The sequence below is a fragment of the Erwinia piriflorinigrans CFBP 5888 genome (genome assembly GCF_001050515.1).
In the GTDB taxonomy this organism is placed as follows: Bacteria; Pseudomonadota; Gammaproteobacteria; order Enterobacterales; family Enterobacteriaceae; genus Erwinia; species Erwinia piriflorinigrans.
In genome coordinates this window covers 57,672-173,014 of the sequence record NZ_CAHS01000016.1, presented here as the reverse complement: position 1 = coordinate 173,014, position 115,343 = coordinate 57,672, and the positions used below count along the sequence as shown (strand labels likewise).

At 51.2% G+C, this 115,343-nt stretch carries 101 protein-coding genes, 1 other RNA gene and 3 pseudogenes (1 of these 105 only partly in view); 50 read left to right on the top strand and 55 right to left on the bottom strand.

Going from position 1 to position 115,343, the window contains the following annotated elements; translation table 11 throughout:
• The first annotated feature begins 21 nt into the window (after window positions 1-21).
• Window positions 22-1,323 carry an MFS transporter gene (locus tag EPIR_RS13085; RefSeq protein ID WP_023655916.1) on the top strand — a complete coding sequence of 434 codons (1,302 nt, stop codon included), beginning with the start codon at window positions 22-24 and terminating at the stop codon, window positions 1,321-1,323.
• On the opposite strand, the gene EPIR_RS13080 is transcribed toward EPIR_RS13085, so the two are convergent.
• The 5 genes from EPIR_RS13080 to trxC form a co-directional block, all read right to left on the bottom strand.
• On the bottom strand, window positions 1,324-1,644 hold the full coding sequence (locus EPIR_RS13080) for a YfiM family lipoprotein (protein WP_023655915.1): 321 nt from the start codon (window positions 1,642-1,644) through the stop codon (window positions 1,324-1,326).
• Between the two features lie 19 nt (window positions 1,645-1,663).
• Window positions 1,664-3,022, bottom strand: a complete 1,359-nt coding sequence (pssA, locus tag EPIR_RS13075; protein WP_023655914.1) for a CDP-diacylglycerol--serine O-phosphatidyltransferase — start codon at window positions 3,020-3,022, stop codon at window positions 1,664-1,666.
• 72 nt (window positions 3,023-3,094) lie between these two features.
• Window positions 3,095-5,788 carry a bifunctional acetate--CoA ligase family protein/GNAT family N-acetyltransferase gene (locus EPIR_RS13070; RefSeq protein ID WP_023655913.1) on the bottom strand — a complete coding sequence of 898 codons (2,694 nt, stop codon included), beginning with the start codon at window positions 5,786-5,788 and terminating at the stop codon, window positions 3,095-3,097.
• Window positions 5,789-5,879: 91 nt separating this feature from the next.
• Complete coding sequence (locus EPIR_RS13065) at window positions 5,880-6,569, bottom strand: tRNA-uridine aminocarboxypropyltransferase (RefSeq protein ID WP_048697601.1); 690 nt, start codon at window positions 6,567-6,569, stop codon at window positions 5,880-5,882.
• A 63-nt stretch (window positions 6,570-6,632) separates the two neighbouring features.
• Window positions 6,633-7,052 carry a thioredoxin TrxC gene (trxC, locus tag EPIR_RS13060; RefSeq protein ID WP_023655911.1) on the bottom strand — a complete coding sequence of 140 codons (420 nt, stop codon included), beginning with the start codon at window positions 7,050-7,052 and terminating at the stop codon, window positions 6,633-6,635.
• A gap of 236 nt (window positions 7,053-7,288) precedes the next feature.
• Between trxC and EPIR_RS13055 the strand changes: the two genes are divergently transcribed.
• Window positions 7,289-8,323: a tRNA/rRNA methyltransferase gene (locus EPIR_RS13055; RefSeq protein ID WP_023655910.1), complete on the top strand. Its 1,035-nt coding sequence runs from the start codon at window positions 7,289-7,291 to the stop codon at window positions 8,321-8,323.
• A 63-nt stretch (window positions 8,324-8,386) separates the two neighbouring features.
• Here EPIR_RS13055 and emrB read toward each other — a convergent pair whose 3' ends face one another.
• From emrB to nrdH, 11 genes are all read right to left on the bottom strand, one after another.
• Window positions 8,387-9,922, bottom strand: coding sequence for a multidrug efflux MFS transporter permease subunit EmrB (emrB, locus tag EPIR_RS13050; protein WP_023655909.1), 1,536 nt, complete (start codon window positions 9,920-9,922; stop codon window positions 8,387-8,389).
• Window positions 9,923-9,937: 15 nt separating this feature from the next.
• Window positions 9,938-11,107 carry a multidrug efflux MFS transporter periplasmic adaptor subunit EmrA gene (gene emrA / locus EPIR_RS13045; RefSeq protein WP_023655908.1) on the bottom strand — a complete coding sequence of 390 codons (1,170 nt, stop codon included), beginning with the start codon at window positions 11,105-11,107 and terminating at the stop codon, window positions 9,938-9,940.
• Window positions 11,108-11,274: 167 nt separating this feature from the next.
• Window positions 11,275-11,805 carry a transcriptional repressor MprA gene (gene mprA / locus EPIR_RS13040; protein ID WP_023655907.1) on the bottom strand — a complete coding sequence of 177 codons (531 nt, stop codon included), beginning with the start codon at window positions 11,803-11,805 and terminating at the stop codon, window positions 11,275-11,277.
• Window positions 11,806-12,268: 463 nt separating this feature from the next.
• Window positions 12,269-13,453 (bottom strand): MFS transporter, encoded by a 1,185-nt coding sequence (locus tag EPIR_RS13035; RefSeq protein WP_023655906.1) that lies wholly within the window; start codon window positions 13,451-13,453, stop codon window positions 12,269-12,271.
• A gap of 195 nt (window positions 13,454-13,648) precedes the next feature.
• Window positions 13,649-14,644 carry a glycine betaine/L-proline ABC transporter substrate-binding protein ProX gene (gene proX, locus EPIR_RS13030; RefSeq protein WP_023655905.1) on the bottom strand — a complete coding sequence of 332 codons (996 nt, stop codon included), beginning with the start codon at window positions 14,642-14,644 and terminating at the stop codon, window positions 13,649-13,651.
• A gap of 64 nt (window positions 14,645-14,708) precedes the next feature.
• Entirely contained in the window at window positions 14,709-15,872 is a 1,164-nt protein-coding gene (proW, locus tag EPIR_RS13025) for a glycine betaine/L-proline ABC transporter permease ProW (protein ID WP_023655904.1), read from the bottom strand.
• Entirely contained in the window at window positions 15,869-17,065 is a 1,197-nt protein-coding gene (gene proV, locus EPIR_RS13020) for a glycine betaine/L-proline ABC transporter ATP-binding protein ProV (RefSeq protein WP_023655903.1), read from the bottom strand. The genes proW and proV overlap by 4 nt, the downstream gene beginning before the upstream one ends.
• A gap of 390 nt (window positions 17,066-17,455) precedes the next feature.
• On the bottom strand, window positions 17,456-18,415 hold the full coding sequence (nrdF, locus tag EPIR_RS13015) for a class 1b ribonucleoside-diphosphate reductase subunit beta (RefSeq protein ID WP_023655902.1): 960 nt from the start codon (window positions 18,413-18,415) through the stop codon (window positions 17,456-17,458).
• A gap of 51 nt (window positions 18,416-18,466) precedes the next feature.
• Complete coding sequence (nrdE, locus tag EPIR_RS13010; RefSeq protein ID WP_420834763.1) at window positions 18,467-20,611, bottom strand: class 1b ribonucleoside-diphosphate reductase subunit alpha; 2,145 nt, start codon at window positions 20,609-20,611, stop codon at window positions 18,467-18,469.
• Window positions 20,581-20,991 (bottom strand): class Ib ribonucleoside-diphosphate reductase assembly flavoprotein NrdI, encoded by a 411-nt coding sequence (nrdI, locus tag EPIR_RS13005; RefSeq protein WP_023655900.1) that lies wholly within the window; start codon window positions 20,989-20,991, stop codon window positions 20,581-20,583. Before nrdI ends, nrdE begins: the two co-directional genes overlap by 31 nt.
• 4 nt (window positions 20,992-20,995) lie before the next feature.
• On the bottom strand, window positions 20,996-21,238 hold the full coding sequence (nrdH, locus tag EPIR_RS13000) for a glutaredoxin-like protein NrdH (RefSeq protein WP_023655899.1): 243 nt from the start codon (window positions 21,236-21,238) through the stop codon (window positions 20,996-20,998).
• Between the two features lie 437 nt (window positions 21,239-21,675).
• On the opposite strand from nrdH, the gene EPIR_RS12995 reads away from it, so the two are divergent.
• Window positions 21,676-22,011: a DUF2002 family protein gene (locus EPIR_RS12995; RefSeq protein ID WP_048697572.1), complete on the top strand. Its 336-nt coding sequence runs from the start codon at window positions 21,676-21,678 to the stop codon at window positions 22,009-22,011.
• A 203-nt stretch (window positions 22,012-22,214) separates the two neighbouring features.
• Complete coding sequence (locus EPIR_RS12990) at window positions 22,215-22,637, top strand: hypothetical protein (protein ID WP_023655897.1); 423 nt, start codon at window positions 22,215-22,217, stop codon at window positions 22,635-22,637.
• A gap of 32 nt (window positions 22,638-22,669) precedes the next feature.
• Here EPIR_RS12990 and speG read toward each other — a convergent pair whose 3' ends face one another.
• The 4 genes from speG to EPIR_RS12970 all read right to left on the bottom strand — a co-directional run bounded on the left by speG (window position 22,670) and on the right by EPIR_RS12970 (window position 26,359).
• Window positions 22,670-23,236, bottom strand: coding sequence for a spermidine N1-acetyltransferase (speG, locus tag EPIR_RS12985; RefSeq protein ID WP_023655896.1), 567 nt, complete (start codon window positions 23,234-23,236; stop codon window positions 22,670-22,672).
• A gap of 130 nt (window positions 23,237-23,366) precedes the next feature.
• On the bottom strand, window positions 23,367-24,233 hold the full coding sequence (locus EPIR_RS12980) for a nucleoside-specific channel-forming protein Tsx (protein WP_023655895.1): 867 nt from the start codon (window positions 24,231-24,233) through the stop codon (window positions 23,367-23,369).
• 835 nt (window positions 24,234-25,068) lie between these two features.
• A complete protein-coding gene (locus tag EPIR_RS12975) occupies window positions 25,069-25,587 on the bottom strand; it encodes a hypothetical protein (RefSeq protein WP_023655891.1) in 519 nt (172 codons plus the stop codon).
• Window positions 25,559-26,359, bottom strand: coding sequence for a winged helix-turn-helix domain-containing protein (locus tag EPIR_RS12970; RefSeq protein ID WP_023655890.1), 801 nt, complete (start codon window positions 26,357-26,359; stop codon window positions 25,559-25,561). The genes EPIR_RS12975 and EPIR_RS12970 overlap by 29 nt, the downstream gene beginning before the upstream one ends.
• 1,720 nt (window positions 26,360-28,079) lie before the next feature.
• Between EPIR_RS12970 and flhD the strand changes: the two genes are divergently transcribed.
• From flhD to EPIR_RS12955, 3 genes are all read left to right on the top strand, one after another.
• Window positions 28,080-28,430 carry a flagellar transcriptional regulator FlhD gene (flhD, locus tag EPIR_RS12965; protein WP_023655888.1) on the top strand — a complete coding sequence of 117 codons (351 nt, stop codon included), beginning with the start codon at window positions 28,080-28,082 and terminating at the stop codon, window positions 28,428-28,430.
• Window positions 28,427-28,963 (top strand): flagellar transcriptional regulator FlhC, encoded by a 537-nt coding sequence (gene flhC / locus EPIR_RS12960; protein WP_023655887.1) that lies wholly within the window; start codon window positions 28,427-28,429, stop codon window positions 28,961-28,963. Before flhD ends, flhC begins: the two co-directional genes overlap by 4 nt.
• A gap of 346 nt (window positions 28,964-29,309) precedes the next feature.
• On the top strand, window positions 29,310-30,026 hold the full coding sequence (locus tag EPIR_RS12955) for a LuxR family transcriptional regulator (RefSeq protein WP_023655886.1): 717 nt from the start codon (window positions 29,310-29,312) through the stop codon (window positions 30,024-30,026).
• Here the strand turns inward: EPIR_RS12955 and EPIR_RS12950 are convergent, their stop codons facing one another.
• The gene (locus tag EPIR_RS12950) at window positions 30,027-30,671 is read right to left on the bottom strand and encodes an acyl-homoserine-lactone synthase (protein WP_023655885.1); all 645 of its coding nucleotides are present in this window, start codon (window positions 30,669-30,671) and stop codon (window positions 30,027-30,029) included.
• A 1,424-nt stretch (window positions 30,672-32,095) separates the two neighbouring features.
• Between EPIR_RS12950 and EPIR_RS12945 the strand changes: the two genes are divergently transcribed.
• Both EPIR_RS12945 and EPIR_RS12940 read left to right on the top strand, forming a co-directional pair.
• Window positions 32,096-33,472: a PTS transporter subunit EIIC gene (locus EPIR_RS12945; RefSeq protein ID WP_023655884.1), complete on the top strand. Its 1,377-nt coding sequence runs from the start codon at window positions 32,096-32,098 to the stop codon at window positions 33,470-33,472.
• On the top strand, window positions 33,469-34,911 hold the full coding sequence (locus EPIR_RS12940) for a sucrose-6-phosphate hydrolase (RefSeq protein ID WP_023655883.1): 1,443 nt from the start codon (window positions 33,469-33,471) through the stop codon (window positions 34,909-34,911). The genes EPIR_RS12945 and EPIR_RS12940 overlap by 4 nt, the downstream gene beginning before the upstream one ends.
• A 210-nt stretch (window positions 34,912-35,121) precedes the next feature.
• On the opposite strand, the gene EPIR_RS18755 is transcribed toward EPIR_RS12940, so the two are convergent.
• From EPIR_RS18755 to EPIR_RS12930, 4 genes and pseudogenes are all read right to left on the bottom strand, one after another.
• The gene (locus EPIR_RS18755) at window positions 35,122-35,487 is read right to left on the bottom strand and encodes a hypothetical protein (protein WP_157037531.1); all 366 of its coding nucleotides are present in this window, start codon (window positions 35,485-35,487) and stop codon (window positions 35,122-35,124) included.
• A 72-nt stretch (window positions 35,488-35,559) separates the two neighbouring features.
• The gene (locus EPIR_RS12935; protein ID WP_023655880.1) at window positions 35,560-36,477 is read right to left on the bottom strand and encodes a GNAT family protein; all 918 of its coding nucleotides are present in this window, start codon (window positions 36,475-36,477) and stop codon (window positions 35,560-35,562) included.
• A 205-nt stretch (window positions 36,478-36,682) separates the two neighbouring features.
• A pseudogene (locus tag EPIR_RS19110) lies at window positions 36,683-36,826 on the bottom strand (transposase); the annotation flags it as partial.
• Between the two features lie 662 nt (window positions 36,827-37,488).
• On the bottom strand, window positions 37,489-38,238 hold the full coding sequence (locus EPIR_RS12930; RefSeq protein ID WP_023655879.1) for an ETEC_3214 domain-containing protein: 750 nt from the start codon (window positions 38,236-38,238) through the stop codon (window positions 37,489-37,491).
• 704 nt (window positions 38,239-38,942) lie between these two features.
• On the opposite strand from EPIR_RS12930, the gene EPIR_RS12925 reads away from it, so the two are divergent.
• Entirely contained in the window at window positions 38,943-40,352 is a 1,410-nt protein-coding gene (locus EPIR_RS12925) for a hypothetical protein (protein WP_023655878.1), read from the top strand.
• Between the two features lie 17 nt (window positions 40,353-40,369).
• Here the strand turns inward: EPIR_RS12925 and EPIR_RS19100 are convergent.
• The 4 genes and pseudogenes from EPIR_RS19100 to smpB form a co-directional block, all read right to left on the bottom strand.
• A pseudogene (locus EPIR_RS19100) lies at window positions 40,370-40,507 on the bottom strand (integrase); the annotation flags it as partial.
• A gap of 28 nt (window positions 40,508-40,535) precedes the next feature.
• A pseudogene (locus EPIR_RS12920) lies at window positions 40,536-41,081 on the bottom strand (integrase core domain-containing protein); the annotation flags it as partial.
• 143 nt (window positions 41,082-41,224) lie between these two features.
• Window positions 41,225-41,605, bottom strand: a transfer-messenger RNA (tmRNA) gene (ssrA, locus tag EPIR_RS18340).
• A gap of 49 nt (window positions 41,606-41,654) precedes the next feature.
• Window positions 41,655-42,137, bottom strand: a complete 483-nt coding sequence (smpB, locus tag EPIR_RS12915; RefSeq protein WP_013036172.1) for an SsrA-binding protein SmpB — start codon at window positions 42,135-42,137, stop codon at window positions 41,655-41,657.
• A 160-nt stretch (window positions 42,138-42,297) separates the two neighbouring features.
• Between smpB and EPIR_RS12910 the strand changes: the two genes are divergently transcribed.
• Together EPIR_RS12910 and EPIR_RS12905 are read left to right on the top strand one after the other, a co-directional pair.
• Window positions 42,298-42,732, top strand: a complete 435-nt coding sequence (locus EPIR_RS12910; RefSeq protein WP_023655874.1) for a type II toxin-antitoxin system RatA family toxin — start codon at window positions 42,298-42,300, stop codon at window positions 42,730-42,732.
• On the top strand, window positions 42,725-43,012 hold the full coding sequence (locus tag EPIR_RS12905) for an RnfH family protein (RefSeq protein WP_023655873.1): 288 nt from the start codon (window positions 42,725-42,727) through the stop codon (window positions 43,010-43,012). Before EPIR_RS12910 ends, EPIR_RS12905 begins: the two co-directional genes overlap by 8 nt.
• Window positions 43,013-43,160: 148 nt before the next feature.
• Here the strand turns inward: EPIR_RS12905 and bamE are convergent, their stop codons facing one another.
• The 3 genes from bamE to nadK all read right to left on the bottom strand — a co-directional run bounded on the left by bamE (window position 43,161) and on the right by nadK (window position 46,327).
• Window positions 43,161-43,508, bottom strand: coding sequence for an outer membrane protein assembly factor BamE (gene bamE / locus EPIR_RS12900; RefSeq protein ID WP_023655872.1), 348 nt, complete (start codon window positions 43,506-43,508; stop codon window positions 43,161-43,163).
• A gap of 192 nt (window positions 43,509-43,700) precedes the next feature.
• A complete protein-coding gene (recN, locus tag EPIR_RS12895; protein ID WP_023655871.1) occupies window positions 43,701-45,362 on the bottom strand; it encodes a DNA repair protein RecN in 1,662 nt (553 codons plus the stop codon).
• Between the two features lie 86 nt (window positions 45,363-45,448).
• Entirely contained in the window at window positions 45,449-46,327 is an 879-nt protein-coding gene (gene nadK, locus EPIR_RS12890) for an NAD(+) kinase (RefSeq protein ID WP_023655870.1), read from the bottom strand.
• A gap of 123 nt (window positions 46,328-46,450) precedes the next feature.
• On the opposite strand from nadK, the gene grpE reads away from it, so the two are divergent.
• Window positions 46,451-47,035 (top strand): nucleotide exchange factor GrpE, encoded by a 585-nt coding sequence (gene grpE, locus EPIR_RS12885; protein ID WP_023655869.1) that lies wholly within the window; start codon window positions 46,451-46,453, stop codon window positions 47,033-47,035.
• A 162-nt stretch (window positions 47,036-47,197) separates the two neighbouring features.
• Here the strand turns inward: grpE and ung are convergent, their stop codons facing one another.
• Window positions 47,198-47,881 carry a uracil-DNA glycosylase gene (ung, locus tag EPIR_RS12880; RefSeq protein WP_023655868.1) on the bottom strand — a complete coding sequence of 228 codons (684 nt, stop codon included), beginning with the start codon at window positions 47,879-47,881 and terminating at the stop codon, window positions 47,198-47,200.
• Window positions 47,882-48,156: 275 nt separating this feature from the next.
• On the opposite strand from ung, the gene grcA reads away from it, so the two are divergent.
• Window positions 48,157-48,540 (top strand): autonomous glycyl radical cofactor GrcA, encoded by a 384-nt coding sequence (gene grcA, locus EPIR_RS12875; protein WP_023655867.1) that lies wholly within the window; start codon window positions 48,157-48,159, stop codon window positions 48,538-48,540.
• Window positions 48,541-48,789: 249 nt separating this feature from the next.
• Here the strand turns inward: grcA and srmB are convergent, their stop codons facing one another.
• Entirely contained in the window at window positions 48,790-50,118 is a 1,329-nt protein-coding gene (gene srmB / locus EPIR_RS12870; RefSeq protein WP_023655866.1) for an ATP-dependent RNA helicase SrmB, read from the bottom strand.
• Window positions 50,119-50,250: 132 nt separating this feature from the next.
• Here srmB and trmN point away from each other — a divergent pair, with 132 nt between their 5' ends.
• Window positions 50,251-50,988: a tRNA(1)(Val) (adenine(37)-N(6))-methyltransferase TrmN gene (gene trmN, locus EPIR_RS12865; protein ID WP_023655865.1), complete on the top strand. Its 738-nt coding sequence runs from the start codon at window positions 50,251-50,253 to the stop codon at window positions 50,986-50,988.
• Here the strand turns inward: trmN and nadB are convergent.
• Entirely contained in the window at window positions 50,941-52,590 is a 1,650-nt protein-coding gene (gene nadB, locus EPIR_RS12860; protein WP_048697595.1) for an L-aspartate oxidase, read from the bottom strand. The genes trmN and nadB overlap by 48 nt on opposite strands.
• Before the next feature lie 461 nt (window positions 52,591-53,051).
• Here nadB and rpoE point away from each other — a divergent pair, with 461 nt between their 5' ends.
• The 13 genes from rpoE (at window position 53,052) to acpS (ending at window position 64,602) form a co-directional block, all read left to right on the top strand.
• A complete protein-coding gene (gene rpoE / locus EPIR_RS12855) occupies window positions 53,052-53,627 on the top strand; it encodes an RNA polymerase sigma factor RpoE (protein ID WP_023655861.1) in 576 nt (191 codons plus the stop codon).
• A 30-nt stretch (window positions 53,628-53,657) separates the two neighbouring features.
• Window positions 53,658-54,311: an anti-sigma-E factor RseA gene (gene rseA / locus EPIR_RS12850; protein WP_023655860.1), complete on the top strand. Its 654-nt coding sequence runs from the start codon at window positions 53,658-53,660 to the stop codon at window positions 54,309-54,311.
• 2 nt (window positions 54,312-54,313) lie between these two features.
• On the top strand, window positions 54,314-55,270 hold the full coding sequence (gene rseB, locus EPIR_RS12845) for a sigma-E factor regulatory protein RseB (RefSeq protein WP_023655859.1): 957 nt from the start codon (window positions 54,314-54,316) through the stop codon (window positions 55,268-55,270).
• Window positions 55,267-55,731, top strand: a complete 465-nt coding sequence (gene rseC, locus EPIR_RS12840) for a SoxR-reducing system protein RseC (RefSeq protein ID WP_023655858.1) — start codon at window positions 55,267-55,269, stop codon at window positions 55,729-55,731. The genes rseB and rseC overlap by 4 nt, the downstream gene beginning before the upstream one ends.
• Before the next feature lie 246 nt (window positions 55,732-55,977).
• On the top strand, window positions 55,978-56,742 hold the full coding sequence (locus EPIR_RS12835; RefSeq protein ID WP_023655857.1) for an antitermination protein Q: 765 nt from the start codon (window positions 55,978-55,980) through the stop codon (window positions 56,740-56,742).
• A gap of 283 nt (window positions 56,743-57,025) precedes the next feature.
• Window positions 57,026-57,886: a hypothetical protein gene (locus EPIR_RS12830; protein ID WP_023655855.1), complete on the top strand. Its 861-nt coding sequence runs from the start codon at window positions 57,026-57,028 to the stop codon at window positions 57,884-57,886.
• 280 nt (window positions 57,887-58,166) lie between these two features.
• Window positions 58,167-59,966: a translation elongation factor 4 gene (lepA, locus tag EPIR_RS12825; protein WP_023655854.1), complete on the top strand. Its 1,800-nt coding sequence runs from the start codon at window positions 58,167-58,169 to the stop codon at window positions 59,964-59,966.
• A 29-nt stretch (window positions 59,967-59,995) separates the two neighbouring features.
• Window positions 59,996-60,952 (top strand): signal peptidase I, encoded by a 957-nt coding sequence (gene lepB, locus EPIR_RS12820; RefSeq protein WP_023655853.1) that lies wholly within the window; start codon window positions 59,996-59,998, stop codon window positions 60,950-60,952.
• Between the two features lie 138 nt (window positions 60,953-61,090).
• On the top strand, window positions 61,091-61,771 hold the full coding sequence (gene rnc / locus EPIR_RS12815) for a ribonuclease III (protein WP_023655852.1): 681 nt from the start codon (window positions 61,091-61,093) through the stop codon (window positions 61,769-61,771).
• A complete protein-coding gene (gene era, locus EPIR_RS12810; protein WP_023655851.1) occupies window positions 61,768-62,673 on the top strand; it encodes a GTPase Era in 906 nt (301 codons plus the stop codon). Before rnc ends, era begins: the two co-directional genes overlap by 4 nt.
• A gap of 5 nt (window positions 62,674-62,678) precedes the next feature.
• Window positions 62,679-63,416, top strand: coding sequence for a DNA repair protein RecO (gene recO / locus EPIR_RS12805; protein WP_023655850.1), 738 nt, complete (start codon window positions 62,679-62,681; stop codon window positions 63,414-63,416).
• A 74-nt stretch (window positions 63,417-63,490) separates the two neighbouring features.
• Window positions 63,491-64,219, top strand: coding sequence for a pyridoxine 5'-phosphate synthase (gene pdxJ, locus EPIR_RS12800; protein ID WP_023655849.1), 729 nt, complete (start codon window positions 63,491-63,493; stop codon window positions 64,217-64,219).
• Window positions 64,220-64,221: 2 nt separating this feature from the next.
• Window positions 64,222-64,602, top strand: a complete 381-nt coding sequence (gene acpS / locus EPIR_RS12795) for a holo-ACP synthase (RefSeq protein ID WP_023655848.1) — start codon at window positions 64,222-64,224, stop codon at window positions 64,600-64,602.
• On the opposite strand, the gene EPIR_RS12790 is transcribed toward acpS, so the two are convergent.
• Entirely contained in the window at window positions 64,599-64,853 is a 255-nt protein-coding gene (locus EPIR_RS12790) for a YfhL family 4Fe-4S dicluster ferredoxin (RefSeq protein ID WP_048697564.1), read from the bottom strand. The genes acpS and EPIR_RS12790 overlap by 4 nt on opposite strands.
• Window positions 64,854-64,908: 55 nt before the next feature.
• The gene (locus tag EPIR_RS12785) at window positions 64,909-65,748 is read right to left on the bottom strand and encodes a MurR/RpiR family transcriptional regulator (RefSeq protein WP_048697561.1); all 840 of its coding nucleotides are present in this window, start codon (window positions 65,746-65,748) and stop codon (window positions 64,909-64,911) included.
• Between the two features lie 193 nt (window positions 65,749-65,941).
• Between EPIR_RS12785 and murQ the strand changes: the two genes are divergently transcribed.
• From murQ to tadA, 3 genes are all read left to right on the top strand, one after another.
• Complete coding sequence (gene murQ, locus EPIR_RS12780; RefSeq protein ID WP_048697592.1) at window positions 65,942-66,859, top strand: N-acetylmuramic acid 6-phosphate etherase; 918 nt, start codon at window positions 65,942-65,944, stop codon at window positions 66,857-66,859.
• Window positions 66,860-67,102: 243 nt separating this feature from the next.
• Window positions 67,103-67,675, top strand: a complete 573-nt coding sequence (yfhb, locus tag EPIR_RS12775; RefSeq protein ID WP_420834762.1) for a phosphatidylglycerophosphatase C — start codon at window positions 67,103-67,105, stop codon at window positions 67,673-67,675.
• A gap of 138 nt (window positions 67,676-67,813) precedes the next feature.
• Window positions 67,814-68,314: a tRNA adenosine(34) deaminase TadA gene (gene tadA, locus EPIR_RS12770; RefSeq protein ID WP_023655843.1), complete on the top strand. Its 501-nt coding sequence runs from the start codon at window positions 67,814-67,816 to the stop codon at window positions 68,312-68,314.
• Here the strand turns inward: tadA and mltF are convergent.
• Window positions 68,282-69,763, bottom strand: a complete 1,482-nt coding sequence (mltF, locus tag EPIR_RS12765; protein WP_023655842.1) for a membrane-bound lytic murein transglycosylase MltF — start codon at window positions 69,761-69,763, stop codon at window positions 68,282-68,284. The two genes, tadA and mltF, sit on opposite strands and share 33 nt — an antisense overlap.
• 269 nt (window positions 69,764-70,032) lie before the next feature.
• Between mltF and purL the strand changes: the two genes are divergently transcribed.
• From purL to glnB, 5 genes are all read left to right on the top strand, one after another.
• A complete protein-coding gene (purL, locus tag EPIR_RS12760) occupies window positions 70,033-73,917 on the top strand; it encodes a phosphoribosylformylglycinamidine synthase (RefSeq protein ID WP_048697559.1) in 3,885 nt (1,294 codons plus the stop codon).
• Between the two features lie 591 nt (window positions 73,918-74,508).
• Window positions 74,509-75,948, top strand: coding sequence for a sensor histidine kinase (locus tag EPIR_RS12755; RefSeq protein ID WP_023655838.1), 1,440 nt, complete (start codon window positions 74,509-74,511; stop codon window positions 75,946-75,948).
• Window positions 75,939-76,661: a two-component system QseEF-associated lipoprotein QseG gene (gene qseG / locus EPIR_RS12750; RefSeq protein ID WP_023655837.1), complete on the top strand. Its 723-nt coding sequence runs from the start codon at window positions 75,939-75,941 to the stop codon at window positions 76,659-76,661. Before EPIR_RS12755 ends, qseG begins: the two co-directional genes overlap by 10 nt.
• Window positions 76,658-77,992 carry a two-component system response regulator GlrR gene (glrR, locus tag EPIR_RS12745; protein ID WP_023655836.1) on the top strand — a complete coding sequence of 445 codons (1,335 nt, stop codon included), beginning with the start codon at window positions 76,658-76,660 and terminating at the stop codon, window positions 77,990-77,992. The genes qseG and glrR overlap by 4 nt, the downstream gene beginning before the upstream one ends.
• Before the next feature lie 135 nt (window positions 77,993-78,127).
• Window positions 78,128-78,466, top strand: coding sequence for a nitrogen regulatory protein P-II (glnB, locus tag EPIR_RS12740; RefSeq protein ID WP_004159160.1), 339 nt, complete (start codon window positions 78,128-78,130; stop codon window positions 78,464-78,466).
• Between the two features lie 115 nt (window positions 78,467-78,581).
• On the opposite strand, the gene pdxH is transcribed toward glnB, so the two are convergent.
• From pdxH to hmpA, 12 genes are all read right to left on the bottom strand, one after another.
• Entirely contained in the window at window positions 78,582-79,163 is a 582-nt protein-coding gene (pdxH, locus tag EPIR_RS12735; RefSeq protein ID WP_023655834.1) for a pyridoxamine 5'-phosphate oxidase, read from the bottom strand.
• Window positions 79,164-79,202: 39 nt separating this feature from the next.
• The gene (locus EPIR_RS12730; RefSeq protein ID WP_023655833.1) at window positions 79,203-82,118 is read right to left on the bottom strand and encodes an AMP-binding protein; all 2,916 of its coding nucleotides are present in this window, start codon (window positions 82,116-82,118) and stop codon (window positions 79,203-79,205) included.
• A 4-nt stretch (window positions 82,119-82,122) separates the two neighbouring features.
• Complete coding sequence (locus EPIR_RS12725) at window positions 82,123-83,340, bottom strand: MFS transporter (protein WP_023655832.1); 1,218 nt, start codon at window positions 83,338-83,340, stop codon at window positions 82,123-82,125.
• A 22-nt stretch (window positions 83,341-83,362) separates the two neighbouring features.
• On the bottom strand, window positions 83,363-84,415 hold the full coding sequence (gene pgk, locus EPIR_RS12720) for a phosphoglycerate kinase (RefSeq protein WP_023655831.1): 1,053 nt from the start codon (window positions 84,413-84,415) through the stop codon (window positions 83,363-83,365).
• The gene (locus EPIR_RS12715) at window positions 84,412-85,710 is read right to left on the bottom strand and encodes an aminotransferase family protein (RefSeq protein ID WP_023655830.1); all 1,299 of its coding nucleotides are present in this window, start codon (window positions 85,708-85,710) and stop codon (window positions 84,412-84,414) included. Before EPIR_RS12715 ends, pgk begins: the two co-directional genes overlap by 4 nt.
• Before the next feature lie 64 nt (window positions 85,711-85,774).
• Window positions 85,775-87,934: an FAD/NAD(P)-binding protein gene (locus tag EPIR_RS12710; RefSeq protein WP_023655829.1), complete on the bottom strand. Its 2,160-nt coding sequence runs from the start codon at window positions 87,932-87,934 to the stop codon at window positions 85,775-85,777.
• Window positions 87,935-88,049: 115 nt separating this feature from the next.
• Window positions 88,050-88,901 (bottom strand): phosphoenolpyruvate mutase, encoded by an 852-nt coding sequence (gene aepX, locus EPIR_RS12705; RefSeq protein ID WP_023655828.1) that lies wholly within the window; start codon window positions 88,899-88,901, stop codon window positions 88,050-88,052.
• Between the two features lie 18 nt (window positions 88,902-88,919).
• Window positions 88,920-89,897, bottom strand: a complete 978-nt coding sequence (locus tag EPIR_RS12700) for an NAD(P)-dependent oxidoreductase (protein ID WP_023655827.1) — start codon at window positions 89,895-89,897, stop codon at window positions 88,920-88,922.
• Window positions 89,887-90,954 (bottom strand): N-acetyl-gamma-glutamyl-phosphate reductase, encoded by a 1,068-nt coding sequence (argC, locus tag EPIR_RS12695; RefSeq protein ID WP_023655826.1) that lies wholly within the window; start codon window positions 90,952-90,954, stop codon window positions 89,887-89,889. The genes EPIR_RS12700 and argC overlap by 11 nt, the downstream gene beginning before the upstream one ends.
• Window positions 90,951-91,961: a zinc-dependent alcohol dehydrogenase gene (locus EPIR_RS12690; RefSeq protein ID WP_023655825.1), complete on the bottom strand. Its 1,011-nt coding sequence runs from the start codon at window positions 91,959-91,961 to the stop codon at window positions 90,951-90,953. Before EPIR_RS12690 ends, argC begins: the two co-directional genes overlap by 4 nt.
• Window positions 91,961-93,118: an iron-containing alcohol dehydrogenase gene (locus tag EPIR_RS12685; protein WP_023655824.1), complete on the bottom strand. Its 1,158-nt coding sequence runs from the start codon at window positions 93,116-93,118 to the stop codon at window positions 91,961-91,963. Before EPIR_RS12685 ends, EPIR_RS12690 begins: the two co-directional genes overlap by 1 nt.
• A gap of 1,162 nt (window positions 93,119-94,280) precedes the next feature.
• Window positions 94,281-95,462 (bottom strand): NO-inducible flavohemoprotein, encoded by a 1,182-nt coding sequence (gene hmpA, locus EPIR_RS12680; RefSeq protein WP_023655821.1) that lies wholly within the window; start codon window positions 95,460-95,462, stop codon window positions 94,281-94,283.
• 335 nt (window positions 95,463-95,797) lie between these two features.
• Here hmpA and glyA point away from each other — a divergent pair, with 335 nt between their 5' ends.
• Window positions 95,798-97,051: a serine hydroxymethyltransferase gene (gene glyA, locus EPIR_RS12675; RefSeq protein WP_048697556.1), complete on the top strand. Its 1,254-nt coding sequence runs from the start codon at window positions 95,798-95,800 to the stop codon at window positions 97,049-97,051.
• A gap of 549 nt (window positions 97,052-97,600) precedes the next feature.
• Here the strand turns inward: glyA and EPIR_RS12670 are convergent.
• Together EPIR_RS12670 and csiE are read right to left on the bottom strand one after the other, a co-directional pair.
• Window positions 97,601-99,265 carry a GmrSD restriction endonuclease domain-containing protein gene (locus EPIR_RS12670; RefSeq protein WP_023655819.1) on the bottom strand — a complete coding sequence of 555 codons (1,665 nt, stop codon included), beginning with the start codon at window positions 99,263-99,265 and terminating at the stop codon, window positions 97,601-97,603.
• A 380-nt stretch (window positions 99,266-99,645) separates the two neighbouring features.
• Window positions 99,646-100,914, bottom strand: a complete 1,269-nt coding sequence (csiE, locus tag EPIR_RS12665; RefSeq protein WP_023655818.1) for a stationary phase inducible protein CsiE — start codon at window positions 100,912-100,914, stop codon at window positions 99,646-99,648.
• Between the two features lie 137 nt (window positions 100,915-101,051).
• Between csiE and EPIR_RS12660 the strand changes: the two genes are divergently transcribed.
• Window positions 101,052-101,696 carry a DUF1007 family protein gene (locus EPIR_RS12660; RefSeq protein WP_048697554.1) on the top strand — a complete coding sequence of 215 codons (645 nt, stop codon included), beginning with the start codon at window positions 101,052-101,054 and terminating at the stop codon, window positions 101,694-101,696.
• Entirely contained in the window at window positions 101,687-102,676 is a 990-nt protein-coding gene (locus tag EPIR_RS12655) for a nickel/cobalt transporter (RefSeq protein WP_023655816.1), read from the top strand. The genes EPIR_RS12660 and EPIR_RS12655 overlap by 10 nt, the downstream gene beginning before the upstream one ends.
• Before the next feature lie 53 nt (window positions 102,677-102,729).
• Here the strand turns inward: EPIR_RS12655 and suhB are convergent, their stop codons facing one another.
• Complete coding sequence (gene suhB, locus EPIR_RS12650; RefSeq protein ID WP_023655815.1) at window positions 102,730-103,533, bottom strand: inositol-1-monophosphatase; 804 nt, start codon at window positions 103,531-103,533, stop codon at window positions 102,730-102,732.
• 263 nt (window positions 103,534-103,796) lie between these two features.
• On the opposite strand from suhB, the gene trmJ reads away from it, so the two are divergent.
• The 5 genes from trmJ to sseB all read left to right on the top strand — a co-directional run bounded on the left by trmJ (window position 103,797) and on the right by sseB (window position 108,891).
• Window positions 103,797-104,522 (top strand): tRNA (cytosine(32)/uridine(32)-2'-O)-methyltransferase TrmJ, encoded by a 726-nt coding sequence (gene trmJ, locus EPIR_RS12640; RefSeq protein WP_048697551.1) that lies wholly within the window; start codon window positions 103,797-103,799, stop codon window positions 104,520-104,522.
• 158 nt (window positions 104,523-104,680) lie between these two features.
• Entirely contained in the window at window positions 104,681-105,178 is a 498-nt protein-coding gene (iscR, locus tag EPIR_RS12635; protein WP_023655813.1) for a Fe-S cluster assembly transcriptional regulator IscR, read from the top strand.
• A 138-nt stretch (window positions 105,179-105,316) separates the two neighbouring features.
• Window positions 105,317-106,516, top strand: coding sequence for an IscS subfamily cysteine desulfurase (locus EPIR_RS12630; RefSeq protein WP_023655812.1), 1,200 nt, complete (start codon window positions 105,317-105,319; stop codon window positions 106,514-106,516).
• A gap of 202 nt (window positions 106,517-106,718) precedes the next feature.
• Window positions 106,719-108,011, top strand: a complete 1,293-nt coding sequence (gene pepB, locus EPIR_RS12625; protein ID WP_023655811.1) for an aminopeptidase PepB — start codon at window positions 106,719-106,721, stop codon at window positions 108,009-108,011.
• A gap of 100 nt (window positions 108,012-108,111) precedes the next feature.
• A complete protein-coding gene (sseB, locus tag EPIR_RS12620) occupies window positions 108,112-108,891 on the top strand; it encodes an enhanced serine sensitivity protein SseB (protein WP_048697547.1) in 780 nt (259 codons plus the stop codon).
• Between the two features lie 47 nt (window positions 108,892-108,938).
• On the opposite strand, the gene sseA is transcribed toward sseB, so the two are convergent.
• Both sseA and EPIR_RS19200 read right to left on the bottom strand, forming a co-directional pair.
• On the bottom strand, window positions 108,939-109,799 hold the full coding sequence (gene sseA / locus EPIR_RS12615) for a 3-mercaptopyruvate sulfurtransferase (RefSeq protein ID WP_023655809.1): 861 nt from the start codon (window positions 109,797-109,799) through the stop codon (window positions 108,939-108,941).
• A gap of 207 nt (window positions 109,800-110,006) precedes the next feature.
• Window positions 110,007-110,135, bottom strand: coding sequence for a hypothetical protein (locus EPIR_RS19200; RefSeq protein WP_277302533.1), 129 nt, complete (start codon window positions 110,133-110,135; stop codon window positions 110,007-110,009).
• Window positions 110,136-110,223: 88 nt separating this feature from the next.
• Here EPIR_RS19200 and ndk point away from each other — a divergent pair, with 88 nt between their 5' ends.
• The 6 genes from ndk to hisS all read left to right on the top strand — a co-directional run.
• The gene (gene ndk / locus EPIR_RS12610) at window positions 110,224-110,655 is read left to right on the top strand and encodes a nucleoside-diphosphate kinase (protein WP_004159115.1); all 432 of its coding nucleotides are present in this window, start codon (window positions 110,224-110,226) and stop codon (window positions 110,653-110,655) included.
• Between the two features lie 169 nt (window positions 110,656-110,824).
• Window positions 110,825-111,994 (top strand): dual-specificity RNA methyltransferase RlmN, encoded by a 1,170-nt coding sequence (gene rlmN, locus EPIR_RS12605; protein WP_023655808.1) that lies wholly within the window; start codon window positions 110,825-110,827, stop codon window positions 111,992-111,994.
• A gap of 85 nt (window positions 111,995-112,079) precedes the next feature.
• Complete coding sequence (gene pilW / locus EPIR_RS12600; protein ID WP_023655807.1) at window positions 112,080-112,811, top strand: type IV pilus biogenesis/stability protein PilW; 732 nt, start codon at window positions 112,080-112,082, stop codon at window positions 112,809-112,811.
• Window positions 112,801-113,832 (top strand): cytoskeleton protein RodZ, encoded by a 1,032-nt coding sequence (gene rodZ, locus EPIR_RS12595; RefSeq protein ID WP_023655806.1) that lies wholly within the window; start codon window positions 112,801-112,803, stop codon window positions 113,830-113,832. The genes pilW and rodZ overlap by 11 nt, the downstream gene beginning before the upstream one ends.
• 39 nt (window positions 113,833-113,871) lie before the next feature.
• Window positions 113,872-114,993, top strand: coding sequence for a flavodoxin-dependent (E)-4-hydroxy-3-methylbut-2-enyl-diphosphate synthase (gene ispG / locus EPIR_RS12590; RefSeq protein WP_023655805.1), 1,122 nt, complete (start codon window positions 113,872-113,874; stop codon window positions 114,991-114,993).
• Window positions 114,994-115,224: 231 nt separating this feature from the next.
• Window positions 115,225-115,343 carry the 5' portion of a histidine--tRNA ligase gene (gene hisS / locus EPIR_RS12585; protein ID WP_023655804.1) on the top strand. 1,159 nt of this gene lie beyond the right edge of the window, so only the first 119 of its 1,278 coding nucleotides appear in the window; its start codon is at window positions 115,225-115,227; the stop codon falls past the right edge of the window.

Genomic DNA, 115,343 nt, shown 5'->3' with positions numbered 1-115,343 from the left:
CTCATTCACGAGGTGTATTTAATGACAGACTCCATCACCACCCATAATACGCAGGGAAAAGACTCGGTTACCACCCATCAGCGCATCTGGGCCATTGTAGGTGCCTCTTCAGGTAACCTTGTAGAGTGGTTCGATTTCTATGTCTATTCATTCTGCTCACTTTATTTCGCTCATATATTCTTTCCAAGCGGTAATCCAACGACCCAACTCTTACAGACGGCGGGGGTATTTGCCGCAGGTTTCCTAATGAGGCCGATAGGTGGCTGGATTTTTGGTTATATTGGCGATAAACATGGACGCAAAACCTCCATGTTGATCTCGGTATGCATGATGTGTTTTGGTTCACTGGTCATTGCCTGTCTTCCCGGTTACAACACGATTGGCGTTTGGGCACCCGCGTTGCTGCTGCTGGCCCGTCTGTTTCAGGGATTGTCCGTTGGTGGGGAATATGGCACCAGCGCGACCTATATGAGTGAAGTCGCTATAGAGGGACGAAAAGGGTTTTATGCCTCTTTTCAGTATGTCACCCTAATTGGAGGACAGTTGCTGGCGCTGTTAACCGTAGTGGTACTGCAACAAGTGTTGTCAGATACAGAGCTACGTGACTGGGGATGGCGGATTCCGTTCGCGTTGGGAGCTTTGCTGGCCGTGGTGGCGCTCTATCTGCGACGCTCATTAAATGAAACCTCAGATAATAAAACTCGTGCGCATAAAGATGCCGGGTCGCTGAAAGGACTGTGGAAACATCGCCGTGCTTTTCTTATGGTTCTCGGCTTCACCGCCGGAGGCTCCCTTAGTTTCTATACCTTTACCACTTATATGCAGAAGTATCTGGTCAATACCGCAGCGATGGATCATAAAACGGCCAGTATGCTGATGACTGGGGCGCTATTTATTTTTATGTTGCTTCAGCCATTGATCGGCGCCCTGTCGGATAAAATTGGTCGACGCTATTCGATGTTAATCTTTGGTGCTTTGGCTGCGATTTGTACCGTGCCAATTCTGACCATTCTACAAAGCGTGACTAGTCCTGTAATGGCATTTGTGCTGGTGATGCTGGCATTGGTGATCACCAGTTTCTACACCTCGATCAGTGGGATCCTGAAAGCAGAGATGTTTCCACCGGAAGTCAGGGCGTTGGGGGTCGGATTATCCTATGCGGTTGCTAATGCGCTGTTTGGTGGGTCAGCGGAGTATGTTGCTCTGTCTCTGAAAGCTGCGGGCAGTGAAACCAGTTTCTTCTGGTACGTATCGGGAATGGGGGCGGTGGCGTTCTTTGTCTCGCTGATGTTGCATCGGCGTGGACAGGGCCTGAAGCTGTAATTACCGGCCAATATTCCATAAGACATAGCCGGTGGCTGCGCCGGCTATATCCCAGCTAAAATCCTTCCAGCTCCAGCCTGTCCCGTCCGCGCGGCTGTCGTACAGCTCCTTTGCGGCCCCCAGACTTAGGGAAAATAAAATCCCGAAGCCTGCACTGTGGCCCTGGCCCCAGTTCTGACGGTCGCCGTACGCATTCCCCGCTGCGGCAAAAAAAGCGGAAGAGAGGAAATGCTGAGCTTTATCACGCCCGGTCCACTCATCTTTCGCCATATGAGCGCAGCCGCTACAAAACAGCAGGCAGATAAGCAGGAGAATACGCATACAGGCAGCGATAACCTTATCAGAGAATACGGCTGATAAGCCGATCTATACGAATACGTCGCAGCCGACGAATCAGCTTGCGCACCTTAACCGGATAATCGGCGATGCTTTCCAAATCGTGGAAATGCTGCACGCGGGTAGTGTGTTCGCGGATAAGGTTAAGTTCCCGATCGCGTTGTTCGGCCAGCTGTTGCAGAGGATCGTGGATCAGCACCGCATTTTCCAGATCCAAACGCCATGCGCGCGGATTCAGGTTATTTCCGGTCACCATCATCCATTCGTCATCCACCCATAACCCTTTCAGGTGATAGCTATTCTCGCCATCCTTCCACAGACGTACGGTTAACTGCTCACTGTCGACGTAATATTGCAGCCGACTGAGAAAACGCCGCAGGTTAATTTCATACAGATAGGGCAATGCGCTGATGATCTTAAATGGCTGATCTTGAGGAATATAGAAATCGTTGGCGGTTTTATCTCCGACGATGATCTCCACCTCTTTGCCTCGCCGCAGCAGCCAGATAATGTTGCGTACCAGAATGGCCGGCAGGTTGAAATAAGGGGTACAGATCGTCAGCTTGTGCTCGGCACAGGGCATCAGATGGAAAATGGTCTTATTGAGCAGGCTGCGTTTTCCCAGACCGACCAGCGGAGTCACGGACAGCTCCTCGTTGCTGGCAACACCTTCGAATTCATAATCAAAGCCGCGCAACTCTTGGCGGAACTGGCGGGTTTCATTTTTGATTTCCGGGCTGGTTGGACGCTCCAGACGATTAAGGCGGTGCACGGCTTCAGCCTGAATCAAATTTGTTTCGACCCAGTCGAACAGGGTGTCGGCAAGTACCTGATTGCCAATCAGCTGATAGCGGTCATAGCGGTATTTGTCTTTCTGATGCAGATAAACATCATTGAAGCTGGCACCGGTATACAGCACGGTATCATCAATAACTGAGCCTTTTAAATGCAGTACACCGAGCGCTTCACGCGTATTAACGGGAACACCATAAACGGGAATGTTCGCATCGGGATGCTGACTGGCCATTTCACAATACCAGTCGGCGTTAGTGACCCCAGCAGCAGCCCCGATACGGCCTCGTTGAGCACGGTGCCAGTCGACCAGCACGCGAATATCCAGCTCCGGGCGACGTTGTTTTGCGGCATAAAGCGCAGCGAGGATGGCGCGACCACCCTCATCGTTTTCCAGGTAGAGCGCGACAATGCAGATACGACGGGTGGCAGAGGCAATCTTTTCCAGTAGCGTCTGACGAAAATCTGACGGTGAGAAAAGCGTACTGAAATCAGCTGCTGACTGCGGAATTTTTGGCAGCTGAGCAAGGTGCTGTTGGTGTTTATTGCGTTTAAATTTGGTCAACATCACAGTGCGTTGCTTCCCCGTTTATGGAATGGCCTTTGACCACAGAATAAAAGACTCTAACCGCACATAATACCACTAGATTTTCCCGATGGTAGTAGATTTACTTTTCCGTACCTCATCCTGTTTCTGCAATGGCAGCATAAGGCTGACGATACCATCCTCCAGCTGGATATTAATCTCAAATCCTAACTTGCGTGCCAGTGACATCATGCCCTGATTGCCCGGCATGGTAATGCCATTCAGCTGCTGTAAACCATGCTGACGCGTATAGATAATCATTTTTTCCAACAGACGACGACCGAGGCCTAAACCTTTTAAGTCGGATCGCACCAGCACAGAAAATTCTGCATCAACATTATCGGCATCGGAGATGGCGCGAGTCACCCCAATGATCTCACTCAAATCGTCACACTGTCGCACCGCAACGATGGCCATTTCTCGGTCGTAGTCGATTTGCGTCATGTTCGCCAAATCTTCATGGGTGAATTCATTGATCTCACTAAAGTACCGATAATAAAGATCTTCTTTGGTTACCCGGGAGATAAACTGCTGAAGCAGCGGCTCGTCTTCCGGCAGGATTGGGCGAAAAAGAGTGCGCTGGCCATTTTTAAGCTGAACGGTTTCTTCCAGCTCGTGTGGATAAGGGCGTATTGCCAGCCGGGCCTGTGCATCGCCGTGGAAATGCGCCAGCTGGAGCGTGACGTCCAGCAGTGTAAACCCGGTATCACTGGCCAACAGCGGATGGATCTCTAAACGAACAATTTCCGGGCAGTCCACAATCAGATTTGATACCTGAACCAGCACCTGGGTCAGCCCGTCAAGATTCAGCGCATGCAGTGCGCTGCGCCCGCCTATTTTACCCTTGACGATGGCCTGTTTTACCAGATAGCGCGCCAGCGTCATATTAAGCGGCGGCAGGGCGGTTGCGGCCTGACGATCGTCCGACCAGGGGGAACCTCCCTCACCGAGCATAATGACTGGGCCAAACAACGGATCCTGTTCCACCACCACCCGCAGCTCATGGCCTCCGGCCCGGTTTGCCATGCTCTGTACCAAGAGTCCCTGTATGCGTGCCTGTGGCCACGCAGCACTGGCACGATCGACAATTGCATTGGCTGCCTGCTGCACTTCATCGGCCGTGCGCAGGAACAGCATCACCCCCTGAACTTCCGATTTATGTGGGATATCCGGCGAGCGCAGTTTCAACGCCACCGGATAGCCGATTTGCCCGGCAATTTGCATGGCCTGCGAGCTGTCGCTAGCAATCCAGGTGGGAGGCGTGTTCAACCCATATGCCTGCAAAATCGGCTGCACCTGGTGAGTATCCAATGACGTCATGCCGTCCGCCAGGGCGCGCTGGATTATCCGGTGGGCATCGCTGGTGTTGGCGGTGAGATTAGGTGGCAGTGCCGGTGTTTCGCGCAGCTGCTTCTGATTGCGGCGATACTCCACCATATGCATAAAAGCACTGACCGTTCCTTCTGGAGTACGGTAAGTGGGAATTCCTGCTTTATTAAACAACAGACGGGCCTGCTGTGAGGAGAATTCGCCGCACCAGTTAGTCAGCAAGGTGATCTGCCGCGCGCGCGGATGCTGTTTTACCCGCTCAATGATTTTTTGCGCGGTGAGTGAGGCGGGCGCTACCGCACTGGGAGCATGTATGATCAACAGCGCATCAAGATCGTGGCTGTCGAATAGCATTGACAGCACCTGCAAATAACGCTCTGGCGTTGCATCATCTTTGAGGTCGAGTGGATTACCCGCAACGTCTCCAGCGGGCAGCACTGACGTTAATGAGGTGAGTAAAGGCTCATTCAGGGTGGCGAGCTTGCCGTTACGGGCATACAGCGCATCAAGGGCCAATGCTGCTGGCGCAGCGCCGTTACTGACGATCATCAGCCGCTCACCGCGCAGTGGGCGCATATAACTGAGCGTTTCAACCGCCGAGAACAATTCGTGGGTATCCTGTACGCGCAGCAACCCCGCGCGTTGTATGGCTGCATCCCAGGCGGCATCCATTCCACCCTGAGTATTGAGCAGGCGCTGGGCCTGCGGACTTCTTCCGCTTTTAATCACCACAATCGGCTTATTACGTGAGGCGCTACGTGCGGCAGAAACAAAACGCCGCGCATCGCTAAGGTGTTCCAGATAAAGCAAGATCGCGCTAGTTTTCCCATCACGGGCGAGAAAGTCCAGCAGATCATCGGCATCAATATCCAGACTGTCACCCAGCGCGATAAACCATGAGAATCCCAGCTGGCGCTGCTGCGCCCAGTCAAGAATGGTGTTAGAAACCGCAGACGATTGTGAGATAAAGGCCAGCTTTCCTGGCCTGATGGGAACCGGTGAGAAACTGGCATTCAGCCCTTGCCAGGGGGCCAGCAGGCCAAGACTGTTAGGGCCAAGCAGACGGATCTGCCAGCGGCTGGCACAGGCTTTCAGCTCGGGTAGCTGGTCGCGCGGAGCAGAGAGGACGATACAGGCTTTGCAACCGCGCTTGCCCAGCGCACATAATAATTCCAGGTTACGCCGCCCGTGAGTGCAGATAATCGCCAGGTCCGGGGAAAGGGGCAGGCTGGCGATATCAGGCCAGGTCAGCACGCCACATACCGCCTGATATTTGCGCGTGACCGGTAGCACCGGGCCGCTGAAGCCACCGGCCAGCAGATTACGCATCATCAAATAGCCGGCACGCTCTGGCCGGGTGGAGGCACCAATAACCGCAATGGATTTCGGTCTTAACAGAGCTTCTAGTCCGCGCTGGCTCATCACCGCTCCTTCAGTTAATCATGTTTAGATTTTACTCTGGAACGGGCGAAAATGCTGTGCTGTGTATCAGCTAATTGGCAGCGGAAGACGGCTAATTATCTGTAGACTGATGGAGTGGGTGATGCGGTTTGCCAGCCAGATAGCGCTGGCGAAACAGATCAAAGTGTCTGAACAGCCCTTCTCCCGCCGCGCTATCGCCCGCCTGCAATAGCAGTTCTGCCGCCACTTCCGCCGTGCAGTGCTGGCCAGCGCCATGAGCCATGCGCAGTTGATAATTCGACGGCCGTGTCAGCTTGAGCGACATCACCGGCAGCGAGTCCAGCCACGGGCTTTTGCGGAACATTTTTCGCGCTTCAGTCCAGGTGCCGTCCAGCATAATAAACAGCGGCGGCTTGCCGCTAAGCGGTGGGGCGTTGAGCACCGGGCGTGCGGGATCGGCATAGGATTCAGGAAAAACCACCATCGGTTGATAATCAGCGTTTTGTACAGCCTGTAGCAGTTCTGCATCCGGTTCGGTACGTGACCAGCCAAACGCCAGCGTTTCCGGCAGAATATCGGCAATCAGCCGCCCGGTATTGCTCGGCTTCATCGGCTCGCTGTCAAACATCACCAGGCAAAAACGGCTGCGCGCCTGTTGGGGAACGATGGTCGCGCACAGGCAGTTTTTTTGCGGCAGCAGGCAGCCCTGGCAGCGGCTAATGCGATTGCCCCGGGCAAGGAAGGGGCGCGTTGCACGGGCGAGTCGCCAGGCGCGCAGGCGCAGAACAGCGTTATCGGTCATCATCAGTCATCAGCGAAAAACGCCATTCTAACCAATTCTGATCCACGCTGCCCGCTCAGAAACTTAGATATTTTCGTCCAGCCAGGCTTCGAAGGGCGCTTTTGGCATTGCTCCGCTCAGCACATCGACCACTTCGCCCTGTTTAAACAGCATAATGGTCGGAATACTGCGAATGCGGAAGCGGGCGCTCAGCGAAGGTTCCGCCTCGGTATTCACCTTTAAAAAGCGTATTTGACCGCCGCGCTCACGGGCAACCGTCTCATAGATCGGGGCAAAATTGACGCAAGGGCCGCACCAGGGCGCCCAGAAATCGATCACCACCGGCAGGTCATCCTGCAAATATTTATCCAGCGTATCGCCTGTGGCATTCGTTACCCGCTCGTCAAACAGATTATCACCGCAGCGGCCGCATTTAGCACCGTGCGTAACGCGTTCGACCGGCACCCGGTTGGTTGCCTGACAGGATGAGCAAACCGTATTCATTATTCACCTCATTGCAGGAGTAAGTGATTGCTTACTGCGTTTTCCGTCGATAGCGAATAGTATGCGCAGGGGGGATAAGCGGCTCAACGTGGTTCGTCCAATATGTTTAATAGGTAAACTCTCACAGATGTTGCCGCTGGCGGGCAGCATATGGGCGCATTTATCGTAAGTTAATAGCTAAGCGCTGCGACATCAGGTAATCTGCGCGCTTCGCGCTCAGCCCAGGTGGAGGAAAAATGAACGACGAATTGAAAGGTAAGAGCAGTAAGGTCAAAGTGATGTATGTTCGCGGCGATGACGAAAACAGCACAAGCGGAAAAAATCCGCGCACCGGTAAAGGTGGTTATCGTCCGGACGGCGAACGCCGCCCCGCGCGCAATGCAGACAGCAAGCCACGTGGCGGGCGCGATCGCGACGAAGGGCGTTCTGACTCTCCGTGGCGTACCGTATCCCGTGCGCCCAATGCCGCTGCGGCGGATGACAAACCCGATCACGGTGGTATCAGCGGGAAAAGTTTTATCAATCCTGAACAGCTGCGCCGCCAGCGTATGGAAGAGACGCGCGTTTACGGTGAGCATGCCTGCCAGGCATTGTTCCAGAGTCGCCCGGAATCTATCGTGCGCGCCTGGTTCGTGCAAAGCGTCACGCCACGCTTCCGTGAAGCGTTAAAGTGGATGGCGGCCAATCGTAAGGCTTATCACACCGTTGATGACGCCGAGCTACAGAAGGCATCCGGCACTGAACACCACGGCGGCGTCTGTTTCCTGATTAAAAAGCGCGTCGGCATGCCGGTGAGCGAGTGGCTGGCGCAGTCCGGTCAAAAAGACTGTGTGCTGGCGCTGGAAGATATCGGCAACCCGCACAACCTGGGTGGCATTATGCGTAGCTGTGCGCACTTTGGCGCTAAAGGTTTGCTGGTGGATGATGCTTCTCTGCTGGAGTCAGGGGCTGCGGTGCGCACTGCGGAAGGTGGCGCAGAACATGTGCAGGCCATTAGCGGTGAGAGTTTTGCTGCTGGACTGGATGCGTTCCGTAAAGCGGGCTATACCATTGTCACCACCTCCAGCCATCAGGGCGTACCGCTTTCAAAGGCGGAGCTGCCGGCCAAAATGGTACTGGTGCTGGGGCAGGAACGCGATGGTCTGTCGGACAGCACTTTACAGCAGGGCGATCTCAGCGTCTCTATCAGCGGCACTGGCAACGTAGAAAGCCTTAACGTTTCGGTAGCAACCGGCGTGCTGCTGGCAGAATGGTGGCGTCAGAACGCGTAATGCGACGACAATAAAGGGAGCCATCGCTCCCTGTAGAAGGGCGGATCGGCGATCCGCCCTTTTTTAATGCGCGCCGCCGCCGCCGCCACCCGCCGAAAACGGTGGCCGGGCAAACCAGATCAGTACCAGCAGGATAAGAAATACCCCGGCAGACGCCCAGAAAATTTCATTGGCTGAAATGATCAACCCCTGACGGGTGATTTGCTGTGCAATCCAGGCCGATGCCTGCTCGTGAGTCAACCCCGCCTGTTCCAGCTTCGCGTATATCTCCTGACTATTGACGTTGTAAGGCGTCACCGACTCTGCCAGCTGGCTATGGTGGACCGATTCACGATTGCTCCACATGGTGGTGGTAATCGAAGTACCAATCGAACCCGCCAGCGTGCGGGTAAAGTTAGACAGACTTGACGCTGCGGCCAGCCGCTCTGGCGGTAATCCTGAAAGGGTAATGGTGGTCAGTGGCATAAAGAAGCACGCCACGGCAAACCCCTGGATAAATTGCGGCCACGCCGAAGCCCCAAAATCCATACCGGGTTCAAAGGTATAAGCACGCCAGTAGAAGCATACCGCATACATAATGAAGCTAAAGGTGACCAGCCGCCTCATATCCAGCTTATGGGAAAAACGGCCAATAATCGGCGACAGGATCACCGGGATAATGCCTACCGGGGCCGAAGCCAGACCTGCCCAGGTTGCGGTATAGCCGTACACTTCTTGCAGCAGCTGCGGTAACAGTACGATGGAGCCAAAATACAGCATGTAAGCAAGGCTGATCGATAGGCAGCCAATAGTGAAGTTGCGTGATTTGAACAGCGACAAATCCACGATTGGATGGTCATCCGTCAGCTCCCACACGAGCAGCACCGCCAAGGCGACTACCGCGATAGCGGTTAGCGTAATAATCTCCGTAGAGCTAAACCAGTCCAGCTCTTTACCGCGATCGAGCATCACCTGCAAACAGCCGATACCAACCACCAGCAGCACCAGGCCCACGGTATCGATAGGGCGGATCACCGTGGCCGTTTCGCGATTGCGCAGCGTCTGTAAAGCCAGGATCACCACCGCTACCCCGATAGGCACGTTGATAAAGAAGATCCAGCCCCAGTGGTAGTTATCACTGATCCAGCCGCCGAGGATCGGGCCACAAATGGGGGCAACAATCACCGTCATCGCCCATAGCGACAGCGCAACGCTGCGTTTCGCCGGGGGATAATTATTTAATAGCAGACTTTGCGACAGTGGGATCAGTGGCCCGGCAACGATCCCCTGGATGACACGAAAGAAGATCAGCATGGAAAGATTTTCAGACATGCCGCACAACCATGACGCCACGACAAACGCGATGGTAGACCACATAAACAGCTTCACTTCGCCGATCCGCTTGGCCAGCCAGCCGGTGATCGGAATGGAAATGGCATTCGCCACGCCAAACGAGGTGATAACCCAGGTGCCCTGCGAGTTTGACGCACCGAGGTTACCGGCAATGGTTGGGATGGCCACGTTAGCAATGGTAGAGTCCAGTACCTGCATAAACGTGGCCAGTGACAGCGCAATAGTCATTAAGACCAGCGGTGTGCCTGAAAGAGGCTGACGCGCCATATACCCCCCGTTGATTTAGCTGGCGTTAGCGCGAATAATATCGCCGATAAGCTGATTGACAGGCGTCAGATCCAGCGCCAGCGCATCACTGGTGTAAGCCGGTTCACTGCGCACGCTGGTGGCAAGAACGGCACCTTCACTGCTGCGGGTATCTACTTTCACCAGCGTCGACAGACCAATGCGCAGCGGATGTTTCGCCACTTCCTGCGCATCAAGCGCGATGCGTACCGGCAGGCGCTGTACCACTTTGATCCAGTTGCCGGTGGCATTCTGGGCGGGCAGCAGTGAGAATGCGCTCCCGGTACCCATATCCAGCCCGACAACTTTGCCGTGATAGACCACGTCATCACCGTAAATATCGCTAACCACGGTTGCGGCCTGACCGATACGTACGCCAGCCAGTTGGGTTTCCTTAAAGTTAGCGTTTACCCACAGATTATTCGCCGGAACGATAGCCAGCAGGGGGGTGGTGGTGCCAATCTGCGAACCTACCTGCACGCTGCGACGTGACACGTAGCCATCAATCGGGCTAACCACATTGGTACGTTGCAGGGCAAGCCAGGCATCGCGCAGCTCGGCGGCGCTCTTTTTCACCGCAGGCTGATTTTCCAGCGTGGTATCGAGGATCATCGCCTGATTGGCGTTATACTGCTGCACCGCCACATCCAGCTGCGCTTTGGCAGTGGTCACCGCATCACGCGCGTGCTGCAGGTCTTCTTTACCGATCAGATTGGACGCGCCCAACGGCTCGCGGCGATGTAAATCCGCTTGCGCCTGCTGCAACGTCGTTTTTCGCTGTTCAATCGTTGCCTGATACTGTTTGCCGTTGATAATCAGCTGATGGGTTTGCCGCACGCTGGTGGCTAACGCCGTTTGCGCTTTCTCAAATGCCTGCCCGGCATCGGTACGATCCAGGGTGACCAGCACATCTCCTTTTTTGACGTAGTCCGTATCATCAAACCACACTTTATTGACGCTACCCGCTACCTGAGCCATCACCTGCGCCTGATTTCCTGCCACATAGGCATCATCCGTCTCCTGATAGTGACGTAATACCAGTAGCCAGTAAGTCAGATAAGCCACGCCAATAATCACGAACAGGACTGCCAGAAAAATCAGCGCGCTTTTGCGTTTCTTCTTCTTTTTAGGTTGCTGCGGCTCCTGCGCCACCGCGCTTGCATTCATGGTGTTCTCCTGAATTTTTTTGCTAACCGTAGCCGCTATCATTAGGGTAGCGATCTTTTGGGTCAAAAATGCCAGCGGCTTGGCGCTGGCGAAAGGGAATGTATCGGGAAACAAGGTAGCGATTCCCGACTTATGTTGTGTCACACAATATGCTATTGATCAGGTCATTAGCGTGAGAGGGAGGCAACAACCTCCTCTTCATCCATTTGGTCCATACGATTCAGTAACTTACGCGTAATCGCTTCCAGTTGGGTTTTTTCGGAAGCACTCAACGCTGACCATAAAAGTTTCAGGCACTGATGCTGGGGTGGCAGTAGCTGGCGTAGGAACTCGTCGCCTTTTGGCGTCAGGTGCAGATGCAGGCAGCGGCGATCGTTATCGCTTTCGCGACGTTCTATCCAGCCGCGCTTCTCCAGTTCATCGGCGATGCGCGTGGCGTTAGTGCGTGAAGAGCCGAGGGCAGCGCTCAGCTCTGACGGCTGAATGCTGTGATCTTCCTGCGCATCCAGCGTAATCAATGCCATAAACAGCGTCTCATTAATTCCCTGTGCCTTCAGCATCTTATTGCGGTTTTCCAGCAATTTACTCTGCATGTGCATACACAGGCGCGTTAGCATAATTTCCTGTAATGGGAAATCTTTCTGGCGGTTCGCACGAAAATTCAACATCTGTTCAATGGGAGTAAATGAACTTTCCATTATAAATGAACCTCACTAGTTGCAACGGGTGTAATAACGATGGTGATTAATGGGTAAGGCGACTTTACCGTCGGTGAGATTTTCACATTGGCGTAGTCGTCATCCTTAGTTTCACGGTCATTCCCTAACCCAGGCTACTTGATAGCCGTGATAAACAATACTGTGTGTAAAACGTAAAAAAACCTGACAGGGCAGCGGAACCCGAAGAGGTCGGCATCATCCGGTAAGGAAAATTTGGCTGATATGACGTTTTCAGTTAGACGTAGATGAAGGCGCAATCATTACCATTCGCTTTGGAACCCTCTAAGGGGAAATCAGTGCGAAGAGACAAGGTTAACCGGCAACCACTAAATCGTTTCAGTTGAAAAAGTAACCATGCTTAATAAATTTATCTTAACCATAGCAGAGTCGGAAATGTCTTAATAGTCGAAAAGTTCCCAAAAAACTTCTTCAATTGAGAAAATTATTCGGTTTTGGCCTCAAACTGATGGCCGTACCACCAGACCAGCAGATTACATAAGGTGAGCAGTGCGCCAGTCGCACAGACGCCATACCACCCCGCAGCCTGGAAAGCGGATGCCGACAACAGCGATCCCGCCGCCCCGCCAATAAAGTAACTGGTCATATAACCGGCGGTGAGGCGGTTACGTGCTTCAGGCATATGGCTGTAAATCACGCTCTGATTGGTAATATGTACGCCCTGAACCGCAAGGTCGAGCAAGATGATGCCGATAATCAACGCGAACAGTGAATGAGCGCCCAGGGTAATAACTCCCCATGAAGCCAGTAAAACGAGCAGTCCTGCGCTGGTGGTCAGGCGGGCCAGGCCTTTATCTGCCAATGCTCCGGCATGACGTGCCGCCAGCGCGCCAGCAGCCCCAACCAGCCCCAGCAAACCTATTTCGCCTTCTGAATAGTTCCACTGCGGCGACGAAAGCAGAAATGCCATAGAGGTCCAGAGCACGCTGAAGTTTGCAAACACCAGGCAACCGATGATGGCTCGGATGCGCAGAACAGGATGACGGGCAAAGAGAGTGAAAATGGATCCCAACAGCTGGCGATAATTCAGTGCTACCGACTGTTTATAACGTGGTAAATAGCGCCATAACGCTAGCGCCATCAACACCATCAGTGCGCTGGCGATCCAGTAGACGCTGCGCCAGCCGCCAAGCTCTGCCAACCCGCCTGCTACGGTGCGGGCCAGTAGGATCCCGAGCAGCAGACCGCTCATCACCGTACCGACGACCTTACCGCGTTTTTCCGGTACGGCGAGGGTGGCTGCCAGCGGCACCAGAATTTGCGCGACGACGGAAAACAGCCCGGTCAGCGCGGTGCCCAACAGCATAAACGGCAGCGTTGACGACATCGCGGTGATCACCAGTCCTCCGGCGGCAAGCAGGCTCATCGCGACAATCAGGCCACGACGCTCAAGCATATCCCCCAGCGGAACCAGCAGCAGCAGCCCGACGGCATATCCCAGCTGGGCGGTGGTGACAATAAAGCCCGCCTGATGGAATGAGAGTTCGAAGGTACGGGCAATGGTAGCCAGCAGCGGCTGAACATAATAGTTGCAGGCGACTGAGAGACCGGTAGCCAGAGACATCAGTACGACTAAAGCGGGTGTGAGGGCTTGATGAGGGGGTTTCATAAAAATTAAATATCATAGTAAGAAATGTCTTATAGGCTAATAATAACCTAAAAAACTATTTCGCTCACATGATAATTAACAGGACAAACCAGTTCGACGGCTTCACCGCCGTCGAACTGTGGGCTGACCAAAGAGTAGGGGCAGCCCAAAATGCATCGGCTGGTTACCCGAGGAGGGAGACAGCCAAAATACAGGTTATTTTCCGGCGGCTAGCGCGTCTTTCACCCAGCCATCGAACTGTGCCTGGTGTGCTTTTATCCAGCCATTCACATGCGCGTTAATATCCGCTTCTGAAGACTGTCCCTGATGCATACGTGCGTTTTGCGCATTGATATCCGCTAAAGGCAGTTTCATCTCGGCAAACAGTTTTGCTGCTGCAGGATTTTTCTGCGCCCACTCTTTGTTAGCGACGATATTCATGGTGTTAACCGGGAAGCCGTAATTGGCACCGTTTGGCAGTTTGGTATCGATGTTCTTCTGTGCGCCCGGCATAGAAGAGAACGGTACTTGCAACCACACCACATCGCGACCCGGCACCAGCACGGCACTGACCCAGTAAGGTGTCCAGGTGTAATAGAGCACCGGTTTACCGTCTTTGAAACGAGTCATGGTATCGGCGATCATTGCCGAGTAGTTGCCCTGGTTATGTACCACGGTATTACTTAATCCGTAGGCCTTAATCTGGTGGGTGATCACATCATCACAGCCCCAGCCCGGCGTGCAGCCGGTCAAATCGGCTTTGCCATCATCGTTAGTATCAAACAGCTTAGCCAATTTAGGATCTTTCAGCTGCCCGAGATTGGTGATGTGATATTGGTCCGCAGTTTTCTTATCGATCAGATAGCCCTGAGCCGCGCCCTGCACGTAGGTACCCTGATGATAGAATTTGGCATCGCCCCCGGCCGCCTGATACATATCATCGTGCAGCGGTTTCCAGTAGGTGGCCATAAAGGTGGTATCACCGGCGGCAATCGAGGTAAAGGCGACGTTGTAATCAACTTCGCTCGGGTCATCAACGGTGTAGCCCAGTTTTTCCAGCGCCCGGCTTACCAGCAGCGTCTGAAACGTCTCTTCGGTAATGGTGCTTTGAGCGGGCTTAACGGTAATGCCTTTACCCGGCAGATCGGCGGCGGAAACCTGAGCGGCGGCCAGCGTGGTGAACGCGGCGGCCAGCAGTGCTGTCTTGCGCATAGTGATTCCTTAATATTTTGTTGTGCGATTTTGCAGGCGGCACGGTGGCGTGCCGCCAAAAGAATTATTTAATAAAGGGGCGGGTCAACAAGCCCAACGGGCCATTGGTAAACCAGCGACGGTTACCACGGCTGCGGTTGTCTCTGCCCACGGACTGCGTGAGTCGGTCAAGAATGATAGCCAGAATAACGATACCAACGCCGCCGACGGTCGCCAGACCCATATCCAGGCGTCCGATACCGCGTAATACCATCTGACCGAGGCCGCCTACGGCGATCATTGACGCAATGACCACCATCGACAGCGCCAGCATCAGCGTCTGATTAACCCCGGCCATAATGGTTGGCATCGCCAGCGGCAGCTGGACTTTAAACAGCATCTGACGCGGACTGGCACCGAAGGATTCCGCCGCTTCAACCAGATCGGCAGGCACCTGCTTAATGCCGAGGATAGTCAGACGAACAATCGGCGGTAGGGCAAAGATAATCGTCACCACCACGCCCGGTACGTTACCGATGCCAAACAGCATAACGATCGGCACCAGGTAGACGAACGCTGGCGTGGTCTGCATCGCATCCAGCAGCGGGCGGATGATTTTCGCCGCGCGCTGACTGCGTGCCAGCCAGATACCCAGCGGCAAACCAATGACGATGCAGAACAGCAGGGAGGTGAGCACCAGCGCCAGCGTGACCATTGCCTGGGACCAGGCCCCGATGGCACCAATCGCCACCAGTGATACCAGCGTGGCGACACCCATCGTGAAGCTGGAGAGCTGCCAGGCGATCAGGGCAAAAACAATAATCGCCACCGGTGCAGGCATACCCAACAGCAGCTGCTGAAAGACGCTAAGAATATAATCTACCGGCAGGCGGATCCCCTGAAACAGTGGGCGAAAATGGGTGACCACCCAGTCGATAGCGGTGGTTACCCAGCTGTCAAGCGGGATCAGGGTTTTATGGAACGGGTCAAGGATACTAAAATGCTCCGCCTGCGGTGCCGGAGCGCTAGTCAGCCAGTCGCTGCTACCTGCCGTATCATGTGCAGCACCGGGTGAAGTGCCCCAGGCATCGCTGCTGCTGGTCGCTGAGTCGGTGGCGGGCTGGCTGGCTGGGGCGGCATTCGGTGCTCCCCACGGATCGCTGCTGCCGCTAGTGGCCTGGCTGACATCCGCTGGCGCGCTCTGATTCGGGGTTGCAGACTCCCACGGGTTACTGTTTTGTTCACTCATGGCTGGCCTCCATCACGATCTAATGCTTGCAATAACATACCTTTGGAAATAATACCGACGTACTGCCCTTCGTCACCGACGATCGGCACCGCGCACGGAGCCTGGGCAACATGGGAAAGCAAATCGTTAAGCGTGGTATCGGCAGGCATCGCCTGTGGACTGTCCAGCAGCGCCTGATCAAGACCTGCCCCTTCTGCCAGCGCCGCCTTCAGCGAGTCGACGGAGACGGTGCCAACAAAGCGTTGTTTTTCCAGCACATAGCCGTACTCTCGGTCATTATCCTGCAACAGCTTGATGGCTGAACGCGGGCCTAATCCCGGCGCTTTACGGATCAGCGCAGCGGCACTACGGCGGGCGATATCCTTCGCGCTGAATACGTGACTGATATCCACGCCACGGAAGAAGGTGCGCACATAGTCGTTAGCGGGATTATTGAGGATCTCATCCGGCGTGCCGACCTGCACCACTTCGCCGCCCTGCATGATGGCGATACGATCGCCAATGCGCATGGCTTCATCAAGGTCGTGAGAAATAAAGACGATGGTGCGCTGGTGGCGCGATTGCAGTTTGACTAATTCATCCTGCATTTCGGTGCGAATTAGCGGGTCAAGCGCAGAGAAGGCTTCATCCATCAATAATATATCGGGATTAATGGCCAGCGCACGGGCTAATCCGACACGCTGACGCATGCCACCGGAAAGTTCATCCGGATAAGCGTGGGCATAATTATCTAAACCCACCTGACGCAACGCATCCAGCGCTTTTTCCTGACGTTCTGCCAGCGGCACGCCGGCTAATTCCATGCCAAATGCAGCATTATTTAATACCGTCATATGTGGCATTAACGCAAATGACTGGAATACCATGCTGATTTTATTTCTACGAACCTGACGTAACGCGCTATCAGATATTTGGGCAATATCTTCACCGTCGATGATGACCTGGCCACGGGTAGGTTCAATCAGACGATTGAGAAGGCGAACCATAGTGGATTTACCGGAGCCGGATAATCCCATGATGACAAAAATCTCGCCTTCTTCAATGGCCAGACTGGCGTCTTTCACGCCAAGAGACAGACCTGTTTTCTCCAATAATGTTTCTTTATCAATCCCTTTTTCAATATATTTAAACGCGCGATCGGGGTTGTCTCCAAAAACTTTATATAAATTCTTAACTTCGAGTTTAATAGCCATGCATTTATTTTTTTCCCGGTTAAAGTTGATTTTTTTATGTTAACTCTTCTTTGTAATTAAATATTATCGGTCTATACCGTAGCATACTGAGAATTTGAGGCAACCCTTAGTCGGCAATTAGAATACTCTGATTAAGCAGTGAGTGAGGCTAATGTCAGAGTGGGTAAGGGATGACGGCGAGTTGCGCGAGGGGAAAAAAAATCTATTTCTCCAGGAATCTTCTCTCTGAAGAGCGAGATATTGTTGTGATGTTTGCCTGTTGATGCAATATAGCCGTCACATTATGGCTAAATTTGAATCAGAAAATAGACAGGATTTTTAATAAATAGAAAATGAGTAAAATGGTCTTATATAAACAATGACTGTGGGTGGCAGCCATTGTTCAGGTACTTAGAAGTCCCAGTCTTCGTCTTCTGTATCTACCGCCTTGCCCATCACGTAGGAAGAGCCAGAGCCGGAGAAAAAGTCGTGGTTTTCGTCAGCATTGGGCGACAGCGCGGCGAGGATCGCCGGGTTGACATCGGTCATCTCAGAGGGGAACAACGCCTCATAACCGAGATTCATCAGGGCTTTGTTGGCATTGTAATGCAGGAATTTTTTCACGTCTTCCTGCCAGCCCACGCCGGCATACAGCGCTTCGGTGTAAGCCACTTCGTTTTCATACAGCTCAAGCAGCAGTTCAATGGCAAACTGCTGTAGTTCCTCTTTACGCTGTGGTGTCTCTTTTTCCAATTTTTTCTGAAATTTATAGCCAATATAATAGCCGTGAACCGCCTCATCTTTGATAATCAGACGGATAAGGTCAGCGGTGTTGGTCAGCTTACCCCGACTGGACCAGTACATGGGCAGGTAAAAACCGGAATAGAACAAAAACGATTCAAGAAATACGCTGGCAATTTTCTTTTTCAGCGGGTCGTCGTGGTAATAATGTTGCAGGATAATCTGCGCTTTAGCCTGCAATGGCGCGTTATCTTCGCTCCAGGCGTAGGCGGCATCGACGTCGCTGGTATGGCACAGCGTCGAAAAAATCGAGCTGTAAGAACGTGCGTGTACCGCTTCCATAAAGCTGATATTGGACATCACCGCTTCCTCGTGCGGCGTCAGCGCATCGGCCATCAGTGCCGGAGCGCCCAGGGTATTTTGAATGGTATCCAGCAGCGTCAGACCGGTAAACACGCGAATAGTGAGCTGTTGCTCATCGGCATTGAGGGAGTTCCATGCCGGAATATCGTTAGAAAGCGGGACTTTTTCAGGTAGCCAGAAGTTGCTGGTCAGGCGATTCCACACTTCCAGATCTTTGTCGTCTTCGATTTTGTTCCAGTTGATAGCATGAATTTTATTTAATTTCATAGTGATATCTTGTTATCGGGCCAGGGGATCTGGCCCGCGATGAAAAGGGGATCAGAGCGAGCAGGAGACGCAACCATCGACCTCAGTACCCTGTAGGGCCATCTGACGCAGACGAATGTAGTACAGCGTTTTAATGCCTTTCTTCCAGGCGTAAATTTGCGCACGGTTAATATCGCGCGTGGTGGCGGTATCGCGGAAGAACAGCGTCAGAGACAGCCCCTGATCGACGTGGCGGGTCGCTTCAGCATAGGTGTCAATAATCGCTTCCGGGCCGATATCATAAGCATCGCGATAAAACGCCTGATTATCGTTATTCATAAAGGGGGCTGGATAATAGACGCGGCCCGTCTTGCCCTCTTTGCGGATCTCAATACGCGACACAATCGGGTGAATACTTGAGGTGGCGTGGTTGATATAGGAGATCGATCCCGTAGGGGGAATGGCCTGTAAATTCTGATTGTAGAGTCCGTGCTGCATCACCGCGTCTTTCAGCGCCTGCCACTGCTGCGAGGTTGGAATGGCAATCCCGGCATTGGCAAACAGCGCGGCGACCCGAGGCGTACGCGGTTGCCAGCTCTGCTCCAGATACTGATTAAAATATTCGCCGCTGGCATAACGGGAATCAGCAAAGCCACTAAAGGTCGTGCCGCGCTCACGCGCCAGTTGGTTAGAGGTACGCAGGGCATGGTAAGTCACGGTATAGAAATAAATATTGGTGAAGTCCAGGCCCGCTTCTGAACCGTACTGAATATTTTCCCTCGCCAGGTAGCCATGCAGGTTCATCTGCCCGAGGCCAATGGCGTGTGACTGCGCGTTGCCCTGTTCGATTGAGGGCACCGAATGAATATGGCTTTGATCGGAGACCGCCGTCAGCCCGCGTACCGCAATCTCAATCGTGCGGGCAAAATCAGCGGAATCCATCGCGTGGGCGATATTCAGTGAGCCGAGATTACAGGAAATATCTTTACCTATACGGCGATAGCTCAGGTCATCGTTATATTCGGTCGGGCTGTTAACCTGCAAAATTTCCGAGCACAGGTTACTCATATTGATACGCCCGTGGACAGGATTAGCACGGTTCACCGTGTCTTCAAACATGATATAGGGGTAGCCGGACTCAAACTGGATTTCTGCCAGCGTCTGGAAAAATTCACGCGGATTGATAAAAGTGCGGCGGATACGCGTATCGGTCAGCATCTCATGGTACTTTTCGCTGATGCTGATATCGGCGAACGGTAAACCATAAATGCGCTCCACGTCGTAAGGCGAGAACAGCGCCATCTGCTGGTTGTCTTTGGCCAGCTCGAAGGTGATATCGGGGATCACGACGCCGAGCGACAGGGTTTTGATGCGGATCTTCTCGTCGGCGTTTTCGCGCTTGGTATCCAGGAAACGCAGGATATCCGGATGGTGCGCATGCAGATAGACCGCCCCAGCCCCCTGACGCGCCCCAAGCTGGTTGGCGTAGGAGAAGGCATCTTCCAGCATCTTCATCACCGGGATCACGCCGGAAGACTGGTTTTCAATACGCTTAATTGGCGCACCGGCCTCACGCAGGTTAGACAACAGAAACGCCACGCCGCCGCCGCGTTTGGAAAGCTGTAGCGCCGAATTTACCGCCCGCCCAATCGACTCCATATTGTCTTCAATACGCAACAGGAAGCAGGAAACCAGCTCGCCGCGCTGCTGTTTACCGCAGTTAAGAAAGGTGGGGGTTGCAGGCTGGAAACGCCCGCTCAGAATTTCATCCGCAAGCGCCAGCGCCAGCGTCTGGTCACCTTTCGCTAATGTTAGCGCGACCATACATACGCGTTCGGTAAAACCTTCCAGATAGCGCTTGCCATCGAAGGTTTTCAGCGTGTAGCTGGTATAAAACTTCCATGCGCCGAGGAATGTCTGAAAGCGAAAGCGGCGTGCGGTGGCTTCGGTGAACAGCGAGCAGACAAACTCAAACGGATACGCATTCAACACGTCAGCTTCGTAATAACCTTCCGCTACCAGAAACTGTAGACGTTCGGCGATGGAATTGAACTGAACGCTATGAGGAATAACGTGTTGGATAAAGTACTGACGCGTGGCTTCTTTGTCTTTCTCAAACTGAATATGTCCATTTTCGTCGTACAAATTGAGCATTGCGTTAAGCGCGTGATAGTCCGCCGTGCTCTCTAAGAGTGTGCTGTCTGTCGCTGCCAAAATTCGGTTACTCCCTTGTAGATGTTAGCGATATCGTCAGAGGTGCCCATTAACTCAAAGCGATAGAGGTAGGGAACTTGGCATTTTCGCGCAATGATCTCGCCAGCCAGGCAAAAAGCCTCGCCAAAGTTGCGGTTACCAGCGGCGATGACGCCCCGGATCAGCTGACGATTATTGACGTTATTAAGGAACTGGATCACCTGTTTAGGGACTGCCCCATGCCGCGTGCCGCCACCGTAGCTGGGTAAAACCAGAATATAGGGCTCACTGACCTGTAGCTGTTGCGCGCCGTCCAGCGGAATGCGGCGCGCCGGCAGGTTCAGGCGCACAATAAAACGATGGGTGTTTTCAGACAGGCTGGAGAAGTAAACCAGCGTAGCCATGCTGTTATCCCCGCACCGACGTGATATGGCTTAGCGCATGAATTTTGTCGGGGCGAAAGCCGCTCCAGTGCTCTTGTTCGGCCATCACTACCGGGACCTGGCGGTAGCCCAGTGATTTAAGGGTCTCCACATGTGCCGGTTCCTGGTCGAGATTGATCAGTTGGTAATCAATGCCTTTTTTGTCCATCGCATTTTTAGTAGCGTTGCACTGGACACAGTTGTCTTTAGTGTAAATAATAATGCGCATGATTCGCATTTACCTCGCGGTGGGTGGGATGATGATTTTGGCACTGGCTTAGCGAGCGGCCACTTTACCTGAAACACATCATATTGGGTTTGTTTTACACCTTAAATACTAGATATAGTATTGCTGGATTGCAACCGGACAATGATCAGGCCATACGATTTTCCATAAATTTTCTCTACTGAAGTCTTGCCGCACAAGGTTTTGGCGCGCAAAAAAAATTTTTTGGTTAAAAAATGCCGCATTCGCTATGGGGTATACCGTTGAATCACTGCCACTCTTCACGTCGAAAATGTTGTTCCTTTACCTCGAAACAGACTATGAGTTATATGACAAGCTCAGATACGCCACCTGACGGTCGGCGTTTGTGGATTATTCCGAAAGCCCTGGCAGCGAAGCCTGTGTAAGGTTGCCGGGTTTACAGAATGAGAGGAACAAGCATGTATTTACGACCTGATGAGGTAGCGCGCGTTTTGGAAAAAGTGGGATTTGAAATGGATGCGGTGACCACCAAAACCTACGGCTATCGGCGCGGTGAAGACTATGTGTATGTCAACCGTGAAGCCCGTCTCGGTCGTACCGCGCTGGTTATCCACCCGGCGCTAAAAGAGAGAAGCCAGGCGATCGCCACCGCTGCCTCCGAGATGAAAGCCTGCGATCACTATGTCCGTTTTCCGATGTATCTGGCTGGCGAGGCCAACGACCACTATGGTATTCCCCACGGCTTCAGCTCCCGGATGGCGCTGGAACGCTACCTTGAGCGCTTGTTTGGTTAAGTAGCCAGCAATGCCAGTATCTTAAAGGAAAAATGCGTTAAAAAGGTGGCGTGCCCACGGCATGGCAGATTGCTTTCCCTTTGATGGTTGAATAACGCATCGATTAATCACTGTGTTCGCCCGCTGACATGGGGAGGTAAATAATGAAAACAGATCCGCTCAGGCTTAGACTGTCAGCACACTGAACTCAGGCAGGAATAATCATGAAACGGCTGATAACAGCGCTGATGGCAGCGTGGACGTTAACGGGATGTGCGACCATCGTCTCCAGCGAAACTCAGGATGTCATGCTGCAAACCCAGCCTCCGGGAGTGAAGTTTGTGGTACAGGATGAAAACGGGAGAGCGGTAGCAGAGGGCTATACGCCCAAAACCGTGACGCTGGCGAAGTCCAACGGTGACTATTTCGGTAAGAAAAAGTACCGGGTGATGCTGGAGCGGGCTGGCTATATTCCACAGACTCTGCCGTTGAAAGAGAGTCCGAACCTGTGGTATCTGCTGGGCAATATTCCGCTGCTCGGTTTCCCTGGCTGGCTGGGGGTTGACCCGTTCTACGGGGGAATGTACAAAATTGAGCCAGCGCGCCTGCAGATCATTATGAATCCGGTCGGCGCGCGTGGGGCGTAGGCGAATCTCACCGGGCCGGATTTCCGGCCTGTTTACTGTGCAGTCGGTTTAACCATTCCCTGTGCGGGTTTGAAACGCTCCAGATACTGCGGCTGGAAAATACACATACGAATGGTGTTACGGTATTCACCGTTAATAAAGAATTCGTGGATTAATTCGCCTTCTACCTCGAAGCCCAGCTTGCGATAGATGTGAACCGCCTTTTCGTTCTCTTTGTCGACGATCAGGTACAGCTTGTAGAGATTCAGCACGGAGAAACCATAATCCATTGCCATCTTTACAGCCTTGCTGGCCAGCCCTTTGCCCTGATGGTCTGGGGCGATAATAATCTGGAACTCCGCCCGACGGTGAATGTGATTAATTTCTACCAGCTCTACCAGTCCGGCATTACTGCCGCCGTGTTCCACGACAAAGCGCCGTTCGCTCTGATCATGAATGTGCTTGTCATAGAGATCTGACAGCTCAACAAAAGCCTCATACGGCTCTTCAAACCAGTAGCGCATAACGCTGGCATTGTTATCCAGCTGGTGGACAAAACGCAGATCTTCCCGTTCCAGGGGGCGCAATTTAACATCGTAGTCGACAAACCTTGCAGACATAACTCTTCCTGATTTCATATGCGATATTGCCCGCCAAGTATAACGGTATCTGCGCGACAACAAAAACGCGCCAATTGACGCGTTGAGTTTTTAGTCATGTTGGCGTCGGTATCGTTTGCCTGGCCAACGATCAGAAGTTATAGCCGACAACCAGGTAGTAGCCGAAGCCGCTTGATTTTACGTTGAAATCACCGCCGCCGAAGTTTTGCACCACGCCGTCGTTCCACTGTCCGCCGTTATGGAAGTAACGCGCAACAAACGAATAGTGCCAGTGGTCGTAGCCGAGAGAAAGAATATGGCTGGAGGCGATGGAGTTACTGGTGCGCGCCGGGCTGGCTTTGTCGCCAAGATCCGAACCCCAGTCAAAATTGGTGAAGCCAATATAGCTCAGATTACCGCCCCATAACGTGGTCAGCGGCACAAAGTACTTCACCTTAAAGCGGTAACCGTCCCAGCTATCTTCGTTAGCAGCGCCGTAGTTTTCCCACTGATATTTGGCGTAGACGTTAAGTGACAGGCCAATATCTGAATGGGTATCGATATCCGTGCCCAGACCCATATACCAGGTATTCTGGCGACTGCCTTTGTTGTCACCCATATCGTAAACGTAGTTGTTGGCGAAATACCACTCTTTAAACGGGCCGAAGCCCAGGTTGGTGCCGGTCAGTTTATCAATTGAGAAACGTGGTTCGATCTCCATAAAGAAGGGGGAACCGTCATCCCAGGCGCCGACGTCATTACCGTTACCGGTACCAAAGAATTTTGGCACATCAATGTAGCCGTAGAAATCGAACCACTCTTTATGTGCGAAGGCTTCGTATTCAAGATAGACATCATTATTCAGCTTCGGTCCGAAGCGTGTGTGATAGCTGCCGACCACATTAACACTTTGATGCCACCAGTCAGAAACATAGGCAGCATTGCCAGTTTCTGCGGCTGAGGATTGTGTATAAGAAAGTGCGGCCAGGGCTCCAGCCATCATAATTTTATATTTCATTATTTTTTCATATGTTCTGTGACCTGTTCGACAGCCATCGTTCAGATCGAGTTACCGATTTTACGGGCGAAAATAGGTGTTTGGCGCTTAGACGAAAACACCCGCTGAAAATGTTACGGCAGTGTGCCGCTATCAGTGCTCTAGGAAATAGAGAACGCTCACACTTGTCAAATTCAGTTTCATTTCAATTCAATTAAAGTGTGACTTATGTCACAAAACAATCTGCATGCCATGAACTTTTTCACGATCTGGTGTTCTGGCGATCTTAGCTATTACGTAAACGGTTGCCTGATGGTGAGAGAGGGGTTTTTGTTGCTACTACCCCTGAGCGTTTTTTCCCATGCAGCAAAAAAATGCGTTATAACATAAGTTATTTTTATATTAAATCTTGGTGCAAAGCAGAGGCGCGTAAGCAGGACCCATTCGGTGGTGGAGCTTGTGCGGTACAGAAGTGATGAAATAGCAACAGTAATGAAATCTTATCAACTGATTATCCTGCTGAATAAGTGTTTTACAATATGCAGCTTGCCCGATCCTCATCAACGCTGGCGAGAGCATTAATTACAGGATTGACTGAATGCGTAACAAGATTAAAAAAACTCTGGCAGCATGTTATATACGGCTCTGTTTATCATCATGTTTATGGTGATGATGGCGACCTGCTGTGTGGCTGGTTATGCCCTCTGGGAAATGAATAAATAAACACATCATTCTGCTAACCCGAGGGCGGAGAAAGCAGAAAGTATTTAACGGGATAACTTAATGAGTCGTTGAATACCCGTAATATTACTATTACCCGCCAATCGACCGAACACGGATTTAAGGGGGGGAACTTTCAGTTCACGCAAAGCGTGGGCGCACTGTTTTCAGCGCTGACAGCCAGTGCTTTACCATCCAGCAGATATATCCGGTTGGTACTGGTTTCACCCGGGATGATATGTGGGAAAACATATTTGACGACTTCATCATTGTTGCTTTGGTCGCCCAGTCTGCTGCTGTGGTGAATAATGGTATTAATCAGTTGGTTTTTACTTACGCTGCTACTGACGGTGATTTCCCGCAGCACGGCAACAGGGTAGAGCTGCCTACCGCCGTTGATATAGTGGCTGATACTGCCGGTATAAACCACACGGCGCTGGGTTAAACCATCACGATAAAAACGATAAATGCCGCGTGTCAGCGTCCAGTTTTTGTCATCACTAATATCATATCTGGCCTGAGGGACAACACAGTTGGTTTTCAGCGGATAAAAGACCATATCTTTCAGTACACAGACCATAAACGGTAGTATAAAACCGCCGATAAAAAACAATGTGATTGGCGATTTAACGATATTTAAAAGAGTACGATTCACAGTTGTTCTCCGAATCCCGCAGTGGGGCAACGCAGGCAATCAGGCCCAGTTCAGGGCTGGATTCCTCAGTTGTTATGTAGAGGTAACGGGCATGTTTGGGGTTAATATCCCCATCTTTCTTGGTGGCGTACTGTATATAAAGTTGCAGTGTCTGGGCGATGAGTTGTTTATCTGCTGGGATATTTCCCGGCACCCAAACCTCCGTCTGAGGCGGGGCTTCCTCACCGTGCCAGCGTATATAGTTAATCGGCTCGGGTTTGATTGTCAGCAGCCAGCTGACAGCCGCGACCACACAGCTGCCCACAACCAGCCCCGCTGCGCTTGCCACCATACGGCGTATCAGCTGGCTATGAGCGCGGAAAGCACCGACGTGCTGCGAAATTACCTCCGCCGAGACGTGTAACGGCTTGCCAGCAGATACATTGCGCAGCTCTGCGGCAGGCTGTTCAGTGCGCACAATCAGTCGGTATCCGCTGCGCGTTACGGCGATCAGTTGGACACTGTCATTCACTTCAAGGGCGATGAGCGCGCGGCGGATTTTGGTAATCATTACCCGTACGCTGTTGTCTGTGACCTCTACGCCGGAATGACGCCAGCCAATATCCATTAGCTGTTCTTGCGATAACACCTGCTCTTTTGCCTGCGTAAGAGCGATAAGGCAGCGACAGGCAGACGCAGGAAGCATGACGTTTTTTCCGTCAAGAACACTTGACAGTGTTCGGGTGCGTCTGTCGATCGTGAGAAGATTACCGATGATAATATTGTTATCCATTGTTTGAACTCATCTTCTTTGTATGGATGCCAGTGAGTTATTGATTAAATATCTGTGTTGATTACTATTTTTCGTCAAAAAGTGAATCCCTTGTTATTTACAGGGGATACTGAGTGGGCTCATTTAAGCTTTATTATTATTAATCTGTTAGTCGACATGACGACAAATGGCATGTTGTTAACAGGCTAAATAGAGAGTTAATTTACCCGTTTATTATGCACAGTTTTGCGCGAAATGTCCTGCTAGTTACGCGTATCATTATTATTCTTCATCAACATACGCATCATTTCCCTCGTGAAGGAATACGACAGGTTTGCTGGAAACTTTTAATTTATTAGATGAAAGTAAAAACAATCTGCTATGTGCGACAACTTGTGTTTAAAATTATTTCTGTTTTCAGTGAAGAGCGATCTCTTAAAAGATAGCAATCGTCCATATATAGATATAAGACTGAAGTTCCGGCCCAGCCCGTTAAAGTAAAGCGATACCACTATGGTGGGCTGGTGGAAAAAAGACACTCATGCAAAAACGTCAGAATCTAGAGGGCATATCCTTGCTGCAATTGATTGAGCTAACGAACAATATGCCTGCGTCAGGCAGAGTGAGGGGTGACGTCAAATAGCTGAACTACCGGGAGGCCGCTGCTGCCAACATTGCTGCATGTCATTCTGCTCACTGTCAACAGCCCGGTTACTGACGGGATCAGGTAACCTGTAATACATTACCTGGTTCCATTAGCTATGATGATCTTTATTTATCGTTATACTAAAAAAAAGCCAGCATTAAGCTGGCAAAAGGGCACAATAACTACAGGGGATAATCGCGCTTTGTATATTGATACAAGAATGGCGGTTAAACAGGGCAGAGCGCGATCCTTATATTGAGCCATAAAGGCTGTTGCTACCACTCACCGTGGCCTGGAACTGCTTAATCTGCGGGTTGGTCAGCCGACTGTCCTGATCAACTCGCTGGCGCATCGGATGGGAACATTCTGCCACCCGCTAACGCATGTGCGTCAGTCGCATTATCAATTAGACATGATTACCGTCATGCTTTTTTTCCTTTCGAAATGATCAATTTTTACCAACAAACTTAACTTGCTGTCGGGAGCGGTATATGAGGTGGTATCCAAAGATGAACCCCAGCACAGCAAAAGATAACGATAAAGCATGCCTGACGGTTATCAACGGCCTGTCTCTAAAAGCGAACGGGTAATCACAGTAAATCGCTGAAGGTATCAATGATAACCTGGTTAAGTGAAATGTCATTCCATTAAATGACAACACTTTTGACGCTATATGACTACTATAAAAAATGGTTTCTATTCGTGGTAATGAGGTGGGGTGTTTTTTCATCTTTGTACTTTATTAATTGCTAATTTAATAGTGTTGTTTTTTAATGTTTATTAATATTTTTTTAACTTTTTATAATTCCTTTATTTTTAGCCTTTATGATAATTGTTGTTTGGTGTTGAGCCGGGGCGCGTGGTGATTGGAGTCTTTTAGGACTGTACTTGGTATCTCGCCTCGTTTTTAGCTATTTGCAGTTTAAAAAACGCTTAGCACATAATTATTATATTTTTCAACTTCTTGCAAGGGAATTGGGCAATATATCAACGGTAAAAGCATTGTGAACCAGAATCCGGCAGCGATGGTAAAGTGACAATCTTTTGCGTAATAAGCTAACCAGTACCGACTAAATGATATTTAGGTGATCAGAAATGTCTAGTTTTGATAAGCATCTACAAAGTATCCATGATATTAATCTTTCATATTTGCTACTCTGCCAGCAATTAATCGCTACAGATAAATTTGCAGCGGGGTTTCGTCTCGGGCTATCTGAAGAGACGATTGAAAATCTGAAAGGACTTTCATTGCTTCAGCTAATGAAACTGGCAGCAACCAATCAATTGATCTGTCGCCTGCGTGTGGATGATACTGCCATTGTTAATTTAACCAAAAACTCACGTATTGAAGCTTTACAACAATTTCATACTGGGATCCTTTTATCAACTGATTTGATTAACGCGCTGAATAAGCAGAAAAGCCACGATCCCAGGAGCCATAAGTGATCGATAAAAGCCAGCTGGATGAGATCAATGAAATAAATATAGCGATGGAACTGATCGTTCTGGGAGCAAGAATGCAGGTGCTTGAGTCAGAAACCTCTGTGAGCCGTCGGCGCTTGCTGCGTTTATATAAAGAGATACGCGGCTGCCCTCCGCCAAAAGGGATGCTACCTTTCTCCGGGGATTGGTTTATGGCCTGGGAACAAAACATTCATTCCTCACTATTTTATAATATTTATTTCTATTTGAAGAATACTGAAAATGAACGCCCGATTAAAACCTTGATGAAAGCTTATCGGCTTTATCTTGAACAGAGCTATCCATATTCCTCAGAAAAACCCGTACTGGGATTAACCCGTGCGTGGACGTTGTTACGTTTTGTGGGTTGTGGAATGATCTCACAGAAGCCTTGTGCTGTGTGCACAGGGGAGTTCGTAATGGTAACCGATATTATCCATGAGCCTTTTACCTGTAGCCTGTGCTGCCCACCTTCACGTGCGCTAAAAAAATTCAGCGCACCCGCCAAGAGCTTATGAGTCTGTATCTTCTGTGATCCAGTCATATCGATGACTGGCCTGATAAGTTCAGACAGGCTGCGGGCATGGGGCATTGATACTTGCGTTACTGCCCAGCTGACGTCTTGGGAAACGGATTTCCGGTAGGAATGTTCTGCAACACGTAATCCTCTGCCATTTAGCGTGGCATTCCAACGTAACGTGTTAAGGTCTTTATGATGCATTCGGTAATTTTACTCGACTGATTATGCACAAAACAGCCATATAATCTGACCTTACACTCACTAAAAATTCCGTGGTTCCGGCTTGATGCACATTTCTGGTATATTCTGTCAGATAAATTTTAGTTATCAGGAGCAAGCAGTTAATGGAACCTGAAGATAATATTAGTGACATTATCAGCAAGCAACTGGAAGCGGCATTAGGTGATTTAGGAGAGTTCATTTGGGCATACGTTGTTTTGTCCAAAAAAGATATGTCCTGTATCTTTGGCGTAACAAATTACCCGGATGAATGGGTAAAGCAGTACAAGGAAAAGGGATTGCAGTATACCGATCCGGTGGTTATCACGGCGCTGAATCGGTTAACCCCCTTTGCATGGGATGAAAATCTGATGGCTGGTTCAGGTTTTCGATTCTCCAAACTTTTCGATAAGGCCCATGAGTTTGGCGTGAGCAATGGGTATACCTTTCTGTTACATGATTATAACAATAATCTTGTCACCCTATCTTTTTCGCTTACTGCTGAATGCAGTGCAGAAGCCACCGAAATTCTCATCAAGAACAAAGGTGACATCTCTTTACTCCTCGCGTCAGTCCATGAAACGTATCTTGCACTGACATCATTGTCAGAAAAAAATGCGTCCCGTTCAGAAAAAAAATCTCGCTTCACGGACAGAGAAAACGAAATCCTTTATTGGGCCAGCGTGGGTAAAACCTATCACGAAACGGGAATGATTCTCGGGATAAAAACCTGCACGGTTAAGTTTCATATGTCCAATATCGTCAAAAAACTGGGAGTGACAAATGCCCGGCATGCAATACGTCTTGGTGTGGAACTTCAGCTGATTAAACCGGTTAGTTGATTAGATTGAAGGTTCAGATGTCAGCGGCCAGGCGTCCAGGGTGCTTTCATCCATTGTGCTGATTTTTCTGAATATTCTGTCTTTTAGCGCCTCCTGGCTTTCTCGGTCTACATGGCCGAGTAACAGATAAACTGGCTCATCTTTTTCGGACATGCCCGTTTTAAGTAGTGAGACATTCCACCCTGAACTCCTGATGATATGCAACATCGGATGACTGGCGACAGCCAGAATTCCGTCATAGTGATGCTGCCTTGCATAGTTAATCAGTGAGAGAAACAGAACCGTAGTAACGGGAAATTTGCGCCCCAGTAGCGAATGGGTTCTTTCTTTATCCACAAAAAATCGTGTAGATTCAATAAACTTACCATCAGGTATGGGAACGTCCTTAAAAAATGAAGAAAATGTACTGTTCAACATGTTGTCATGTTTCATGTCAATCATCCGTGTGCCGCAAATAATCATTCCATTTTCAACACCGTAAATATAGTCTGTTTTTTCATTATCAAACTGATCAACTTCCTTTCCGTCAGAACAGTTTACGGCCCATTGCAATCTGTCTTTGAAAGTATTCTTTCTTAATGCAAAGAGATCTTCTGATTTTTCACTTCTCATTGATGAGTAATTAATGCTGTAAATGTTAAACATAACGTTACCTTTGTATGAATATATAAATTTCATCCGGTAACATCAGTGAAGTCTCGTAAGTAGCATGCCGGCTCATTATTATAGTGATAATTTTTGTGTTTTTAAATTTATTGTTGTTTTAATAATATCAAGGGATATATTGATGATTTAATTATCCACTTCGTCTATCTATTTATTAGATTGGGGTTTCGTTAACTTTTTTGTGCGTGAAATGCATTTTTTATATAAGCTGTTGTTTTGTTTATTGATTTTTACTTATATCCTGATGCGGTGATACCGTAAGAATAAATTGTCATGGCAATAAGTTAGGGGTGTCATAAGTTTTACTATAAAAGGGTCTCATCGGTAATGATGGCGATGCCGTTTAATTGACTAATAAATCAAAAAAAGCAGCTTTCTCTTTTTGTTATCAGAGTGTTAATGATTAGGGGGTATAACATGCATGCGCGGCATGTATTATATGTTTCAATGTGGAAAGGGCGGTAATATACTATTTGGAAGCGTTTTTTATTTGACGATGGGAATAAAAATATCCTCGTTAAGGTTTTTTCTGTTGTCAGATCGGTGCAATTTTAATTACCTGTTTATGCTATTGATATTTTTTGTATTTTTCGATCCTTGCTATTTGTACTGCTTTCAGACAGAAATACCTCTGGTATCTAATTATACCAATTTGAAATAATAACTAACCTAAACAAACTAAGGTTTAGTATCAAACTATACTTTAGTATAGTTGTTGTATAACCCGATAATGATATAAGATTTTCGCTTCAAAAATTGATTTATAAATAATAAAAACCTGACTTTATTTAGGTCAGGCTGCCATAAATAAGCAGCACCAGGGAAATTTTAACCACACCTTAGTAAAGCTATCAACTCAGCAGAGGCAAATGTTCTCTGCTGGTTTTTAGTTTTGGACAATCTCCCCTTCTCTACAGAACGTTAACTGACTCGTCGTTTAGACTAACCTTATCCTGTCTTACTCAAAGCCGAATTGTGGAGTGACCAGCTCCGCCAGATGATCCTGACCTTTAGTTGGAATGCCACTATACGCTAGACGATACAGCCGTATATTTGGGCATAAGAGAAGCATATGGGCTTACCACGATTTACCCCTGAATTCTGATGAAGAAGCTTTCTAGAGAACAGGGGGTATTGCTTCATATGGCCTTGATAACCCTGGGTGCTGTTGGACTATCTACCCCGATATTTCTCAGTGATATGAGCCAGATTCAGACCCGCTCAGGAATTATTAATCTGTGGTTGACGATAATTTTATCGCCCCGTTTCTGAAGATATTCTGGCCACTTTGGTCAGAAAAAAGGTCACAGTGAAATGCGTATACATGTTTACAATTACCTGCCGAAAGTGTTATTTGTGATATACGTCAAAATTTTACAATAATAAAAGTTTGGGTAAATATTATGGATTACAGGCAGGTAGCCCGGCAGCTGGTTCCACTGATGGGCGGCAAGGACAATATCTCTTCAGCCATTCACTGTGCGACCCGACTTCGGGTCATTCTTGAAGATGAGTCAAACCTGGATCTAAACGCAATAGATGCAGTTAAAGGCGTAAAAGCCAGCTTTCGTAAGGCGGGGCAGGTACAGGTGGTGTTTGGCAGTAACGCGATTAACGATGTTTATGACGCGTTCGTTCACGCGGCCCAGATTGATGACTCCTCGCAAAAAGAACAGGCTTCACAGAATGCTGAAAAAAATCTCGGCTATTTTCATCGCGTTGCCAGCACGCTTTCCAAAGTATTCGTTCCCTTAATCCCCGCCATTATCGCCTCTGGCCTGCTGATGGGGCTGCTCAGTCTGATCAAAACTTATGCCTGGCTGGACACGCATCATCCTATCTATGTACTGCTGGAAATGTTCAGCTCATCCGCTTTTATCATCCTGCCGGTGCTCATTGGTTTTACCGCCGCAAGGGTATTTGGCGGCAACCCCTTTATAGGTGCCACACTCGGAGGCATTCTGACCCATCCGGCGCTGGCTAACGTCTGGGGGGGGCTGGGGAACTACCACACGCTGGATTTATACGGCATGCAAATTGCCATGATCGGCTATCAGGGCACGGTTTTCCCGGTGCTGCTCACCGTCTGGTTTATGAGCTTCATTGAGAAGCGTTTGCGCCGTGGGGTCCCTGACATGGTGGAAATTATCTTTGTGCCGTTCCTGACTCTGATTATTTCGGGCTTCGTCGCCATGCTGGTCATTGGCCCGGCAGGCCGAATGCTCGGTGATGGAATTGCCTACGTGCTGACCACGCTGATCGCTCATACCGGATGGATGGCCGGGGTGTTGTTCGGCGGGCTTTACTCCGTGGTGGCAATGACCGGTATTCAGAACAGCTTCCATGCCATTGAGGCCGGGCTGCTAAGTAATCCGGCAATCGGCGTTAACTACCTGCTGCCAATATGGTCGATGGCCAACGTCGCCCAGGGCGGTGCTTGCCTGGCCGTGTGGTTCCGTACTCGTAATTCTAAGGTGCGCAAAATTGCCATTCCGGCTGCTTTCTCCGCCATGATTGGGTCGGTAGAGGCTGCGGTATTTGGGGTCAATTTACGTTTTGTGAAACCCTTTATCGCCGCGATGGCAGGCGGCGCCGTGGGCGGTGCCTGGGTGGTTTACAATAAAGTCTACGCCACAGGGGTTGGGCTGACCGGCCTACCGGGGCTGGCGATTATCCAGGCCAGCTCACTGGTGCACCAGCTGATAGGCCTGGGAATGGCATTTAGCATTGCGTTCTTTATTTCGCTCCTGTTTAACTACAACCAAGAGGGTGACCAATGAGTGATAAACACCTCCTGAAGCAGACTCTGCACGCCGTAATGAATGGTTATCGGCGTCATCCTGCCGATCGCCACCGTCCGCAGTGGCATCTCTCGCCAGTGGTCGGCTTGATGAATGATCCGAACGGCTTCATTCAATTCCAGGGTCGTTACCATCTATTTTATCAGTGGAACCCGTTGGCCTGCGATCACAGTACCAAGTTTTGGGGACACTGGAGTTCTGCCGATCTGATCAACTGGCAGAATGAGCCAGTGGCGCTCATACCCTGCGAAAGCTTCGATATTGATGGCTGTTTCTCCGGCTCAGCAGTGGATGATCACGGGCAGCTGGTATTGGTTTATACCGGTAACGTGATGCTGGACAATGACGATCGCACAGCATGGCAATGTATCGCCCGACAGAATGAGCAGGGTGAGTTTGATAAACAGGCGGTTCTGGGACAGCTACAGGGCTACACCGGACACATACGCGATCCTAAGGTCTGGCGGCATGAGGACAGTTGGTACATGGTGCTGGCTGCGCAGGACCTCCAGCTACGGGGCAAGGTGCTGCTGCTGAAATCTCCGGATTTGGTATCCTGGACATTGCTGGGTGAGATTGCCGGTAGTCAGCTGCGCGATACCGGCACATTTGGCTACATGTGGGAGTGCCCCGATCTGTTTAATCTTGACGGACATGATGTGCTAATCAGCTGCCCACAGGGCGTTGACGCCGAGGAGCGTCGCTATCTGAATCAGTATCAGTGCGGCTATCTGCTGGGCGAACTGGATTACAACAAAGGCGATTATCCACACGGTCCTTTCCTGGAACTGGATTATGGACATGAGTTTTATGCCCCCCAAACGACCCTTTCCGACGATGGCCGCCGCCTGCTGGTTGGCTGGATGGGCGTACCTGACCAGGATGAATTTTCGCAACCGACCCTACAGCACGGCTGGCTGCACATGATGAGCTGCCCGCGCGAGCTAAGCGTGCGCGAAGGACAACTTTATCAGGTTCCTGCCCGCGAACTGTTGGCGTTACGCACGGCGGGCCAGCAGGCTGAAGGCCGTGCCGACACGCTGCCTGTCTTCAGCGCAGATAGCGCCGAGCTGCTGCTACAGGTTGCTGGTAGCTTTGAGCTAGCCATTGGTGAAACTCTCTGGCTGAAATGCGATCCAGAAGGCATTACCCTTAGCCGTAAGGGATTAAGCAGCCCTGGTGACGAAAGGCGTTACTGGAGCGGGGCGGTGGAAAAATTGCAGATCCTACTTGATAGCTCAAGCATCGAGATCTTTATCAACGACGGTGCAGGCGTGATGACCTCACGCTATTTCCCCATCGAACGGCCCGAGCTGATATTTAGCGGAAGCGCTATGCTAACGGTTAATTACTGGCGACTTCGGGAGACTGAGTTGGGTGGACGACCATCACCTGTTGCTGCCAGTGCTGCACGATAGATTCAACGTTTACCGCTGTTTAATATTCCCGGTAGCGGCTGACTGACAGGATGGTTTTTTTGCTTCGGCACAATGTGAATATTGTGCCGACAGCATGAAGACCATCCTGTTTTTCTGACAACCATTTTTTCGTTAAAGCCCCTTCATCACCTGCCATTGTAAAAAAACTGACGATATTCAGACTGCATCGGAAAAGATACTACGTTCGCACTAATTATTGTTATCGCTGAAATCAAATGTTATTCCCATACTACCCTCCCCGCTGTGATCTGCTGAAAAAGGGTCATTCTGACGCAGTTGATGCGTTTTAGGTAATGCCCTACGGGTATTTGGGAGGTAACGGCAACCAGAAGTATTGCATTCAGAAGTCATCCTGATTTGTGCTTTCGGCTCGGACACCTTCCAATGAAGTGAGGGAGAGGAGTGCTGATTGCGATCGAATGGGTCTGTTAATGGCGCCGGAGAGGGGGAGGGTTCAGGCGCTTTGTAACCAAAGTCTGGCGTGACAGCAGAGGCATTCGTCATCATACAAGCGGGAAGAGTTATTAATAATGGCAGTATAATTTTCAAAAACATAAACATATCCTTGTTTTATCATCGCAGGAGATATTATGCCTGAAGGCAGTTGTTCTAACTATAAATGAAGACTCATATCGCCAGCACCCGGCCCAGTGGAGAGCGATAGCACCATCTGTCCTTATAGTCTGCCGTTGGCTTTCCAAATGAGTAGCGCATTGTCTTACCCTGTGAGGAGCATAAATCGTATGCTGAATTAACATTCAGCCAGGTAACGATAGTGCCCGGGCAGAATGAGTCTTGCAGCCGGTCGTATCCACCATTAACATAATCAAAACATATCCATTCGGGACTCTCTGCCTTAGTAATCAGCTGGAATGCACAGGGTTTTCCATCCAACAGCAACACGTATCCGAAGAACATTTCTCGCAAAGTCATCAGCATATCGAGTATTTCTTTTTTATTCCCCGGCATATGTCCCCAGCGTTTTTCGTACAGACCACAGTGTATATTCGTGAGCTCTTCAGGTGAAAATCGAGACTGGTCGAGATACTGGCCACCTGCATTGAGGAAACGTTTTAACTCCCTACGCCGACTGCTCTTTGTTGACGCAGAATAGCCATCTTCGCCACATCCTTTCGCCAAACAAATAGCGCGTTGACTGTTAAAGCGTAAAGTGGCATTTCTTATTTTATCGCAGTTCAACGACGAAAGTATTTTGCTTCGAACAGGCAGGGATGTTTTTAAATCAGAGTGCAAAGGCAAAATGATTTCATCCCGGTTAAGGGGATAAAAATCGATGCCCGATTTTTGAGCCTCGCTGCCCGTTGCAGCAAAACTGTTGTTCCAGGTGCAGAACCCCCCTAATAGATTGTCATCTTTGTCACGTTTAACATAGTACGTTGGTTTACACTTCAGACGGTTTTGCAGGAACAACAGTACGTCTGGATGCGTGATAAAGCTGCCACCGTACAGGCTGTAGCACAAGCTATAATCATCTTCTGTACCTTTTTTCCATCCAGAAGTGAAACGGGTGATTAATTGCATCATTGGTATTTGTCTAAAGTGAAAAATAAATGTTAATCATACATAAAAACCTAATAATTTCGATATGGTATTATGATTGATGTGTATCAGTTGGTGTTTTTGACTGTTTTATTCTATATTTCAGATGCTTGTGGTTTTTTATTTCACTCACTTATTTGAGTTTGTTCGGGGTGAGGGGAGGGGTTTTTGGTGTCTTACCCTGTCGTTAATCCCGGAACTGCCAGACCTGGCGGGTTATTGTCGGGAGGGCAACATCCATAGCTTTGGCTGCTTCAGCGACAGTTGAGTTTTGAACAACAACTTACTGAATAGATTCCTGTTTGAGCTCCGCAGCAAAATGTCTTTTATTCATTGGGGGACCTGAACTGAGTTGGGCATACAAGCGCAGTTCTGGTGGTTAAATTCAGTGTGTCATATATGGACGTCTCGCGCTGTGCAAGCGCTGAATTGATGCGGTTTTCTGACGTATATCCGTTATTAAGGCTGGCGGAATCTGAATTTTTATGGAAATTTTTTGTACTTAAATTTTTGTGAATTCAACTTCGACCTGTATACCTAAAATTATACCAATGCCGTTTCGTCAGTGGCTTGTCAGCAGGTTGATAGTTAGTGGCTACGCATAGAAAGTTACAAAGGTTGACAGTCTCTGTAGTCGGTTAAAATTATTAAAGATAGTAACGTGACTCTTTAGTGTGAAAGAGTTCTCATTAAAAATGAATTTATGAAAAAGCGTTCACCCTTTCGATTTTTTATTGATATTATCAATAAGTTAAGTGATAGTTGCTTGAGTGGGTACTCTTCACCTAGGGTGAAAACTATTCGCTTTTAGGCGTAAAAAATCTGGCCGAGGCCTGTTTGGCATTTATCACATGCCTTATGCATCTAAGCTTGAAATCTGGTCAATCTTTCTGTTCTCACTCAATACCATGTCGGTCTGGATACAATTCGTTATTTTACGCTTCGGCAGTTCAATCTCGTAATCTTTCATGATCTGCATCAAAGCTTCGAGAAAAACTAGTCTTTATCAGGTATGTCTCGTGCTACAAAATAGTTAATTCCAATTCCATAATATAGCTCTGGCCCGTTAGGCAAACCCATGATGTCACCTACAGCAAATGTATTTGGCGTGTTATGCAACCTGAAATTAACTAAATCATTTTTTCTGGGCGGAGAGTTATTGTCATTGTGCATATCTGGGAGTGGGTTCAAGTTAGAGTACTCTACCCCAGCAGGGTTATAAGCAAGATAGAAATGCCTGTAATTACCGGGGTTCCCTAAATAGTGTGCTTCTTCATACTGATAAAACTTAGATGAATACCCGGACTGGAAATATTCAATATCTTTTCCATAACTATCAAAGACATTACCAAGAGTAGCATCAAGATAAGGGATTTTTGGATGAAAATTTTTATCCTTACTTGTTACTGCGTATAACATTACTTTATTTTTATCGTCATAAATAACTTGAAGATAGAATTTCTTAAATGAATAAATATATTCATTCACTTTTCCATCATCGGAATGGTTTTCTTGTATAGGGACGCCAAATACTGATTCTATATATCTTATGGATGAGCCAGTATAAAGTGCATTCAGATTGTCTTCTGCTTGGCGCTGAGAGAATTTATCAGTAATGTTATTGTACAAATCAAAAAAGCTATTTAATGCTCCTAACCATGTAACCACTACACTAATTGTTATGGTGATAATGCCAATAATGATAGCTATTAATGATTTCTTGACCTGTTTTGTGTTGGATATCATTTAGTAACCTTTGAATTTTGTTAAAGTTATTGTTATATAATCATTTTTGGAAGAGAAATTCAATTTATAACTTTTGTTTTTTTAGATTTTAAATTAGCTCTTTTTTGGCTGGGAAGTGGTTTTGATTAAAGATTTGATATTCATGTTTAGTAGAAAAAAGAAGGATAAATACATATTTAAAAAGTATGGGCGTGTGGGGTGGCCCATACTTTACGTCGATATTAGCTCAATAAGTACACTCTCTTCTGAGCAGGTCAAATGCAAAACCGAAACCTCATTTTAACACTCCCTGGTCTCTTCTGTCAGACTCAAAAAAAAAGGCCGGGGCTGGTATTCATTGGATTATTTATGCACCGCAGCACGGCAGCCAGTCGGCCTCTCCGTCTTCACTTAGCTCCAAGCTGATCTGGATGTCGTTCTTTCTCTTGCGCATCAGCAACTCAATCTCGTATTCATTCAGCGTTTAAGACACCACCTGTCCGAACGCCGTCAGACTCATCGGGTGCTGATTCCTCTTGCCTTCATAAACGATAAATAGGCGTGATAGGGGTAGCGGAGCGGGGTAGCATTGCGCGCAGGGGAGGATCCCTGAAGTTAGGAAATATGTAGGATGCCATCGCAATGCAATACATAAGATCTTGTGATCAACACTCCTTTACTATAAAAATAAGAAAGTTCTTATTTTTATAGTAAAGGAGTGTTTCATGAAATTTTCAGAAGCTTTTGGAATTTATGGCCGACAAGTTGGACTAGATTTTATTGATATCCCCCTACATACCGATTTGAGGCTTTTTTTAGATCCAACTATGATTAAGGCTCTTAAGTCTCAGTGGGGGCGAAGCTTAGTACTAGCTTTACAAGATTACTTCGCAGATATAATGGCATCTATAAAACATGGTGATTTAAATAAAGCCAGTTATTTATTATCATCCTTGAGAGAGTCGAATGCATTTCATTTAGGGTACTCAACAAAAAAATCATCCGGGACTGCTCTTGGTGAAAAAACAGCTGAAGATATATTGGCATCGCTGAAAGGCAGTAAGGCAGCTAATTCAGGTATATTAACTGACCTTGAAGATACAGCATTGACTATTTCAGGAATTGGGTATGATCGAATATCCGATTCCATTTGCAATATTTTGAAAGGTTTTTTGATAGAGTATACTAAAAATGTATGTGAATTTTACAATGTGGAAACTAAAGGAGTTTCAGGTGTTAAGGTCTGGGATGAGGATAGTAGTAAATGGGTTAAGGGTAAATACCATTTGCCCATTTATGAAGGTGAGGAGGTTATTCTTATACCTAAAATTCTTGCGCGAGATGAAATAATATATTCACACAGGGATTTGTATAGGAGACATATTATCCCAGAAATGAAAAAAGAATTCATCAATTCTGGTTCGGCATTGGTTCAGGTTCTTAAAGGGGAAGAAGTTGTCACAACTAAAAGCATTATCGAGAAGTATGGTCAGACAAAAAGCTTTATTGAAGAACAACTAGTTAAATTCCCTGATACATTAACAGAATATAAAAAAAGCTTGCAGAGTAATCCGCCTAACCCTCTTGCGCACAGTGATTTAGATCAGGGTAAGGATCCCGTGATTGTCCCTATAAAAGAACTATTGGATATTCTTAATTCATCCATAACTAATGGCGATTTTGTAAATTACACGAGCGCATATAAAAAGATATTAGTTTCAATTCTTTATCCTAGTTTATTTTATCCTCGAGTAATTAGTGAGGGTGATGAATGCTATAGTTTCTCTCTCATAAATGAAGCTAAAAAAGGTTTCTTTTTTGATTTTTCGGTCTATAACATTAATTCAGAATCGATAATAATAGAAATACTAAATCCTGAAAAGAAATTGAACATAAATCACATCAAAAGTACTCTTCAAAAAGCTAATGCATGTACTTCAAAGATAGGTCTGATTTTCTGTGAAAATGCTGCTGAGAAAGGATTTCTCAGAAAAGTTAAAAATATATCAAAGGATGAAGGGGTTTACATATTCATTATTGATAGGGCTACTTTAATGCAAATGATTGAAGAGTTTTCAGTATTAGGTGAACAGCATTTCGAAATACTTAGGGGGATTTTCAAAACATACTCCTAAGTATGAGTTTTCTTATTTCAATATGGATTGGTAGGGGGAACTTTACAACCCCACCAATTCATTAACTCTGACCTCTTATCTAAATAAGTAGAACGATTATAAGCGCGTCTTACTTCATTTTTATCCGAATGTGCTAATGCTGCCTCAATCACATTGACCTGCCCCCAGGATTAGATACAACGCTCAGTGAGTAATGTCAGATCCTTTACTATCAGAATGACCCTTTCTCCAACCCGCTGCAAATTCAAAAGGCGTCTGATAATTCAGCGTGGAGTGCGGGCGGCATTCGTTATAATCCTGACACCAGTCATTGATGTTCTTTCTGGCATGAATGACGTCGCTGTACACGTGCTCATTCAGGCATTCATCGCGAAAGCGTCCGATAAAACTTTCAATAAATCCATTCTGTGTCGGCTTGCCGGGCTGGATAAGCCGCAGCTCCACGCCATACTCATAAGCCCGCTGGTTAAGTGCTCTGCAGGTAAACTCCGGCCCATGGTCAGTTCTTATCGTCGCAGGATAGCCACGAAACAGCGCAATGCTGTCCAGAATACGCGTGACCTGCACGCCTGAAATCCCAAAGGCAACGGTGACCGTCAGACATGCCTTCGTGAAGTCATCCTCGTAGTTAAGGCGCTTGATCCTGCGACCGGTTGCCAATGCGTCCATGACGAAACCCATCGACCAGGTCAGATTGGGCGCCGCCGGGCGGAGCAGCGGCAAACGTTCTAAGGTGCCTAAAAGGTCCGGATTTAATCAGTTGATTTCAGACTATGCGGGATAAACTGGAGGCACAAAAAAACCCGCAAGGCTTACACCATGCGGGTTTTCAGGACTTCTATGGATGGCTCTGGAACCATCTTCGAAGAATTTGGTGGAGCTGGCGGGAGTTGAACCCGCGTCCAGAATTACTACGCCTTCGGCACTACATGCTTAGTCCAGTTATTACATTCACCGGTTAGCTGCGAACGGACACGCTACTAACAAACTAGCCTGATTAGATTTAACGCTTCAACCCCAGGCAAGGCATCCACGCGATCTCTTTTAGTTTTGACCTCTCTTGATCCCCGTCCTAAGAGCGGAGGCTAGGGAGAGAGGACACCTTCAGTTTATTAAGCTGATTAAGCTGCTAAAGCAGCAGGTGCGAAGTTTTCGTCGTTTGCGACTATTTTTTTGCGGCTTTTAACGAGGCCAACCGCCCCTCGGCATGCTCCTAGGGCTTCGCAAATCCTGTCGAATCCAGAATCAGCCCCAAGTACTGTCGTGCACTATATCATAAAAAGCGGCATTTGCACCAGTGTGTTAGCGATTGGCGTGCTTCATGATACGTGCTTTGTCTAATTTCCATTCGCGATCTTTAATGTCATCGCGTTTGTCGTGTTCTTTCTTACCTTTTGCTAAGCCTATCTTGAGCTTAGCCCAGGCATTTTTCCAGTACATGGAGAGTGCCACTATGGTGTAGCCATCACGATTGGCTTTACCAATTAGCGTATCCAGTTCACGCTGCTTCAAAAGCAGCTTACGGCTTCGGGTCGGATCGCACACGATGTGTGATGATGCAACGCTCAACGGCTGGAAGGTGGAACCGAACAGGAAAGCTTCGCCATCACGTAGCAGTATATAACTGTCGCTGATGTTGGCCTTGCCGGCACGGAGAGATTTAACTTCCCATCCCTGTAGCGAAAGTCCGGCTTCGAACTCTTCTTCGATGAAGTATTCGTGGCGGGCGCGCTTATTCATGGCAATGGTAGCGGAACCGGGTTTATGTGCTTTTTTCTTTGTCATAGTGCCACTTAGTTTACATGAAGCGATGGTTAATGGCATCCCCCGTCACCGCAGTGGCGGGGAAAAAAGCTATTTTAGCAGAAGCTTCACAGCAGAGAATTTTTGTTTGATAACTGTCGATGGTATTATTGAGCGGTTATAAGAAATGACAGGAATCGATATGTCCCAGATTAGTCGTTCTGCACTGGTGCCGTTCAGCGCTGAGCAAATGTACCGCCTGGTTAATGATGTAGACAGTTATCCGCAGTTTCTACCCGGCTGCGTCGGAAGCAGGGTGCTGGATGCCAGTCCCGCGCAGATGACCGCCGCAGTGGAGGTCTCTAAGGCAGGGATAAGTAAGACTTTTGTCACGCGCAACACGCTGACTGACAACCAGAGCATTGATATGCAGCTGGTAGACGGCCCGTTCCGCAAGCTAAGCGGCGGCTGGCGGTTTACCGAGTTGAGCGACGAGGCCTGCAAGGTTGAGCTAAACCTGGATTTTGAGTTCACCAATATGTTGGTTGAGCTGGCGTTTGGGCGGGTATTTAAAGAGCTGGCCAGCAGCATGGTGCAGGCATTTACCCAGCGTGCCAGAGAGGTCTACAGTGCCTGATATCGCTGTTGAAGTGGTCTATGCACTTCCTGAAAAGCAGTATCTCTACAATGTTAAAGTCCCGCAAGGCAGCTCCGTTGAGCAGGCTATCAGCGCTTCGGGATTGCTTCAGCTGCGCCCGGAGATCGATCTGCAGGAAAACAAGGTGGGCATCTTTAGCCGACCGGTGAAGCTGCATGATGAGGTTAACAGCGGCGATCGTGTTGAAATATATCGCCCGTTGATAGCCGATCCCAAAGATCTGCGTCGCCAGCGCGCCGAGCGTGCGGCAAAAAAATAAGGCGCATAACGCGCCTCACCTGAATCCGCCCACTGATAGCAACCGACTTAACTTCTCCGCACTTGCTCCAGATGCCAGAGCTTTGTGAAGCGTCAGGGCAGTTTCGGGTGGTCTGAACACCGTTCAGACCTTGCCGTCAGCAGGAGAGTTAGTCGGGGTTTTTGCTTAAAGCTGGCTTGTTATCAATGTTGGTCAGCGTGCCGTTGGTGTCAAAAGTCAGTGTCAGCGTCTGCTGCTTGACCGCCTCATGGCCTGGTTCCTGACGGAAGACGTAGTACCAAACATTTTTACCAAACGGGTCGTGCATCATCGGAGTACCCAGGGTGTAAGCAACCTGCTGCTGCGTCATTCCGGTATGTATTTTTGCCACATCGTTGGCAACCAGGTAATTACCCTGGTTGATATCCGGGCGGTAAACCACTCGCTCCAGAGTGGAACATCCAGCGGTCATCATCAGAAGAACCACCGCAGCAGCAGTCAGCGTTTTACAGCGCATAATCAATGTTTATTCCTTTGTGGCTATATTCGTATCCCCTGAATTCCCTGACATCATAGCATCAGGTTTTCCGGGTCTGTCAGTAGGCAGCAACAATATCAGCGTAAGCTACCGATGATAATAAACCTTTCCGCAGTTTAAAACCTCTGTGAAGCAACCATATGACCACAAACCGTTAAAAAAGTGCAATTGTCAGGCCGCTAAAAGCTCCCTGGCGTTCGCCAGCGTGTTACGTGTCACCTCGCTTCCGCCCAGCAGGCGCGCCAGTTCCTGTAGACGCGCACGTTTATCCAGTGGCTGCATATGGGTTTCGGTCATTTCACCATCGGTTTCTTTACTGACATAGAAGTGCTGGTGACCGCAGCCTGCGACCTGCGGCAGATGGGTCACGCACATAACCTGCGTCGACTCACCCAGCTGGCGCAGCATTTTGCCGACCACGGCAGCCGTTGGCCCGCTGATCCCGACATCCACTTCGTCGAAAATCAACGCTGGCGTGTCCATTTTGCGCGCGGTGATCACCTGAATCGCCAGTGCGATACGCGACAACTCGCCACCCGAAGCGACTTTCGCCAAAGGCTGCACGGCCTGTCCCGGGTTAGTGCTGACGCGAAAATCAATGCGGTCGGCGCCTTCAGCGGTCAGGTGGTCCGGATTGAATTGAATATCGATGGTAAAGCGGCCGTGTGGCATCGACAGCATATGCATACTGTCAGTGATTAACCCGCTCAGTTCATCAGCGAAGTGAACGCGGCGCTGATGCAGCTGCTCTGCACAGCTCACGGCGGCGGCATAGTGCACACTGAGGGCGTGGCTTAATTCATCCTGATCGCTTTCCTGCTGGTCCAGCAACTGCTGTTCGGCAAGCAGCTGCTGATGAAAGCCCGGTAGCTCTTCCGGGCTGATATGATGTTTACGCGCCAGTCCGATCTGCCGTGAAAGGCGTTGCTCCAGCTCGTGCAGGCGGTTGGGGTCAAGATCGAGGCGATCGCAGTAGTGGCGCAGTTCATCACTCGCTTCGCCAATCTGGATAGCCGCTTCTTCCATCATGGAGAGTACGCCACTCAGCTTTTCATCCATCTCAACCAGCTCGCACATCAGCTGACGTGCGCTATACAGCTGATTTTGCAGATTGTTGTCTTCGCCATCTGCCAGCATCAGCAGCGTTTGCTGGCTGGTGGAAAGCAGCTGTCCGCTGTTGGCCAGACGCTTGTATTCCTCATCAATCTGTTCATATTCGCCACTGACTGGGGCAAATTCATTCAGCTCTTTCAGCTGATAGTGCAACAGCTCGCGTCTGGCCTCGCGCTCCTGCGACTGCTGCTGATGCTGGGCAAGAGCGCGGCAGCTCTGATGCCACTGGGAATAGTGCCGTCCCATGCTTTGCAGCAGTTCAGGCTCTGCGGCATAGGCATCAAGCAGCATTTTCTGATGTTCAGATTTGAGCAGCAGCTGATGAGCATGCTGGCCGTGGATTTGGATCAAAGACTGGCCCAGATCGCGCAGCTGGGAAAGCGGCACGGCGGTACCGTTGATAAATCCGCGTGAACGGCCATCGCTGCCAATGACCCGCCGCAGCAGGCATTCATTGCCGTCATCCAGCTGATTGTCGTTCAACCAGCGCTGGGCCGCAGGGGTATCTTTCAACGAGAAACGCGCACAGATATCAGCACGCGTGGCGCCGTGGCGCACCATATCTGCTTCGGCACGGCCACCCAGACAAAGACCCAGTGCGTCGATGGCAATGGATTTACCCGCACCGGTTTCCCCGGTGATGGCCGTCATACCGCGCTGAAAGTCGATCTCCAGCTCGCGCACGATGGCGAAGTTACTGATGGTCAGTTGTGCCAGCATAGTTGCCTTCCTGTATGAAAACACAGATATGGTTTTTCATACAGTATATACTGGTTTTATAAACAGTAAATAAGCCATGTGCATTTTTAGAATAATTTTTTCGACCAGCCGAGCTTTGAACTCAAGGTGTTGAAATAGTTGTAATTTTTTGGGTGAATCAGGTTGAGGTGGTAATCACTGCGGCGAATAAGTACATCCTCACTCTGCTGGATAGGCAGGGCTATCTGACTGTCGCAGCTGATTTCAAGGTCGCTGCGCATATGGGAAAAGCGCAGGCGAATGGTACTACTGCTGTTGATCACCAGTGGGCGAGCTGACAAGGTATGCGGAAACATCGGGACCAGCGCAATGGCGTCCAGCGATGGGGTGAGGATCGGTCCTCCGGCAGAGAGTGAGTAGGCCGTTGATCCGGTAGGCGTCGAGATAATCAGGCCGTCAGAACGCTGTGAAAAGGCGAAGTTCTCATCGATATACACTTCGAATTCAATCATATGCGCCACCTTACCCGGATGTAGCACCACTTCATTTATCGCGGTACCGATGCGGGGCGTGCCGGACTGGCGGCATACCTGAGCTTCCAGCAAAAAGCGGCTTTCAACGAAATATTCGCCTTCCAGCACGTCGGCCAGCTGTTGCTGCGCGTTATCCGGGTCCAGATCGGTGAGAAACCCGAGGTTGCCACGATTGATACCGATAACTTTTATATCGTAGCGCGCCAGCACGCGCGCGGCACCCAACATATTGCCATCGCCGCCGACCACCACGGCCAGATCGGCAGTGCGGCCGATTTCTGCCAGCGTACCGGTCTGCACCCCTTCCAGTTTTAATTCACGCGCAATCTGCTGCTCGATAATCACCTGATAGCCTTTCGCCGTTAGCCAACGATAGAGCATTTCATGCGTGGTGAGCGCGGTCGGATGGCGGGGATGACCGACGATCCCGATACAGCTGAAGGGCTTATTCATGTTACTGGCATTCCTTACGAGGTAAACTCCCCCGACAATGTGACTGGTTCCCTTGAAACCGCGATTCTGATCCCCATAATAAGCGAACCAGCGAGATGAATATGTACTAACGCGGAGAAATTCATGAGTAGTAAAGAACAGAACACACCTAACGAGCAAGTCTCAGACGAAATTGAGACGGAACAAACACAAAACCAGGGCGCGGATGCAGCAGCAGACGCGGTGGATCCGCGTGATGAGCGCATTGCTCAGCTTGAGGCACAGCTTGCTGAATCACTCGGCGGCGTGCGCGACGCGCAGCTGCGCGCCCAGGCAGAAATTGAAAACATCCGCCGCCGTGCCGAGCTGGATGTGGAAAAAGCGCACAAATTCGCCCTTGAAAAATTCTCTAACGAATTGCTGCCGGTGATTGACAGCCTGGAGCGTGCGCTGGAAGTGGCGGATAAGACTAATCCTGAGCTGGCTGCGATGATTGAAGGTATCGACCTGACGATGAAGTCGCTGCTAGGTGCCGTGCGCAAGTTTGGCGTGGAAGTGGTGGGTGACACCAACGTGCCATTCAACCCGGAAGTCCATCAGGCGATGTCGATGATGGAGTCCGAAGAGGTGGAGCCAAACCACGTTATGATGGTGATGCAGCGCGGCTATACGCTAAATGGTCGTCTGTTGCGCCCTGCTATGGTGGCGGTTGCTAAAAGCAAAGGCTAATCCTGTCAGCCTGACGACTGCGGATTAACTATCCTGACGTCCCATACCTGATAGCCGCATCACGCGGCTATTTTTATGCCCTGAAAACCGCTATCGCCCGTTTTCAGTCTGATCCTGTGGCGCGAAACGATGTCATCACCAATCTGCCGGAATACCACAACACTATTGCGCCGCTAATTGCGGCATCCAGTCAATCGGGTTCTCACCGTGTTCAGTGAGCCACTGATTGGTCCTGGAGAAGTGAGCGCTGCCGAAAAAACCACGATGAGCGGAAAGTGGTGAAGGATGGGGTGCCTGGAGAACATGGTGGCGCTTGCGGTCGATAATACTGCCTTTCTTCTGCGCATGAGATCCCCATAACAGGAACACCACCCCTTCACGATGCTGGTTGATGGCGGCGATCACATTATCGGTAAAGGTCTCCCAGCCAAATTTAGCATGTGAATGCGCCTGACCGGCTTCCACGGTCAGTACCGTGTTAAGCAGCATCACCCCCTGGCGTGCCCAGCTCTCCAAAAAGCCGTGGTTTGGCCGTTCAAAGCCTGGAATATCGGTGATCAGCTCTTTGTACATATTCACCAGTGATGGCGGAACCGGGACACCAGGGAGGACGGAAAACGCCAGCCCGTGCGCCTGATTAGCTCCGTGATAAGGGTCTTGTCCCAAAATGACCACTTTCACTGCCCCTAACTCCGTCAGGCGGAAGGCGTTGAACACATCCTTTTGTGGTGGGTAAACGGTCTTACCGGCCGCTCGTTCAGCGGCAACCATCGCTAATGTGTTCTTGAAGTAAGGTTTTTCTTTTTCCTCTGCCAGCACATCGTGCCAGGTCATGGTATTGACCATTACCCTCTCCTTATTTGTCAAAGACGTAGCTTATCGCGCTTTGCGGGCGGGTAGTAACTAAAAAAAATCGAAAATTTGCGAATGTTTACCCGCCGTCCAATCTCTTAAAAAGGATATAAAACAGAACGTTGCTGTTTAGCACCTTTGTACCGCCGCGTGCAGCTTGATTTGTATCAATGAGACAACTGCCAGCGGCTGGTATACAGATCGGGGATTTATTTATCAACCCGGCGCTGGCCTTCGGAGCCGTGCCGTTATTGCCTGGGAGGCAAAATATGATTACCGGAATTCAAATTACCCGATCTGCCAATCGTCAGTTGCAGAATTCATTCTGGCTGCTGGACAGCGAGACCGCACAGGCGCGCTGCGTCTGTGCTAAAGCCGGGTACAGTGAGGATCAGGTGGTAGCGGTCAGTGATTTGGGGCAAATTGAGTATCGCGAAATTCCCTTAGACGTGAAACCACAGGTTCGCGTGGAAGGCGGGCAGCATCTTAATGTCAACGTTCTGAGTCGGGAAACATTAGAAGAGGCGGTGAAAAATCCTGAAAAGTATCCGCAGTTAACCATCCGCGTTTCGGGTTATGCGGTACGTTTTAACTCACTGACGCCGGAACAGCAGCGTGATGTGATTACCCGTACCTTTACAGATAGCCTGTAAGGCGAAAACGGTAACAATCATTGCGTGGATGCTGAATAACGCATCATCCTTCTTCTTGATCTAACACATTGAGATAAAAAGTCTAAAGCGGATTTTCTCCACCTGATGATAAGTAACAGGCTCGGTATTCATCATGCCGCGCCTTTTTCGTCGATAAGTCTCGTTATAGCCGTTTAGGACGAATAAAAAAACGGCCCCGTGACGCGTTGTCAGGGGGCCGTTGATGACGGCGGATGATTCAGCGCTGGGTTACTCAGCGGCGTCCGTGTCGCTGGTGGACGGCTTACGGCGCTTACCAATATTTTTGATATTGCGGTGGCGTTCCTTCACGCGGGGCTTCTCTTCCGCTTTCTGTTTATTTTTCTTTTCTACGCGTTTAGCCAGCACTTTCTTCGACGGCTTACCTTTCAGCTTTTCGCTGGGGGCACGCGTGGTCGGGCGCAGTTCGTCAATGACGCGCGCTTTAATCGGTTCTTTAACGTAACGGCAGATTTTACCCAACAGCAGATTGTCATGCGCTTCAACCAGCGAGATAGCGATGCCTTTTTTACCAGCACGCCCGGTGCGGCCGATGCGGTGCAGATAGGTATCGGAAGTGACCGGCATGTCGAAGTTGAAAACGTGGCTGACATCGTCAATGTCGATGCCGCGCGCAGCGATATCGGTGGCAACCAGCACGTTCACCCGGCCGTCAACCACGCGCTTAATCGCTTCGTTGCGTTTGGCCTGTACCAGCTCCCCTTCGAGGTAGCTGTTGCTAATTCCTGCTTCACGCAGCCAGCCACAGACTTCATGCACACGCTCACGCTTACGCACAAACACCACCGCACGCGTCACTTCCGGCTGTTTCAGCAGATGCAGGAGTAGGGCGGTTTTATGCTTGATATCATCCGCACGGTAGTACCACTGCTGGATTTTTTTACGTTCGCGCCGTGCCGGATCGGCTTCAATTTCAACGGGCTCGTTGAGAATACGCTCGGCAAAATCCTTGATGGCTTCGCCTTCCAGCGTGGCGGAGAACAGCAGCGTCTGTTTACGCCAGCGGGTTTCTGCCGCAATGGTTTCGATATCCTGGGCAAAGCCCATATCCAGCATTCGGTCGGCTTCATCGAGGATCAGCGTTTCAACGGCGCGACAGTCAAAGTTCTCTTCTTTGATGTATTGCAGCAGACGTCCGGTCGTGGCGACCACTACGTCCTGATTTTCGCTAAACACTTCAGCATGGTTCATAAAGGCCACGCCACCGGTGATTGTGGCAATATCCAGGTGCGTGTGCTTCGCCAACTCACGCGCCTGGTCTGCGACCTGCATGGCCAGTTCACGGGTTGGCGTCAGGATCAGAATGCGCGGCGGGCCGGACTTCTTACGCGGGAAGTCGAGCAAATGTTGCAGTGCGGGCAGCAGGTAGGCCGCAGTCTTGCCTGTACCGGTTGGTGCCGAACCCAGAACGTCACGACCCTCCAGTGCTGGCGGGATGGCCTCGGCCTGAATAGCCGTGGGGCGCGTGAAGCCTTTCTCCTGCAATGATTGCAGTAGGCTCTCGTCGAGTTCAAGTTCGGAAAAAGTGGTTACAGTCATGGTCTACCTCAGTTTGGGGCGCTGATTATAGACAGATTGAGCGCGATCTTCATCTGTTTGTGTTGGGTTAATAACTTTTCCTTCGTTAGCGATTGTCCTATGCTAGCGCCGTTTCCCTTTCAGGTCAGTTAAATGTCACCACATAAAGCTATTCTTCGTCCTAATGGATTTACCTTCAAACAATTTTTTATCGCTCACGATCGGTGTGCGATGAAAGTGGGCACGGACGGCGTGCTGCTTGGTGCCTGGGCTCCGGTTGCTAACGCTAAGCGTGTGCTGGATATTGGCAGTGGAAGCGGACTGATTGCGCTGATGCTGGCGCAGAGGACTCCCGAGCAGGTACAGATTGAGGCCGTAGAGCTTGATGAAGAGGCCGCTATTCAGGCGCAGGAAAATGTAGCGGCATCTCCCTGGCCGGGCAGGGTACATGTACAACAGGCTGATATTGTTGAATGGGCCCAGCGTTGCGAGCGCCGCTATTCACTGATCGTCAGTAATCCCCCTTATTTCTCCCCGGGGTCGCAATGCGCTTCGCCACAAAGGAGTGCGGCACGCTATACCAGCGGCCTGACACATGAGATGCTGTTAGGCTGTGCCAAAAATCTGATCGACGAAGACGGTTTTTTCTGTGTGATCCTGCCCGAACCGGCGGGTAATAAGCTGGTGGAACAGGCATTGCAGCGCGGCTGGCATCTGCGTTTTCGCACCGATATCGCCGACAACGACATGCGGCCGCCTAATCGTGTTCTGCTGGCGCTGTCCCCCAAACCGGGCGAACAGCTGCTGGATCGTATGACCATTCGTGGGCCAGACCAGCAGTATTCAGACGCGCACTGTAGCCTGACGCGCGATTTCTATCTTTTCCGCTGAATCAGGTAGCAGGATAGTGGGGCGTGTGTCATCCGCTGTCTGCGGGTAGTCGAGCGTATAGTGCAGGCCCCGGCTCTCTTTGCGTTGCAGGGCGCAGCGCACCATCAGCTCAGCCACCTGCACCAGGTTGCGTAGCTCCAGCAGATCGCTGGAGAGGCGGAAATTCACATAGTAGCGATCGATTTCCGCCTGTAGCGTGGTGATGCGCCGCAAGGCGCGCTCCAGCCGTTTGCTGCTACGAACGATGCCAACGTAGTCCCACATTAATAAGCGCAGCTCATGCAGGTTATGCTGAATCACCACCTGTTCGTCAGAATCATCGAGCCAGCGTGCATCCCAGGCGGGAAGGCTGGCGATCGGTGCCAGTTCAGGCAGATGGCGCTGAATGTCTTCAGCTGCTGACCAGCCATAGACCAGACACTCCAGCAGAGAGTTCGACGCCAAACGGTTAGCGCCGTGCAGGCCGGTATAGCTCACTTCTCCGATGGCATAGAGTCCGTTAATATCCGTCCGACCTTGCCGATCGACCATCACGCCGCCGCAGGTGTAGTGTGCAGCAGGCACAATCGGGATCGGCTGGCGGGTGAGGTCGAGACCCAGCGTCAGGAGTTTCTGGTATATGGTCGGGAAGTGGGCGCGGATCGATTCTGCCGGGCGGTGGCTGATATCCAGATACATACACTCTGCGTCCAGACGCTTCATTTCATGATCGATAGCGCGCGCCACAACATCACGCGGGGCCAGTTCCTCGCGCCGATCGAAATCCGGCATAAAACGACTGCCGTCAGGGCGTTTTAGCACTGCGCCTTCACCGCGTAGCGCTTCGCTAAGCAGAAAATTGCGCGCCTGGGGATGGAACAGGCAGGTCGGATGGAACTGGTTAAATTCAAGGTTAGCCACCCGACAGCCTGCACGCCATGCCATCGCGATACCGTCACCGGAGGCGACATCGGGGTTAGTCGAGTACTGATAAACGTTTGCCGCCCCTCCGGTTGCCAGTACGACTGCGCGAGCCCGGCAGGTTGTCATCGTTTCACTATGGCGGTTCCATACCCAGGCACCTACCACACGGCGTGCGCCCGGCAGACCCATTTTGTCGGATACCATCAGGTCGATGGCGCTACTCTCTTCAATAAGGGTAATATTGGTATGGTTTCGCGCCTGGTTTACCAGCGTGGTTTCCACGGCTTTACCGGTGGCATCGGCGCTGTGCAGAATGCGGCGCTGGCTGTGGCCGCCTTCACGCGTAAGATGATAACCAGTCTGACTGCCGTCAGTGCTGTCCTTGTCAAAAAGGACTCCCTGTCTAATCAGCCATTGCACACATTGACGCGCATTGCTGGCGATAAACGAGGCGGTCGCCGGTTCGCATAACCCATCTCCGGCGATCAGAGTATCTTCGATATGTGACTCAATAGTGTCGTTATCTGCGAATACGGCGGCAATGCCTCCCTGGGCATACAAGGTTGAACCTTCGCTGACCGGGCCCTTACTCAGGACGGTAATCTGGTGTTTTTCCGCCAGACGCAGCGCCAGCGAAAGCCCTGCGGCACCGCTACCAACGATCAGCACATCACAAAGATAATCAGAAGGATTGGTCATTTTGTTTAATTTACTAAACAGGTGATTTGCTGAGCATAGCACGCTAATCAAGCAGAAAAAAATTTTCATGTACCGTGAGGTCTATCTAAAAAGATTTCAGGGCAAATTGAATCAGTTCGGCAGCGGCACCAGAACGAGGATCGGCCCGCTATTGCGTTTACTATCGCGAACGCTGCTCGGGCTGCGTGATTATAAGGTGAAATAAGAAGCGTGTTGCGTTACTCTGCGGGCGTCATCAGGCTGATACACGAATACCTTTCGTCAGCAACCTGAATAGAAATCGGCGAGAATGCAAAAAAACCAGCAGGTTTCTCTATCTCTGATGATGACAACACTTAATGATGGCGTAATGGAACTTTCCGCATGACAACGACTCATAACGCACGCTTGCTCGAAAAGATTGAGTCAACACCAGGATTTCGTTTACGCGTGGAACAAGATTGGGGGAGACCTTACCTCAGATGAGCGAGCAGTTAACGGATCAGGTTCTCGTTGAACGGGTACAAAAAGGGGACCAGAAGTCATTTAACTTACTGGTAGTTCGCTATCAGCATAAAGTGGCGAGTCTGGTGTCCCGCTATGTCCCGTCAGGAGACGTACCAGATGTAGTACAAGAGTCGTTTATAAAAGCCTATCGTGCGCTGGAATCATTCCGGGGCGACAGCGCTTTCTATACCTGGCTCTATCGGATTGCCGTCAACACGGCCAAAAATTATCTGGTAGCTCAGGGGCGACGCCCACCCACCAGCGATGTGGATGCTATCGATGCTGAAAATTTCGAAAGTGCAGGGGCGCTAAAAGAAATATCGAACCCTGAGAACTTAATGTTGTCAGACGAATTGAGAAAGATCGTTTTTCGGACCATTGAGACATTACCCGAAGATTTGCGTATGGCTATCACCCTGCGTGAACTCGATGGCCTGAGTTACGAAGAAATAGCCGTTATCATGGATTGCCCGGTGGGTACGGTTCGTTCCCGTATTTTTCGTGCCCGTGAGGCTATAGATAACAAAATTCAACCACTTATCCAACGCTAGCGATAGCGGACACAGGAAGGGTATTGAGGTATGCAGAAAGAACAACTTTCCGCTTTGATGGACGGTGAAACGGTTGACAATGAGCTGATGTCAGCGTTGTCCAGTGATGTCGTACTGCAAAAAAATTGGGAAAGCTATCATCTGATCCGCGATACGCTGCGTGGTGATATCCCGGCTCGGCTCGATTTTGATATCGCTTCTCGTGTGGCGGCCGCTATCGAAAATGAGCCAGCAAAAAATATCACCCAACTGATCCCGGAAGCACAGCCGCAGCCTGAACAGGTGGCTGCTATGCCGTTCTGGGCTAAGGTTCGTCCGTGGGCAGCTCAGATTACTCAGGTCGGCGTTGCTGCCTGCGTTTCTCTCGCGGTGATTGTTGGAGTACAGCAATATAACAAGCCGGTTATCGGGCACTCATCTGACGCGCCAGTGTTTAACACGCTGCCAATGATGGGACAGGCTTCGCCGGTCAGTTTAGGTGTTCCAACCGACAGCATGAACTCCAGCTTGAACAATACTAGTCAGCAGGTTCAGGATCAGCGCTTGCGCGTCAATGCCATGTTGCAGGACTATGAGCTGCAACGTCGCCTGAACGCGCAACAGTTGCAGTTTGGCCAGGGTTCCAACCAGCAGCAGGCTGCTACACAGGTTCCCGGTAATCAGTCATTAGGAATGCAGCCGTAGCAATGAAGCCGCTTTGGTGCGCCGTCAGCCTTATGGCTGGTAGCCTGATGTTCTCTTCTGTCGCCCCGGCTGCACCCGTGCAGTCCGGGGCGCTGTTACAACAGATGAAACAGGCCAGCCAGTCTCTCAGTTACGAACTTGCCTATATTAACGTTTCACGTTTGGGCATTGAGTCTCTGCGTTATCGCCACGCCGTCATCAACAACAAGGTCTTTGCCCAGCTGTTGCAGATGGATGGCCCACGCCGGGAAATCATTCAGCGCGGCAACGAAGTCAGCTATTTTGAGTCCGGTCTGGAGCCTTTCACCATGCAGGGCGACCATATCGTCGATTCACTGCCTTCGGTGATCTATGCCGATTTCAACCAGCTTTCTGCGGCCTATGATTTTGTCTCGGTCGGCCGCATGCGCATTGCCGATCAGCTGTGTGAGGTGATTCGTATTGTGCCGCGTGACGGCACTCGCTATGGCTATATTGTCTGGCTGGACAGTGAAACCAGGCTTCCCCTGCGCGCCGATCTGCTCGATCGGGACGGTGAAACGCTAGAACAGTATCGGGTGGTGAGCTTTGCCGTGGATGAAGGTGTGAGTAAGATGATGCAGGGGCTGGAAAACGCCAAATTGCCTGCGGTGCTATCGCTGCCTAAGGGCAACACCTTTACCTTCAAATGGCAAGCCGGGTGGCTGCCGGCAGGGATGAAAGAGGTGGCACAAAGCCGCCGTCAGCTCCCTTCACTTGACCGCCCGGTAGAATCACGTCTCTTCTCCGACGGTCTGTTTACCTTCTCTGTTAACGTCACGCTGGCAGATAAGACCAGTTCGCCCCAGCTGTTGCGCACCGGACGTCGTACTATGCAAACTGAAGTGCGTAATAATGCGGAAATTACCGTCGTAGGTGAAATTCCCCCTGCGACGGCAAAACGCATTGCTGACAGTATTACTTTAGGAACCGCGCCATGATGAAAGAATGGGCAACGGTGGTGTCGTGGCAGAATGGTATTGCTACGCTGCACGCCGAGATGAAAACCTCCTGTAACAGCTGCTCAGCGCGTAAGGGCTGCGGCAGCCATATGCTTGAGAAGCTGGGGCCAAAAAATGCGCATGTGATGAAAATCGCCAGCTCGGAACCGCTTATTCCCGGTCAACGTATTGAGCTGGGCATTGCTGAAGCCAGCCTGCTCAGTTCGGCTTTTTTGGTCTATATGACGCCATTAATCGGATTATTTGCTCTGGCTGGCGTGTTTCAGATGCTGTTTCACAGCGATTTGGCGGCTGCCAGCGGTGCGCTGTTGGGCGGCGTCGGTGGTTTTATTCTTGCTAAAGGCATCTCCGGTTTGCTGGGGCGTTCCGCTTCGTTTCAGCCGGTTATTCTCAGCGTAGCGCTGCCGCCTGACGTGTTACGTGTTTCCAGCGATAGCTGATGATTGACCTCCTGCCCGCGCATCAGCCTGCGCGGGTGGGGTTTCGCATTCCCCTCTGCTTGCTCCCACGCCTCTCCTCACCTTACCCCGCGTAAGAACAATACATTTTATCTGCCTGGCTTCAACTTTTGATCGGCGCATATACAGAGAGATCGATAAATTAAACCTGTCGAAACTGGAGGTATTCTCTTCAGTGCGGTTGGGGAAAGCGTACCCGGTACGTCGATACTTGGTAGGGAGCTGGCAATGAAAATCGAAAAAGCACTAAATTATTTTAACCCGAAAGGGCAGGCCATCATTGACGGCGCCTGCTCGACCAGTACTGAAAGACTGAGTCCCGCCGACGTGATGGCGGCACTGGCAATCTGTCAGGCCAGAACGCGTTTGGGTGTCAATGTCTGGCTGGGTAAGACGGGCATGAGTCAGCAGGCGAGTGAAGAGGTGATTAATCAACTGACGTGCTACGCGAGCAAGACCGCTTCGCCGTTACTCACTAAAGCAGCAGGCCGTAAAGTGGCTCAATGCATGAGGATTTTGGCCATCTTTGCCTGGCAGGATTACTCACGTTCTGCTGCCGACCGTAGCCCGTGCGGAGTCTGTCTTGGACACAGGGTGAATATCCCGGAGTTCGTCGTCAACCTGACTTCTGGCAATGCCGTATCGCACGCGACCGGTCGCAAATCGCAGCAGGGTGGAAAAGGCTGCACAAACTGTCACGGCAGAGGGACGGTCAGTATTCGTTGTCGCTGTAACGGCAGTGGCAGAGTAAGCGATATTGCCGTATCGAAACGGCAGGGGGCCTCGGTAGATAAAGTCTGCGGGTACTGCGGCGGGCGCGGGTTCAGACCAGTGCCGTCTGCGCAAGTTTTTCGCGCGATTCAACGTCTGGTGCCGGGATTAACCCAGTCATCCTGGTCGCGTAACTGGAAGCCCCATTATCAGCGTCTGATCGCTAAATGTGACGTTGAGGCCGGGCTGGCCGCCGCTGAATTTCGCAGAATTACGGCCTGAAAGGTTAAATATTGATCGAAACAGGTTGAATTGTGCATAAAAATGGATAATTATCGACCCAGAGTGGGATTTCAGTATCTGAATTGTCGCCACCGACTTAAAGGCTCCGCAAATGCGGGGCCTTTTTGCTTTTTGGCTCCCTGCTTTTCAGCCCCGGCTTCTTCCGGGGCTTTTTTGTGCCTGAAATTCACTCTTCAGACTCCTTCAGTCTGTCGGTGTTCAGCGCCGTTTTTACCGCTCAGTGCGGCTACACATCAACATCTCAATAAAGGCAATTAAACCTATGACCATCAATGCTAAGTTACTCTTGGCAGCCTCTGCGCTTGCCTTCTCCTCTGAGGTTGCATCAGTCGTGACACCACCCAGAACGGCTCACGAGATCACCGAGAATTACTATAACGACGCAAAAAATTGCGGCAGCGAAAACAAACCCGCATTTTTATGTTCCGGGGTATTGCTACGCGCAACCGCCACTTCGGATCACTATCACTCATGGGACCCCAGCCCGCAGTCGCAGGTCAGCGGCGGCGTGTCGTTTTCTTACCTCAGAAAGGATGCAAAGTTCACCCGACTGGCGTATGGCTATAAAAATGGCATGATTTTCTACCCGCATAATAAGGCTCCGTCGGATAAATATCAGATTGAGGTACTGTGCTCATTCCCGGTGGATGCGGATACGGTGAACCGTGATAACAAAGGGTGCGGCTATCACGCCTCTTATCCCGATTCGAGTCGCTCATGCCGGACGATGGGCATCCGCACTGCCCATGACTGGTATCAGCACTACAAAAGCACCGCTCATAATCCACAGCAGCATCAGTGTGGTTTCGATACGCAGGAAAGTGCGTCTGAAAATGGCCACTATTTTTATCAGTCAATACTGGCCAGAGACCTGATGGGTAATGCATTTCTGACGATTCAAAATGAGCTCCGGCTGGCCAGCTGGTCGCCTGGTATATCGGGAGCGCTCCCCCTCCAGGCTTTTTTTTATATTGATGGAGGGTTGAAAAATGCTCAGCACGATCAACGCGATTTCTATCAGCAAAGCGGCCAGGTCGTGCCTGTAATCAGGCTAACACTACCGACGTCATTATCTTCCGATGCCAAATTCAACTATCGGGAGGCCGATCAGGCGATTAAATAAGTCGTGAGATTTTCTTAAAGATGGCAAGACGCGAGTGGAACAGAGGATGCCCATTCGCGAGCAATAAGCGCCTGGTGTCTGTCACCAGACTCACCCGGCGCTTCTTTGTAAAACCCCGTGGCTATTTAGTTTATGCGCTTGTTGCCTTGTATTCTTTCGTGAGCGAAGCTAACAGTGTAATATGCTGGCACATTGATGGTGGGTGCAATGATAGAAATGTCCAAAGCCGTATCCACTGCGCAGAAACGAACGATTCAACTTGCGAATAAAATTCATATAAATGAAGCATATAAGAAACTTTTCAATCATCGCCCACATTGACCACGGCAAGTCAACGCTCTCTGACCGCCTGATCCAAATCTGCGGCGGTCTGACCGAGCGTGAAATGGCTGCCCAGGTGCTGGACTCAATGGATTTAGAGCGTGAGCGTGGCATTACTATCAAAGCGCAAAGCGTCACCCTCGATTACCATGCGAAAGACGGTGAGACTTACCAGCTCAATTTTATCGACACGCCGGGCCACGTAGACTTCTCCTATGAAGTGTCCCGTTCGCTGGCGGCCTGCGAAGGCGCACTGCTGGTCGTTGATGCCGGGCAGGGCGTGGAAGCCCAGACGCTGGCCAACTGCTACACCGCGATGGAAATGGATCTGGAAGTCGTACCGGTACTGAATAAAATCGACCTGCCGGCGGCCGATCCGGATCGCGTATCGCAAGAAATTGAAGATATCGTCGGCATTGATGCCACTGACGCGGTGCGCTGCTCGGCCAAAACCGGCGTTGGCGTACCCGAAGTGCTGGAGCGTCTGGTGCGGGATATTCCGCCACCGGAAGGCGATCCTGAAAGCCCGTTGCAGGCGCTGATCATCGACTCCTGGTTTGATAACTATCTGGGTGTGGTGTCGCTGGTGCGTATTAAAAACGGCACCATGCGCAAGGGCGAAAAAATCAAGGTCATGAGTACCGGCCAGATTTATAACGCCGATCGTTTAGGGATCTTCACGCCAAAACGCGTCGATACCGACGTATTGAACTGCGGCGAAGTGGGCTGGCTGGTCTGCGCCATCAAAGATATCCTCGGTGCGCCGGTGGGCGATACCCTGACGCTGGCACGTCATCCGGCGGAAAAAGCGTTACCCGGCTTCAAAAAGGTGAAGCCGCAGGTTTATGCCGGCCTGTTCCCGATCAGCTCTGATGATTATGAAGCTTTCCGCGATGCGCTGGGCAAATTGAGCCTCAATGATGCCTCACTGTTCTACGAACCGGAAAGCTCCACAGCGCTGGGCTTCGGCTTCCGCTGCGGCTTCCTGGGTCTGCTACATATGGAGATCATTCAGGAGCGCCTGGAGCGTGAGTACGATCTTGAACTGATCACCACCGCACCCACCGTGGTGTATGAAGTTCAGACCACCGAAGGCGAGACCATTTACGTTGACAGCCCGGGCAAGTTACCGCCGCTCAATAATATCGAAGAGCTGCGTGAGCCCATCGCCGAGTGTCATATGCTGCTGCCGCAGGAGTATCTGGGTAACGTTATCACGCTGTGCATCGAAAAACGCGGCGTGCAGACCAACATGGTTTACCACGGTAACCAGGTGGCGTTGACCTATGAGATCCCGATGGCTGAAGTGGTACTCGACTTCTTTGACCGCCTGAAGTCGACATCACGCGGCTATGCGTCACTGGACTATAATTTTAAAAACTTCGCGGCCTCTGACATGGTGCGTGTTGACGTGCTGATTAACAGTGAGCGCGTTGATGCACTGGCGTTGATCACACACCGCGACAACTCACAGTATCGTGGACGTGAGCTGGTGGAAAAGATGAAAGATCTGATCCCGCGTCAGCAGTTTGATATCGCTATACAGGCGGCAATCGGTAATCATATTATCGCCCGCTCAACGGTGAAGCAGCTACGTAAAAACGTGCTTGCCAAGTGTTATGGCGGTGACGTCAGTCGTAAGAAAAAACTGCTGCAAAAACAGAAAGACGGTAAGAAACGCATGAAGCAGGTGGGTAATGTCGAATTACCACAGGAAGCGTTCCTTGCTATTCTCCATGTCGGTAAAGATAGCAAATAAGCCCGGTTTCGGGCCGAGAGGAAATGGGAATGGCTAATATGTTTGCTCTGATTTTGGCGATAGCAACGCTTGTCACCGGCATTGTTTGGTGTATCGACAAATTCAAATGGGCACCTGCTCGCCGTGCGAAACGCGCTGCGGCACTGGCACAGGGCACGGCAGAAACCAAAGCGGATAAACAGCCGGGTTGGGTTGAAACCACCGCCTCGGTGTTCCCGGTTCTGTTAGTGGTATTTGTGGTGCGTTCGTTTATTTATGAGCCATTCCAAATCCCTTCAGGATCGATGATGCCAACACTGCTGATCGGGGATTTTATCCTGGTGGAGAAATATGCCTACGGTATTAAAGATCCGATTACGCAGACCACGCTTATTGCCACCGGGCACCCTAAGCGTGGCGACATTGCGGTATTTAAATATCCGAAAGAACCGAGCCTGGACTACATTAAGCGCGTGGTTGGCCTGCCGGGCGATCGCGTAACCTACGATCCGCAGAGCAAAACGGTATCGGTACAGCCGGCCTGCGCTGACGGTCAACGCTGTGACAGTGCGCTGCCTGTGACCTATTCTGACGTGCAGCAAAGTGATTTCATCCAGACCTTCAGTGGGTTTAGCGGCAACGAAGTCGGCAACGGCTTTTACCAATTGCCGCAGGGTGAGTCGATGCCGGGTGGGCTGCGTTTAGCCACCCGTAATGAAACGCTGGGCGATGTCACTCATCGTATTTTGCTGGTGACTCAGGCACAAAGCCAGTCGGGTTCTTACTATCAGCAACCGGGGCAGCCGCAGTCGAGCTGGGTCGTGCCCCAGGGCATGTACTTTATGATGGGCGATAACCGCGATAACAGCGCTGACAGCCGTTATTGGGGCTTCGTGCCGGAACGTAACCTGGTCGGCAAAGCCACCGCTATCTGGATGAGCTTTGACAAGCAGGAAGGAGAATGGCCAACTGGCGTTCGCCTTAGCCGTATTGGCGGTATTCATTGATGTTAGCCTTGGGTTAACATTGACTTAGGGTGGCCTGTCATTTTACAGGCCACTGCACACGAAACAGATCGTGTTGGTGTACTGGCTCAGCCCTGTTCCCTGTGCAGAATAATTGACGCATTCAGAAATTGGTAACGCATGAATCCCATCGTAATTAACAAGCTGCAGCGAAAGCTGGGCTACACTTTTACTCATCAGGAATTATTACAGCAGGCACTGACTCACCGTAGCGCCAGCAGTAAACACAACGAAAGACTGGAGTTTCTTGGTGACTCTATTCTTAGTTACGTGATCGCTAACGCACTTTATCAACGCTTCCCTCGCGTGGATGAAGGCGATATGAGCCGTATGCGCGCCACGCTGGTTCGTGGTAATACGCTGGCTGAAATGGCACGAGAATTTGACCTGGGCGAGTGTTTGCGCCTGGGGCCGGGTGAGTTGAAAAGCGGCGGCTACCGTCGTGAATCGATTCTGGCTGATACCGTTGAGGCGTTGATTGGCGGGGTATTCCTCGATAGCGACATCCAGACGGTGGAACAACTGATCCTCAGCTGGTACGCCAGCCGTCTCGATGAGATCAGTCCGGGCGATAAACAAAAGGATCCAAAAACGCGTCTGCAGGAGTTTCTGCAGGGTCGCCATCTGCCGTTGCCATCTTATCTGGTGGTACAGGTCAGGGGCGAAGCGCACGATCAGGAATTTACTATTCACTGCCAGGTAAGCGGCATGGCAGAACCGGTTGTGGGAACCGGCTCCAGCCGTCGCAAAGCTGAGCAGGCAGCGGCCGAACAGGCGCTGATTAAGCTGGGAATTGAATGAGCGAACAAACTACCCATTGCGGCTTTATTGCTATTGTAGGCCGTCCGAACGTTGGAAAATCCACCTTGCTGAACCAGTTATTGGGACAGAAGGTTTCCATCACCTCGCGTAAACCACAAACCACGCGCCACCGCATTATGGGCATCCATACCGAAGGGCAATATCAGGCCATCTATGTGGATACACCCGGCCTGCATATGGAAGAGAAAAGGGCCATCAACCGTCTGATGAACCGTGCGGCAAGCAGTTCAATCGGCGACGTCGAAATGGTGATCTTCGTCGTGGAAGGCACGCGCTGGACCGCCGACGATGAAATGGTGCTGAACAAGCTGAAGGATGGCAAGGTGCCGGTATTATTGGCGATCAACAAGGTCGATAACATTACTGACAAAAGCATCCTGCTGCCGCATTTACAGTTCCTTGGCCAGCAGATGAACTTTATGGACGTGGTGCCGATCTCTGCCGAGAAAGGCAGCAACGTCGATACCATCGCCAACATTGTGCGTAAGCGCCTGCCGGAAGCGGAACATCACTTCCCGGAAGAATATATCACCGATCGTTCACAGCGCTTTATGGCGTCTGAAATCATCCGTGAAAAGCTGATGCGTTTCCTCGGAGCCGAGCTGCCGTATTCCGTCACCGTTGAGATCGAGCAGTTCCTGACCAACGAGCGTGGCGGTCTGACCATCAACGGCCTAATCCTCGTGGAGCGCGAGGGACAGAAAAAGATGGTGATCGGCAACAAAGGCGCGAAAATCAAAACCATCGGTATCGAAGCGCGCAGAGATATGGAAGAGATGTTCGAGGCGAAAGTCCACCTTGAACTGTGGGTAAAAGTGAAGTCCGGCTGGGCGGATGATGAACGCGCCTTACGTAGCCTGGGCTATACCGACGACCTCTGATCCTGATGGAAGGCTGGCAACGCGCATTTGTCCTGCACGGACGTCCCTGGAGCGAAACCAGCCTGCTGCTTGATCTCTTCTCCGAGCAGCACGGGCGGGTGCGGGTGCTGGCGAAGGGCGCCCGCTCCAAACGCTCCAGCCTGAAAGGCGCGTTGCAGCCCTTTACTCCGCTGCTGGTGCGTTGGAGCGGCCGTGGTGAAGTGAAAACCCTGCGCTCTGCGGAGCCGGTCTCACTGGCTCTGCCGCTTGGCGGCACCGCACTTTACTGTGGCCTGTACGTTAACGAACTCCTTTCACGCGTGCTACAGCACGAAACCGCCTTCAGCGAACTGTTCTTCGACTACCTGCACTGTATCCAGACGCTGGCAGCCGATCCCGCTTCACCCGAACCGGCGCTGCGGCGCTTTGAGCTGTCGATGCTGGGCCATCTGGGTTACGGCGTTGATTTTCTGCACTGTGCAGGCAGCGGCGAAGCGATCGCCGACGGCATGACCTACAGCTACCGTGAAGAGAAAGGCTTTATTGCCAGCCTGGTGACAGGACACCGTAGTTTCACCGGTCGCCAGCTGCGTGCGTTATCAACACGCGAATTTCCTGATGCTGATACCCTGCGCGCAGCCAAGCGTTTTACCCGTATTGCCCTGAAACCCTGGCTTGGCGGTAAACCGCTGAAGAGCAGTGAGCTTTTCCGTCAGTTTCTGCCGAGAAAACCGGCAGACGCCGCGCCAGCAGCGGAAGAATAGCCTGCGATCGTACCCTTGAGAGCAGCGAACGTTGTACACTCGGAAAAACCTTTTGTGAACATGTGAGGATCCCCATGGCAGAGCTGTTGTTAGGCGTCAATATCGATCACGTTGCCACCGTCCGTAATGCCCGTGGCACCAACTATCCCGATCCGGTTCAGGCAGCGTTTGTTTCCGAACAGGCAGGGGCCGATGGCATTACTGTCCATCTGCGTGAGGATCGTCGCCATATCACCGATCGCGACGTGCGCATTCTGCGTCAGACCATTCAAACGCGTATGAATCTGGAAATGGCCGTCACTGATGAGATGGTCGACATTGCCTGTGAAATCCAGCCGCACTTTTGCTGTCTGGTGCCGGAAAAGCGTGAGGAAGTGACCACCGAAGGCGGCCTTGATGTGGCAGGTCAGCGGGATAAAGTGACTGCGGCGGTTAAGCGGCTTAACGCCGCAGGGATTCTGGTGTCGCTGTTTATTGATGCCGATCATAGCCAGATCGATGCCGCAGTGGCTGCGGGCGCGCCTTATATTGAAATTCACACCGGGGCCTATGCCGAAGCCCCGGAGGGACCCGCGCGTGATACGGAGCTGGCGCGCATTGCTGAAGCGGCGACATATGCGGCGGGCAAGGGTCTGAAGGTCAATGCCGGTCACGGTCTTACCTACCACAATGTGCTGCCAATTGCTGCATTGCCAGAGATGGTTGAGCTGAATATTGGCCATGCCATTATTGGCCGCGCGGTGTTTAGTGGTCTGGCCGATGCGGTACAAGAGATGAAGCAGCTGCTGCGAGAAGCTCGTTAATAATGGCTATTCTTGGTCTCGGTAGCGACATCGTGGAGATCGACCGCATCGCCGCAGTGATCTCCCGCACGGGTGACCGCCTGGCACGACGCGTGCTGAGTGAAAGTGAATGGCGGCAGTACCAGTCACATCAGCAGCCGGTGCGTTTTCTTGCCAAGCGTTTTGCCGTCAAAGAGGCGGCGGCTAAAGCGTTTGGTACCGGCATTCGTGGCGGTCTGGCATTTAATCAGTTTGAAGTTTATAACGATGAGCTGGGCAAGCCGGGGCTGCGTTTCTTGCAACATGCGCAAGAGATGGCGCAGAAGCTGGGCGTAGCGCATGTGCACGTTACGCTGGCCGACGAACGGCACTACGCCTGTGCCACGGTCATTATCGAGAGTTAACCAGCGGGATGCAGCTGCACAAATTTTTCCCATAGCCTGTCGGTGGTTTCAATGCGATGGGGATCGGTGATAATGGTGTGATCGATCGGGCAAACCTGCTGGCAGGTTGGGGCATCGTAATGGCCGATACACTCGGTACAGCGGTTGCTATCAATATGGTAGTACTCTTCCCCCATCGAAATCGCCTCATTCGGGCATTCCGGCTCGCACATATCGCAGTTGATACATTTTGGGGTTATTAGCAGCGCCATCATTCTCTCTGGTTAACATTATAAAGTGCGAGGGTATTATACGCGCACTCCTCGATCAAACCAGTTTTTTCACTAATGCTTCGCTGTGGCGAATATGGCTGGAGGCGCGTTCCTGATCGTGCTGGATCAGGGCCATAAACAGCAGGTCGGTCAGCGCCAGCTGGGCGGTCGTCGAGGAGATAGCGGCGCTGCGTGTGGTCTGCTCTTCCGCAACGGTATACAGGCAATAGTTGGCTGACTGTTGCAGGGTATTCGGGGTGAAGCCGGTAAAGGCCAGTACCGTAGCACCGATGCGCCGGGCTTCCTGTGCCGCCAGATTAATCTCACGCCGCTCTCCGGTATAGGAGATGGCCAGCAGCACATCGCCTACGCTCAATGCCTGCACGCTGGCTAGCAGCGCGTGCATATCCTGTTCTGCCACGGCGCTGATACCGATTTTCATCAGCTTCCAGGAAAAGTCCTTTGCCACTAGCCCGGACGCACCAACGCCTATCAGCACAATACGCCGGGCCTGCCTTAATAGACGCAGCGTCTCCAGCAGCATCTCTTCGCTGTTAATATCCAGCGTGGCGCGAAGGGCTGATGTTTTCTCCGTAAACAGCTTTTCACCGACTACCTTGAGCGCGTCGTCACTCAGAATGTGGTTGTGTACGGTGATGGCGTCTTTTTCCGCCAGCGATTCACTTAGCGCCAGCTTCAACGCGGGAAATCCCTTGTAGCCAAGTTTCTGGGCAAATTTCACCACGCTTGACTGGCTAACGCCCGACTCATCAGCCAGCTTCTGTGAACTCAGGTGGCGCGCATGCTCCGGCTGCGACAGCAGATAGTCAGCAAGGCGGCGTTCATTCATCGCCAGGCTGGGATAAAGCTGACGGATACGCAGCATTGAACTCATCTCTATTCCTCTCAGGTACTCGGGTTCGTCATCATGCATTATCGCTAAAGATCACTGACAGAATACTCAGTCTAACTCGGCATTCTAGGGTTTCCATAATTAAACACGTTAAAATGGCTGACGGTTGATATTAAAACCGGTGGATGCAGATATAGTCATCGCTGGATAAATAAAACAGGTAGAAAAAGAAATGATGAATCTTGGCTCACTGATATCCGAAACGCGTAATCCCGAGACGCTCGATCTTGATAATTTGTCGACGCTGGCAATGGTTACCAAATTTAACCAGCAGGATGCCACCGTGGCGGGTGCTGTCAACCTGACCTTACCGCAGGTGGCTGAAGCCGTCGATGCCGCTGCTGCCGCACTTTCTGCGGGCGGGCGTCTGATTTATATCGGAGCCGGTACCAGCGGTCGTCTGGGCGTGCTGGACGCCTCGGAGTGCCCGCCAACCTTCGGGATACCGCATGGCGTGGTGGTCGGGCTGATTGCCGGAGGGCCAGCCGCACTGGTGACGTCGATTGAAGGCGCAGAAGATGACGAACAGCAGGGCGTCAGCGATCTACAGACGGTAAATGTGAGTGCTAACGATATGGTGGTCGGGCTGGCGGCGTCCGGGCGCACTCCCTATGTGATTGGCGCGCTGCGCTATGCCCGTCAGCTGGGCTGCCGCACCGCTGCGATATCCTGCAACCCGCACTCACCGCTGGCCCTCGAAGCCGACATAGCGATCTCGCCGGTGGTCGGGCCGGAGGCGCTGACCGGTTCAACCCGTTTGAAGTCGGGCACTGCGCAAAAGCTGGTGCTTAATATGATTTCTACCGGGGCGATGATAAAAATCGGCAAGGTATATCAGAACCTGATGGTGGACATGCGGGCGTCGAATATCAAACTGGTCGACCGCGCACGCCGCATGGTCTGTGAAGCCACCGGCTGCGAGGTGCAGCAGGCAGAGAACGCCTTGCAGCAGACGCAGTATGAGGTGAAAACGGCTATCCTGATGTTGCTGACGGATCTGTCCGCCGAACAGGCGACGCAGAGTCTGGCAACGCACGCTGGATTTTTACGTGCGGCATTACAGAGCCATAGCCAGCCGCAGGCACATCAATAAATGCGGCGTGAGGGGATTAGCGCGGTCGTCATTAGCTATGCTAAGGTTGCCGCCCGGATGACTGGCGCAAACCGCCGCTGTCGGTAATATATGCGTATTTGGCCGCACGGCAAATTGCAGCAGTCTGTGATTTGCCGTGCGTCTGGTTTATGGGTTAATGGCCCTGAGGAGTATGGTTTGACAACCGCTGGTGAAAGACGCGTGGTCTTTTTTGACCTTGATGGCACCCTGCATCAACAGGATATGTTTGGCACTTTTATGCGCTGGCTGTTGTGGCGTCAGCCGCTTAATCTGTTGCTGGTCGTCCCATTACTGCCGCTGATTGGTTTGGGTCTGTTGATAAAGGGCCGAGCGGCGCGCTGGCCGATGAGCCTGCTACTTTGGTCAATCACCTTCGGTCATACGGAAGCGCGTTTGCTGCAACGGGAAGAGCAGTTTGCCCATTGGTTTCGTCAACGCGTGACGGCTTTTCCGGTGGTGCAGCAGCGGCTCACCGACTATTTGAGCAGTGAAGATGCCGATGTCTGGCTGATCACCGGCTCACCCCAGTCGCTGGTGGAGCGGGTCTATTTCGATTCCGCTTTTCTGCCACGGGTCAAACTGATTGCCAGTCAAATGGCGCGAACCTGTGGTGGCAGAGTACTGACGATGCGCTGCCTGGGCCATGAAAAGGTGGCGCAGCTGGAAGAGCAGATCGGTACGCCGCTACAGCTCTACAGTGGTTACAGCGACAGCAAGCAGGATAATCCGCTGCTGTTTTTCTGCCAGCACCGTTTTCGTGTTACCCCGATAGGGGAGCTTCAGCAGCTGGAATAAACGGATATCCGTTTTATCCGGCTGGCGACATCAGTGGCTCTTGGGCCAGCTCGTGAGATTTCCTGGTTAACTGCTGGCCTGCAACCCCGATCGTTTCGGTATATAATGTTGCGTTTTTTTGCTGGGCTGGAGACTTGGGTGACTGACCAAAACGATGAATACTGGATGCGCCACGCGCTGCAGCTGGCTCGCCGAGCCTGGAATGAGGGCGAGGTGCCGGTGGGTGCGCTGCTGGTGCTGGATGGTCAGGTGATTGGCGAGGGATGGAACCGGCCTATTGGTCATCATGACCCGACGGCGCATGCTGAAATGATGGCGTTGCGTCAGGGGGGGAAGGTGATTGAGAATTATCGTCTGCTGGACACCACGCTGTATGTCACCCTTGAGCCTTGCATCATGTGTGCCGGCGCGATGGTGCACGGCCGTGTCGGGCGGCTGGTATATGGTGCGCGTGATGCGAAAACCGGTGCGGCAGGTTCATTGCTTGATGTGCTGGGGCATCCGGGGATGAATCACCAGGTGCGGGTGGACTATGGCGTGCTGGCCGATGAATGTGCCGCAATGCTGAGTGAGTTTTTTCGCCAGCGGCGGGCAGAGAAAAAAGCGCTACGGCAGCGGCAAAGCACTGACGGAGTTTAAGGCAACATTTGCTTCTACGGCCGGATAAGCTTGGCTAAGCTCGGTCTCGGTAGCCACTTTCTGCGCCAGTTTCCTCTGCCGGTCCTGCAAATACCCGACCAGGCTTAGCTGATATTTGCGGATATTTTCCACGTAGGCGTAAGCCTCATGGCCGCGCGCATACCCGTAGGTTGTCTGGCTGTAGTAGCGTTTCTGGCTGAGCATCGGAAGCCGGACTTTGACATCGGCCCAGCTGTTCGGATCGCCCTCCTGTTTTTCCGTCAGCTTGCGCGCGTCAAGCATATGGGCGTAGCCCATGTTGTAGGCAGCCAATGCAAACCATATTCGCTCATCTTCAGGCACCCCCGGCGGGACTTTTTCCATCATGTGCGTCATATATTCGCTGCCACCACGAATGCTCTGCTCCGGGTCGGTTCGATCGCTAACGTTCAGGCTGTCTGCCGTACTGCGCGTCAGCATCATCATGCCACGCACCCCGGTGGGGGAGGTCGCCTGCGGATTCCAGTGCGATTCCTGATACGAAATCGCCGCCAGCAGTCGCCAGTCAATCTTCTTCGCATATTTCTCAAACAGCTGGCGGATATCCGGCAGCGTTTCGTCGACAGAGCGCAAGAAAGTGCGGGTATCGACATAATCAAACGTGCCGACATGGCCGAGGTATTTTTCATCAAGGCGGGTTATAGCACCTTCTTCTGACATTTGGCTGAAGAAATCGAGCATTGCGGCGCTCAGGCTGTCATTCGCTTCCTGCTGAATGTACCAGGTGACGGCTTCTTCTTCAGTAATATCAAATGCTACCGCCAGCTGTGGGTGGATACGCTGCATCAGCCCGATCGATATTGAGTCGGCTATGGTGTAGTCGAGCTTGCCGTCAGCCACGGCCTGTAATAAGCCGTCCGGCGTCCGATCGGTTGAGATCGCCCAGTCGAGATCCGGGTACTGACGATCTTTTATCTTTTGCAGCGACGACAGGTAGGCAGAACCGGAAGCCACCGTCAGGCGGCCTTTAAGATCGCCGAGGTTTTTCGGTCGCGGTGTGCCGATGCGGTACACCAGCTGCTGTGAAACCGAATAGTAAGACGGGCCGGCACGGAAGCGCTTCAGCCGCTCACTGTTGTAGATTAAACCGGCAGCCAGTACATCAGCCTTATCATCAGCCAAATCCTCAAACAGATCGGCCAGATTCGGACGCACGGTGACCGCAAGCCTGACCCCTAAATAATCGGCGAAGCGTTTTGCCAGCTCGTAGTCCATACCGGCCGGAGATTGATTAACGGTGTAGTAAGTCAGCGGGGAGTTTATGGTGCTGATCCGCAGCACTCCGCGCGATTTAATCTGCGCGATGCGGTCGGTTGAGCCGCCATACCACGGGATCGATGGCCACAATGCCAGCGCAAGCAGTACGGTGATTAGTCCGATCAACAGATAATTAAACCTAAAGCGTTTCAAATAGTTATCTCTCGATTTTTCTCAGGTGTCTGTCTTCTAAGGCAGTATTTATGGTTTGTAATCGCCCCTGAGCGTGGAGCATTTTGCTCAACTACGGGCAGCGGCGCAACAGAATTCGACCACTTTCGGGTGTTTTTTAGGCAACGCTTGCCGCCATTAAATTCTGCGCAAACGGTTTCGTAACGGGTGGGGATTCTTTATAATAGCGCCGGTTTTCCCTGTTGCGCCCAATGAAGCGTCGCCCGGCGCTTCGAGACGAGAGATCTTTAATGATGGAAATTCTGCGTGGTTCGCCCGCTCTGTCGGCATTTCGTATTAACAAACTGCTGACCCGCTTTCAGGACGCTCACCTGCCGGTGAGTGATATTTACGCCGAGTACGTCCATTTTGCCGATGTCAGTGCGCCTCTCAATGCGGATGATAAATCACGTCTGCAGCGCCTGCTAAAATACGGCCCCTCTCTCGCTGAACATACCCCGGAAGGCCGTCTGCTGCTGGTGACGCCGCGTCCTGGAACGCTCTCTCCGTGGTCTTCAAAAGCGACGGATATTGCCCATAACTGTTCACTGCCACAGGTGATACGCCTGGAACGCGGCATGGCCTTCTATGTTAAGGCTCCGCAGTTAACGCAAGCGCAGTGGGAGCAGCTGGCTGCACTGCTGCATGACCGCATGATGGAAACCGTATTCAGCGATTTCCAGCAGGCGGAAGCGCTGTTTGCACACCATCAGCCCGCTCCGCTGCAAAGCGTCGATGTGCTGGGCGAAGGCCGCAACGCGCTGGTTCAGGCCAATATCAAACTGGGCCTGGCCCTGGCGGAAGACGAGATCGACTACCTGCTGGCGGCGTTTGAAAAACTGGGGCGCAACCCGAACGATATAGAACTGTATATGTTTGCTCAGGCTAACTCCGAGCACTGCCGCCACAAAATCTTCAACGCCGACTGGATTATTGACGGTGAGCAGCAGCCTAAATCGCTGTTTAAGATGATTAAGAACACCTTCGAGAAAACCCCGGATCATGTGCTGTCAGCTTATAAAGACAACGCGGCGGTAATGGAAGGCTCGACGGTGGGGCGTTTTTACGCCGACCCGCAGGGGCACTATGACTTCCATCAGGAAGATGCGCACATTCTGATGAAGGTGGAAACCCACAACCACCCGACCGCCATCTCCCCGTGGCCGGGAGCCGCGACCGGTTCCGGCGGTGAAATTCGTGATGAGGGCGCGACCGGGCGCGGCGCGAAACCGAAAGCGGGCCTGGTCGGTTTCTCGGTATCAAACCTGCGTATTCCTGGATTTGAGCAGCCCTGGGAAGAGGATTTCGGCAAGCCTGATCGCATCGTCACCGCGCTGGACATCATGACCGATGGTCCATTGGGCGGGGCGGCCTTTAACAACGAATTTGGTCGCCCGGCGCTGAACGGTTACTTCCGCACCTATGAGGAGCGGGTAAACAGCCACAACGGTAGCGAACTGCGTGGCTACCACAAGCCGATTATGCTGGCAGGCGGTATCGGTAATATCCGTGCCGATCACGTTCAGAAAGGCGAAATCAGCGTGGGGGCCAAGCTTATTGTGCTGGGTGGCCCGGCGATGAATATCGGCCTCGGCGGCGGTGCGGCCTCGTCAATGGCCTCTGGCCAGTCTGACGCAGACCTCGATTTTGCCTCCGTACAGCGTGACAACCCGGAAATGGAGCGGCGCTGTCAGGAAGTGATTGACCGTTGCTGGCAGTTGGGGGAAGAGAATCCTATTCTGTTTATTCACGATGTTGGCGCTGGTGGTCTGTCCAACGCGATGCCGGAGCTGGTAAGCGACGGCGAACGCGGCGGCCGCTTTAATCTGCGCGACATTCTTAATGACGAACCGGGCATGAGCCCGCTGGAAGTGTGGTGTAACGAATCTCAGGAACGTTACGTGCTGGCCGTTGCCCCGGCAAGCCTGGCGCTGTTCGACGCGCTGTGCCAGCGTGAGCGCGCACCTTACGCGGTGATCGGCGAGGCGACGGAAGAGATGCATCTTTCCCTGACCGACAGCCACTTCGACAACACGCCGATTGATATGCCGCTGGACGTGCTGTTAGGCAAAACGCCAAAAATGACCCGTGATGTCACCACCCAGCAGGTGAAAGGCGAGGCGCTGGTACGAGATGGCATCTCCCTTGCCGATGCGGTGCATCGCGTGCTGCACCTGCCCGCCGTGGCGGAGAAAACCTTCCTGATCAGTATCGGAGACCGTTCGGTTGGCGGCATGGTTGCCCGCGACCAGATGGTCGGGCCGTGGCAGATCCCCGTGGCGAACTGTGCGGTGACTACCGCCAGCCTCGACAGTTACTACGGCGAAGCAATGGCGCTGGGCGAGCGCACTCCGGTGGCACTGCTCGACTTTGCCGCTTCTGGTCGTCTGGCGGTCGGCGAAGCCATTACCAACATTGCCGCCACACAGATCGGCCCACTGACGCGCATCAAGCTGTCGGCAAACTGGATGGCGGCAGCCGGACATCCGGGTGAAGACGCCGGTTTGTATGAAGCGGTTAAAGCGGTGGGTGAAGAGCTGTGTCCGGCGCTGGGTATCACCATTCCGGTGGGTAAAGATTCCATGTCGATGAAAACCCGCTGGCAGCAGGGCAATGAACAGCGCGAAATGACCTCACCGCTGTCGCTGGTGATCACCGCATTTGCCCGCGTAGAAGACGTGCGTAAAACCGTGACCCCGCAGTTGCAGACCTGCGATAACGCGCTGCTGCTGATTGATCTCGGTAACGGCGTTAACGCGCTGGGTGCCACCGCGCTGTCACAGGTTTACCGCCAGCTGGGCGATAAGCCTGCCGACGTGCGGGATGCGCAGCAGCTGGCCGGTTTCTATCATGCGATTCAGGCGCTGGTCGCCGACGGCAAACTGCTGGCCTATCATGACCGTTCAGACGGCGGGCTGCTGGTGACGCTGGCCGAGATGGCCTTTACCGGCCACTGCGGTATCGAGGCCGATATCGCCGCGCTGGGCAGCGACAGCCTGGCCGCTCTGTTCAACGAGGAGCTGGGCGCGGTAATTCAGGTTGCCGCCGCGGATGTAGCGGAAGTCAGGCAGGTGCTGGCAGCCAATGGCCTCGGCGACTGCGTGCATCTGCTGGGCAAGGCGGTGAGCGGCGATCGCTTCACCCTCTCCAGTGGCAATTCAGCAGTTTACAGTGAAAGCCGTACCACGCTGCGCACCTGGTGGGCGGAAACGACCTGGCAGATGCAGCGTCTGCGTGATAACCCGGCCTGTGCCGATCAGGAGCATGAGGCGAAGAAAGATGACCGCGATCCGGGTCTTAACGTTGCCCTGACCTTTAAGCCGCAGGAAGACGTAGCCGCGCCATTTATTGCCACGGGTGCTCGGCCGAAAGTGGCGGTGCTGCGTGAGCAGGGGGTTAACTCTCACGTTGAGATGGCGGCCGCTTTCCACCGAGCTGGGTTTGAGGCGATTGACGTGCATATGAGCGACCTGCTGGCGGGACGCCGTGGACTGAGCGATGTTGAGGCGCTGGTAGCCTGTGGCGGCTTCTCCTACGGGGACGTGCTTGGTGCAGGCGAAGGTTGGGCGAAATCGATTCTGTTCAACTCGCGCGTGCGTGACGAATTTGAAACCTTCTTCCATCGTCCACAGACGCTGGCGCTTGGCGTGTGTAACGGTTGCCAGATGATGTCTAATCTGCGCGAACTGATCCCTGGCAGCGAAGCGTGGCCACGCTTTGTGCGCAATCAGTCAGAGCGCTTTGAAGGGCGCTTTAGCCTGGTGGAAGTGGCGGCCAGCCCGTCACTGCTGCTGGATGGTATGGTTGGCTCACGTATGCCGATTGCGGTGGCTCATGGAGAAGGCCTTGTGGAAGTGCGTAACGAGGCGCACCTGGCACAGCTGGAGGGCAAAGGTCTGGTAGCGCTGCGCTTTGTCGATAATCACGGTAAGGTGACCGAGCAATATCCGGCTAACCCGAATGGTTCAGCGAACGGTATCACCGCGGTAACCAATGAAAGTGGCCGTGTCACCATTATGATGCCGCATCCGGAGCGCGTATTCCGCACCGTCAGCAACTCCTGGCACCCGGCAGAGTGGGGGGAAGACAGCCCGTGGATGCGCATATTCCGTAACGCTCGCAAACAGTTGGCATAAGTCAATTTTTTGAAAAGGCTGGATTTATTCCAGCCTTTTTTTTATGGCGTGAGCGTGTTGTCGCAGATTGCCGACATCCTGTTTAGAAAATGTCTCCAAAAAGAGACATTCAGCCTTTTGAATTCACTGGCTTTTTGTGGTTGTCTCTCTCGTTGTCTCCATATGGAGACAGTTCTTGATGTGAAACGCCCAGGTTTTAATACAACTTTGTTACTGCCTTGATAAAAATTCTTTTTTAACAGCTACTTAATTATTTTTCATGCCTGGCACGACAATTGCTTGTATCAAAGCAGTGGCTCATTCACTTGGTTATGACAGCCCTGCGCAAGCGGACAAGTGCCCATAACATTCGAATGATGCACAATACGGTGCCTGTCGTCCACCTCACCGATAATCGTTCACTTTGTGGCGTTATCAAACATCGGACGCAACGTTGAGTTAGGCACCACCTATTTTGTTACGCGGGTTTTCCGGCGTGACGTCGAAAGGCCGGTTCACTGAACCGGCCTTTTTACATTTTGGCCGCAGCGCTTCCTTCCGCGCGCGCACTCAGCTAGCATCGCCATTCGTTCTTTTTAAAGAGATCCTGCCGTGAAGCGATGGCGTCTGTTTCCCCGTTCTCTGCGCCAGCTGGTGCTGATGGCGTTTTTACTGGTGCTGTTACCACTACTGGTACTGGCATGGCAGGCCTGGGAAAGCCTGTCGGCGCTCAGTGACCGCGCGGCGGACACCAACCGCACCACCTTGACCGACGTGCGCAGAAGTGAGGCGATGGCGCGCTCGGCCCTTGAGTTGGAACGCAGCTATCGCCAGTACTGCGTACTGGATGACCCGATGCTGGCGCGCCTTTATCAGACCCAGTACAGCCGCTATTCACAAATGCTCGATGCGCACGCCGCAGTGCTACCGGACATCCGCATTTATGCAGCCCTGCGGCGCGCGCTCACCCAGCTTGGCGGTATGCACTGTGAAAACAGCGCCCCGGTGCGTACGGCGGCGGAACGGCTGGAAGATTTCTCTACGGCCAATGGCCAGCTGGTACGATCAACGCGTGAAGTGGCGTTTGCGCGTGGTTTACAGTTGCAGCGGGAAATTGCCGGGCGCGGGCAGTATTTCGGCTGGCAGGCGCTGATCCTGTTTCTGCTCAGTCTCGGGCTGGTGCTGCTGTTTACCCGCATGATTATCGGCCCGGTCAAAGCCGTAGAGCGTATGATCAACCGTCTGGGGGAGGGGAAGTCACTGGGCCAGAACCTGGCGTTTAAAGGGCCACGCGAGATCCGCTCACTGGGACAGCGTATCCTTTGGCTTAGCGAACGGCTTGCCTGGCTGGAATCACAGCGCCACGAATTTTTGCGGCATATCTCTCATGAATTGAAAACCCCGTTGGCGAGCATGCGCGAAGGCACTGAACTGCTGGCTGACGAGGTGGCGGGGCCGTTGACCGCCGATCAGCGCGAAGTCGTCACGATCCTTAACGATAGTAGCCGCCATTTACAGCGTCTGATTGAACAGTTGCTGGACTATAACCGCAAGCTGGCGGATGGCCCGCTGGAGCTGGAGGACGTTCAGCTTCAGCCGCTTATCGCCACGCTGGTCTCTTCTCACAGCCTCACGGCCCGGGCTAAGCGGGTTTATACTGATATTGATTTGCAGGTAAGCCACTGTCGAGCCGAACCGATTTTGTTACTACGCGCAATCGATAATCTTTACTCCAATGCGCTACACTACGGCGCAGAATCTGGAAAAATTTGGATACGTAGTCGACAGCAGGGCAGTCTGGTGCAAATCGAGGTGGCAAATAGCGGGACGCCAATCCCCGCAGCAGAGAAAACGATGATTTTTGAACCCTTTTTCCAGGGAGGGCTGCAACGCAAAGGCGCGGTAAAAGGCAGCGGTCTCGGCCTGAGCATCGCCAAAGACTGTGTGCGCCAGCTGCACGGGGATTTGCAGCTGATCGACAGCGTCGATGATGATGTGTGCTTCCGCATTGAATTAAACACCTCCGCCGGGAAAGGAGAATCATGCAATTAATCCGTTTTTCTGCCGTATTCAGGCGCGGAAATTTTCGCCGGTTTTTCATCAGCACAATGCTGACGTTCGGCCTGGTGGCTTGCAGCCATAAGCTGCCTGATGATGGAAAGGAGGGGGCGAACAGCGCCCTGACTGAGCCGGAGAACAGCGTTGCCGATTTCCACCTGGTCAGCTGCCAATATATCGGTTCCTATACGGATGATGCGGCGCTGAATAACCCTCTTTACTGGCAGCGCGTCATAGACTGTGCTGCGCGCTTGTCGCCTGCTGTCGCCCGCGCAGAGGCCAAAGGCTTGGCTGCGGATAACTGGCAGAATGCTTTCAGGCAGGCCATATTGTCCAGTCACGGTAATATGACCCCCATTGAACGGCGTCATTTTCTGCAACCGCTGGATAGCTACGCGCAGGATTACCCGGCTTCGGTACGCCCCTTACTGATATTGTGGCGCGAGGGGCAGGTGGCGCTACTGCAATTATCCGCAGAGCGGTCGCGATATGCCGCTTTAGAGCAGAGCGCTCAGGCTGAACGGGACACGCTGCGTGAGCAGCAAACAGCACTGCAAAAAGAGCTGGCCACGACAAGGCGCAAGTTAGATCGATTGACCGATATTGAGCGCCAGCTATCCTCCCGGCGTCCGGCAGATGCCACCGACAGTAATGGTCATGACGCTGGCGCTGCGGGCAATTCATCAGCGGATGAGGCAAATCCATGATCAAAACATCGGTGCGATTACTGCTGGTCGATGATGACCCCAGTTTGCTGAAGTTGCTGGGAATGCGCCTGCGCAGCGAAGGATTTACCGTTGTTACCGCCGCCAGCGGCCCAGAGGCGCTGCGCGTGCTCAACCGCGAAAATTTTGATCTGACCATCAGCGATCTGCGCATGGATGAAATGGACGGCATGGCGCTGTTTGTGGAGATCCAGAAGCTAAAACCGGGCATGCCGGTGATTATTCTTACCGCTCACGGTTCAATTCCTGACGCCGTGGCCGCAACCCGCCAGGGGGTGTTCAGTTTCCTGACCAAGCCGGTCGATCGTGATGCGCTCTATAAAGCCATTGATGAGGCGCTGGCACATCGTGCGCCCGTCGCTGATGAAACTTGGCACGCCAATATCGTCACCCGTAGCCCACTGATGCTGCGCCTGCTTGAGCAGACGCGGATGGTCGCCCAGTCAGACGTCAGCGTCTTGATTCACGGCCAGAGCGGCACGGGAAAAGAGGTGCTGGCTCAGGCGATACACGCTGCCAGCCCGCGCGCAGGTAAAGCCTTTATCGCCATTAACTGCGGCGCACTGCCGGAACAGCTGCTGGAGTCGGAACTGTTTGGACATGCGAAAGGGGCCTTTACCGGCGCGGTCAGCAGCCGCGAGGGGTTGTTCCAGGCCGCCGAAGGGGGAACGCTGTTCCTGGATGAGATTGGCGATATGCCGCAGGCGCTACAGGTCAAATTGCTGCGCGTATTGCAGGAGCGAAAAGTACGTCCGCTGGGCAGTAATCTCAACGTGGATATCAATGTACGCATTATCTCCGCCACCCATCGCGACTTGCCCAAAGCGATGGAGAAAAATGAGTTCCGCGAGGATTTATTCTACCGCCTCAACGTGGTGAGCCTGAAAATACCGGCGCTGCATGAGCGCGCGGAAGACATCCCGCTGCTGGCGTACCATCTGCTGAAGCAGTCAGCTGAAAGGCATAAGCCCTTTGTGCGCAGCTTTTCAACCGATGCGATGCGGCGCCTGATGGCTGCCAGCTGGCCTGGTAACGTCCGGCAGCTGGTCAACGTTATTGAGCAGTGCGTGGCGTTGACATCGTCACCGGTGATTAGCGAAGCGCTGATTGAACAGGCGCTGGCCGGAGAAAACACGGTATTGCCGACGTTTGTTGAGGCGCGTAACCAGTTTGAGCTGAACTATTTGCGTAAACTGCTGCAAATGACAAAAGGCAATGTGACTAACGCTGCACGTCTGGCTGGCCGCAATCGTACCGAGTTTTATAAATTGTTATCCCGTCACGAACTGGATGCGGCCGATTTCAAAGGATAATTTTCAGTGCCGTTACGCGGGTGACTTATGGTAGTTTAGCTGCCTGAAAAGAGAGACAGCGCGCCCGGCGTGACCTGTCCGGCGATGTTAACTGATTGCTCTTCCGCCCGACGGAAGGCGAAAAAAGGGTCTGCCATGAAAAAGATTGATGCAATTATCAAGCCGTTCAAACTGGATGATGTGCGTGAGGCGCTGGCTGAGGTCGGCATTACCGGAATGACGGTGACGGAAGTGAAAGGATTTGGTCGTCAGAAAGGGCATACCGAGCTTTATCGTGGCGCAGAGTACATGGTCGATTTTCTGCCTAAGGTGAAAATTGAAATTGTGATTGCTGACGACATCGTTGATACCTGTGTCGATACCATTATGCGCACGGCGCAGACTGGAAAAATCGGCGATGGCAAAATTTTCGTCTACGACGTGGCACGGGTAGTGCGCATCCGTACCGGCGAAGAAGATGAAGAAGCGATCTAACTGGCCTTGTTCTCAATATCGGAGCCTGACTTATCAGGCTCCTCCAGAACTCTGTCGTGAAAAAGCCGCCGCCGTGGTGTAAGGCCGGGGACGGCGTTTAGCGTGCTCTGCGCGTTCAGGGCTGTAGCAGCTGCCGATGCCAGGTTTGATCCCGTTGGTCATAAAGCTCCCGCAGGTGCAGCCTGTTATCACGGAAGGTCAGGAATTCAATCGACTGCGGCACTACCAACATGCCGCCCCAGCGTGGTGGTTTCTTTATGGGTTGCCCCTGTGCTTCAGCCTGAGCCTGCTGAAATTTTCCTAACATCGCAGACTCCGAGACCAGTGGTTGGCTCTGCTGAAAACAGAGCGTGGCCAGCTGTGCTTCGCGTGAGCGCGAAGACCAGTATTCCTCAGACTGTTGTTCGCTGACTGGCCGGGCGTGGCCCGCAATTCGCACCTGATACCCCAGAGCCTCCCACCAGAAGGTCAGCGCGACCTTATTATTATGGTTAATTTCTTTCCCTTTTTGTGAATCAAACCAGGTACAAAAAATAAAGCCCTCTGGTGCAGCCGACTTCAGGTCAACAAAACGGGCGCTGGGAAATCCATCTTCTGCCACGGTGGAGACGCATACAGCACCAGGATGTTTCAAGTTTCCCTTTTCCTTGACTTCGCTCCACCATAAATGAAATTTAGCGATTGGGTCGTTTTGCATTTAACAACTCCTTGAGAAGTATCGAAGTGAATAATATTTTCATGCTTTCTCACCGATTTCAGTGAGCTCAGAAATGATATTTATCAGCTCCTGATTGAACCGATCCCGGAGGTGATGAATAAACGCCTCATTTGCCACCGACAGGTTATAGCGCAGATCGACTTTCAAGCCATCTTTGAGCGAGCAGTAAAAGAAAGAAAGGGCGTTTTTGGCTATCACCGGTGCCGGAGAATAATATTCTTTTATTCCTCTCTGGATGTCATGAAAAGGCTTGGGGCTTTCCGCGACAATCAGGCCAATGCGCGGTCGTTGCGTTAAGTTGGCTATTTCGCCCCAGCTGAGCTGACAGTTGGCAATACTCAGATCTATGGCTTGTTGCATCTGTAAAAGCTGTGCGAACGTTGGCAGATCAACATCAAGCTCAATGCTGAAAGGCACAATTTTTATCAGGTTAGCAATCACCGCGCTGTTTCCGCTATCGCGATTCCCGACAGGGGAGTGGAATTCCAGCCGGGGATCGGGACAGATACGCTGCTGTAAGCGCCAGACTGCGTAAGAGACAAAAGCATGGAGCGATATACCGCGTTCAACAATATGCCGGTTAATTATCCCGACCGGCAGGTAATCACACATCAGTCTGCTGATACTGCCCGATACTTCGCCTGGTTGTATGGCGACAGGGATGTTGCCAAAAAGCCGTTTTGGATGAGCGATGCTGCCCTGCACCGCCCAAAACTGGCGCTGTGGTTCTAGGTCAACCGGCATGGTCTGCCAGACAAGACTGGCGTATTGATGAAGGTTCTTTACCGGAGGAGCACTATCCTGCTCAATCAGCTGTAAAAGCCAGCCGATTAATACCTTACAGGCGAAGCCATCCGCAATGACGTGTGCTATATGCAATGTCAGAAGATGTCCCTGGCGATCCTGATGCAGCTGATAATAGAAGAGTTTCCCCTGTGCAAAATCAAAGTCTGCTGACAGATGCGGCGTGGCCGAGGCGGGCAGCTCAAAATGTGTCACATCGCCAGGTAAATCGCTATCGAATTGCCAGATTTCACCATCTTGCTCTGCCAGGCGGCAGTGTAGCGAGGGAACATTATTGAGCAACCGCCACAGCCCTTCACGAATGCTGGCAGCGGAAACATCCTCGGGGAACAGCAGCGTAATGGAAACCGCATCGCGCAGGATGTGATATTTAAAATAATTATCACAATAGTACCCTTGAGTCGGCAAGGTACGGCTGGCATGCAGTAAAGGCTGATCGCACAGTGACGGGCCGGTTTTAGGTGAACTTTCGCAAAGGTTGGCCAGCTGGTGCAGGTTTTGTTTCTTATCTACGCATGGGATCGTGACACCATACGCGATTTCAAGCTCGATAATCAGCTCGACCGTCTCAAGAGAGGTCAGATGCAGATCCATCAGGGTATAGTGCGCGGGCCAGGCATAAGATTTTATACGCTGTGCCAGTAGCCGCACATTTTTTTCATCCAGCGTTTGCAGATAGATATGGCGCAAGGCACGTTCATCCACTTTGCCGTTGGCATTGGTCGGCAGATGCTCCAGTCGGCAAATATGGTTTGGCAAGGCGTATTCAGGCAGCCGCGTTGCAAGATAACGGTAAATCTCCTCGGCAATATTGCTCTGCCTGGCCGTCACGAATGCCACGATATGATCCGTGCGCTCGTTATTCAATACGGCGACATGGCAATCTCCCTCTCCCACCATGGCCGTGATATGCCGGGTTATTTCATCGAGATCGACGCGAAATCCGCGTACTTTAACCTGATTGTCGATCCGCCCAACAATATAATAGGTTGCACCGATGCGATATCCCACGTCTCCCGTATCATAAAGTTTAGCACCCTGTTGCGTGCTGAATCGTTGATGACCGCTTGCGGTGAGATAGCCTGTTGCCACGGATCGGCCACGGACAATTATCCGACCTTCCTGATGTTCCTCATCGATGCCATCTCCTTGCTCATTGAGCAACAGAATGTCATTTTCGCCGAATATTTCACCAATTTTTGCGGCGGTCGAGCGGGTATCATCGGCGGTGACAGCATGATAAGTCACAAATACACTGCATTCAGTCGGACCATAAATATTAAAAACCTGATAATCATGGTGCTCAACAAAAATGTTCCACCAGGCGCGGAGGGCCGGATACTTAATTTTTTCCCCGCCAAATATCATTTTTTTCGGCTTCGGGTCGGGATAGTGATGCTCCAGTGACAGCATGTGTCGTGCGACTTCATAAAACCATGATGGCGTCATGGCGATAACCTCCGCTGGCGAGGTCATGATGGCTTGTGCAAGTCGCTGTGGGGAGTCACGCGTGGGCTGATCGATAATATGCAAAAGCCTGCCCTGATATAAATAAGGCAGCGTTTCTACGATCGAAAAATCGAAGCTACATATCCGATTCGCCATCGAAGATGCGCCGAACAAGGGCGTGGCGATAAAGGCTGTTAGCATTGACAGGATATTATCCCGACTCAAGGCGATGGCTTTTGGCACCCCGGTGCTGCCGGAGGTATGCAATATCAGGCAGTCGGCATCTGCGGGTGCGTCAACGGGCTCAATCAGTTCACCGTCGTGACAGCGTGCCATTTCGATCAGCTCAGCCAGCTGGATGCCGGGGTCAATTTCCTGCGACATATCACTAATCACCAGGTCAATATTCAGCTGTTCAACGATTGCCCGGATACGTTCTGACGGCAGGCTTTTAGCCAGAGGAACACAGGTGATGCCAGCATGGTGCAAAGCCAGCACGCAAATTTGCTGCGCGGGGCAGGGATCAACCAGCATAGCGACGCGCTTTAAGGGGCTGGGCCACCTGTTTAGCAGTATATCGGCCAGGGAACATGTCTGATGACGAATGTCTTCCCGGGTTATTTTTTCCTCGTTGAACAAGATACCCGTTTCGTTACCGCCGGGCAGTGGGAAAAAGCGCATAGCATTACCTCGACTCAGTTTGCAAAGAGAATCTTCCAGCAGTAAAAATAAGATTGAAAATAAAAGAGGCGATCAGCAGTATGACGGACATGAAAAGATAATAACTATCGCCTACTCCCAGCTTAAGAAAGGCCCCGCCGACTAAAGGCGCTAATGCCATGCCGGTCATATAGATATTATAAAATGAAAAGTATGCCCCTTTATGTTCATCGGGTGTTAACAGTTCCAGCGCGTAATTGGACGAGGAAATAGCAATAATTTCCCCCGACGTAAATATAAGGGCAAAAATTACCATCAGATAACCGTTTTGCAACAGGTTGAAATAGATCATCATCTGGCTTGATATTATGATACCCAGCGCGATAAATACTCTGGCGCGCAAATCGAAACGCAGCATGAAGTGATTTATCGGGAAGTATAAAAGCAGCACCATCAACGTATTCACCACCTGAATGCTGGCATAATAGTGAAGCGCATCTTTCTGCGAAAAGTGCTGGCTTAATAACATCAGCAGCACCGTATCATTGCTGGCCATAACCATATAAAACAGGATGCTAAACAGACACAGTTGTAAAAACGTTTTGTCCTGACGAATAGCCGCCAGGCTTGCGAACAGGTTTTTTTTAGCGGCTGACTGGCGAATGCCTGAACCATAAAACAACGTATAGAGACCAATCAATAAGGCCAGTATCAGGCAGCCATACAGCAGAAATACGCGGTTGTGTAACCCTGTTAACGCGACAATCGTCGGGGCCAGGGCTCCGCCAATGTTGACATAGTAATAGCGGGTATTATGCGCCATTTCGACAATTTCGCGCCGGGCGCGATCGCTCAGGGTGACCTTGAACCCGGTCTCCAGGCAGCGGGTAGCCAGAACGAGCAGGTTAAGCCCGACGATCGCCGCGCTCAGGCGGTGTGTCAGCAGTAGCGCAATGCCTGCTGCCAGTAGCAGGCTGGCCAGCATATAAATGGTCTTCAGCCTGCCGCGATCGATGGCGCTGCCTGCCACCTGTGTTGAAAAAAAGGCGGTCAGGGTGGCCATAAACAGCAAGAAGCCGGTTTCCAGTTCATTCAGACCATAGTCTTGCTGAAAAACGATCACCATATAAGGCCATGATATAAAATAAATCAGCCGAACGAAAAAGGTTCCCGCTAACTCCTTACCACAGTTTTTATGCACAGCAATGAGCTGGCCCACTATTTTCCCATTGTTAAGTTGCATGGTTATCCTGAGGTATAAGTGACTAATAACCCACCGAGAAAAAATGCAGCACCGCACCTCCTCCCGACGAACAGTATGAAAAGGTGTTGACCTCTGAAAGCGTATCTCCGCCCATAAACAGCCCTTCAATCCCTTTATGATGCAAGGACTGGTAAGCCAGATGGGCATACTGACTTTGCGGTAAGCTCAACGGCCCTGCGGCAAAAAAGGAGTAGTCGCCGGGCCGTTTGATATCCGCAAAGAACGCCGCGTCAAAAACGAAATCCACAATAACGTCATTTTCACGCACATGCGTAACGTGACGTTGCTCTAAATCGCCGCTAACGGCTCTGACAATCACTATCTGTGGAATAAAGAGGCGCGGGCTATAAAGCACATCATGCGGCAAGCGAAAATATTCAGAGCGCCCGATGGGCAGCCCCCGTGCCTTCAGTACGCTGTTCAATACCAGCCCGCCGACGATAACTCGGTCAACACCAGGCAACAGCGCATGATTAAAAAGAAAGTGCAGCTTCTCTTTTTTATTACCGCCCAGGATCAGGATGGTTTTTTTATTCTGGAAAAGCTGCGTTTGCAGCATGTCCAGCTTATCAAGCTGCGCCTGTACCCCCAGTGAATATCGCCAGGGGATAAACTTTTTAATGGCGCTATTCGACGCGTTGAGGCGGTGCAGCTTAGAAAAGCCACCAATGACTAACTGTTCTCCCAGGCCTGCCAGCTGACGGGCAAAATCGGCATCATTTTGCTGTTCCTGCGGATAAAGACGGGTGTTGCCCATTATCGTTATGGAACCTGGGGGCAGGTGAGCGCCATAGCGCAACGCTTCCGGGCCGATACAATGATCAAAATAATCTACCGGGCGCTTTAATCGTTCAGCAAGCAGGCTGGCAAGCCAGGGAGTGGGTTCCGCAGTGCCTTTCGCATAATCCCCCTGATGATTGAGGATAATAATGCGTGAACCCTCATTAACCAGCGGACGAAGAGAGTCAATCTCCTCATCAATACGGGGGTGATCCTTCACACCCCGGTTAATGTTCATGCCCGCGCTGAAGAGCATGGGGGACGCAGCGCTCATGCTTTCTCTTTCATCACGAGGGTGAAACGGCGAACCAACTCGTCCATCTCTGGCTCTGTGATGACCAGCGGCGGAGTAAACAGAAAGGTCAATGCTTCTCCTTGTTTACCCGAAGAACGGCAAGGGTAGAGGTTAATACCCAGCTTATGACCGTGGCTAACAAAAGATTCAGCAAGCTGCCGGTTAAGCCGTGTCTCTACCGCCCACAGCAAGCCCTGTCCACGAACATCAACCACGCTGTCGATGCCGTCGGTCATCTCTTTTAGCAGCCGGCCAAAATATTCGCCCTTCGCTTTTATCACATCCATACCGATTTTATTTTCCAGGGTGTCCAGTACTGCTAATGCCACGCCGGTGGACAAAGGATTTCCCGAATAGGTATGACCGATAAAGTGGGGTGGGCTGAGTGAGGCTAGCGCCTGACCGATTTGACGTGAAATCAGCAGTCCGGATATTGGCGTAAATCCTGCGCCTAAGCCTTTACCGATGACGGTAATGTCAGATTCAGCGCCCCACGTCTTCATGTTGAACCACTCCCCGGTTCGCCCAAGTCCGGTGACGATTTCATCAGCGACCAGCAAAATATCCCGTTCAACCAGGCCCGCTTTCAACGTTTTAATATAGTCTTTATGCGGGACTAACGCGCCACCCGAAGAGGCGGTGATGGGTTCAATAAATACGCAGGCAATGTTCTCGGCACCGACTTTGTCAATGATGTCAAAAGTCTCTTTCAGACATTCAGACAGATATTCCTCAGAGTCCTTATCGTGTGAAGAATGCAGGTCATAGTAGGACGGAAGCCTGATATCACTGATCAGCGGATCGATAACTTTATTGAGTAAGTTAACCTTGCGTGCGCGATCGTCGCCATAGATTAATGACTGAATGGTATTACCGTGGTTTGAAATATTTCTTCCCAATGCCAGAACCTTTTTATCCTTTCCCTGGCTTCGATGGTAATCAAGCGCGATACGGTAAGCCGCTTCTGATGCTTCTGAACCTCCGTTCATAAAAAAAGCATAGCCCTTATTATCATCGGATAATTCCACTAATTTTTCAGCCAGACGCTCTGCCTCATCGCTGCGGAAATGGAGACGGTAGGCAAAATGCAAACGCTCGATCTGCTGCTGCATGGCGGAAATAATATCCGGGTGACAATGCCCCAAATTAACCGTCATCGGGCCGGAAGAGGCATCTATATAGCTTTTTCCGTCTTCATCATACAGCCATATTCCTTTTCCTCTAACGACCTTAGGCAGGCTGGGTTGATAACCTGCGAATGGATACATATACATTTTTACGCCTCACAGAGTCATATTTTAGTTAAGAACGATAAAGTTCAGGTCATATCCACCGCGATTAATCGGTAATTAGTAGCGTCGCCTTCTGGCTTTCCAGCATCACCTCCAGCTCTTTTTTAACCGCAACCATACAGGCCAAAACGTCATTAGCCACATGGTGGTTAACATTGGGCCGGATAGAACCATTCTGGAAAAACATAATGCCTTCAGAAGGCTGGCCTACGCAGAAAAGGCGCTCTTTCTTACCCTGGGCATTGATAAGCTGAAAATTACGCGTCAGGTTGAATCCGGATGTGGCACCCTCCACGCCACGCTGATCTTTATGGATCCAGTAACTGGCGACGTTTTCTTCAATCAGGCCACGGAACAGGCCATTTTTCGCTTTTCTGACGTTAAAGTTGTGCAGCTTTGCATCGATCATTGCATCGACGTTGGTAAAGTTTCCGGCATCGCTCAAGCTGTGTAGCCATACCTTTTCATCCTGAATCTGAATATTCGCTTTTGCATAAGTCACGTCTACGATATCAGCTGCAATCAATGCTTCGATCTTCTCCATCAGTTCAATGCAGTTACCATTTGCTGCCCGGTTATGCACCGCATAGAAATCCTTCAGCATATTATTGTAAGAGGCCGGTGAGATACCGCCGAAGTCCACGGCATAAACCACGGTCTGGCGTAGATCGCGGAAAACATCGTCACAGGCACCTTTATAAGGATTATCCAGATTACCCTGCTCTGACTGCCGTCGATCCCAGTGCATAAAGGCCAATAGTTTTTCTCGCCAGGATATTCCTGACGGCAGATCCATATGTTTAATCGGATCGACAATCATATCCCAGTTGAATAAGTGATTTTCCGGCTCACGGTGATGCTCCCAGGGGCCTGGCTGTGCCAGCGCAGAGCGGGTAAAGCTGTGCAGCGCTTCATGCTCAGGCGCACTCTGCCCGCTGACAACATAAACAAAACGCTTCACCAGCGCTTCAATCGGTACGCCGTGGAAATGGGACGCCTTACCTTCGTTCAGATAACGGCGGATAAGAAAAATGGCCTCTAAGGCCAGTCGTTGGGGCGCCTGGGTCAGCCAGTTGATGGCGGTCTCTTTTTGTGAGTTGAAGGCGCGACTGCCGGCAATAAACTGCTCAACTAACGGGCGGCTTTCCGCCATCATGATCGCCAGCACTTCGTGGCCGAAAAGAATGCGATAGTAGCAAAGCTGTAGCTCCAACATGAGCACCGGGAATACGTGCAGATCGAAGTCAAGCTGTAGCTTATGATTTTCAGCGGAGCTTTCTTTATGCGCTGGCGCGCCCAGGTTCTGGCGCATCTGGTCAATCAGGCTGCGCGTAAAGAAATATCCCTGATGTTCATATTTGGCTAAATCAACTTCTTTAGCGTTATGAGGGCGGCTGTAGGTGAAATATCCAGAGCGGCTTAACGCAAATAGCCTGGCCGGTTCGTTTCCGCCCGGTTGATACTGTAGCTTTCCTTTTTCGCGATAAAACCGGCCGCCTTTATTTTCCGTGTAATAAAGTAGCGTGTCGATCGCCGTTAACCCCATACCAATGACGGCAATTCGCTTTTCTTTCCAGTGCGGCACATCGAACAGTGGATAGGCAAAGTTATAATATTCAGTATGTTTTTTGAGGAAAGGCGCAAGATAGAAGTTATCCTCAGATTCCTGATGGCCCGTCGCCAGCATCACCATATCGAATTCATCACCGTCTGGTTTTTGCGCACTGACCAGCTGATATTTACCCTTGTCTTTAGTGAGTTTTTCTACGCTATCTTTTATCAGATTAACCACGATCCCCGCCTGTCTGAGCTCGGTCACCAGATCCTGAAATATTTCAACAAGCGATTCGCCATACAGCTCACGCGTCGGAAAATCATCCGCGTTAAGCTGATAGCGTTTATCCTGGGTCGCCTGATATTTTTTGTTCAGCCATTCATTGAAAGTCACGCGCGTGCTTTCAGAGTAGTTCTGGCTGGTTCCATTAGTTTTGTCAGGTGCAAAAGCGATCTGACCCACGATGCGATTAAGCATACTGGTTTTAGCCTGGGCAGGGGAGTGAGGCCAGCCGGAACCGAAATAGCCATGCTTATCAAATAAAGTCAGACTTAATCCCTTACTGATATCCAGTTCTTTAAATACGCTGAGCAGCCCGTTAAGGAAATATAATCCATTAGGTCCACCGCCAACAATTGCGATATTGATCATTTTTTTCTCCGATAAAGGAATTAATGTATTCTTAAAGAATAGTCATCAGCATTCCACATATAACGGTATTTATATGTTGTAGGGTACATATTTATCTTATAGCGGGATCTTTGAATTAATTGTTATATTTTGATTCCAGCCCATCCATATATCTTTCACTGGTCAATGAAAAGAGTTCATCAAGCGTTGAAACATTCTTTTCAATATTGATCAGTGACTTTTCATTGAAGATGGTTTGCGCTGTTTCCCTCATGCTGCGCACCGAACTACGGATTAGGTGGTTAGCCCAGATCAGGTTACTGACACCGTGATTCACAAACTCCTGATATTCCGTTTTATAATACTTGGTGGGTACGGCAAACAGCGGCAGCTTTCCATTCCACCTTTCTGAGAAGGTAAACACCTCTCCGGCATCTTTCTTTTTCGAATGGATAAGTATTGCATCAGCCCCTGCCTCTTTATAGGCTTCAGCTCTTTCCAGCGCTTCATCCATAGAGCGACCGGAGATCAGTGCTTCAATACGAGCAACGACGGTAAACTGTTCTCCCCCCGTATCCTTAGCGGCCCTGATTTTATTGCAGAACTCTGAAATTGGCGCAAGCGGCTGATTTTCGCCGATAAAGGAATTTATTTTTGGAAACATTTTATCTTCGATGCACATTGCAAAGATATTGATTTGTTTGAGCTTTTTAACGAAACGGATAACATTAAGATAGTTGCCGAAGCCGGAGTCTCCATCGACAAGAATCGGAATATGGGTGTTATCAGCCATTTGCTCAAGCGCATTGATCACCTGCGACCATGATGCCTCGTTTCTGTCTGACAGCCCCATCGCCGCACTCATTGACAGGCCGGATGCCCAGATAGCTTCAAAGCCAACCTGTTCGACTATCTTTGCGCTCAGACCGTTATGGGCTTCCATAAACTGCGTGTGCTTACCTTGTGCCAAACGTTGTTGAAGATTCATATTTACTCCGTTTATTTTTCAATTAAAAATAGGTCGTAACGTCGAAGTCTGTTTTCTTACGCCTGCGATGCTCTTTTCCTGCTCTTGCAAATAGTGAATAATTAAATCCGCAATCTTCTGCTGTGACTCATTCGACATCGCACCGATATGCGGAGTACCGATAAAATTGGCTAGGCTAAACAGTGGAGAAGGGGCTCTTTCATTGATAAATACGTCGCTGGCTGCTGCGTAAAGACGCTTCTCTTTTAATGCCAGCCACAGCTGTTCTTCATCGATAACGCCTCCGCGTGCCACATTCACCAGAATAGATCCGGTACTGAGGCAGGAGAGCGCGGCAGCATCAATAAGTTGTTGAGTTTGTTCAGTGTAGGGGCAGCAGATAACCACAATATCGCAGAGCCTCAACATATTGTGCAGGTCTACATGCAGGGTGATTTTTTCCTTAGCTAACTGTGCTGCGCGCTCGGTGGAGTATTGGGATACGGTGCAATGGATATCCATGCGGTATCCTTTGGCAATATCGGCTATTTCCTTACCGATACTGCCAAATCCTACCAGGCCGAGCTTTTTTTGCGTCAGCTCAAAGCCCAGAAGCGACTTCTTGTTCCAGATATTCTTTTCAATCTCGTTGCTGGCGCGCCGGATGTGCCTGGATAAACAGTGCATCAGGCCAAAGCTCAGCTCGGCCACGGCGCGTGAGTTAGTGCTCGGCGTATTGTAAAAGTTGATCCCCCGCTCGCTAACCGCTTTTAAATCGATATTATCAGTGCCTGTCCCGGCGCGAATAATGGTATGTAAGCGGCTGCCCTGTTCGAGTAGCTTTTTGTCAACCTGCGCCCCGCTGCGTAATACCAGGACATCATAATCCTTTATGATATTCTGCAATTTTTCACGCGTGACAGGATGTTCAATCGTCACCTCGTAGTTTTTATTCAGGAATCTAAGAAGTTTCTCGTGAATGCTATCTACGACCAGGACTTTACTGTTATATTCCATAGCGGCTTAACCCCGTTGTCTCGTTATAACCCATCATGATATTCATATTTTGAATAGCCGTTCCGGCTGCTCCTTTCACCAGATTATCGATGACGCTGACAATGCGTAATTCTCGCTTGTCGGCCACGATATCTACAGAAATATGACAGGAGTTTGATCCGATAACCTTCGCCAGCTGGGGATATATAGCATAATCTTTTTCAATGCCGCTGGCTCCGCGCTCTTTTCCGGTAATAAACACAAACGGATTGCTTTCATAATATTCACTTAAATCATTCAAAATGGCTTGACGGTCTGCATTAACATTATCCTTAAGCTTAACGGCCAGAATCATAAATATGCCACGGGCAAAGTTACCGTGCGAGGTCACCAGCGAGACGTTCGCTTCATTTCCGGTCACGGTTTTAATCACCGTTTCAATTTCCTGCGTGTGGCGATGGCCATTTAAGGAGTAAGCCAGCATATTATTAATCATGTTATAATGCAGCAATTCACGTTTTGCGCTGCTTCCGGCACCGGATGTGCCATTGACGGCGCTAATAAAGATATTTTCCGTATCAATTATATTTTTTTTGATCAACGGCAGCAGGCTACAGAGTGCGGCATTAACATAGCAGCCGGGATTAGCAATTAAGCGGCTCTGCCCGATCTCTTCCCTGAACTCCTCGACATAGCCGTAGCGAAAAGCGTTTTGTAAGGCCGGTGCCAGATGCGGCTTGCCGTAAATTTTTTCAAACGTGGCCGGATCTGCAAAACGGAAATCTGCACCCAAATCGATAATGCGCGTACGATCATTATTGAAAAGGCTGGCGACTTCCTGCGATTTCCCCGACGGCAGGGAAATAAATACGACGTCCGGGGTGACGGGCGGCAGGCTTTGCAGAGACCATGTTTTTTTATTAATTCCGGTAAGATTAGGATGAATCGACTCCAGCTCGATATCAGCATCGCGTGAGATGGGATAAATATCCGCTATATGGGGGTGCTGTTCAAGCAGGCGTATTATTTCAGCACCCGTCCATCCCGTAGCGCCAATAACGAAAGCGTTCAGCTTCATAATAATACTCCCGGCTGGTTAACGACAACTTTCCCTACGCTGCTTTGGTTTAGCATAAAATCCCGCAGTTCAGAAAAGTGAATAGCTTGTGAAATTATCTTTTTCAGATTTGAGGATGTCTTAGCCGTGCGCTGAATGATGTCAATCGCAACCTGTAGGTCGTCTTTATCGCTTAAAAATGAGCCGTGAAGGGTAACTTCTTTCCTGACCAGCGTATTCATATCAATGGATGATCTTGTATCGAAATAGGATATCAGCACGATCTGAGCAGCAGGGGCGAGATATTTGAGATACTCATCTAAATCTAACTCGCTTCCCCCCGCAACGATTAAAATATCGATACTGTTCTCATTTTCCTGGTGCAGATTTTTTACCGCCGAAAAGCCCAGTGACTGGGTAAATTGCTGTCGGGCAGCAAGGTTGTCCGTTATGGTGATCGACGCCATTCCCTTTTCTTCGTGACAATAAATTGCGCTGAGCAGCCCCATTGCTCCAGCCCCGATAATGGCTATTTTATTGGCGCTGCTGAAATCAACCTTGCGCATAGCATGCACGATAATGCTTAGCGGCTCGGATAATACATATTGCTCCGCTATATTCTCTTGTTCTGGCAGCGGTAAAAGAGAGCTGTAATGGGCTATCATATTGCGGGTAAACGCCCCGCTGCTTCCTGCTGTGTTATAGGTCACTTTATTTTCGCAGTGATTGCCCAGCCCGTTTTGGCAGGCAGCGCATTCCTCACAGGCGCCATAGGATAAACCCGTTACCCATTGCCCCTTGTTAAAAGGGACGTCAGAGGATGTTTTTACCACTTTTCCTATAAACTCGTGTCCCAGAATAGCGGGATACTGCTTATAGGGGTGAGTACCATTAAGGACCATATAATCTGAGCCACAAATAGCCGCTTTTTCAATTTCGATTTGCAAAAAACCGGGTCGTAAAGCGATCTCAGCTTCAGGCTGGTACATCTGTGTTTTTTTATCATGGCAAATCAGGGAATAGTTCATTATGGTTTCGCCAAAATTGTCTGTAGAAGAGAAACGACAATATCGCCGTGATGGCCATTTATAAGCGGGTCGTTGGCAATGTTTCCCGTCACGCGTTCAGCCATTGAGCTGGGCGGTAATGTGATTTCATCAAGCCGTTGACTGGCATCTGATAAATTGAGCTGGCTGAGAATATGAGCAACATATTCCGTTGCCGTTTTGTTATGGCTAACCTGAGAAAGCAAAGGATCAATCTTGCCCTCTTTTTCCAGGGCGGCGACCCATGCGGGATAAATTGCCGCAAGGCCAGCACCGTGTGACAGGCGGTAAAAGGGTGAAAAAGCCTGCTCGAAGCGATGGGGCAGACAGGTACTGTTATGACAGATACAAAAGCCTCCCAGTAAAGAACTGAATGCAGCTTGATAATAAAACGTATTATCTGTCTCTTTACGCGTATATCGTTCAATATTCTGACTAATCATTCTCAACGCATTTATTGCCAGCATCCGCGTCAATGGATTGCGTTTTTCGGCATGCAGGGCTTCAAAAGAATGAGTAAAACTATCAAATAATGTTTCTCTGAGTACATTATCGGGAAGGGTACTACCCAGTGCCGGGTCAATAATGGCCAGGTCGGGGAAAATGGCATTGCCACGCACGCCATCTTTCTGATTTGTTTGGTTATCTAAAATAATCGCCCCCTTTGTCACCTCCGAGCCTGTGCCGAATGTGGTCGGGACGGCGACATGGAACAATTTGCGCTCAACGACATCGAAACTCTTTCCGACACAGGTTGTGATATTGACATTTGGGTCGAGAGCGATCGCTGCGACTTTCACAAAGTCTATAATATTGCCGCCACCGACTGAAACTATCGCGTCATAGTCGTTTTTATCGAGGTAACACTTTATTTCATGAAGTTCATCCGTTGAGGCTTTAAAGTTTTTTTTCAGGAAATAAGGTGTTACTTCAAGATCTTTTCGCTTTGAGTTTAAAATTTCAGCAATACTGGAGTGGCGTTCTTTTGCTCCTTCACTCAATACAACTAACGCTTTTCTTTTTCCAGCCTCAGACAAAAAATGATGCAATTTACTCAGGCAGCCACTCTCTAAAATAATACGCGTGGGCAATGCAAAATCGAACATTTCTGTCTGCTGGGGAATAGCATCTGTATTCATGTTAAATTCCTTTTGTCATCGACAAAACTCACTGTTCAGCTTGGAGCGGGTGATCAAAATTGTTCAAACCCGCCTGAGGATTTTTTAAATTAAAAATTGAAGTCGTAATGCTGACAATCTGGAAAAACACGCTTTAAGTAAAAACTGGACGCTGCGTCGAAACTATCGGGCCAAAAACACCATAAAATAACTTTAACAGTATTGCAATGCTAATGTAACTGGAAGCACTTTCCTTTATAACCAATTGATTTATAGTTAAAAACCCATGATGTTAAATTAATTATTCTTAATGATGACGATAAAGTAGTTAGAAAACATTGTCTTATTAGGAATGGCTTATGCACTGGATTTTTCACTAATTAGCAATGTTTTTTCTGGTTAATAAGTGAAATTACTTATTTCATAGTGTAACCGTTAGCATGGCTTTCTTGCGGTTATCATCACAGAAGTTTTAACGATGTAACGGCCCATTATGCTTTGGGGTTAGTCGCATTTATTAGCGATTTGTGAAGGATCAGCCACAAAAAGAGCGCTTCATCCCGATTTACGGGGAGAGGATTTTAGGTGAGTTAATTGATCCCCTGGGCAATTCTTTTCATCAATAGTGATTTCTCTTGTGTGTTTATTGAAATAAAGTATTACATTTTTATTTGCGGTGGTTAATAGGACAGTTAAGTTCATTTTTTAAAGTGTAAAGAGTTGATAAACGAACAAAAAGGCCACGTGGTGGCATATTATTTTATTTGAGGGGAAAAGATGGTGTTATCATCTTCAAGTTGAAAAAATGTGATGAAGGGGTGTTTTATTTTGAGTTGGCTCTGCTTTGCAAAAATTAATCTTAATTGATTAAATTACCATGATTTATTTTCGGAGTTTCCTTATTCCAGGTTTTTAAAATGATTATGAAATAAATGTTCTTAACGTTTACAGAGGGTATTTTTATTATTTTGCCGCCCGATGAATTATCTATAAACCTATCAAGTGCTTAAGACCACAATGACGCTCGCGAGCTTATACCTGCACCAGAAAATAGATAGCGTTGCCGATATTCAAACAGGCCACCCTACCTTCCCGCCTTGGTGACCTGTTCTTAATATCTTTGATCGCTCCAGGGAAGCGCCACGAGCTTCTGCTGGCCTTTTGCTGAAAAACACAGGATCTTCTACAGGGTTTTATGCGGCCCGAACACCTCATAGTGGATGCGGTTTTTATCGGCGCCAAGCCGCAGCAGGCTCTGCTCCACCGCTTCCATAAACGCCAGCGGGCCACACAGATAATAATGCATCGTTTTATCGCTAAGACTCGACTCCAGCGGCATCAGGTTGATGAGTCCCTGGTGGTGATACTTCCCTTCATCCTGATCCTGAGGATGCTGATACCAGATCTGCTGGGAGAATGCAGGCAGCCGTGTCCCCAGCGCGTTGACCTCTTCCGCGAAAGCATGAGTTTGGCCATTTGCCGTGGCGTGCAGCCATTGCACTGAGGCGGGATGTCTGTCCTGTGCCAGCTTATGCAGCATCGCCAGCATCGGCGTCAGACCAACGCCGCCGGAAATCAGCGTCACTGGCGTTTGTGCGTCGATATCGATAAAGAAATCACCCGCCGGTGGCGACAGATGTAAACGTGCACCTGGCTGTTGCTGATGCAGCCAGCCTGACAGGGTACCGCCCGGTTCATGACGCACGGCAATGCGATAATCACGACCGTTTGGCGTACGCGTCAGGGAATATTGACGAATTTCCTGATTTTCAAACGATGGGTCCTTCACCCACAGTGCCAGATACTGCCCCGGACGATAGTCAGCTACCGGCTGACCGTCGACGGGCGTTAGCACAAAGCTTTTAATCAATGAGCCCTGTGGAATGACTTCACTGATAACAAATTCGCGCTGACCGCGCCAGCCGCCATTTTTTGCCTCCGACTGCTGATAAATCTGCTCTTCACGCTGTACGAACACGCCGGCCAATACGCCGTAGGCATTACCCCAGGCAGTCAGAACGTCGTCACCGGGATGCAGCATCTCGTCAATGGTCGCCAACAGATGCTCACCGACCACGGCATACTGGGCGGGGCTGACAGCAAAGGTGGTGTGTTTTTGCGCGATCTTTTCCACCGCCGGGCCAAGTGCCGCAAGATTTTCCAGGTTGCTGGCATAAGCCGCGATGGCATTGAACAGCGCAACGCGTTGATTGCCGTTACTCTGGTTGCTCATATTAAAGATATCTTTCAGCTCGGGGTGATGGCTGAACAGGCGTTGGTAGAAATGTTCAGTAAGGCGTGGCCCCAGTTCTGCAACGGCGGGAAGGGTGGATTTAACAATGGCAATGGTTTGGCTATCCAGCATTTTTGGCTCCTGCGTACGGAAATTATAAGGTGTATTTTAGATGCATCTTATAGTGTTTAAAGATGCATTGTAAATGCACTTATTATATTCAGGGGTATATTCTTTGATTGCTTACACCAGCCGGTGAAAATCATGCAACGGGTTAATGAGGAAAATTCCGCCAGCAAATCCTTGCGATAAAGTGTCACTAAGCCTTACCGGCTCTGGGGCCAATCGTTTGCGTAAAAAGGCTGCCGTTAAGCTATTCAACGGGTGGGAAAACAGTTTACACTGTGGGGATTACAGCCCGTATGCGGGTCATACCTTTCGAAAGTCAGTTGAGTCAGGAGATGCAGATGTTAAAGCGTGATATGAAAATTGCCGATTACGATGCCGATTTATGGCAGGCGATGGAGCAGGAGAAAGTGCGTCAGGAAGAGCATATTGAGCTGATTGCTTCAGAAAACTATACCAGCCCTCGTGTCATGCAGGCTCAGGGATCTCAGCTGACCAATAAATATGCTGAAGGCTATCCGGGCAAGCGCTACTACGGTGGCTGCGAACATGTGGATATCGTTGAGCAACTGGCTATCGACCGCGCTAAAGAGCTGTTTGGTTCTGACTACGCCAACGTGCAGCCGCACTCAGGTTCGCAGGCTAACTTCGCCGTCTACACCGCGCTGCTGCAACCGGGAGATACTATTCTGGGCATGAACCTGGCTCACGGTGGTCACCTGACACACGGTTCTCCGGTTAACCTGTCCGGTAAGCTGTATAACGTCATCCCTTACGGCATCGACGAAACCGGTAAAATTGATTACAACGAGCTGGCCGAACTGGCTAAAAAGCATCAGCCAAAAATGATCGTGGGTGGCTTCTCTGCCTTTTCCGGCATATGTGACTGGGAAAAAATGCGTGAAATCGCCGACAGCATCGGGGCTTACCTGTTTGTGGATATGGCACACGTTGCAGGTCTGGTTGCTGCTGATGTTTATCCTAACCCGATACCTCATGCTCATGTCGTCACCACAACCACCCATAAAACGCTGGCAGGCCCACGCGGTGGCCTAATCCTGGCAAAAGGCGGTGACGAAGACCTGTATAAAAAGCTGAACTCAGCGGTCTTCCCTGGCAGCCAGGGCGGCCCACTGATGCATGTTATCGCCGGTAAAGCGGTAGCGTTCAAAGAGGCGATGGAGCCAGAGTTCAAAACCTACCAGCAGCAGGTGGCGAAGAACGCCAAAGCGATGGTGGAAGTGTTCCTTGAGCGTGGCTACAACGTGGTTTCCGGCGGTACGCACAACCATCTGTTCCTGCTGGATCTGGTAGACAAGAACCTGACCGGTAAAGAAGCGGATGCGGCCCTGGGCCGTGCTAACATTACCGTTAACAAAAACAGCGTGCCTAACGATCCGAAGAGCCCATTTGTCACTTCCGGTATCCGTATCGGTTCGCCATCGGTGACCCGTCGCGGCTTTAAAGAAGCTGAAGTCCGCGAACTGGCTGGCTGGATCAGCGATATTCTCGACAATATCAACGACGAAGGCGTGAGCGAACGCGTGAAGAAACAGGTGCTGGATATCTGCGCCCGCTTCCCGGTTTACGCATAAGCGAGCTTTACCTCGTCACGAGGGATATCAGTCCTCCGTGAAGATCACATACAAACCCCATGCTATTACGTGGGGTTTTTCTTTTGTTGTCAGTCTTAAACCACTTGGTGATTGAGCTTGTAAGGCTCTGGCCTGAAGGAATCCTGGGTAGGAATATCTCCTCTTACCCACCACAAGATAAGAGGAAATGACCAACATGGGTTTCTACAGGAGTTCATAACGCTGTGTTCTGGCGTTGCACATACCCCCGGTGTGGACACCGAAGTACTGATTTAAAATACTTCGGGACAAGGTAGATAAAGAGTAGTCCGAACGATTGGCATTCTGTGCAACATGAAGGTGATCTTCGTTATGTGGTGTCGGTCATCACCGACTGGCCGATCAACTGCGTTGGCGAACGGCTACCGTGGCGCGCAGCTCTATGCGGGGAGTCATCTCCGAGTCATCCCGTCAATTCGGTTCTGACCTTATTAGATCAAGGTCCCTGCCTCATGGACAGGACCTTGTCAGCAATCTGAGACGAGTCTTTCTCTTTTATGAGATTGACCCTCATATTTCAGGATTCAAAGCCTCATTGAGCGCTTCTGCAATTGCATCAGACCGCTTTTTAATGAATTTTTCATAGTTATTTTCCTGAATGCCAAAACTTTTCTGACCATTAATCAGATGTGAGCGAAGTGAAGATAGCAGCTTTGAGTTTCCAGTTTTTAGCTCACCAACATAAAGGCTCGGAGCTTTTGCTCTAATTTTGTTGTTAGAAGCGGCATCAATAAGAGTTATGTTGGCGATCAGATTAGCTTCCCATGAGGGGCAGTTCTTCTCAACATACTTTCTGGGGAAGAAATGGTGATAATTCCTGCTCGTGGCAATCTTCAGATTTGAATTATCAAGAATAACATCGCTATCATCATCAAGATTTCGAGGCTTGAGGGAAGCAAGCAGGCAAAGTATAGCCTTTACATTGGAATTACCTGCTGTGAACAAAGTTTCTCCAATGTCATCAGCAGATATATTAAGTTCGTCCGAAGAATACTTCGGCATTTTTTCCTTAAGAATAACATTCATTTTCTTGAGGTCTTCGGCGATTTTAGTTTCGGTTGACCCGCTGTATCGCCAGTTCAAACCAACCCAATAGAAAAACTGTCTCAGGAGTTTTGCCTGAATTTCTGTTGGTCGCTTGTTTTTATTCTTATAGAAGAAGTATGTAAACGGAACAAGCAGGGAAGCATAAGGAAGTAACTGTGAAACAGGGATATACAGCTTAGTTCTAATAAAGTCCACAGCCATGAACATGGAAGACACCATAGGATCCCAATTGGCAATGAATTTCTCTCTGCGGATTTTCAGAATATCTTTGGCTCTAATGCTGTCTACGGTAATTGCTGCCACGGCTTGAAGAACAGTAGCAGCAGGAACCGTATCAAATTTGGCCTTGCTTAAACACTTATCGTTCTCGTCACTACCATTGAGTAGTTCTTCATATTTTAACGCCAGGTCAAAACCTTTTGCCTCATCATAGGTCATGGCGACCATGATCTCAAAGAGGGTTAGAGGTCTGCCGCCTGTGTTGATTCTGGAGAAAATATCACAAGCGATGTCTATCGGATAATCCTTGATTGTGATAGTGGCAAAGTCGTATGTTGTTAGCTTGGTCTTATATTCTTCAATAAGTTCTGATTTATCTTCACCATACTGCTTGAACAACTCTCCCATTTTCCGGTTGAGAAGATCATATACTGAGATATAAACTTTTTTTTCGTCTTTCTGGCTCGTTACAATTTGTTCATCATTTGACGAGTCATAGTCAAGGTTCACATAAATGTCCCTGTAGTTGATTTCCTTCCCATCCTTTGAAATTCGAATCCCCTTGCGAATAGCATAAAGGGAAGTAATCCGTTGCTGCCCATCTAAAATATATTGTGCATAGTCACCCTTGGGGGTTTCAGGCAATTTATGGTTGCCAATATTCTTCACCGATCTTAGAGCTTCCCTTGTCTTCCAGAAAATGAAAGTCCCAATGGGGTAGCCTTTCAAAAGGCTGTCAATCAGTTTGGCACTCTGTTCTTTGTCCCAGACAAATTCCCGCTGGAACATAGGCAACTTTATTTGCCCAGAATCAATTTCAAGAAATAGTGCTTCATACTTCTTGTCGACATTTTCCGGCCGTAAAAGCACCGTCGGTTCCTTTTGGTCTGTATGAGCTTTGGTTGCCACATCTAATCCTTTGTTTTATGTGATTTTTTGTTATCTAATGACTTTTATCAAGGGGTTTGCTTTCCGTGTGACTAAATGACAGTACCAAATAGTCGATCACTTTGAGGGTGCTCTAGTCCTGACAGAGCGATACAGATCATAGCACCAATACCGCGTGACGAAGGATGTCTGATGCAGAAACCATTCTAAAAGCGCGAAACAACGGGGATTCCCGCAAACTGACCGCCATGTTTTTGCACCAGAGCAAAGTCCCGGCCTTACGACCAGCACTTTGTCAGTATAACCTCATTAAGTAAGTTAGCCGTTTGCCCCGTGCGTAAACTGCTCGTGCAGATACCGGAGTGCATCCTGAATTTTATGCCGATCGCAAAATGGCCCGGCTAAGACTCCAGCAGCGCACGGATACCGCGCTGCTGATGCTCACCCAACGGTAGCTCGGCGTGGATCAGCGGGGGAGAATAGAGCGGAAGCGAGATGGCATATGGGCTGATGACCAGCGTAATGCCCGGCGGCGCGCTGTCACGCTGAAAGTCGTTAACATCCTGATATTTGATATTGAGCGGCAGCAGCGTCAGTTCACGTAACTGCTGCTCAATATGGCGTTCAAGCTGCGGATTTATACCCGTCAGCAACAGCACCTGTTTCTCGTGCAGGGCGTTTTCCTGTACCAGCCATGCACCAAAAATAATCGCTATCAGTTCCATCTCACCATGAGAAAACGTGACCTCGTACTGCTGTTGAAAAGCGCCCATCGCCTCACGCGTGGTGCGCAGCAGGCGTGGATAGTCTAAGGCGACATTATTTTCTGCCAGATTGTCATTGATACCGATGGCGAACAGCGCCCGCTCCAGCGCCTGTGCCAGGTGCGTATACAGGCGCGCAATAAGCCCCGGCCTATGGAGAAAATCAATACCGGCGATTTGCTGAAAACGCGCAATCGAAAACTCAACTGCCTGCAGCAGGGAGCGCTCATTTTCGCTAGTCACCCCTTTCACTACCGGAGTATGCAGCTGGCTAAACAGCAGAGTCAGTAACATAGCCTGATGATCGTCAGCCTGATAGCCACGTTTTTGCCAACAGCGAATAATATCTTTAGCCAGTGCATACTCCGCTTTACCTGACAGCCACCGCTGTTGCCGTGAGCTGAACTGCGGCTGACAGTGCCATGCAAGAGAGTACTCTAGCCAGATTTGCAGAAAATGGCGGTCACGCGCACTAAACTCGCGTGCCAGTCGCTGTGAACAGTGCTGGATTAATATCCTCAGATTATGTGCGTCATACAGGGCTTTATCGACGGGCTGCGTCACTAGCCTGCGCCTGATGGCATCAACAAACCAGGTGCCGACAAACTGTGGAGACTGTCGCAGTGCCCGGCGTAAGCCGTGAAGCAGGCACAGCTGCTGATTCAGCGACGTCCCGTTGAGATGTAAGCGGCCCCGATCATCTGGCTCAATGATCAGATGATAGCACTGGATTTCTGCTGTCAGCTCCGCTATATCTTGTCGCGCCAGGGTGAGATCGACACCGTTTATCTGGCAAACCGACTCCAGCGTTACGCTGTGGTCGGGTAGGCTGAGCATTAACAGCAGGCGGCAGCGGCGCTGTGCAGTGGAGAGGGCAGCACTTTCAGGTAAATAGACACTCGTCATCTGCGATCTCAGTAGCGGTAGATGTATTAAGCATAGTCTCAGCGAATGGCTCAGTGACCCGGCCGGGCGGTTTTATTCAGAGCTTATAAGGCAGGTCACAAAAAACAGTCGATGATTATTTGAAACAGGATTTGATTTTGTTACATTATAACAAATTGGCGCTCAGGTTACTGTGGCTGGTGACTGTGGCTACGCCAGCAGTCTCGGCGCATCCGCATAGTTTTATCGCTATGCAGACTACGCTGGTCCATCAGGAAGGGCAGCTTTCCGGGTTAAAAATGCGCTGGGTGATGGATGAAATCACCTCTGCCGACCTGCTTTATGATGCGGGTAAAGCGCAACCTGACTCGGTGGTGTGGAAAAAGCTGGCGGCTGAAGTGATGGCCAACGTCCTCGTTCAGCACTATTTCACCGAATTCTGGCATCAGAAGCAGCCGATCAAGTTTGACAAGATGCCTAAGCAGTATCAGCTGTCGCGTCAGGGACATAAGGCGGTGCTGGAATTTATTTTGCCGCTGGCTCATCCGCAGCCCCTAAAAGGCCAGCGCTACACGTTTTCCACTTTTGACCCAACTTACTTTGTAGATATGTATTACGATTCTGAAAAAGATTTAACCCTACCGCCGGAGCTGGCCTCGCAGTGTCGGTTCCAGTTGCAGACTCCGCAGCCCGGTGCATCGGTAAAGGCCTATGCACTGGCGCTTGATAAAGCCGATGCGCCGACGGACGAGATGGAGCTGGGTCGTCAGTTTGCTCAACGGGTGACGCTGATATGTCAGTAAGTGCGCTAATCATTCGTCGCTACCGCGTGGTGTTTCTGCTTCTGTTGCTGGCGATGCTGGTCGCCGGCGGGCTGCTGGTTTGGCAATGCTGGCCGCAAATACTCTGGCAAAGCGCTCTTTGGCAAAAAGAGTTGCACCGTCAGATGATCCAACTGTTGCAACAGGTCGCCAGTCATCCGCAGCAGGCGGGGTTAGGGTTGGTGGGATTTAGCCTGTTTTATGGCATTTTGCATGCCCTGGGGCCGGGGCATGGCAAGGTGATCATCACCACGTTCCTTGCCACTCATCCGACGAAAATGAAAACCAGCCTGCAACTGACGCTAGCAGCCGCATTGGTACAGGGCTGCATCGCCATTGTACTGGTTACGCTGGTGCTGGGCGTGCTCCAGCTTTCTGCTCGTCAGCTGCATATCAGCAGTTACTGGCTGGAAAAGGGCAGCTACCTGTTGGTTATCGGGCTGGGGTTGTGGCTGTGTTGGCGTGCCCTAAGAAAACTGACGACCCAGCTGGCGGTCAGGCCGTCACGAATGCAGATAAAGCGTATCCTGCCAGCCGGAGAGCCGCACGGCGCACATTGTGGCTGTGGCCATCAGCATGTGCCTGACGTTGATATGCTGGCGCAGTCACCGGGATGGCAGACAAAAATAGCGGTGGTGCTGTCAATGGGATTACGTCCCTGTTCGGGGGCCATTATGATGCTGCTGTTCTCCAAAGTGGTCGGCGTCTGGTTCTGGGGCGTGCTGTCGGCTCTGGTGATGGCGATGGGAACGGCGCTGACCGTCTCGGCGATGGCGTTGCTGGTGCATTTTTGCAGGAGGCTGGCGCTGCGTATCAGAGGTGACGACTCCCGGACGGGCTGGCAGATTATCGTGCTGAACGGCGTGGCATTGCTGGGGGGAGTGATGCTGGTGGCTGCGGGAGCACTACTCTGGTTTAGTGCGCAACCGGCAATATCGGGCGGCATCCGGCCCATGTTTTGACTGTCAATCGGGGCCGAACGTCTGTTTCGTTCGGCCCCGGCAGCCTGAAACGCTTAGCGTTTAAGCGCTTCGCTCAGCTCATCGCGCATATTGGCCAGCATCGCTTTCACTACGCGCGGATTGCCCGCCACGATGTTACCGGAGTGCATGTAGCCGTGAGCACCGGTGAAATCGGTGACCAGACCGCCCGCTTCGCGCACCAGCAGTTCTCCGGCGGCAAAATCCCACGGCTTCAGGCCAATCTCAAAATAACCGTCAACGCGACCGGCCGCCACATAGGCCAGATCCAGCGCAGCAGAGCCGCTGCGGCGGAAATCAGCACACTGGGTAAACAGTTTGCCGACGATGTTGATGTAAGGGGTCGCGTGCTGCTTCACCTTGAACGGGAAGCCGGTTGCCAGAATGGTGCCATCCAGATCGCGAGCGGTGCCGCCGCGCAGACGATAGCCGTTGAGCTGGGTGCCCTGACCGCGCACGGCGCTAAACAGCTCATTACGCATCGGATCGTAAACCACCGCCACTTCGGTACGGCCTTTAATGCGTACGGCGATAGAAATGCTGAAATGAGGCAGGCGTTTGATGTAGTTGGTGGTGCCATCCAGTGGATCGATAACCCATTGCACATCCTGATCTTCGCCCTGCAGCTCACCGCTCTCTTCAGTAATAATGGTGTGCTTTGGGTAAGACTTGCGGATCACTTCAATAATCTGGCGTTCCGCTTCGCGGTCAACATTGGTGACAAAGTCATTGCTGCCTTTCTGGCTGGCTTCGACGGAGTCCGGGGTTTCATAGTGCTTGGCAATTACGTTTCCGGCCTTGCGCGCAGCGCGCACGGCAATGTTGAGCATCGGATGCATAGGTAGTATCGTCTCACTGGATGTTAAAGAACGGGGTATCCGGGATATTTGCAATGGATAAGAAGCAACGCATCAACGACTGTTCGCACCGATAGATGCAAGCCAGCGAAAGCGATCTCATTGTAGCCACTGCAATTATTTCGGATTTTTATCATAATCTGATAGAAAACGGCGCGTAGTATAGCAGGGAACGTCGGTAAATGTCCTGGAAATATGCTAGCATCGACAAATTATCTCTCATACCCGGAAGACCTCTAACCCTTATGTTGCAAAATATCCGAATTGTGCTGGTGGAAACTTCTCATACCGGCAACATGGGTTCCGTTGCCCGTGCGATGAAAACGATGGGCTTAACCAATCTTTATCTGGTCAATCCACTGGTCAAACCTGATTCACAGGCAATCGCGCTAGCCGCAGGAGCTAGTGATGTGATCGGCGAAGCAAAAATTGTTGATACCCTTGATGAAGCGATTTCAGGTTGCAGCCTGGTGGTGGGCACCAGCGCACGTTCGCGCTCTTTGCCGTGGCCGATGCTGGACCCACGGGAATGCGGCATAAAAAGCGTTGAAGAAGGGCAGCACGCCCCGGTAGCGCTGGTATTTGGTCGTGAACGCGTTGGGTTGACTAACGAAGAGTTGCAGAAGTGCCACTACCATGTCGCGATTGCTGCTAACCCGGAGTACAGCTCGCTGAATCTGGCGATGGCGGTACAGATTATTGCCTATGAGGTGCGCATGGCTTTCCTGCAATCCGTGGAAACGCCGCAGGCACAGCATGATGACTCTCCTTATCCGCTGGTGGACGATCTTGAACGTTTCTATCAGCATATGGAAAAAACGATGACCGACAGCGGATTTATCCGCGCGGCCAGTCCGGGACAGGTGATGAGCAAAATGCGTCGCCTGTTTACTCGCGCCCGCCCGGAACGTGATGAGCTGAATATTTTGCGCGGCATGCTCTCGTCACTTGAGAAGCGGCAGGGCGATTAAAGCGGGGCTAAAACAGCCAAATAGTTGAGTAAATTACTAGGTTAAATAGTTGACTGTTTTACTTGGTTAAATACTTGACCAAATTACTCGGGAATGGCAGACTGGCGAACATAATTTGTTAACACCCGTACAGGGTTATCACCGAGGTTGTTTACGCCATGAGACTGACATCCAAAGGCCGTTATGCTGTTACCGCTATGCTTGATGTTGCACTGCATTCTCACGAAGGCCCGGTGCCTTTAGCTGATATTTCAGAGCGTCAGGGCATTTCCCTCTCTTATCTTGAGCAGCTGTTCTCACGTCTGCGTAAGAATGGTCTGGTAGCCAGCGTGCGTGGTCCGGGCGGTGGTTATCTGCTGGGTAAAGCAGCCGATGCGATTGCCGTGGGGGCAGTGATTACCGCCGTGGATGAATCGGTGGATGCGACCAAATGCCAGGGGAAAGAAGGCTGCCAGGGCGGCGAGCGTTGTCTGACTCACGTTCTGTGGCGTGACCTGAGCGAGCGCATCAGCGACTTTCTGAACAACATTACCCTGGCCGAGCTGGTCAACAACCAGGAGATCCTGGTTGTGGCCGACCGCCAGAACAGCAATGAAATCCGTCGTGCGCCTCATGGTCGCATACACGAAACGATTAACGTCAATCTGCGCGCCTAATCGCAGTCCCGGCGAAGCGTTCTTCGCCCGCAGAAACGCATAAAAGGCCGTTACAGGCCTTTTATGCGTTTCTGCTACCCATAAAATTTCAGGGCGCAGAAGGGCGGCAAACAGCAACCTCCCGGAGCTTAACAAGCAATGAAATTACCGATATATCTGGATTATTCTGCCACCACGCCAGCCGATCCGCGCGTAGCGACCAAAATGATGCAGTATCTCACCCAAGATGGCACTTTCGGCAATCCTGCCTCGCGTTCCCACCGCTTTGGTTGGCAGGCGGAAGAAGCGGTCGATGTGGCCCGCAATCAGATTGCTGAACTGGTTGGTGCCGATCCGCGCGAAATTGTTTTTACCTCCGGTGCCACCGAAGCTAATAATCTGGCGATCAAAGGCGCAGCCAATTTCCATCGGGAAAAGGGGCGTCATATCGTCACCTGTGCGACTGAACACAAAGCGGTGCTGGATACCTGTGCTCAGCTGGAGCATGAAGGTTTTAGCGTCACTTATCTCACACCACAAAGCGATGGCTCCCTGACCTTACAGCAGATCGAATCCGCGCTGCGTGATGACACCGTGCTGGTGACGATTATGCACGTCAATAATGAGACAGGCGTAGTGCAGGATATCGCCGCCATCGGTGAATGCTGTCGTGCGCGTGGCATTATCTTTCATGTTGATGCCACGCAGAGCGTCGGCAAACTGCCCGTTGATCTCGCAGAGTTGCCCGTTGACCTGATGTCTTTCTCCGCCCACAAAATCTATGGGCCTAAGGGGATCGGCGCACTGTTCGTCCGTCGTCAGCCGCGCATTCGTCTTGAAGCGCAGATCCACGGCGGGGGACACGAGCGCGGTATGCGCTCCGGCACGCTGCCGGTGCATCAGATTGTGGGCATGGGTGAGGCATATCGCATTGCTAAAGAGGCGATGGCTGATGATATGACGCGTATCAGCGCGCTGCGTCGTCGGCTGTGGCAAGGGATTAGCCGCATTGAAGCGGTTTCCGTTAACGGTTCGCTGGAGCAGGGCGCGGCCAACATTCTTAACGTCTGCTTCCATTATGTTGACGGTGAATCGCTGATTATGGCGCTGAAAGATCTGGCTGTTTCTACCGGTTCGGCCTGTACTTCTGCCAGCATGGAACCGTCTTACGTCTTACGTGCTATCGGGCTGAGCGATGAACTGGCGCACAGCTCCATTCGTTTCTCGCTGGGACGTTTTACCAGCGAAGAAGAGATCGATTACGCGATTCAGCTGCTGCAAAAGTCGATTGCGCGTCTGCGTGAGCACTCCCCGAGCTGGCAGGCTTTTAAAGCCGGGGCGGGTGTGCAGGCAGGTTAGGCCGAATCATCGCTGTTTGCTTAACGGGCCGGAATTTTCCGGCCCGTTTTCCTTTCCCCAGATCTTAATCGCACCCTGTGAAAACTTCCCTGACAGATTTCTGTTAGTCTGATCGGACGAATTCAACTAGCATCGTGCTGCGGCGAATCGCAGCGGCCGGGTACGCCGGCCAACATAACGAAAAATGATAAGGAGCTATGCGATGACTACCCCGATGAAGATAACTCTGTCAACCGCAGCGGCCGACCCGCGCTGGGGTGAAAAAGCCACGCTGAGCAGCAACGACCAGGGGATGACTATTCACCTGAACGGCAGCGATCCTCTGGTCACCATCCAGCGCGCCGCACGCAAAATCGACGGCCAGGGCATTCGCCTCGTTAGTCTGAGCGGAGAAGGCTGGGATCTGGAGAACAGCTGGGCCTTCTGGCAGGGTTATCGCGGGCCGAAAGGTGAGCGAGAAATAGAGTGGGCGACGTTAAGCGACGCCGCACAGCAGGAACTGAATAACCGCCTGAAGATTGTCGACTGGGTGCGTAATACCATCAATCTGCCAGCGGAAGAGCTGGGGCCGGAGCAGTTGGCCACGCGAGCCATCGACCTGCTGTGTGATATTGCCTGCGATGCGGTCAGTTATCGCATTATTAAAGGCGAGGATCTGCGCCAGCAAAATTATATGGGATTGCACACCGTAGGACGCGGTTCGTCACGCAGTCCGGTACTGCTGACGCTGGATTACAATCCGGGCGGCAACGATGAAACCCCGGTGTTCGCCTGCCTGGTGGGTAAGGGGGTCACTTTTGATACCGGCGGCTACAGCCTGAAACCGAGCGGATTTATGGATTCCATGAAGTCCGATATGGGTGGCGCAGCAACGCTGACCGGTGCGCTGGCTTTAGCCGTCAGTCGTGGCCTGAAAAAGCGCGTAAAGCTGATCCTGTGTTGTGCTGACAATATGGTGAGCGGCAACGCCTTTAGACTGGGGGATATTATTCGTTACCGCAACGGCAAAAGCGTTGAGGTGATGAATACCGATGCCGAAGGGCGCCTGGTGCTGGCCGATGGCCTGATCGATGCCAGTGCGCTTAACCCGGAACTGATTATCGATGCGGCGACGCTGACCGGTGCCGCGAAAACCGCGCTGGGAAATGATTATCACGCGCTGTTCAGTTTTGATGATGCGCTGGCCCAGTCGTTGTTAACCAGCGCGGCGGGAGAAAATGAGCCATTCTGGCGTCTGCCGCTGGCGGAATTCCATCGCAGCCATTTGCCGTCAAATTTTGCCGATCTCAACAACATTGCCAGCCCCGCGCACTCAGCCGGTGCCAGCACCGCAGCCGCCTTCCTGTCGCACTTTGTCAGTGATTATAAGCAGGGCTGGCTGCATATTGACTGTTCGGCCACCTACCGCAAAGGTGCGGTGGATCAATGGTCTGCGGGCGCCACAGGGCTGGGCGTCCGTACCCTGGCTAACCTGCTGCTGAGCCGCGCAAACTAAATCAGGGTACAGGCAAGTTCTCCCCTGTTTGTGCTTCTCCCCAGGGCAGGCCACTAAGCGGGTCTGCCCAATGTTTATCGTGATCAACCGGAACCCTTCAATGAATGACCTTAATCCGCGTCTGGAAGACGTGCTGAAACGGGCGGCAACTGAGCCGGCGCACCGCCCGGAATTTTTTGCCCTGCTGATGGAGGCCAGCGTTATCGTGCCGGGTACCAGCGCACAGCCTGAACGGGCGATTGATGCCAGCACCCCGGTCGATTTGCAGCACTGGGAAAAAGATAACGGTACAGACATCATTCCGTTTTTCACCTCGGTCGACGCGCTACAATCTGCGGTTAGTGGTGAGCAGGCGTATCTCGTGATGCCGGTGCGTACGCTGTTTGCCATGACCCTCGGCGAAACGTTGTTTCTTAACCCGAAGCTGGATAGCGGTAAAGAGTTCACGCCCCGTGAAATCACCCATTTAATGGAGGATAGCGGCAATGCCCTCAGTCAACAGACGGTGCTGGAGGGAGGGACTTCACTGCTGTTGTCGGAGATTGCTGAACCCCCGGCGCAGATGATCGATTCACTCACTCAGCTGTTTGCCAGATATAAGCCTGTGCGTCGTGCGTACATGGCGCAGATGAAAGAGGCGGCAGATCAGCCAGCCAATCTGCTGATTGGCATTGAGGCCGATGGTGACATTGACGCGATTATTCAGGCAGCGGGCAGTGTGGCAACCGATACCCAGCCCGGTGATGATCCGATTGATATTTGCCAGGTAGCAGAGGGAGAGAAGGGTATCAGCCATTTCTTTACTGCCCATATTACTCCGTTTTATGAGCGCCGCTGGGGCAGCTTCCTGCGCGATTTTAAAGTGAAAAATATCGATTAAACAGGTATTGCAGACGCTCCAGCAGCATCAACCTTTTCAGGTGAGATTCATGTCGATTGTGCATCATTCACAATCGGCAGGTCATGGCGGCTGCCCCATTCGCCCCAGGAACCGTCATACAATGCGGCGTTTGTCACCCCGAGGCTGGTCAGTGCCAGAATAACGACCACTGCGGTAACGCCGGAACCGCAGCTGGCGATCAGCGGCTGCGAAAGATCCACGCCCTGTTGGTTGAAGATCGCCCGCAGCTCGCCGGCGGGTTTTAAACGACCGTCACTGACCAGCGTGTTCCAGGGAACATTCAGGCTACCGGGGATGCGGCCACGGTGCAGACCGGGGCGTGGCTCATCCACTTCGCCATGAAAACGGTTAGCGGCGCGGGCGTCAACAATCTGTGCTCCGCCTTCATGGCTGACCAGCAGGACCTCGGTGACGCGTTTAATTTCGCCATTGCCCGGGCCAACATCAAACTCTGCTTCAGTCACATCGACCGCACCGCTGGCCAGCGGCAGCTTCGCCTGCTGCCAGCCAGCCAGCCCACCTGCAAGGATCGATACCCGTTCAACACCAAAATAGCGCAGCATCCACCAGGCGCGCGGAGCCGAAAACAGATTGCCTTCGTCGTACACCACCAGGTGCTTGTTACTGGCAACACCCAGTTCGCGCATCGCTACGGCGAAACTCTCGGCGCGGGGCATCATATGCGGATAGGGGCTGGTGTGATCGGACAGCGCTTCAATATCGAAAAACGGCGCGCCTGGCAGATGGGCCGCCAGATATTCGGCGTGAATATCACGCGTTTTCTCCAGTCCGGGAGCCAGCATACGGGCATCCAGTATCTGGATACTTTCATCGCTCAAATGCTGTGCCAGCAATTCTGCGGAAATAAAAAGAGAGGATGTTGTCATTACGGCCTCTTTGTCAGTCAGGGGTAATGCAGTGTCAGCGATCTTTTTGGCTATCACAAGGTGAGATTTATTTGTTGGCCCTGGCCGTTTTCGGCATGTTGAAAGGCATTCCTGATAAAGTACATTCGATTGGGATAGCATCAGTTTGACTCATGCTGTGGCTTTTGAATCTGCAACCGTATGATTGAATAGAACTATCCTCCTAATTCAGACAATTCCCCGGATGCTTTTCTGTTCATCTAACGGCAGGCTGCGTAAAATAGCCGCAAACGGGGGGAGGAATGCGATGCCCGATGGAATTTTCAATAAATTATTGAAACTAAGATAGTCATCCATAGCGATGCCCCCTATAATTCGCGGCCACTTTCCCGGCTCGGGACAGGTTTTTACGGCTATATTCGAAAAAAATAAAACAGGGGTCCATATGACTATTGAGCGTACTTTTTCTATTGTTAAACCAAACGCGGTGGCAAAAAACGTTATCGGTGCTATTTTCAACCGTTTTGAAAGCGCTGGCTTCAAAATTGTTGGCAGCAAAATGTTGCATCTGAGCAAAGAGCAGGCTGAAGGCTTCTACGCAGAACATCAGGGCAAGCCGTTCTTTGATGGCCTGGTCGAGTTTATGACTTCTGGCCCGGTGGTGGTTTCCGTACTGGAAGGTGACAACGCTGTGCAGCGTCATCGTGACCTGATGGGTGCAACTAACCCAGCTAACGCCCTTGCGGGAACCCTGCGCGCTGATTATGCAGACAGCTTCACCGAGAATGCGACCCACGGTTCTGATTCAGCAGAATCCGCCGCGCGCGAAATTGCTTATTTCTTCGGCGAAGGCGAAATCTGCCCACGCACCCGTTAATTCGGCTGCCTGACGGCGAAGGGGCAAATTTATTTTAGCCAGCCGCTTTAACCCTTCATAAGTCATGAGTACAATAATGCGCCCCGACAGTTTATTCTGCGGGGCGTTTCTTTTTTATTCACTCAAAAACCCAGTGCCATAACGTGTAACAACGAGGCCAGAGAACACTATGTCAGAACTTAATGTGACGCCATCGTCCGTATCACCTGAAATCGTCATCCCGAAAAAAGAAAAAATCAACCTGCTGGATCTCAATCGTCAGCAGATGCGCGAATTTTTTGCCAGCCTGGGCGAAAAACCTTTTCGTGCCGATCAGGTGATGAAGTGGATTTATCACTACTGTTGCGATGATTTCGATGAGATGACCGATATCAACAAGGTTTTCCGCAACAGGCTGAAAGAACTGGCGGAGATCCGTGCTCCTGAAGTGGCGGAAGAACAACGTTCGTCGGACGGCACCATCAAATGGGCTATCCAGGTAGGCGGCCAGCAGGTAGAAACCGTCTACATCCCGGAAAAAGACCGCGCCACCCTGTGTGTCTCCTCACAGGTAGGCTGCGCGCTGGAGTGTAAGTTCTGCTCTACGGCGCAGCAGGGGTTCAACCGCAACCTGCGTGTGTCGGAGATTATTGGTCAGGTATGGCGCGCCGCGAAAATTATCGGTGCGACCAAAGTGACCGGCCAGCGTCCGATCACTAACGTGGTCATGATGGGCATGGGCGAGCCGCTGCTGAATCTGAACAACGTCGTGCCAGCGATGGAGATCATGCTGGACGATTTCGGTTTTGGCCTCTCTAAACGTCGCGTCACGCTGTCCACTTCAGGCGTAGTACCTGCGTTGGATAAGCTGGGCGATATGATCGACGTTGCGTTGGCGATTTCTTTACATGCGCCGAATGACACAATTCGTGACGAAATTGTGCCGATCAATAAAAAGTACAATATCGAGACTTTTCTGGCGTCCGTCAGCCGTTATATCGGCAAGTCAAATGCGAACCAAGGGCGCGTGACTATTGAGTACGTGATGCTCGATCATGTCAATGACAGCACCGATAACGCGCATGAACTGGCTGCATTGTTAAAAGATACGCCGTGCAAAATTAACCTTATCCCGTGGAACCCCTTCCCGGGCGCACCTTATGGTCGTAGTTCGAACAGTCGCATCGATCGCTTCTCTAAAGTGTTGATGGATTATGGATTTACCACTATTGTGCGTAAGACTCGCGGCGATGATATCGATGCGGCCTGTGGTCAACTGGCCGGAGACGTGATTGACCGTACTAAGCGCACGCTGAAAAAGAAAATGGCGGGTGAAGCGATCTCTGTGAAGGCACTCTGAAAACTGAGTTTTTTGCACACTTAACCCTGTGGTTCTGATGAGATTGGCGTACGATAAGTTGCCAAAGTCATCGGGGATACCAGGGATGAGAACAGAGGTTCTGGCAGGCGTACTGCTGATATTGCTTGTGGGTTGTGCGGCCTCACCGCCGAATAACACACAGGTTGAAACGCGTATTCAACTGGGTCTGGCTTATCTGTCTAAAGGTCATATGGATGCGGCACGCAGAAACTTGCAGCGTGCGCTCGGCCAGGCACCGGATGATTACCGGGTTCAGCTGGCGATGGCGCGTTACCAGCAGCAGACGGGCGATCTCCGCATGGCGGAGCAACATTACCGTCGCGCCCTGACGCTGGCGCCGCAAAACGGCTACGTGCTCAATAATTACGGTGCGTTTCTCTGCGGATTAGGGCAGTATGATGCGGCACAAACACAGTTCAGTCTTGCGAGAGCAGATCCCGTAAACGGCCTGCTTGCTGACAGTGTAGAAAACTCAGGCTACTGTTTTTTAAATGCCGGTCAGCAACATAAAGCGCGTGCAGCGCTAGCGGATGCGGTGCAGACCGATCCAGCTAAGGGACTGCCTATGCTGGCAGAAGCCGAAAGGCGATTGGGAAAGGGGAGACGCTCAGAATCGCGTCTTCTGTTAGATGTTTATCAACACAACTTTCCTGTTTCTGCGGAAAGTTTGTGGTTAGAGATTCGCTTCGCCGCGCAGGAAAAACAGCCCGCTGATGTTAAACATTATGGGGCGCTGCTTGCGCAAATTTTTCCACAATCGATACAGCACCAGCATTTTTTAGCTAATGAATACTGAAGCCACTCAAGACAAATCTAACGTAAATTCAACAGGCGAGCGTCTGCGTAGCGCCCGTGAACAGATGGGACTGACTCAGCAGAATGTTGCTGATCGCCTCTGCCTGAAACTTTCCACTATTCGAGATATTGAAGAGGATAACTCGCCTGCCTCACTGGCATCGACATTCCTGCGTGGCTACATCCGGTCTTATGCTCGCCTTGTGCATGTACCGGAAGAAGAGCTGCTGCCGATGATGGCTAAACAAGCTCCCGTCAGGGCTGCCAAAGTCGAAATGATGCAAAGTTATTCACTCGGCAAACAGCGCAAAAAGCGAGACGGCTGGTTGATGATTCTCACCTGGCTGGTGCTGTTTGTGGTGTTGGGGTTGACTGGTGCCTGGTGGTGGCAGAATCATAAAGCCGCTCAGGACGATCTGGTATCGATGGCCGATCAAAATGCCTCGGTTGGAGAGGATAGCCGTCAGTCGATTCCGCTTACCGATGATAATGTCAGCAGCAGCGCCGCCAGCGGCGCACAAACTGCCATTCCTTTGGACAATAAGCCTGCGGCAGAGAACAACAGCCAGACCACGACTGCGGCGAACGACAACAGCACGCCAGCTGCCGCAGAGCCGGGCAGCCAAGTGCCAGCTTCAAACGCTGCGCCAGCGGCGAATGCGGTGTCTGATAACAAGTCGCCGGTCACCGATGCCCTTTCGCAGGCTCCGGCCGATCGCGGTGCTGCTGCCCAGTTGCCTACTGGCAGCGCAGAGATCGGCCAGCCTGCCGCTGATGCCAATGCCATGATAATGAACTTTTCGCGTGATTGCTGGCTGGACGTCACCGACGCGACCGGCAAGAAGCTGTTCAGTGGTATACAACGCAGCGGTGGTAAACTCAGTCTGGCGGGAACTGCACCCTATCGTTTGAAGATTGGCGCTCCGGCCGCAGTACAGATCGTATATCAGGGTAAACCTGTCGATTTGAGCCGTTTTATCCGTACTAACCAGGTTGCTCGCCTGACCGTAGGTGCGCCATAACGCATCTTCTCTGGTCGCGAGTGATTGTGGAGAAAGAATATGCATAACGAAGCACCCATTACCCGTCGCAAATCAAAACGCATTTACGTCGGCAAGGTGCCTGTGGGGGACGGCGCGCCTATTGCCGTTCAGTCCATGACCAATACCCGCACTACCGACGTTGCCGCAACGGTCGCTCAGATCAAAGCGCTGGAACGCGTTGGTGTGGACATTGTGCGCGTGTCCGTACCCACAATGGATGCCGCAGAGGCCTTTCGTCTTATCAAGCAGCAGGTTAACGTTCCGCTGGTTGCTGACATCCACTTTGACTATCGTATTGCGCTGAAAGTCGCAGAGTACGGCGTGGACTGCTTGCGAATTAATCCAGGCAATATCGGTAATGAAGAGCGTATCCGCACCGTTGTTGACTGCGCTCGTCATTACAACATCCCAATCCGTATTGGGGTGAACGGTGGATCGCTGGAAAAAGATCTACAGGAAAAATATGGTGAGCCAACGCCTCAGGCGCTGCTGGAATCGGCTATGCGCCATGTTGATCATCTCGACAGGCTCAACTTTGATATGTTCAAGGTTAGCGTCAAAGCGTCAGACGTTTTCCTTGCTGTTGAATCATATCGCCTGCTGGCAAAACAGATAGACCAGCCGCTTCACCTGGGCATCACCGAAGCGGGTGGTGCGCGTGCAGGGGCAGTCAAATCAGCGATTGGCCTTGGCCTGCTGTTATCTGAAGGCATTGGCGATACGCTACGCATTTCGCTGGCGGCCGACCCGATTGAAGAAGTGAAAGTGGGCTTCGATATCCTTAAATCACTGCGTATTCGTGCGCGCGGCATTAATTTTATTGCCTGTCCGACCTGTTCACGTCAGGAATTTGATGTGATTGGTACGGTGAATGCGCTTGAAGAGCGGCTGGAAGATATTATCACGCCGATGGATATCTCCATTATCGGCTGTGTGGTCAACGGTCCCGGTGAAGCCACGGTTTCAACGATGGGCGTGACGGGCGGCAGTAAGAAAAGCGGCTTCTACGAAGATGGCGTGCGTCTGCGCGAACGTCTGGATAACGACAACATGATAGACCAGCTGGAGGCACGCATTCGCGCTAAAGCCACCATCCTGGACGCAGCACGCCGGATTGATATCCAGCAGGTTGAAAAATAATTGCATAGCATTCATTGTGCCTGGCTTCTCTCGTGGGCCAGGTGTAATCGGCGCAGGCAGTTTTTGCTCTGACAGCGCAATAGCCGGAGCGTAACCCAGTTACGTCAACATTATTTACCCGTTTTAACCGCGCTTTGGTTGTTAACGTGATGAATAGTGGAGCCGGGCGCAGTTCTGGTGCAAATAATGCGTAAATCAGCCTGCGCATCACCCGATTAAAGAGAATATTTAGTGGCGAAGAATATCCAGGCCATCCGTGGCATGAACGATTATCTGCCGGCTGACACCGCCGTGTGGCAGCGCGTAGAGCAAATCCTTAAACAGGTACTGAGCAGCTACGGTTTCAGTGA

Excerpts from the sequence above, each read along its gene's own strand:
- EPIR_RS19200 (WP_277302533.1), bottom strand. The coding sequence starts at position 110,135 with ATGGATGACTATCTTAGTTTCAATAATTTATTGAAAATTCCATCGGGC.
- EPIR_RS12980 (WP_023655895.1), bottom strand. The coding sequence starts at position 24,233 with ATGAAATATAAAATTATGATGGCTGGAGCCCTGGCCGCACTTTCTTAT.
- rseB (WP_023655859.1), top strand. The coding sequence starts at position 54,314 with ATGAAGCCGCTTTGGTGCGCCGTCAGCCTTATGGCTGGTAGCCTGATG.
- aepX (WP_023655828.1), bottom strand. The coding sequence starts at position 88,901 with ATGAATCTTCAACAACGTTTGGCACAAGGTAAGCACACGCAGTTTATG.
- era (WP_023655851.1), top strand. The coding sequence starts at position 61,768 with ATGAGCGAACAAACTACCCATTGCGGCTTTATTGCTATTGTAGGCCGT.
- pdxH (WP_023655834.1), bottom strand. The coding sequence starts at position 79,163 with ATGCAAAACGACCCAATCGCTAAATTTCATTTATGGTGGAGCGAAGTC.
- pdxJ (WP_023655849.1), top strand. The coding sequence starts at position 63,491 with ATGGCAGAGCTGTTGTTAGGCGTCAATATCGATCACGTTGCCACCGTC.
- rseA (WP_023655860.1), top strand. The coding sequence starts at position 53,658 with ATGCAGAAAGAACAACTTTCCGCTTTGATGGACGGTGAAACGGTTGAC.
- glrR (WP_023655836.1), top strand. The coding sequence starts at position 76,658 with ATGATCAAAACATCGGTGCGATTACTGCTGGTCGATGATGACCCCAGT.
- glnB (WP_004159160.1), top strand. The coding sequence starts at position 78,128 with ATGAAAAAGATTGATGCAATTATCAAGCCGTTCAAACTGGATGATGTG.
- flhD (WP_023655888.1), top strand. The coding sequence starts at position 28,080 with ATGTCTAGTTTTGATAAGCATCTACAAAGTATCCATGATATTAATCTT.
- rpoE (WP_023655861.1), top strand. The coding sequence starts at position 53,052 with ATGAGCGAGCAGTTAACGGATCAGGTTCTCGTTGAACGGGTACAAAAA.
- EPIR_RS13055 (WP_023655910.1), top strand. The coding sequence starts at position 7,289 with ATGAACGACGAATTGAAAGGTAAGAGCAGTAAGGTCAAAGTGATGTAT.
- EPIR_RS12730 (WP_023655833.1), bottom strand. The coding sequence starts at position 82,118 with ATGCGCTTTTTCCCACTGCCCGGCGGTAACGAAACGGGTATCTTGTTC.
- glyA (WP_048697556.1), top strand. The coding sequence starts at position 95,798 with ATGTTAAAGCGTGATATGAAAATTGCCGATTACGATGCCGATTTATGG.
- EPIR_RS12715 (WP_023655830.1), bottom strand. The coding sequence starts at position 85,710 with ATGTATATGTATCCATTCGCAGGTTATCAACCCAGCCTGCCTAAGGTC.
- lepB (WP_023655853.1), top strand. The coding sequence starts at position 59,996 with ATGGCTAATATGTTTGCTCTGATTTTGGCGATAGCAACGCTTGTCACC.
- emrA (WP_023655908.1), bottom strand. The coding sequence starts at position 11,107 with ATGAATGCAAGCGCGGTGGCGCAGGAGCCGCAGCAACCTAAAAAGAAG.
- EPIR_RS12685 (WP_023655824.1), bottom strand. The coding sequence starts at position 93,118 with ATGAATACAGATGCTATTCCCCAGCAGACAGAAATGTTCGATTTTGCA.
- srmB (WP_023655866.1), bottom strand. The coding sequence starts at position 50,118 with ATGACTGTAACCACTTTTTCCGAACTTGAACTCGACGAGAGCCTACTG.
- EPIR_RS12945 (WP_023655884.1), top strand. The coding sequence starts at position 32,096 with ATGGATTACAGGCAGGTAGCCCGGCAGCTGGTTCCACTGATGGGCGGC.
- EPIR_RS12655 (WP_023655816.1), top strand. The coding sequence starts at position 101,687 with ATGTCAGTAAGTGCGCTAATCATTCGTCGCTACCGCGTGGTGTTTCTG.
- rseC (WP_023655858.1), top strand. The coding sequence starts at position 55,267 with ATGATGAAAGAATGGGCAACGGTGGTGTCGTGGCAGAATGGTATTGCT.
- nrdF (WP_023655902.1), bottom strand. The coding sequence starts at position 18,415 with ATGAAATTAAATAAAATTCATGCTATCAACTGGAACAAAATCGAAGAC.
- sseA (WP_023655809.1), bottom strand. The coding sequence starts at position 109,799 with ATGACAACATCCTCTCTTTTTATTTCCGCAGAATTGCTGGCACAGCAT.
- EPIR_RS13065 (WP_048697601.1), bottom strand. The coding sequence starts at position 6,569 with ATGACCGATAACGCTGTTCTGCGCCTGCGCGCCTGGCGACTCGCCCGT.
- purL (WP_048697559.1), top strand. The coding sequence starts at position 70,033 with ATGATGGAAATTCTGCGTGGTTCGCCCGCTCTGTCGGCATTTCGTATT.
- csiE (WP_023655818.1), bottom strand. The coding sequence starts at position 100,914 with ATGACGAGTGTCTATTTACCTGAAAGTGCTGCCCTCTCCACTGCACAG.
- qseG (WP_023655837.1), top strand. The coding sequence starts at position 75,939 with ATGCAATTAATCCGTTTTTCTGCCGTATTCAGGCGCGGAAATTTTCGC.
- recN (WP_023655871.1), bottom strand. The coding sequence starts at position 45,362 with ATGCTGGCACAACTGACCATCAGTAACTTCGCCATCGTGCGCGAGCTG.
- iscR (WP_023655813.1), top strand. The coding sequence starts at position 104,681 with ATGAGACTGACATCCAAAGGCCGTTATGCTGTTACCGCTATGCTTGAT.
- pgk (WP_023655831.1), bottom strand. The coding sequence starts at position 84,415 with ATGAGCGCTGCGTCCCCCATGCTCTTCAGCGCGGGCATGAACATTAAC.
- trmN (WP_023655865.1), top strand. The coding sequence starts at position 50,251 with ATGTCACCACATAAAGCTATTCTTCGTCCTAATGGATTTACCTTCAAA.
- smpB (WP_013036172.1), bottom strand. The coding sequence starts at position 42,137 with ATGACAAAGAAAAAAGCACATAAACCCGGTTCCGCTACCATTGCCATG.
- nrdI (WP_023655900.1), bottom strand. The coding sequence starts at position 20,991 with ATGGCTACGCTGGTTTACTTCTCCAGCCTGTCTGAAAACACCCATCGT.
- EPIR_RS12830 (WP_023655855.1), top strand. The coding sequence starts at position 57,026 with ATGACCATCAATGCTAAGTTACTCTTGGCAGCCTCTGCGCTTGCCTTC.
- speG (WP_023655896.1), bottom strand. The coding sequence starts at position 23,236 with ATGTCTGCAAGGTTTGTCGACTACGATGTTAAATTGCGCCCCCTGGAA.
- EPIR_RS12935 (WP_023655880.1), bottom strand. The coding sequence starts at position 36,477 with ATGATGCAATTAATCACCCGTTTCACTTCTGGATGGAAAAAAGGTACA.
- acpS (WP_023655848.1), top strand. The coding sequence starts at position 64,222 with ATGGCTATTCTTGGTCTCGGTAGCGACATCGTGGAGATCGACCGCATC.
- nrdH (WP_023655899.1), bottom strand. The coding sequence starts at position 21,238 with ATGCGCATTATTATTTACACTAAAGACAACTGTGTCCAGTGCAACGCT.
- rlmN (WP_023655808.1), top strand. The coding sequence starts at position 110,825 with ATGTCAGAACTTAATGTGACGCCATCGTCCGTATCACCTGAAATCGTC.
- bamE (WP_023655872.1), bottom strand. The coding sequence starts at position 43,508 with ATGCGCTGTAAAACGCTGACTGCTGCTGCGGTGGTTCTTCTGATGATG.
- hmpA (WP_023655821.1), bottom strand. The coding sequence starts at position 95,462 with ATGCTGGATAGCCAAACCATTGCCATTGTTAAATCCACCCTTCCCGCC.
- proW (WP_023655904.1), bottom strand. The coding sequence starts at position 15,872 with ATGAGTGAACAAAACAGTAACCCGTGGGAGTCTGCAACCCCGAATCAG.
- sseB (WP_048697547.1), top strand. The coding sequence starts at position 108,112 with ATGAATGACCTTAATCCGCGTCTGGAAGACGTGCTGAAACGGGCGGCA.
- trmJ (WP_048697551.1), top strand. The coding sequence starts at position 103,797 with ATGTTGCAAAATATCCGAATTGTGCTGGTGGAAACTTCTCATACCGGC.
- EPIR_RS12910 (WP_023655874.1), top strand. The coding sequence starts at position 42,298 with ATGTCCCAGATTAGTCGTTCTGCACTGGTGCCGTTCAGCGCTGAGCAA.
- EPIR_RS12710 (WP_023655829.1), bottom strand. The coding sequence starts at position 87,934 with ATGATCAATATCGCAATTGTTGGCGGTGGACCTAATGGATTATATTTC.
- nadB (WP_048697595.1), bottom strand. The coding sequence starts at position 52,590 with ATGACCAATCCTTCTGATTATCTTTGTGATGTGCTGATCGTTGGTAGC.
- pepB (WP_023655811.1), top strand. The coding sequence starts at position 106,719 with ATGACTACCCCGATGAAGATAACTCTGTCAACCGCAGCGGCCGACCCG.
- EPIR_RS12990 (WP_023655897.1), top strand. The coding sequence starts at position 22,215 with ATGAAACGGCTGATAACAGCGCTGATGGCAGCGTGGACGTTAACGGGA.
- recO (WP_023655850.1), top strand. The coding sequence starts at position 62,679 with ATGGAAGGCTGGCAACGCGCATTTGTCCTGCACGGACGTCCCTGGAGC.
- ung (WP_023655868.1), bottom strand. The coding sequence starts at position 47,881 with ATGGTCAATACCATGACCTGGCACGATGTGCTGGCAGAGGAAAAAGAA.
- lepA (WP_023655854.1), top strand. The coding sequence starts at position 58,167 with ATGAAGCATATAAGAAACTTTTCAATCATCGCCCACATTGACCACGGC.
- trxC (WP_023655911.1), bottom strand. The coding sequence starts at position 7,052 with ATGAATACGGTTTGCTCATCCTGTCAGGCAACCAACCGGGTGCCGGTC.
- EPIR_RS13080 (WP_023655915.1), bottom strand. The coding sequence starts at position 1,644 with ATGCGTATTCTCCTGCTTATCTGCCTGCTGTTTTGTAGCGGCTGCGCT.
- grpE (WP_023655869.1), top strand. The coding sequence starts at position 46,451 with ATGAGTAGTAAAGAACAGAACACACCTAACGAGCAAGTCTCAGACGAA.
- grcA (WP_023655867.1), top strand. The coding sequence starts at position 48,157 with ATGATTACCGGAATTCAAATTACCCGATCTGCCAATCGTCAGTTGCAG.
- nadK (WP_023655870.1), bottom strand. The coding sequence starts at position 46,327 with ATGAATAAGCCCTTCAGCTGTATCGGGATCGTCGGTCATCCCCGCCAT.
- EPIR_RS12690 (WP_023655825.1), bottom strand. The coding sequence starts at position 91,961 with ATGAACTATTCCCTGATTTGCCATGATAAAAAAACACAGATGTACCAG.
- EPIR_RS12940 (WP_023655883.1), top strand. The coding sequence starts at position 33,469 with ATGAGTGATAAACACCTCCTGAAGCAGACTCTGCACGCCGTAATGAAT.
- EPIR_RS12955 (WP_023655886.1), top strand. The coding sequence starts at position 29,310 with ATGGAACCTGAAGATAATATTAGTGACATTATCAGCAAGCAACTGGAA.
- EPIR_RS13085 (WP_023655916.1), top strand. The coding sequence starts at position 22 with ATGACAGACTCCATCACCACCCATAATACGCAGGGAAAAGACTCGGTT.
- mprA (WP_023655907.1), bottom strand. The coding sequence starts at position 11,805 with ATGGAAAGTTCATTTACTCCCATTGAACAGATGTTGAATTTTCGTGCG.
- EPIR_RS12835 (WP_023655857.1), top strand. The coding sequence starts at position 55,978 with ATGAAAATCGAAAAAGCACTAAATTATTTTAACCCGAAAGGGCAGGCC.
- EPIR_RS12790 (WP_048697564.1), bottom strand. The coding sequence starts at position 64,853 with ATGGCGCTGCTAATAACCCCAAAATGTATCAACTGCGATATGTGCGAG.
- rodZ (WP_023655806.1), top strand. The coding sequence starts at position 112,801 with ATGAATACTGAAGCCACTCAAGACAAATCTAACGTAAATTCAACAGGC.
- proV (WP_023655903.1), bottom strand. The coding sequence starts at position 17,065 with ATGGCTATTAAACTCGAAGTTAAGAATTTATATAAAGTTTTTGGAGAC.
- EPIR_RS12930 (WP_023655879.1), bottom strand. The coding sequence starts at position 38,238 with ATGATATCCAACACAAAACAGGTCAAGAAATCATTAATAGCTATCATT.
- EPIR_RS18755 (WP_157037531.1), bottom strand. The coding sequence starts at position 35,487 with ATGTTTTTGAAAATTATACTGCCATTATTAATAACTCTTCCCGCTTGT.
- ispG (WP_023655805.1), top strand. The coding sequence starts at position 113,872 with ATGCATAACGAAGCACCCATTACCCGTCGCAAATCAAAACGCATTTAC.
- proX (WP_023655905.1), bottom strand. The coding sequence starts at position 14,644 with ATGCGCAAGACAGCACTGCTGGCCGCCGCGTTCACCACGCTGGCCGCC.
- EPIR_RS12925 (WP_023655878.1), top strand. The coding sequence starts at position 38,943 with ATGAAATTTTCAGAAGCTTTTGGAATTTATGGCCGACAAGTTGGACTA.
- argC (WP_023655826.1), bottom strand. The coding sequence starts at position 90,954 with ATGAAGCTGAACGCTTTCGTTATTGGCGCTACGGGATGGACGGGTGCT.
- EPIR_RS12785 (WP_048697561.1), bottom strand. The coding sequence starts at position 65,748 with ATGAGTTCAATGCTGCGTATCCGTCAGCTTTATCCCAGCCTGGCGATG.
- EPIR_RS12950 (WP_023655885.1), bottom strand. The coding sequence starts at position 30,671 with ATGTTTAACATTTACAGCATTAATTACTCATCAATGAGAAGTGAAAAA.
- EPIR_RS12970 (WP_023655890.1), bottom strand. The coding sequence starts at position 26,359 with ATGGATAACAATATTATCATCGGTAATCTTCTCACGATCGACAGACGC.
- suhB (WP_023655815.1), bottom strand. The coding sequence starts at position 103,533 with ATGCATCCGATGCTCAACATTGCCGTGCGCGCTGCGCGCAAGGCCGGA.
- EPIR_RS12700 (WP_023655827.1), bottom strand. The coding sequence starts at position 89,897 with ATGGAATATAACAGTAAAGTCCTGGTCGTAGATAGCATTCACGAGAAA.
- EPIR_RS12630 (WP_023655812.1), top strand. The coding sequence starts at position 105,317 with ATGAAATTACCGATATATCTGGATTATTCTGCCACCACGCCAGCCGAT.
- emrB (WP_023655909.1), bottom strand. The coding sequence starts at position 9,922 with ATGGCGCGTCAGCCTCTTTCAGGCACACCGCTGGTCTTAATGACTATT.
- rnc (WP_023655852.1), top strand. The coding sequence starts at position 61,091 with ATGAATCCCATCGTAATTAACAAGCTGCAGCGAAAGCTGGGCTACACT.
- ndk (WP_004159115.1), top strand. The coding sequence starts at position 110,224 with ATGACTATTGAGCGTACTTTTTCTATTGTTAAACCAAACGCGGTGGCA.
- EPIR_RS13070 (WP_023655913.1), bottom strand. The coding sequence starts at position 5,788 with ATGAGCCAGCGCGGACTAGAAGCTCTGTTAAGACCGAAATCCATTGCG.
- EPIR_RS13035 (WP_023655906.1), bottom strand. The coding sequence starts at position 13,453 with ATGAAACCCCCTCATCAAGCCCTCACACCCGCTTTAGTCGTACTGATG.
- pilW (WP_023655807.1), top strand. The coding sequence starts at position 112,080 with ATGAGAACAGAGGTTCTGGCAGGCGTACTGCTGATATTGCTTGTGGGT.
- murQ (WP_048697592.1), top strand. The coding sequence starts at position 65,942 with ATGAATCTTGGCTCACTGATATCCGAAACGCGTAATCCCGAGACGCTC.
- EPIR_RS12995 (WP_048697572.1), top strand. The coding sequence starts at position 21,676 with ATGTATTTACGACCTGATGAGGTAGCGCGCGTTTTGGAAAAAGTGGGA.
- yfhb (WP_420834762.1), top strand. The coding sequence starts at position 67,103 with ATGTTTGGCACTTTTATGCGCTGGCTGTTGTGGCGTCAGCCGCTTAAT.
- EPIR_RS12725 (WP_023655832.1), bottom strand. The coding sequence starts at position 83,340 with ATGCAACTTAACAATGGGAAAATAGTGGGCCAGCTCATTGCTGTGCAT.